Origin of the sequence: Rheinheimera oceanensis, assembly GCF_018831085.1 — a bacterium.
GTDB lineage: Bacteria > Pseudomonadota > Gammaproteobacteria > Enterobacterales > Alteromonadaceae > Alishewanella > Alishewanella oceanensis.
The window spans coordinates 1-115,343 of record NZ_JAGPNM010000004.1 but is presented as its reverse complement, the minus strand read 5'-3'; the positions used below and the strand labels follow the sequence as shown (position 1 = coordinate 115,343).

Annotated in this window: 108 protein-coding genes, 1 pseudogene and 1 riboswitch (1 of these 110 running past the window's edge); of the genes and pseudogenes, 28 read left to right on the top strand and 81 right to left on the bottom strand. The window is 47.8% G+C overall.

The features are described from left to right. The 12 genes from J3B89_RS10730 to seqA all read right to left on the bottom strand — a co-directional run. Positions 1 to 311, bottom strand: the 5' portion of a protein-coding gene (locus J3B89_RS10730; protein ID WP_215397568.1) for an alpha-ketoacid dehydrogenase subunit beta. Its footprint begins 667 nt before the window's first position; only the first 311 of its 978 coding nucleotides appear in the window; its start codon is at positions 309 to 311; the stop codon falls past the left edge of the window. After that, complete coding sequence (locus J3B89_RS10725; protein WP_215397567.1) at positions 311 to 1,495, bottom strand: thiamine pyrophosphate-dependent dehydrogenase E1 component subunit alpha; 1,185 nt, start codon at positions 1,493 to 1,495, stop codon at positions 311 to 313. The genes J3B89_RS10730 and J3B89_RS10725 overlap by 1 nt, the downstream gene beginning before the upstream one ends. A 281-nt stretch (positions 1,496 to 1,776) precedes the next feature. Beyond that, positions 1,777 to 2,847, bottom strand: a complete 1,071-nt coding sequence (gene astE / locus J3B89_RS10720; RefSeq protein WP_215397566.1) for a succinylglutamate desuccinylase — start codon at positions 2,845 to 2,847, stop codon at positions 1,777 to 1,779. A gap of 83 nt (positions 2,848 to 2,930) precedes the next feature. Further along, a complete protein-coding gene (locus J3B89_RS10715; protein WP_215397565.1) occupies positions 2,931 to 4,592 on the bottom strand; it encodes a GGDEF domain-containing protein in 1,662 nt (553 codons plus the stop codon). Positions 4,593 to 4,677: 85 nt separating this feature from the next. Beyond that, complete coding sequence (locus J3B89_RS10710; RefSeq protein ID WP_215397564.1) at positions 4,678 to 4,953, bottom strand: hypothetical protein; 276 nt, start codon at positions 4,951 to 4,953, stop codon at positions 4,678 to 4,680. A 132-nt stretch (positions 4,954 to 5,085) separates the two neighbouring features. Continuing rightward, positions 5,086 to 6,819, bottom strand: a complete 1,734-nt coding sequence (locus tag J3B89_RS21490; protein ID WP_215397563.1) for a GGDEF domain-containing protein — start codon at positions 6,817 to 6,819, stop codon at positions 5,086 to 5,088. 23 nt (positions 6,820 to 6,842) lie between these two features. Further along, positions 6,843 to 7,103, bottom strand: a complete 261-nt coding sequence (locus J3B89_RS10700; protein ID WP_215397562.1) for a hypothetical protein — start codon at positions 7,101 to 7,103, stop codon at positions 6,843 to 6,845. A gap of 72 nt (positions 7,104 to 7,175) precedes the next feature. Continuing rightward, a complete protein-coding gene (locus J3B89_RS10695; protein WP_285895607.1) occupies positions 7,176 to 7,784 on the bottom strand; it encodes a GNAT family N-acetyltransferase in 609 nt (202 codons plus the stop codon). Beyond that, positions 7,738 to 8,526 (bottom strand): SAM-dependent methyltransferase, encoded by a 789-nt coding sequence (locus J3B89_RS10690; protein WP_215397560.1) that lies wholly within the window; start codon positions 8,524 to 8,526, stop codon positions 7,738 to 7,740. The genes J3B89_RS10695 and J3B89_RS10690 overlap by 47 nt, the downstream gene beginning before the upstream one ends. A 110-nt stretch (positions 8,527 to 8,636) precedes the next feature. Continuing rightward, on the bottom strand, positions 8,637 to 11,123 hold the full coding sequence (locus J3B89_RS10685; protein WP_215397559.1) for a glycogen/starch/alpha-glucan phosphorylase: 2,487 nt from the start codon (positions 11,121 to 11,123) through the stop codon (positions 8,637 to 8,639). Positions 11,124 to 11,276: 153 nt separating this feature from the next. Beyond that, positions 11,277 to 12,926, bottom strand: a complete 1,650-nt coding sequence (gene pgm, locus J3B89_RS10680; RefSeq protein WP_215397558.1) for a phosphoglucomutase (alpha-D-glucose-1,6-bisphosphate-dependent) — start codon at positions 12,924 to 12,926, stop codon at positions 11,277 to 11,279. An 11-nt stretch (positions 12,927 to 12,937) separates the two neighbouring features. Further along, the gene (seqA, locus tag J3B89_RS10675) at positions 12,938 to 13,444 is read right to left on the bottom strand and encodes a replication initiation negative regulator SeqA (protein ID WP_215397557.1); all 507 of its coding nucleotides are present in this window, start codon (positions 13,442 to 13,444) and stop codon (positions 12,938 to 12,940) included. Positions 13,445 to 13,552: 108 nt separating this feature from the next. On the opposite strand from seqA, the gene J3B89_RS10670 reads away from it, so the two are divergent. The 4 genes from J3B89_RS10670 (at position 13,553) to fldA (ending at position 15,421) form a co-directional block, all read left to right on the top strand. Beyond that, entirely contained in the window at positions 13,553 to 14,326 is a 774-nt protein-coding gene (locus J3B89_RS10670) for an alpha/beta fold hydrolase (protein WP_215397556.1), read from the top strand. A 66-nt stretch (positions 14,327 to 14,392) separates the two neighbouring features. After that, the gene (locus tag J3B89_RS10665; protein WP_215397555.1) at positions 14,393 to 14,590 is read left to right on the top strand and encodes a DUF2788 domain-containing protein; all 198 of its coding nucleotides are present in this window, start codon (positions 14,393 to 14,395) and stop codon (positions 14,588 to 14,590) included. A gap of 14 nt (positions 14,591 to 14,604) precedes the next feature. Further along, positions 14,605 to 14,877, top strand: coding sequence for a LexA regulated protein (ybfE, locus tag J3B89_RS10660; RefSeq protein ID WP_068231876.1), 273 nt, complete (start codon positions 14,605 to 14,607; stop codon positions 14,875 to 14,877). 13 nt (positions 14,878 to 14,890) lie between these two features. After that, positions 14,891 to 15,421, top strand: a complete 531-nt coding sequence (fldA, locus tag J3B89_RS10655; protein WP_215397554.1) for a flavodoxin FldA — start codon at positions 14,891 to 14,893, stop codon at positions 15,419 to 15,421. Between the two features lie 48 nt (positions 15,422 to 15,469). Here fldA and J3B89_RS10650 read toward each other — a convergent pair whose 3' ends face one another. Continuing rightward, positions 15,470 to 15,940, bottom strand: a complete 471-nt coding sequence (locus tag J3B89_RS10650; RefSeq protein ID WP_215397553.1) for a DUF4442 domain-containing protein — start codon at positions 15,938 to 15,940, stop codon at positions 15,470 to 15,472. Positions 15,941 to 16,093: 153 nt separating this feature from the next. Here J3B89_RS10650 and fur point away from each other — a divergent pair, with 153 nt between their 5' ends. Beyond that, entirely contained in the window at positions 16,094 to 16,534 is a 441-nt protein-coding gene (gene fur / locus J3B89_RS10645) for a ferric iron uptake transcriptional regulator (protein WP_215397552.1), read from the top strand. Between the two features lie 92 nt (positions 16,535 to 16,626). Here fur and J3B89_RS10640 read toward each other — a convergent pair whose 3' ends face one another. The 4 genes from J3B89_RS10640 to J3B89_RS10625 form a co-directional block, all read right to left on the bottom strand. Continuing rightward, complete coding sequence (locus J3B89_RS10640) at positions 16,627 to 17,184, bottom strand: NAD(P)H nitroreductase (protein WP_215397551.1); 558 nt, start codon at positions 17,182 to 17,184, stop codon at positions 16,627 to 16,629. Positions 17,185 to 17,298: 114 nt separating this feature from the next. Beyond that, positions 17,299 to 18,711, bottom strand: a complete 1,413-nt coding sequence (locus J3B89_RS10635) for a glycogen synthase (RefSeq protein WP_215397550.1) — start codon at positions 18,709 to 18,711, stop codon at positions 17,299 to 17,301. Between the two features lie 18 nt (positions 18,712 to 18,729). Then, the gene (glgC, locus tag J3B89_RS10630) at positions 18,730 to 19,962 is read right to left on the bottom strand and encodes a glucose-1-phosphate adenylyltransferase (protein WP_215397549.1); all 1,233 of its coding nucleotides are present in this window, start codon (positions 19,960 to 19,962) and stop codon (positions 18,730 to 18,732) included. Between the two features lie 243 nt (positions 19,963 to 20,205). Continuing rightward, the gene (locus J3B89_RS10625; protein WP_215397548.1) at positions 20,206 to 22,224 is read right to left on the bottom strand and encodes an oxidoreductase; all 2,019 of its coding nucleotides are present in this window, start codon (positions 22,222 to 22,224) and stop codon (positions 20,206 to 20,208) included. Positions 22,225 to 22,408: 184 nt separating this feature from the next. Here J3B89_RS10625 and sppA point away from each other — a divergent pair, with 184 nt between their 5' ends. Both sppA and ansA read left to right on the top strand, forming a co-directional pair. Next, the gene (gene sppA, locus J3B89_RS10620) at positions 22,409 to 24,289 is read left to right on the top strand and encodes a signal peptide peptidase SppA (RefSeq protein ID WP_215397547.1); all 1,881 of its coding nucleotides are present in this window, start codon (positions 22,409 to 22,411) and stop codon (positions 24,287 to 24,289) included. Positions 24,290 to 24,349: 60 nt separating this feature from the next. After that, the gene (gene ansA, locus J3B89_RS10615; protein ID WP_215397546.1) at positions 24,350 to 25,366 is read left to right on the top strand and encodes an asparaginase; all 1,017 of its coding nucleotides are present in this window, start codon (positions 24,350 to 24,352) and stop codon (positions 25,364 to 25,366) included. Between the two features lie 57 nt (positions 25,367 to 25,423). Here the strand turns inward: ansA and J3B89_RS10610 are convergent, their stop codons facing one another. The 21 genes from J3B89_RS10610 to malQ form a co-directional block, all read right to left on the bottom strand. After that, positions 25,424 to 28,126 carry a DUF349 domain-containing protein gene (locus tag J3B89_RS10610; RefSeq protein WP_215397545.1) on the bottom strand — a complete coding sequence of 901 codons (2,703 nt, stop codon included), beginning with the start codon at positions 28,124 to 28,126 and terminating at the stop codon, positions 25,424 to 25,426. Next, positions 28,116 to 28,397: a YeaC family protein gene (locus J3B89_RS10605; RefSeq protein WP_215397544.1), complete on the bottom strand. Its 282-nt coding sequence runs from the start codon at positions 28,395 to 28,397 to the stop codon at positions 28,116 to 28,118. The genes J3B89_RS10610 and J3B89_RS10605 overlap by 11 nt, the downstream gene beginning before the upstream one ends. Position 28,398: 1 nt before the next feature. Then, on the bottom strand, positions 28,399 to 28,728 hold the full coding sequence (locus J3B89_RS10600; protein ID WP_215397543.1) for a zinc ribbon domain-containing protein: 330 nt from the start codon (positions 28,726 to 28,728) through the stop codon (positions 28,399 to 28,401). A gap of 37 nt (positions 28,729 to 28,765) precedes the next feature. Next, the gene (gene pbp4b / locus J3B89_RS10595) at positions 28,766 to 30,394 is read right to left on the bottom strand and encodes a penicillin binding protein PBP4B (RefSeq protein ID WP_251372347.1); all 1,629 of its coding nucleotides are present in this window, start codon (positions 30,392 to 30,394) and stop codon (positions 28,766 to 28,768) included. A 68-nt stretch (positions 30,395 to 30,462) separates the two neighbouring features. Next, a complete protein-coding gene (locus tag J3B89_RS10590) occupies positions 30,463 to 31,590 on the bottom strand; it encodes a M14 family metallopeptidase (protein ID WP_215397541.1) in 1,128 nt (375 codons plus the stop codon). Between the two features lie 145 nt (positions 31,591 to 31,735). After that, on the bottom strand, positions 31,736 to 33,187 hold the full coding sequence (locus J3B89_RS10585; protein WP_215397540.1) for a glyceraldehyde-3-phosphate dehydrogenase: 1,452 nt from the start codon (positions 33,185 to 33,187) through the stop codon (positions 31,736 to 31,738). A gap of 128 nt (positions 33,188 to 33,315) precedes the next feature. Continuing rightward, entirely contained in the window at positions 33,316 to 33,714 is a 399-nt protein-coding gene (msrB, locus tag J3B89_RS10580) for a peptide-methionine (R)-S-oxide reductase MsrB (protein ID WP_215397539.1), read from the bottom strand. Then, on the bottom strand, positions 33,711 to 34,409 hold the full coding sequence (locus tag J3B89_RS10575) for a helix-turn-helix transcriptional regulator (protein WP_215397538.1): 699 nt from the start codon (positions 34,407 to 34,409) through the stop codon (positions 33,711 to 33,713). The genes msrB and J3B89_RS10575 overlap by 4 nt, the downstream gene beginning before the upstream one ends. A gap of 137 nt (positions 34,410 to 34,546) precedes the next feature. Further along, positions 34,547 to 35,701, bottom strand: a complete 1,155-nt coding sequence (locus J3B89_RS10570) for a serine hydrolase domain-containing protein (RefSeq protein ID WP_215397537.1) — start codon at positions 35,699 to 35,701, stop codon at positions 34,547 to 34,549. Between the two features lie 72 nt (positions 35,702 to 35,773). Continuing rightward, the gene (locus J3B89_RS10565; RefSeq protein WP_215397536.1) at positions 35,774 to 36,181 is read right to left on the bottom strand and encodes a GFA family protein; all 408 of its coding nucleotides are present in this window, start codon (positions 36,179 to 36,181) and stop codon (positions 35,774 to 35,776) included. Positions 36,182 to 36,217: 36 nt separating this feature from the next. Continuing rightward, on the bottom strand, positions 36,218 to 36,547 hold the full coding sequence (locus J3B89_RS10560) for a hypothetical protein (RefSeq protein WP_215397535.1): 330 nt from the start codon (positions 36,545 to 36,547) through the stop codon (positions 36,218 to 36,220). 36 nt (positions 36,548 to 36,583) lie between these two features. Further along, positions 36,584 to 37,024: a hypothetical protein gene (locus J3B89_RS10555; RefSeq protein ID WP_215397534.1), complete on the bottom strand. Its 441-nt coding sequence runs from the start codon at positions 37,022 to 37,024 to the stop codon at positions 36,584 to 36,586. Between the two features lie 41 nt (positions 37,025 to 37,065). After that, a complete protein-coding gene (locus J3B89_RS10550) occupies positions 37,066 to 37,602 on the bottom strand; it encodes a hypothetical protein (RefSeq protein ID WP_215397533.1) in 537 nt (178 codons plus the stop codon). A gap of 115 nt (positions 37,603 to 37,717) precedes the next feature. Then, positions 37,718 to 38,116 carry a fosfomycin resistance glutathione transferase gene (gene fos / locus J3B89_RS10545; protein ID WP_215397532.1) on the bottom strand — a complete coding sequence of 133 codons (399 nt, stop codon included), beginning with the start codon at positions 38,114 to 38,116 and terminating at the stop codon, positions 37,718 to 37,720. A 9-nt stretch (positions 38,117 to 38,125) separates the two neighbouring features. After that, positions 38,126 to 38,551 (bottom strand): GNAT family N-acetyltransferase, encoded by a 426-nt coding sequence (locus J3B89_RS10540; RefSeq protein WP_215397531.1) that lies wholly within the window; start codon positions 38,549 to 38,551, stop codon positions 38,126 to 38,128. Between the two features lie 30 nt (positions 38,552 to 38,581). Further along, positions 38,582 to 39,250, bottom strand: coding sequence for a DUF1707 SHOCT-like domain-containing protein (locus J3B89_RS10535; RefSeq protein WP_215397530.1), 669 nt, complete (start codon positions 39,248 to 39,250; stop codon positions 38,582 to 38,584). Positions 39,251 to 39,420: 170 nt separating this feature from the next. Further along, positions 39,421 to 40,611, bottom strand: coding sequence for a formate-dependent phosphoribosylglycinamide formyltransferase (gene purT / locus J3B89_RS10530; protein ID WP_215397529.1), 1,191 nt, complete (start codon positions 40,609 to 40,611; stop codon positions 39,421 to 39,423). After that, positions 40,608 to 42,137, bottom strand: a complete 1,530-nt coding sequence (gnd, locus tag J3B89_RS10525) for an NADP-dependent phosphogluconate dehydrogenase (RefSeq protein ID WP_215397528.1) — start codon at positions 42,135 to 42,137, stop codon at positions 40,608 to 40,610. Before gnd ends, purT begins: the two co-directional genes overlap by 4 nt. 97 nt (positions 42,138 to 42,234) lie before the next feature. Next, positions 42,235 to 44,295 (bottom strand): glycogen debranching protein GlgX, encoded by a 2,061-nt coding sequence (gene glgX, locus J3B89_RS10520; RefSeq protein ID WP_215397527.1) that lies wholly within the window; start codon positions 44,293 to 44,295, stop codon positions 42,235 to 42,237. A 35-nt stretch (positions 44,296 to 44,330) separates the two neighbouring features. Further along, entirely contained in the window at positions 44,331 to 46,523 is a 2,193-nt protein-coding gene (gene glgB, locus J3B89_RS10515; protein WP_215397526.1) for a 1,4-alpha-glucan branching protein GlgB, read from the bottom strand. Between the two features lie 76 nt (positions 46,524 to 46,599). After that, positions 46,600 to 48,786, bottom strand: a complete 2,187-nt coding sequence (malQ, locus tag J3B89_RS10510; RefSeq protein WP_215397525.1) for a 4-alpha-glucanotransferase — start codon at positions 48,784 to 48,786, stop codon at positions 46,600 to 46,602. A 197-nt stretch (positions 48,787 to 48,983) separates the two neighbouring features. Here malQ and gap point away from each other — a divergent pair, with 197 nt between their 5' ends. Then, a complete protein-coding gene (gap, locus tag J3B89_RS10505; RefSeq protein WP_215397524.1) occupies positions 48,984 to 49,994 on the top strand; it encodes a type I glyceraldehyde-3-phosphate dehydrogenase in 1,011 nt (336 codons plus the stop codon). An 87-nt stretch (positions 49,995 to 50,081) separates the two neighbouring features. After that, complete coding sequence (locus J3B89_RS10500) at positions 50,082 to 50,930, top strand: D-hexose-6-phosphate mutarotase (protein ID WP_215397523.1); 849 nt, start codon at positions 50,082 to 50,084, stop codon at positions 50,928 to 50,930. Positions 50,931 to 50,944: 14 nt separating this feature from the next. Here the strand turns inward: J3B89_RS10500 and J3B89_RS10495 are convergent, their stop codons facing one another. Continuing rightward, positions 50,945 to 51,334 carry a hypothetical protein gene (locus J3B89_RS10495; protein ID WP_215397522.1) on the bottom strand — a complete coding sequence of 130 codons (390 nt, stop codon included), beginning with the start codon at positions 51,332 to 51,334 and terminating at the stop codon, positions 50,945 to 50,947. Between the two features lie 279 nt (positions 51,335 to 51,613). On the opposite strand from J3B89_RS10495, the gene ccoN reads away from it, so the two are divergent. The 11 genes from ccoN to ttcA all read left to right on the top strand — a co-directional run bounded on the left by ccoN (position 51,614) and on the right by ttcA (position 61,409). Then, complete coding sequence (gene ccoN / locus J3B89_RS10490) at positions 51,614 to 53,041, top strand: cytochrome-c oxidase, cbb3-type subunit I (RefSeq protein WP_215397521.1); 1,428 nt, start codon at positions 51,614 to 51,616, stop codon at positions 53,039 to 53,041. Between the two features lie 10 nt (positions 53,042 to 53,051). Continuing rightward, positions 53,052 to 53,663 (top strand): cytochrome-c oxidase, cbb3-type subunit II, encoded by a 612-nt coding sequence (ccoO, locus tag J3B89_RS10485; protein WP_215397520.1) that lies wholly within the window; start codon positions 53,052 to 53,054, stop codon positions 53,661 to 53,663. Positions 53,664 to 53,668: 5 nt separating this feature from the next. Beyond that, the gene (locus J3B89_RS10480) at positions 53,669 to 53,848 is read left to right on the top strand and encodes a cbb3-type cytochrome oxidase subunit 3 (protein WP_215397519.1); all 180 of its coding nucleotides are present in this window, start codon (positions 53,669 to 53,671) and stop codon (positions 53,846 to 53,848) included. Next, positions 53,841 to 54,824: a cytochrome-c oxidase, cbb3-type subunit III gene (gene ccoP / locus J3B89_RS10475; RefSeq protein WP_215397518.1), complete on the top strand. Its 984-nt coding sequence runs from the start codon at positions 53,841 to 53,843 to the stop codon at positions 54,822 to 54,824. Before J3B89_RS10480 ends, ccoP begins: the two co-directional genes overlap by 8 nt. 69 nt (positions 54,825 to 54,893) lie before the next feature. Further along, on the top strand, positions 54,894 to 55,379 hold the full coding sequence (locus tag J3B89_RS10470) for a FixH family protein (protein ID WP_215397517.1): 486 nt from the start codon (positions 54,894 to 54,896) through the stop codon (positions 55,377 to 55,379). Between the two features lie 12 nt (positions 55,380 to 55,391). After that, positions 55,392 to 57,770, top strand: a complete 2,379-nt coding sequence (locus J3B89_RS10465) for a heavy metal translocating P-type ATPase (RefSeq protein WP_215397516.1) — start codon at positions 55,392 to 55,394, stop codon at positions 57,768 to 57,770. Continuing rightward, positions 57,770 to 57,949, top strand: coding sequence for a cbb3-type cytochrome oxidase assembly protein CcoS (ccoS, locus tag J3B89_RS10460; protein ID WP_215397515.1), 180 nt, complete (start codon positions 57,770 to 57,772; stop codon positions 57,947 to 57,949). The genes J3B89_RS10465 and ccoS overlap by 1 nt, the downstream gene beginning before the upstream one ends. After that, entirely contained in the window at positions 57,946 to 58,620 is a 675-nt protein-coding gene (locus J3B89_RS10455; protein ID WP_215397514.1) for a sulfite exporter TauE/SafE family protein, read from the top strand. Before ccoS ends, J3B89_RS10455 begins: the two co-directional genes overlap by 4 nt. A 37-nt stretch (positions 58,621 to 58,657) precedes the next feature. Beyond that, positions 58,658 to 59,371: a fumarate/nitrate reduction transcriptional regulator Fnr gene (fnr, locus tag J3B89_RS10450; RefSeq protein WP_215397513.1), complete on the top strand. Its 714-nt coding sequence runs from the start codon at positions 58,658 to 58,660 to the stop codon at positions 59,369 to 59,371. A 98-nt stretch (positions 59,372 to 59,469) separates the two neighbouring features. After that, positions 59,470 to 60,402 carry a universal stress protein UspE gene (uspE, locus tag J3B89_RS10445; RefSeq protein ID WP_215397512.1) on the top strand — a complete coding sequence of 311 codons (933 nt, stop codon included), beginning with the start codon at positions 59,470 to 59,472 and terminating at the stop codon, positions 60,400 to 60,402. 80 nt (positions 60,403 to 60,482) lie between these two features. Further along, positions 60,483 to 61,409, top strand: coding sequence for a tRNA 2-thiocytidine(32) synthetase TtcA (gene ttcA, locus J3B89_RS10440; protein ID WP_215397511.1), 927 nt, complete (start codon positions 60,483 to 60,485; stop codon positions 61,407 to 61,409). A 15-nt stretch (positions 61,410 to 61,424) separates the two neighbouring features. Here ttcA and J3B89_RS10435 read toward each other — a convergent pair whose 3' ends face one another. Next, a complete protein-coding gene (locus J3B89_RS10435; protein WP_215397510.1) occupies positions 61,425 to 62,072 on the bottom strand; it encodes a DUF2987 domain-containing protein in 648 nt (215 codons plus the stop codon). A 1-nt stretch (position 62,073) separates the two neighbouring features. Then, positions 62,074 to 62,937: a glucosaminidase domain-containing protein gene (locus tag J3B89_RS10430; protein ID WP_215397509.1), complete on the bottom strand. Its 864-nt coding sequence runs from the start codon at positions 62,935 to 62,937 to the stop codon at positions 62,074 to 62,076. Between the two features lie 244 nt (positions 62,938 to 63,181). Between J3B89_RS10430 and J3B89_RS10425 the strand changes: the two genes are divergently transcribed. Then, on the top strand, positions 63,182 to 64,396 hold the full coding sequence (locus J3B89_RS10425) for a pyridoxal phosphate-dependent aminotransferase (RefSeq protein ID WP_215397508.1): 1,215 nt from the start codon (positions 63,182 to 63,184) through the stop codon (positions 64,394 to 64,396). A gap of 51 nt (positions 64,397 to 64,447) precedes the next feature. Here J3B89_RS10425 and J3B89_RS10420 read toward each other — a convergent pair whose 3' ends face one another. Together J3B89_RS10420 and J3B89_RS10415 are read right to left on the bottom strand one after the other, a co-directional pair. Continuing rightward, positions 64,448 to 65,011, bottom strand: coding sequence for a lipid-binding SYLF domain-containing protein (locus tag J3B89_RS10420; RefSeq protein ID WP_215397507.1), 564 nt, complete (start codon positions 65,009 to 65,011; stop codon positions 64,448 to 64,450). Between the two features lie 83 nt (positions 65,012 to 65,094). Further along, complete coding sequence (locus J3B89_RS10415) at positions 65,095 to 66,114, bottom strand: cation diffusion facilitator family transporter (protein ID WP_251372346.1); 1,020 nt, start codon at positions 66,112 to 66,114, stop codon at positions 65,095 to 65,097. Between the two features lie 93 nt (positions 66,115 to 66,207). Here J3B89_RS10415 and J3B89_RS10410 point away from each other — a divergent pair, with 93 nt between their 5' ends. Continuing rightward, entirely contained in the window at positions 66,208 to 67,605 is a 1,398-nt protein-coding gene (locus tag J3B89_RS10410) for an alanine/glycine:cation symporter family protein (RefSeq protein WP_215397506.1), read from the top strand. Here the strand turns inward: J3B89_RS10410 and J3B89_RS10405 are convergent. Further along, positions 67,602 to 67,901 (bottom strand): YebG family protein, encoded by a 300-nt coding sequence (locus J3B89_RS10405; protein WP_215397505.1) that lies wholly within the window; start codon positions 67,899 to 67,901, stop codon positions 67,602 to 67,604. The two genes, J3B89_RS10410 and J3B89_RS10405, sit on opposite strands and share 4 nt — an antisense overlap. A gap of 193 nt (positions 67,902 to 68,094) precedes the next feature. Between J3B89_RS10405 and J3B89_RS10400 the strand changes: the two genes are divergently transcribed. The 5 genes and pseudogenes from J3B89_RS10400 (at position 68,095) to J3B89_RS10380 (ending at position 72,759) form a co-directional block, all read left to right on the top strand. Beyond that, positions 68,095 to 69,381, top strand: coding sequence for an anti-phage deoxyguanosine triphosphatase (locus J3B89_RS10400; RefSeq protein ID WP_215397504.1), 1,287 nt, complete (start codon positions 68,095 to 68,097; stop codon positions 69,379 to 69,381). A gap of 26 nt (positions 69,382 to 69,407) precedes the next feature. Next, a complete protein-coding gene (locus tag J3B89_RS10395) occupies positions 69,408 to 70,451 on the top strand; it encodes a patatin-like phospholipase family protein (protein WP_215397503.1) in 1,044 nt (347 codons plus the stop codon). 121 nt (positions 70,452 to 70,572) lie between these two features. Beyond that, on the top strand, positions 70,573 to 71,184 hold the full coding sequence (locus tag J3B89_RS10390) for a hypothetical protein (protein WP_215397502.1): 612 nt from the start codon (positions 70,573 to 70,575) through the stop codon (positions 71,182 to 71,184). A gap of 1 nt (position 71,185) precedes the next feature. Beyond that, positions 71,186 to 72,283, top strand: a complete 1,098-nt coding sequence (locus J3B89_RS10385) for a rhomboid family intramembrane serine protease (protein WP_215397501.1) — start codon at positions 71,186 to 71,188, stop codon at positions 72,281 to 72,283. A gap of 83 nt (positions 72,284 to 72,366) precedes the next feature. After that, positions 72,367 to 72,759, top strand: a pseudogene (locus J3B89_RS10380) (MAPEG family protein). A 29-nt stretch (positions 72,760 to 72,788) separates the two neighbouring features. Here J3B89_RS10380 and J3B89_RS10375 read toward each other — a convergent pair. The 24 genes from J3B89_RS10375 to tagH all read right to left on the bottom strand — a co-directional run bounded on the left by J3B89_RS10375 (position 72,789) and on the right by tagH (position 103,906). Next, on the bottom strand, positions 72,789 to 73,058 hold the full coding sequence (locus J3B89_RS10375; RefSeq protein WP_215397500.1) for a hypothetical protein: 270 nt from the start codon (positions 73,056 to 73,058) through the stop codon (positions 72,789 to 72,791). 138 nt (positions 73,059 to 73,196) lie between these two features. After that, positions 73,197 to 73,595 (bottom strand): SEL1-like repeat protein, encoded by a 399-nt coding sequence (locus J3B89_RS10370; RefSeq protein WP_215397499.1) that lies wholly within the window; start codon positions 73,593 to 73,595, stop codon positions 73,197 to 73,199. 10 nt (positions 73,596 to 73,605) lie between these two features. Further along, entirely contained in the window at positions 73,606 to 77,604 is a 3,999-nt protein-coding gene (locus tag J3B89_RS10365; RefSeq protein WP_215397498.1) for a DUF8616 domain-containing protein, read from the bottom strand. Between the two features lie 5 nt (positions 77,605 to 77,609). After that, the gene (locus J3B89_RS10360) at positions 77,610 to 78,569 is read right to left on the bottom strand and encodes a hypothetical protein (protein WP_215397497.1); all 960 of its coding nucleotides are present in this window, start codon (positions 78,567 to 78,569) and stop codon (positions 77,610 to 77,612) included. A 2-nt stretch (positions 78,570 to 78,571) separates the two neighbouring features. Beyond that, positions 78,572 to 79,633 (bottom strand): hypothetical protein, encoded by a 1,062-nt coding sequence (locus J3B89_RS10355; protein WP_215397496.1) that lies wholly within the window; start codon positions 79,631 to 79,633, stop codon positions 78,572 to 78,574. Between the two features lie 5 nt (positions 79,634 to 79,638). Beyond that, positions 79,639 to 79,932, bottom strand: coding sequence for a PAAR domain-containing protein (locus J3B89_RS10350; protein ID WP_215397495.1), 294 nt, complete (start codon positions 79,930 to 79,932; stop codon positions 79,639 to 79,641). A 41-nt stretch (positions 79,933 to 79,973) separates the two neighbouring features. Beyond that, the gene (gene tssI / locus J3B89_RS10345) at positions 79,974 to 81,788 is read right to left on the bottom strand and encodes a type VI secretion system tip protein TssI/VgrG (protein WP_215397494.1); all 1,815 of its coding nucleotides are present in this window, start codon (positions 81,786 to 81,788) and stop codon (positions 79,974 to 79,976) included. Positions 81,789 to 81,878: 90 nt separating this feature from the next. Then, positions 81,879 to 82,358 (bottom strand): Hcp family type VI secretion system effector, encoded by a 480-nt coding sequence (locus J3B89_RS10340; protein ID WP_215397493.1) that lies wholly within the window; start codon positions 82,356 to 82,358, stop codon positions 81,879 to 81,881. Between the two features lie 295 nt (positions 82,359 to 82,653). Continuing rightward, entirely contained in the window at positions 82,654 to 85,251 is a 2,598-nt protein-coding gene (tssH, locus tag J3B89_RS10335; protein ID WP_215397492.1) for a type VI secretion system ATPase TssH, read from the bottom strand. 20 nt (positions 85,252 to 85,271) lie between these two features. Then, the gene (gene tssG, locus J3B89_RS10330; protein ID WP_215397491.1) at positions 85,272 to 86,276 is read right to left on the bottom strand and encodes a type VI secretion system baseplate subunit TssG; all 1,005 of its coding nucleotides are present in this window, start codon (positions 86,274 to 86,276) and stop codon (positions 85,272 to 85,274) included. Beyond that, on the bottom strand, positions 86,273 to 88,105 hold the full coding sequence (gene tssF, locus J3B89_RS10325; protein WP_215397490.1) for a type VI secretion system baseplate subunit TssF: 1,833 nt from the start codon (positions 88,103 to 88,105) through the stop codon (positions 86,273 to 86,275). Before tssF ends, tssG begins: the two co-directional genes overlap by 4 nt. Then, a complete protein-coding gene (gene tssE / locus J3B89_RS10320) occupies positions 88,102 to 88,593 on the bottom strand; it encodes a type VI secretion system baseplate subunit TssE (RefSeq protein ID WP_215397489.1) in 492 nt (163 codons plus the stop codon). The genes tssF and tssE overlap by 4 nt, the downstream gene beginning before the upstream one ends. Positions 88,594 to 88,613: 20 nt before the next feature. Then, positions 88,614 to 89,414: a type VI secretion system accessory protein TagJ gene (locus tag J3B89_RS10315; RefSeq protein WP_215397488.1), complete on the bottom strand. Its 801-nt coding sequence runs from the start codon at positions 89,412 to 89,414 to the stop codon at positions 88,614 to 88,616. 8 nt (positions 89,415 to 89,422) lie between these two features. Continuing rightward, positions 89,423 to 90,973 carry a type VI secretion system contractile sheath large subunit gene (tssC, locus tag J3B89_RS10310; RefSeq protein ID WP_215397487.1) on the bottom strand — a complete coding sequence of 517 codons (1,551 nt, stop codon included), beginning with the start codon at positions 90,971 to 90,973 and terminating at the stop codon, positions 89,423 to 89,425. Positions 90,974 to 91,068: 95 nt separating this feature from the next. Then, on the bottom strand, positions 91,069 to 92,562 hold the full coding sequence (gene tssC / locus J3B89_RS10305) for a type VI secretion system contractile sheath large subunit (protein ID WP_215397486.1): 1,494 nt from the start codon (positions 92,560 to 92,562) through the stop codon (positions 91,069 to 91,071). Position 92,563: 1 nt separating this feature from the next. Beyond that, complete coding sequence (gene tssB / locus J3B89_RS10300; protein ID WP_068231692.1) at positions 92,564 to 93,064, bottom strand: type VI secretion system contractile sheath small subunit; 501 nt, start codon at positions 93,062 to 93,064, stop codon at positions 92,564 to 92,566. 58 nt (positions 93,065 to 93,122) lie between these two features. Then, positions 93,123 to 94,220, bottom strand: a complete 1,098-nt coding sequence (gene tssA, locus J3B89_RS10295; RefSeq protein WP_215397485.1) for a type VI secretion system protein TssA — start codon at positions 94,218 to 94,220, stop codon at positions 93,123 to 93,125. Between the two features lie 81 nt (positions 94,221 to 94,301). Further along, a complete protein-coding gene (locus J3B89_RS10290) occupies positions 94,302 to 95,072 on the bottom strand; it encodes a PP2C family protein-serine/threonine phosphatase (protein WP_215397484.1) in 771 nt (256 codons plus the stop codon). A 2-nt stretch (positions 95,073 to 95,074) separates the two neighbouring features. Next, positions 95,075 to 95,797, bottom strand: coding sequence for a type VI secretion system-associated protein TagF (gene tagF, locus J3B89_RS10285; protein WP_215397483.1), 723 nt, complete (start codon positions 95,795 to 95,797; stop codon positions 95,075 to 95,077). Then, positions 95,779 to 99,327 carry a type VI secretion system membrane subunit TssM gene (gene tssM / locus J3B89_RS10280; protein WP_215397482.1) on the bottom strand — a complete coding sequence of 1,183 codons (3,549 nt, stop codon included), beginning with the start codon at positions 99,325 to 99,327 and terminating at the stop codon, positions 95,779 to 95,781. Before tssM ends, tagF begins: the two co-directional genes overlap by 19 nt. Before the next feature lie 22 nt (positions 99,328 to 99,349). Beyond that, a complete protein-coding gene (gene tssL, locus J3B89_RS10275; RefSeq protein ID WP_215397481.1) occupies positions 99,350 to 100,660 on the bottom strand; it encodes a type VI secretion system protein TssL, long form in 1,311 nt (436 codons plus the stop codon). A 40-nt stretch (positions 100,661 to 100,700) separates the two neighbouring features. Next, positions 100,701 to 102,029, bottom strand: a complete 1,329-nt coding sequence (gene tssK / locus J3B89_RS10270; protein WP_215397480.1) for a type VI secretion system baseplate subunit TssK — start codon at positions 102,027 to 102,029, stop codon at positions 100,701 to 100,703. Between the two features lie 23 nt (positions 102,030 to 102,052). Next, the gene (gene tssJ / locus J3B89_RS10265; RefSeq protein ID WP_215397479.1) at positions 102,053 to 102,535 is read right to left on the bottom strand and encodes a type VI secretion system lipoprotein TssJ; all 483 of its coding nucleotides are present in this window, start codon (positions 102,533 to 102,535) and stop codon (positions 102,053 to 102,055) included. A gap of 42 nt (positions 102,536 to 102,577) precedes the next feature. Next, entirely contained in the window at positions 102,578 to 103,906 is a 1,329-nt protein-coding gene (tagH, locus tag J3B89_RS10260) for a type VI secretion system-associated FHA domain protein TagH (RefSeq protein WP_215397478.1), read from the bottom strand. A gap of 225 nt (positions 103,907 to 104,131) precedes the next feature. Between tagH and J3B89_RS10255 the strand changes: the two genes are divergently transcribed. Then, positions 104,132 to 106,138, top strand: a complete 2,007-nt coding sequence (locus J3B89_RS10255) for a serine/threonine-protein kinase (RefSeq protein ID WP_215397477.1) — start codon at positions 104,132 to 104,134, stop codon at positions 106,136 to 106,138. A 10-nt stretch (positions 106,139 to 106,148) separates the two neighbouring features. Here the strand turns inward: J3B89_RS10255 and J3B89_RS10250 are convergent, their stop codons facing one another. The 13 genes from J3B89_RS10250 to J3B89_RS10190 all read right to left on the bottom strand — a co-directional run bounded on the left by J3B89_RS10250 (position 106,149) and on the right by J3B89_RS10190 (position 115,256). Then, positions 106,149 to 106,985 carry a cobalamin-binding protein gene (locus J3B89_RS10250; protein ID WP_349814212.1) on the bottom strand — a complete coding sequence of 279 codons (837 nt, stop codon included), beginning with the start codon at positions 106,983 to 106,985 and terminating at the stop codon, positions 106,149 to 106,151. After that, a complete protein-coding gene (gene cobO / locus J3B89_RS10245) occupies positions 106,982 to 107,587 on the bottom strand; it encodes a cob(I)yrinic acid a,c-diamide adenosyltransferase (protein ID WP_215397476.1) in 606 nt (201 codons plus the stop codon). Before cobO ends, J3B89_RS10250 begins: the two co-directional genes overlap by 4 nt. A gap of 9 nt (positions 107,588 to 107,596) precedes the next feature. After that, entirely contained in the window at positions 107,597 to 108,589 is a 993-nt protein-coding gene (locus J3B89_RS10240) for a FecCD family ABC transporter permease (protein WP_215397475.1), read from the bottom strand. Then, positions 108,583 to 109,362: an ABC transporter ATP-binding protein gene (locus J3B89_RS10235; protein ID WP_215397474.1), complete on the bottom strand. Its 780-nt coding sequence runs from the start codon at positions 109,360 to 109,362 to the stop codon at positions 108,583 to 108,585. The genes J3B89_RS10240 and J3B89_RS10235 overlap by 7 nt, the downstream gene beginning before the upstream one ends. A gap of 79 nt (positions 109,363 to 109,441) precedes the next feature. Then, positions 109,442 to 109,621: riboswitch (cobalamin riboswitch) on the bottom strand. Between the two features lie 60 nt (positions 109,622 to 109,681). After that, a complete protein-coding gene (locus J3B89_RS10230) occupies positions 109,682 to 110,074 on the bottom strand; it encodes a hypothetical protein (protein WP_215397473.1) in 393 nt (130 codons plus the stop codon). Between the two features lie 146 nt (positions 110,075 to 110,220). Next, on the bottom strand, positions 110,221 to 111,291 hold the full coding sequence (locus tag J3B89_RS10225; protein WP_215397472.1) for a Kelch repeat-containing protein: 1,071 nt from the start codon (positions 111,289 to 111,291) through the stop codon (positions 110,221 to 110,223). A 324-nt stretch (positions 111,292 to 111,615) separates the two neighbouring features. Next, complete coding sequence (locus J3B89_RS10220) at positions 111,616 to 111,999, bottom strand: VOC family protein (protein WP_215397471.1); 384 nt, start codon at positions 111,997 to 111,999, stop codon at positions 111,616 to 111,618. A gap of 98 nt (positions 112,000 to 112,097) precedes the next feature. Then, a complete protein-coding gene (locus tag J3B89_RS10215) occupies positions 112,098 to 112,541 on the bottom strand; it encodes a VOC family protein (RefSeq protein ID WP_215397470.1) in 444 nt (147 codons plus the stop codon). A 98-nt stretch (positions 112,542 to 112,639) separates the two neighbouring features. Further along, positions 112,640 to 113,005 (bottom strand): nuclear transport factor 2 family protein, encoded by a 366-nt coding sequence (locus tag J3B89_RS10210; protein ID WP_215397469.1) that lies wholly within the window; start codon positions 113,003 to 113,005, stop codon positions 112,640 to 112,642. A gap of 89 nt (positions 113,006 to 113,094) precedes the next feature. Next, positions 113,095 to 113,571 (bottom strand): AAC(3)-I family aminoglycoside N-acetyltransferase, encoded by a 477-nt coding sequence (locus J3B89_RS10205; protein ID WP_215397468.1) that lies wholly within the window; start codon positions 113,569 to 113,571, stop codon positions 113,095 to 113,097. 452 nt (positions 113,572 to 114,023) lie between these two features. After that, entirely contained in the window at positions 114,024 to 114,353 is a 330-nt protein-coding gene (locus J3B89_RS10200) for a hypothetical protein (RefSeq protein ID WP_215397467.1), read from the bottom strand. 87 nt (positions 114,354 to 114,440) lie between these two features. Continuing rightward, the gene (locus J3B89_RS10195) at positions 114,441 to 114,800 is read right to left on the bottom strand and encodes a hypothetical protein (protein WP_215397466.1); all 360 of its coding nucleotides are present in this window, start codon (positions 114,798 to 114,800) and stop codon (positions 114,441 to 114,443) included. Positions 114,801 to 114,875: 75 nt separating this feature from the next. Beyond that, positions 114,876 to 115,256 (bottom strand): hypothetical protein, encoded by a 381-nt coding sequence (locus J3B89_RS10190; RefSeq protein ID WP_215397465.1) that lies wholly within the window; start codon positions 115,254 to 115,256, stop codon positions 114,876 to 114,878. Positions 115,257 to 115,343: the final 87 nt, after the last annotated feature.

Here is a 115,343-nt window from a genome sequence, read left to right as displayed (position 1 = left end):
CGGTAGCGGAACTTGGCTGTTTCGTTAACGATCTGATCAAAAGCCGGGAAGATATAGTCGGCAAACTGAATTTCGGCTACCGGTTTCATGCCCTGCGCCGCCATACCATTGGCAAAACCGGCAATACCCTGTTCAGTTAACGGCGTATTAAAGCAGCGTGCTTTACCGTATTTTTCCTGCAGTTTGCTGGTAGCGCGAAACACACCGCCAAAGTGGCCAACGTCTTCACCAAAACACACTACGCTGTCATCTTTAGCCATGGCTAAATCAAGCGCATTATTAATGGCCTGCAACATGTTCATCTTTGCCATTAGTCTAATCTCCCCGCCGTTACCGGATACGCATCCGGGTATTTACGGATATGCGCTTTTAATTCATCTAATTGTTGTTGTAATGCCGGTATCGGCTCGGCGTACACATCAGAAATAAGGTGCTCAATGCCGGGCTTCGCCACTTTTTCTGCCACTTTTAAGGCATCGAGAATTTCGGTACGCAGCGCTTCAATGGTGGCTTTATCGTCAGCATCATTCAACCAGCCTTTTTCGACCAACCATAAACGGAACCGGGCGATGGGGTCATTCTGACGCCACTTTTCTTCTTCTTCTTTTGAACGGTAGCCACTTGGATCGTCAGACGAGGAATGCGCCCCCAGGCGATAAGCGATAGATTCAATTAATACCGGTTCGTTATGTTTCAGTGCATGGTCACGTGCCATTTTAGTGGCCTGATACACGGCTAAAATATCAGCACCATCTACCCGCAGCGCTTTCATGCCGTAACCGACCGCGCGACAGGCGATACCATCGCCGACAAACTGCTCACTGGCCGGCGTTGAAATGGCATAACCATTGTTACGGCAGAAAAAAATGACCGGGGCTTTGTGTACCGCAGCCATATTTAAACCGGCATGAAAATCGCCCTCTGAGGCTGCGCCTTCACCAAAGTAACAAATAGTGGTGTTAGCTAAACCACGCAGCTTTTGTGCATAGGCATAACCACTGGCTTGCGGGATTTGCGTGCCAAGCGGTGACGATATGGTCATGTAATAAATATCTTTACTGCCGTAATGCACCGGCATCTGGCGGCCTTTACCTAAATCCTTTTCATTGGAAAACAGCTGGTTCATAAACTGCTCCAGCGTAAAACCACGATAACGCAGAGCTCCCTGTTCGCGGTACTGCGCCATGATCATATCTTGCTCTGCTAATGCCGCAGCGCTGCCCACCGTAGTAGCCTCTTCGCCTAAACATTGCATATAAAAGCTGATGCGGCCCTGACGTTGTGCGGCCAACATGCGCTCATCCAGCACACGGATAAACACCATGGTATCGTACATTTTAATTGCGGTAGCTTTATCCAGCTCCGGCGCTACTGCCCCTTCGTACAGGCTACCGTCGTCACGTAAAATGCGTAATGTAGGAATTTTTAACGCATCACCGGCGGTAAACTCCGCAGTGTGCACCGTGGTAATGGTGGCGTTATTTGGGTTAGTCATAGGGTGTCTCTTGTTTGTTATACGTGTCAGACAGCTTGCAGCACTGCCGGCCTGGCCTTGGTTTCAGGCTGGTAGTGCTTAACTTTTACTGTCCAGTATAGCGGCTTTAACCGCTCTCCCCGTTTTGTGCCTGGCATAAGCATGCACCGGTGTGTTCTGATTATTATCGGCGGCAACTTTACCTTTACGTAAACTGCATTGCAACCGAGGCATCCGTTCCGGCAAGTGCCGGGCAGTAATGACTGTCAGCTTAAATTTACTCTTTACAAGATTTGTTTAGCTCACTCCAGATTGTGTGTCACTGTAGCAGGCACCACCATTAGCATCGCGCGCTGGCCAATTGCCACCTTAGGATTAGGGAATATAAGTGCCTCACCTTCCTTCTCTACCTTGTATTCAACACCAGTATCGCTGGCCAGTACCGTTCCTACCGGATAACTGGTAAAGTTTTCTACGTCATCGGCAAAATGCAATTTAAATGCCGCAGTATGTTTATTGATGGTGCGGTACACCTGATACAACTGAAACTGTTGTTCGTCAAAACATACAGTGCTTACATTGTCTTCACTGATAAGCTGACGTAGCGTTAGGCTTACTTTAGCAAAACGGTGTATATCGTTCTGGCCAAAAGGCCTGACCTTACCTAACTCTATTGTAAAAGCATTGGCATCATGCGTATTAGAAGCGTAATAACTGAAAGTAGAAGCCGGAGTTTGCATTAGCAGCACAGTGGTTACATCACAAGCCTGTAAAAATTCAAATTCCGCTTTTTGCCAGGGTTTTCCGTGCAGGAACGGATACACCGCGAATTTTTCATAGCGTGAGCCACGGATAGCAGTATGTAAATCGTACAAAAATCGGTTACGCGGCACCAATCCGGTTACGCGTACCTCATTATAAAAACGACTAACATAATCTTCCAAAGCCTTAGCACGCTTACGTTCAGCATTAACTAAGCCACTGCCATTACTATGGTGCCCGGAAAATAGCCGGTTCAGGTTTTCTGTAATTTCGCGTGTACCGGCGTTGATTGCAGGTGGGTTACCAAATAATACAAGCAAGCGATGTTTGAGCAATAATTTACCCTGCAGCAGGTCTTTTACCAGCTCAGCGCAAATTTCTATCGGTGCAGTTTCATTGCCGTGCACACCACAAGACAAAACGATATTTTTGGTATCGCTTTGGCAAAGCTCAGGCTCAAAGCATATTACGCCGGTATCCCAGATACTAACCTTAGTACCGCTATGTAATGTGAAGTGCGATGGCTGGATGCCATCAGGATTTGAAAGAGTCAGTTGCAAAAAATCGCCATGTTGCAGCAGTTGGGCGTGTTGGGTTGATAAGTGCGCCATGCGCCAGCTCCGGATTGTTGTAATGTGCTGATTCTACCGCAGTTACTGCACTCAGCCAAACCGGATGCTTGTTACACTATAAATCAGCCCAGCTCTTCTGCGTACATTGATACCTGATCCCGCCCGGACTGCTTAGCTTTGTACATTGCCAGATCAGCATCGGCTAACAATTGTTTAAGCTGATAGCCGGACGTATCCGAAGAGCTGACACCAAAACTGGCACTCAGCGGGAACGTATAGCCGCTATCTTTTGTGTCTATAGTGGCGATAGCATCGCGGCATATTTCTGCCATTAATGCAGCTTTATCAGCATGGCAACCTGGCAACACTACAGCAAACTCTTCCCCACCAATACGGCCAAACACATCATTATTGCGCATGAAGTTGCGACAGGTTTTTACCACTTGCTGCAATGCCCAATCGCCTGCCGCATGCCCATACTGATCATTTATATTTTTAAAATAATCCAGGTCGAACAAAATTAGTGCCGCAGGTTTTGCATCAAGCTCACAGTAATCCAATGCCACCTTAGCCTGATTGTTAAAGTGATATCGGTTACTTATCCCGGTTAACTGATCATACTCTGCAATTTTTTTAAAGCGTTTACGCCCCGACATACCGCGGTAAGCCATAAAGCTTGCCAGAGCGACTATTACCAGTAACAGCAACATAATAAGCCGGTTTTGTTTAACTTCTTGCTGGTACAGATTTTTTTGTAAAAATAGTAGTTCATTGTCTTTATCAAGTAAGGCTAAACGCTGATCTTTCACTTCTATTTCTGCTTTAGCAACATGATAAGCTTGCTGTCGTACAAAGCGATCATCACTGTTTGCTTTTAGCGCAGCGGTATACTTTATATGGTATTCCAATGCCTCATTGAAATTCTGTCGTGAATGGTTGACCTGATATAGCACATAGTAAGCATTTAACACCGGTACACTGAACTCTAAGCCGCCAGAATACTGTAAAGTGCGCCTGGCCAGCTCTTCCGCTGTATCATACCGGGCAAGTGCCAGATTATTTTGTGCAGCAGAACCTAAAACGCCAGCAAGCAAAAACGGGTAATTTGTTTGAGTAACAGAATCTATAAATGATTGATAATACTCGTCTGCCTGCTGATATTGTTCATTCAACAATAAATAGTTGTAGTATTTCAGGCGAATAAGGTTAGCAAAAATCAGCTCACGCTGATTAACACAGTGGCTTACTGACAGTTTAACAGTAGAGCTAAACAGCTCCCATTGCCCTAGCCCATATAAAGATTCAATTAAATGATGTCGGGCATGGCACAAAGCTTTTTCAGATGTAGCATTATCGATCAGAACTTGAGCATAAAACCGGGCAGTATCGAATTCAGACAATTGATTATAGGTATAAGCCAATACACTCAGGCCATGCTCCTTTGCCCGGGTTGACGTTATTGACTGAACCTCGCGGCTTACTTGCTCAAGATAGGAAAACGCGTTGCGGTAGTTTCGGGTTACCGCAAATACGTTAACCAACAGTGCTTTAACACGGAAAACTATTTCCGGCGCAGTATCACGCGCAAGCATTGACTCTAACAGCACAGCTGCGCCATCAAAATCACCACGTAGTGACCTTTCGTAACTTTGCAACAACTCTACATAATCTTGTTGATATTGTGTGAGCTCTGCAGTGTTTTGAGCTATCTCAGCAAGCTTTTCACCAAATTCAACCACATTGACTACTTTAAGATCATCCAGCGCGTCCAGGCGCGCAGTCATTTCAGTTGCTGGCACAATGGCAACGAAACCAGCACAGATCATCAGTGCTGGTTTTATCAGTTTAACTAGCAGTGACTGAGCCAATTTAAAAGCCAGCGGCAACCGCTGATTTTTGCTCAGTTTCGTCGTCATCTTCAGGCTCGTCTTGCGGCGGCTCTTCTGGGGGACAAATTGCACATACCACTTTATTCCGCACCTGCAATAAGGCTTCTAACTGAACATGATCCCTGGTTAAAATAGCGTGTTGCACCTGAATATCTGTATCCAATGGGTTAAAAACTTTGTTTAGTGTTGCAGCATCCAGACGTTGTAAAGCCGCATCCTGACCTAAAGTTTCAAGTAAGCTAATCACTTTATTCATTGATAGTCCCTGTATAGTTGTTATGTAAAAGTGAAAGGAGTCAAACTAAATAAGAATCAAACTCCATCCTGCACCTGGTCGTAACGAATTACAACTGCTAGATAACGTTATAATACAGAACGACAATAATTTTTAGTCTGCTTTATCCATAAGGTGGGTATAAGTAGCAATCTGATCCCGTCCTGATTGCTTGGCTTTGTACATTGCCAGATCTGCATCAGCCAATAACTGCTTCAGCTGATAACCAGATGTATCAGAAGAGCTGACACCAAAACTGGCGCTCAGCGGAAACGTGTAGCCACTTTCGGTTGTATCTATAGTAGCAATAGCATCACGGCATATTTCTGCCAGTAACGCCGCTTTATCGGCATGACAGCCCGGTAACACCACAGCAAACTCTTCACCGCCAATACGGCCAAAGACATCGTTGTTACGCATAAAGTTACGACAGGTTTTTACTACCTGTTGGAGTGCCCAATCCCCACTGGCATGGCCATAGTTGTCATTGATAGTTTTGAAATAATCCAGGTCAAACAGAATTAATGCCGCAGGTTTAGCATTAAGCTCACAATAATCTAAAGCCACTTTAGCTAAGTTGTTGAAATGGTAACGGTTGCTGATACCGGTTAATTGATCAAACTCAGCAATTTTTTTAAAGCGCTTACGGCCGGACATCCCCCGATATGCCATAAAGCTGGCAATAACAAAGACAGCAAATAACAGCAGCATAATTAAGCGATTCTGCTTTACTTCCTGTTGATAAATGTCTTTTTGCAAGGAAAGCAGCTCGTTATCTTTATCCAATAGTGATATGCGCTGATTTTTTACCTCTATTTCCCCCAGAGCTAAATTGTAAGCTAACAACCTGGCCGATCTATCATCTTGATAAGCACTTTGTGCTTTGCTATATAGCTCATAATAGTTAAGTGCCTGTTCAAATTGCCCTTTCTTTCTATAGTTCTCTAGTAATACTTTATAACTAGACAGGCCTGGTTTGCTTATAAGCTCACCTTTTGATTCGTCTAGTATTTTTTTTGCTAATACCTCCGCAGAAGAAAAATCATAAATACCCCAATAAGCATGTAAAGCCTGATGATATATCCTCGTCCTCACTATAGGATAATCCAGCATTCCTTTTTGTAGCATCATGTTTTCATAGTCGGATACCGCTAACTGAAAAAGGCCTTCTTTAACAAGGCGTTCCAAACGGAGAGACCTGATCAGCCAACCAAACAATGGCTCATCAGCTTCTTCACAAAAAGCCAAGGCGCTGTTTATGTCAAGTTCTATTTCGTCTTTATTGAGACCTATTAATGCCTCTATCTTATTAAAAGATGAATGGCACTTTTCAGCTGAAGATTCAGCCCCCTCGTAGATTATATTACTGTAATAGTAAGCGAGCTCATAGTTATCCACTCGGTTATACATAAAAGATATGACATTCAATCCATGATTTCTTGTTCTCCTATCTGGAACATTATCTAATTGATTTATCATCTCCTCTAGATATGTAAATGCTCTGGAATAATCTCGTGAGTGAATTAATGTATTTGCGACTAAGGCTTTCGCCCTGAAAGACAGCGATAAATCATGTGGATAATATGTAACTGGTAAGGAAAACTTTAGCGATTCCGCATAGTCTGTTAACATAACAGCTTCATATGCTCTTAACAGGCTATAATAATTATGTGTTTGGTTTGTATAATCAATATTTTCAGGTTCAAGAGATTTTATTCTATTCCTAAACTCCGTAAAATTCTTCAACCTTAACTCGTCAAGCTGGGCAAACTCATCAATCGTAATCGCGTGAATATTTAAAGAGCACAGCATTAAAATAAATGCATACGCGATTTTATTTTTAAACACAGTGCTCTTTAACATTTTAGTTTTCAGTTTGCAGCTAAATTTAAGATTTGACTTTCAGGCTCATCGGATTCGTCAGGCTCATCGGATTTCTTAGGTTCCTCTTCTGCAGGGAAAACGGCACATACTATCTTGTTCTCAACACCTAGCAATTTTTCCAGTCTTTTTACATCCCCGTCAGCTAACGTGTTCAATAGCTCAATATCAGACAATAGCATGTCTTTTTTGTTACTTCTAAAAGTACAGTCAGCCCCTAAACGCTCGATTAAACTAATAATATTGCTCATTTTTCTTCCTTGTTTTTTTAAAATAGAAGTACCGCACAGCCAAAATAAGCTGAAACCGATAAAGACGCAACTTTACTTCACGTCCAAAGTGCTGGGGGCTAATTTCAACTGATATTGCTCTGTTAATGAAGCTGTACATGACTGCGATACGACTTTAGTAAAACCTAACTTTTGAGCAGAGAAAACTGCAGCCAGATTAGCAGCCTGGATCTGTTTAGTGATTGTTGTAATGCCCCACTCAGCTGCCAGCCAGCGGATAAGCATGCTACTAAGCTCTGTGCCCAGGCCTTTGCTATGCCACTGTGGTAGTAACATCCGGCCAATTTCTGCAGATTTTTTTGCTAAATTCAGCTGATTCACAGAGGCAATACCAATACTTTGGTAATGGCTTTTCAAAACCACCCTAAAATAACAACGTTGGATCTGCTGTAGTTGGTTGCACTTTAGTGCAGCGTCAAAGCTACGGTGAGCTTTGTCTTCACTTAACGGGCTGCTGACATAACTCATACTTGCCTTATCTGTCATCAGTGAACAGTACAATGCCCTGTCGTCTTCAGACAACAACGCTATTTGCAATCGCGCAGAGCTACAGCAAACAGTCTGTAGTTTGGCAAATGCATCACCTTGTTGCACCTTATTGTGGCCCTGCAGATAACTTTTCCAGACGCTCCAGCAGAACATCGTTGAGTTGCATCGACACTGCCGGAGGAATTACCAGGGTAGTTTTCAAATCCATTGTTGCTTCAGGTAAAGCTGATAACGGCATATGCTCGATACGTGTTTGTTGAATAGGTAAAGTGACAGCTTCATACAAAATGACCTGATGCTCTGCCGGATAATATTGCCTCAGCAACTCGACCAGCATTTGCCTGTACGCTGCGCTGGTTGAAAACTTTGCCAGTGACCTATCACCCGCCACTCCAACCTGCCACAAAATCAGGTAAGCAGCGGTATCAATATTGCGTTTATAAAACATAAACTGGCTGGCTTCATAGTGCTGACAGCCATAAGTGCCGGGGTCGATACCTAAATCGGCATACAAACAATCTTCTGCAGAAATACCCGGTTCCATATGGGCGGTAAAACCCAATTCACGGGCTTGTTTAATGGCATTATGTGGCACCCAGGCAAATACGCCCGGATGGCCGTAAAACGCCCCTACCACCTTTTTACCCGCTTTAACTTCAACCAGCATAGCGGCTACCATCTCGCGATAAGTGAGCATACGCGATTTGCCTTCCAGATAGTAAGGCTGCAGCGAACGCACATCTGCATTCATCTGCTCTATCCATTTTTCGGTAATACCATCCGCCACCAGCACAAACACCACGTCGGCCTGTTCAATATAACTGCGGGAAAGCGGGCTGATATGCGAGCCCAATGTCATGCCGGTGCCGACACAGACTAAACTACCTGACTGCAAAATAACGTCCTTGATATTTTTTCCTTACTATAAGGCGTTGCAGCCTTAGCTGGCAAGCCTATATTAGAGCGATAAAAAAGCCTGTCAGTGACAGGCTTTTTAACAGCAGCTTAATCGCGTCTGATGTGGCACTTCTCTAAATGCCATACCCGGCTGACATAGTCCTCAATAGAACGGTCAGAGGTAAACTTACCTACAGAGGCAGTATTGAGTATGGCCTTTTTAGCCCACAGTGATTTATCGCGATACCACTGATCTATTTTCTGCTGGGCTTTAACGTAGCTTTCAAAATCTGCCAGCACCAGATAAGGATCGCCACCTTCCAGCAAGCTACGCTTAATTGCCGCTAACTCGCCTGGCTTACCGGGTGTGAAATAGTCGGTTTCCAGCCAGTCCAGAATGGCTTTAATTTCCGGATTAGCATAGTAATAATCCATACTGTTGTAGCCCTTGGTATGTAAGGCTTTTACTTCATCTACCGTTAAACCAAAAATGGCGATATTGTCGTCACCAACTTCCTCTGCAATTTCGATATTGGCCCCATCCAAAGTTCCCACTGTAATAGCGCCGTTCAGTGCCAGCTTCATATTGCCAGTCCCCGAGGCTTCCTTACCTGCAGTAGAAATTTGCTCAGATACATCAGCGGCCGGTATCATTTTCTCTGCCAGTGTTACCCGGTAATTGGGCATAAATACCACTTTTAACCGGTTTTTTACCCGCTTATCATGGTTAATTTTCTCAGCAACTTTATTAATGGCGTAAATAATTTCTTTGGCCAGCTTATAGCCCGGTGCGGCTTTGGCACCAAACATAAATACGCGTGGCACCATATCGTAATCCGGCTCCTGCAGAATACGGCGGTACAACGCCAGTATATGCAACAGGTTCAGGTGCTGGCGCTTATATTCATGCAGCCGCTTAATCTGAATATCAAAAATGGCATGCGGATCAATATCAATATGAGTCAGCTTTTTCACCACATTTGCCAGATCAGCTTTATTCTGCTGCTTAATCGCCATAAAGGCGTCCTGAATTTTGGCATCATCAGCAAAGGCTGCAAATTTAGACAATTGCTTTAAATCAGTTGGCCATTCAGTGCCAATATTGTCATCCAGCAATTTCGCCAGTTTCGGGTTACAGGCTTTTAACCAGCGTCTTGGTGTAACACCATTGGTGACATTCGTAAATTTATCTGGCCACAGGGCTACCATTTCCGGAAATAAATCTGACTTAACCAGTTTTGAGTGAATTTCTGCCACACCATTAACCCGAAACGAGCCCACTACTGATAAATGCCCCATCCGCACCATTGGGTCATGGCTATCTTCGATAATAGACAATTTCCGCTTTTTATCGTTGTCGCCTGGCCATAAGACATCAACCTGTTCTACCAGGAAGCGGCGGTTAATTTCGTAGATAATTTCCAGGTGGCGTGGTAATACTTTCTCAAATAAGCGCACAGGCCATTTTTCCAGTGCTTCAGGTAACAAGGTATGGTTTGTGTAAGCGAAAACCTGCTGGCAGATATTCCAGGCTAGATCCCATTGCATCTCAGCACGGTCAACCAAAATACGCATCAATTCCGGAATAGCCACTGCAGGGTGTGTGTCATTCAGTTGAATAACCACCTGCTTGGCAAATTCACTCCAGTCATCGCCATGCGTGCGTTTATAACGGCGAATGATGTCTTTTAACGAACAGGACACAAAAAAGTACTGTTGGATCAGCCGCAGCTCTTTGCCAGCATCGGTTTCATCATTCGGGTACAGCACTTTAGAGATAGTTTCTGCTTCGATATTCTCGCGCGAAGCATCGATATAACCGCCTGAGTTAAATACGTCCCAGTTAAAAAAGTCACTGGCCCGGCTTTCCCATAACCGCAGCACATTTACTGAACTGCCGTTGTAGCCTACTACCGGAATATCCCAAGGCACACCTTTGATAATACGGCCAGGGTGCCAGACTTTTTTCATTTTTCCCTGTAGGTCATATACTGTTTCAACATAACCATACACTGAAATTTCCTGTACTGACTCAGGCCGGCATATTTCCCACGGATTACCGTACTCACGCCAGCTGTCCGGCCGCTCTATCTGACGACCATCCTGAAAACTTTGCTGAAACAAGCCATGCTCATAATGAATGCCATAGCCAATAGCCGGATAATTCAGTGTGGCCAGAGAATCAATAAAACACGCCGCTAAACGCCCCAGGCCACCATTGCCCAGTGCCATATCTTCTTCCTGATCTTCCAGATCTGCAATATTCAGCCCCAGCTCTGACAATGCCTGTTTGGCTTGTTCATACAACCCCAGGTTATGCAGGTTGTTGCTGAACAAACGGCCCATCAGATATTCCAGGCTAAAATAATGCAAAGCGCGGGTATTGTTTTCATAGTGCGTGCGCTGAGTATTGCGCAGGCCATCGTATACCTGCTCATTTACTGCTGCACAGGTAGCACGCCACCAAGCCTGCGGGCTGGCTTTATTTACGTCGGTACCCAAAGTGGAATGCAGATGACGGATGATCTGATCTTTCAGCTGTTCGGTGCTAATTTGTGTTACACCAGTACTGGCAGTTGAGGTATGTTTTTTCATTACAAATCCTGATAGTTTTCTGCCTGTGATAGCTACATAATATCGCCAAGCGTAGAATTATTACAAAAAAATACCCTATCACAGTGCTCAAGGCAAAATCGAAGGCTATAAATGTAATTTAATTACAATGTAGATCATAGCCTTTTCAGCGCCTTATATCTGACTGAATACGTATTCAACAAACGCCTTAGCATCGTGTTCCAGTTGTAACAGGTGGCCCTGATCGACAAAACTCTCCAGATAAATTTTATAAGAGTTTTCTGTTCCCGATGGTCGGGCAGCAAACCAACCATTACGGGTGACCACTTTTACCCCACCAATATCCGCATTATTGCCCGGCGCTTTGGTTAGCACCGCTAAAATGTCATCGCCAGCCAGGGTGGTTTGTTTAACGCTTTTTACGTCGAGTTTTTTCAGCGCTGTTTTTTGCTCACTGCTGGCCGGAGCATCTAAACGGCGATACAACGGCGAACCAAGCTCGCGTGTAAGTGCTTGATACTGCTGATAAGGATCTACACCGGTTTTTGCCAGCATTTCTGCTGCTAATAACCCTAAAATAATACCGTCTTTATCGGTTGACCAGGCGCTGCCATCAAAGCGTAAAAAACTAGCCCCGGCACTTTCTTCGCCGCCAAAAGCAACGCTACCGTTATGCAGCCCGTCAACAAACCACTTAAAACCTACCGGCACTTCCAATAAGTTACGCCCGCGGGCGGCAACAACTCTGTCAATTAACGCACTGGATACCAGTGTTTTACCAATTGCCAGCTCTGAAGCCCAGTCTGGCCGGTTAGCAAGTAAATAATTAATAACCACGGCCAGATAATGATTAGGGTTCATCAGGCCGCCACTGCGGGTAACTATACCGTGACGATCGAAATCCGGGTCATTACCTATAGCAATATCAAACTGATCTTTTAGCTGTATCAGATTTGCCATAGCATAAGCAGAGGAGCAGTCCATACGAATTTGGCCATCTTTATCCAATGGCATAAAAGCAAACGCAGGGTCAACTTTGTCATTTACCACTGTAATGTTCAGACCGTAGCGCTCAGCAATACGTGGCCAATAAGCAATACCAGAACCGCCAAGTGGGTCAACGCCAATTTTAATGCCTGCTTTGGCTATCGCGGCCATATCAATAACGTTTTCTAAATCATCAACATAATGCTGAATATAATCAATATGCTGGCAGTAGCCAGATTGCAGCGCCAGGGCATAAGGCATCATTTTTACGCCTTCCAGATCTTTGGCCAGCAATTCATTGGCACGTTGCTCTATCCAGTTAGTGACATCAGTATCTGCCGGGCCACCGTGAGGCGGGTTGTACTTAATGCCGCCATCCTGTGGCGGATTATGTGATGGTGTAATCACGATACCGTCTGCCAACTGGCTGGTTGCACCTTTATTTTGGGTCAGAATAGCGTGTGAAATGACCGGTGTTGGCGTATAGCCAAGATCTTTCTGGATGCATACCTGGATTTTATTGGCAATCAGCACCTCAAGCGCCGTGGCAAAGGCAGCTTCAGATAGAGCATGGGTGTCTTTACCGAGAAATAATGGCCCGGTAATCGCGTTTTTTTTACGGTAATCAGCCACTGCCTGGCAAATTGCCAACACGTGCGGTTCATTAAACGAGCAATTTAGTGCACTGCCACGATGGCCTGAAGTGCCAAAACTAACTTTATGCTCAGGTTGCGTATGTACGTCGGGCTCCAGCACATAGTATGCCGTCATCAGACGGCTTATGTTCGGCACTAACGATACAGGCACCTGCTGCCCGGCCAGTGGGTGTAAAGACATAACTTTTCCTTTTATAACAAATCGCGAATACGTTCTGCATCCTGTTCACTATAGCCGAGTTTAATGGCTGTCTCAGTCAGCATCATTTTTTTGCGGGTGGTATTAGAGTTAGTGATCACCCAAAATTCAGTATTAGGAATTTGTTTTGGGTTGGTGCTGCTGCCTGCCTCTGACAGCTCTTCGGCACTGCGGCCAAAATACAGCCGGTTGCGGCCTTTAATCTCCAGCACTTTGGTGAACTGCTTTTTGTGCGCCCTGGCCAGCGCAGACAAAATAAACAAAAAGCGGCCAACTACGCTCGATTCAGCCGGTAAATCCTGCTTATTTATCAAGTCAAAAATACTACTGCTGATTGGAGTAGCCGGTGTTGATACTGTGGGCTCAATGGTCTGTACAAGGTTTGCAGCAGTGTCACCAAGTAATAAGCGACGTAAGATCTCAGATGCACTCTCACCAATTTTTTGGGTCTGACCGGCAATGTATTGGTATAGCTCGTCATCTATTTCGATGGTTTTCATATATTTATTCCGCGCGCTAAAAGTGTCCTCATTATATAAAGCCTTATCGACTGACGCCAGCGGCATGATTTGCTAGACTAGCATACCCGTTAACCAAATGAGCTTTCTATGCTTTTACATACCCATATCAGCGGCCAGCAAAATAGCAGCATAACGCCGGTAGTACTTATTCATGGCTTGTTTGGCAGTTATGAGAATCTGGGCGTTATTGAGCGCAGTTTAAGTGACCAGTATCAGGTGATTAATGTTGATGTGCGCAACCATGGCCGCTCTGGTCACAGCGCAGAGATGAATTATCAGCTAATGGCTGAGGATCTTGCACAAACACTGGATTCCCTTAACGTTAAAAAATCAACAATGCTCGGGCATTCCATGGGAGGCAAGCTTGCTATGGCTTACGCCGTCACCTACCCTGAGCGCGTATCCAAACTTATTTTGGCCGATATCGCGCCAGTAGGTTATCCGCCCCGGCATAACAGCATCTTTACCGGCTTAAACTCGGTCGATTTAGCACAAATTGAAAACCGGGCCGATGCCGATAGGCAACTGGCCCAATACGTGAAAGAAAGTGGCGTACGTCAATTTTTGCTGAAAAGCCTGATAAAAGAAGATGATAAATTTCAGTGGCGCTTTAACCTCAGTGCACTCTATGACAATTATGCCGAGTTAGTCGGCAATCCTATTAACAACGGCAGTTACAGTGGGCCAGTACTCTTTATTAAAGGTGATGATTCTGACTATATTCTGCCAGAACATAAGGCCGCCATTACCAAAATATTTCCGGCAGCGCAGGCGAAAATAATCCAGGGCACCGGACATTGGCTGCATGCTGAAAAACCTGCTGCCTTTACCAAACTGGTAAAGGACTTTTTATTGAGCTAACGCACTAAATTTTTTGTGAAGTTATGCTATAGTGCGCGCACTTTTTTGCAGGTCAGGTAACGCGCTATGGCTATAGAGCAGTTTGAAGCAATAGGTTTGTGGCTTGGGCTTGGTATTTTGTACCTGTTTATTGTACTGGCAATACGTGATGTGCTAAAGAAGAGCAACGCACCAAAGCTCGGGCAGTTTTTTGTCTGGCTGGTGCTGTTTCTGTCACCGGCAGTATTTATCATCAAGAGCATAGTGCCATATTTTATTGAGTAGTAAGGTTAGGATTAATGGCGAAGATAGCCACTGATCGCACCACGATTGATTTATTTGCCCAGGAAAAGCGCCCTGGCCGGCCGAAAACTAATCCGCTGCCACGGGAAGAACAGCTGAAACTAAACAAACGTAATCAAATCAAACGTGATCGCAGTAAAGGTTTAAAACGCATTGAATTTAAAGTGTCTGATCAGCTATACGCAGCGCTGAGTCAGCAAGCGGATCAAGCTGAGATGACACGCAGTGCTTATATTGAACATATTTTGACACAAGCGTTAACCAGGTAAGAAGGTTAGATTAATGGCAACTGTAGGCATTTTTTTCGGTAGCGATACCGGTAACACTGAACATATCGCCAAGATGATCCAGAAAGAGCTGGGCAAAAACTTGTTTGATGTACGTGATATCGCCAAAAGCAGCAAAGAAGACATTGCAGCCTTTGATTTGTTGTTGTTGGGTATTCCAACCTGGTATTACGGTGAGGCTCAGTGCGACTGGGATGATTTTTTCCCTGAACTGGAAAACATCGATTTCAACAACAAGCTGGTAGCTATTTTTGGCTGCGGAGATCAGGAAGACTATGCAGAATACTTCCTTGATGCCATGGGTACCCTGCGCGATATTATTGAGCCTAAAGGTGCAATTATCGTTGGACACTGGCCAACTACCGGTTATAACTTTGTTGCTTCAAAAGCGCTGGTTGATAGTAACCACTTTGTTGGCCTGGGGATAGATGAAGATCGCCAGCCAGAGCTGACAGAAGCACGTGTTAAGCAATGGTGTAAGCAAATTTATAGCGAAATGAGCTTAAAAGAGTTTGAAGGTTTATAAGCACCACAGCAAAAAACCGGCGTTACTGCCGGTTTTTTATGGCCGAATTTACGCAGCACGGTATTTGGCCTTCTTACGCACATATACCGTACGATTTACCTCAGCCACAATGTTATTCTGGCTGTCTTTAATGTGTACGATAAACTGAGGGAAATGCTTGTCACCCTCTTCAGTTGCTACCTTGATTGCATTCACAGTGTCGTCCGATAACCAGAATTCTGCAGTCAGCCTACCCTTGCCCGGGGTAATAAAGTTGATATCAGCTTGTTTATCCCACACCAGGTACTCTTTACCCAGAGCCCCCATCAGCATCAGCGGATAAATAGGATCTGTCATGGCAAACATCGTACCGCCAAATTGGGTATTGTTGATATTTCGTGTCCACGGCCGCCATTTCAACTCAACACGGCAGTAGCGATAATCACTGCTTAGCGTTACAACCTTAATACCCGGAAATAAAAAAGGTGGCCAAAAATTCAGTAAGCGGCGCATAACGGCCGGATTAAATGCCCATTTCATAATACACTCTGGTATGACCTGTTTACCCCATTGTACTTCGCTATTTGCCAAGCACAAGCTTTGCTTTAACAACAACAGCGGAATATTGCCATTTCATTCTCGGGCTAATGTCTTTATAATCCTTTGCATATATAAGCCAGAGTTAGAGTTCTTATGTCAGATCACAATAGCGAATTACGTAAAGCCGGCCTGAAAGTTACCCTGCCACGGGTAAAAATTCTCGAGATCCTACAAGATCCAAAGCACCAGCATATCAGTGCGGAAGACGTATATAAATTGCTGCTGGAACTGGGTGAAGATATTGGTCTGGCTACGGTTTACCGGGTACTTAACCAGTTTGACGATGCCGGCATTTTAACCCGCCATCATTTTGAAGGCGGCAAGTCGGTATTTGAGTTAACCGGCGGCAGCCATCACGATCACTTAGTTTGCTTAAAATGCGGTAAAGTCATTGAGTTTGAAGACGACGTAATTGAAGCCAAACAGCTTGAGATCGCAGAAAAGAACGGTATTAAGCTGACGCATCACAGCTTATATCTGTATGGTGAGTGTAAAGACACTGCGCAGTGTAAGAAAAACAGTGAAATGAACTAATCAAGTAGTACATTAAACGAATGGCAGTCAACACTGACTGCCATGTCTTTCAGATGCCTGCTACAAAAGCCGTTTTATTGGCACCACAATCCTTAAAGATAAGAAAAATAATCTGCCGGATCCGGCGTATGCCGCTTTGCAGGCTCCCCACTGGGGGTGCCAAGGTATAAAAAGCCAACTATCTCGTCATCCTCTCCCAACTCCAGCGCTTGTTTCACAAAATCAAGCTGAGCATAGGCTCCGGTGCGCCATATTCCACCGAACCCCTGAGCAAATGCAGCTTGCTGCATTGCCATTACTGCACAGGCCGCTGATTGCTGTTGTTCAGTTAACGGTACTTTGGCGTGAGCTACCGCCCTGGCAATACACACCACTACCATAGGTGCACGTAAAGGTAATTGCCGGGCACGTTCTAACAATTCATTTGCAATGGCAGGATCATCCTCCACAGCTGCCTCTGCAAAAATATCACCTAAGCGCGACAACGCCTGGCGCCCCTCAGCAATAACAAAACGCCATGGACGTAAATTACCGTGATCCGGTACCTGTAATGCTGCACGTTTAATGTTTTCTAATACTTCGCCTGCGGGTGCAGGTTCGGTTAAACGCGCTGAAGAAAAACGGCTGGTGAGTAATGTTAATGCATCCATAAAAAACCCCGATGGTATTAGCTGTGAGCAGCCTAGCAAATTAACAGTAACCTTTACATCAGATTATGGCAAGGTCCCCCCCATGTGACCGGCTTTCAACCAGTTTGCTGATTTTTAATGCGCTTTTGCCCATAAGGCTTGTTGGTACAATGCCTGATAGTGCTGTGCAGCTACCTGCCAGCTAAAGTTTTGTGCCATACCATTTTGCTGCACCCTTTTATAACTGGTTGTTTTAACAAACAGCTGTTCGGCTTGTTTTAACGCCGCTTCCATTGACGCAATATCAGGTTCGGCAAAACCTATACCGGTTGCACCGCGGGTAGGCCAGGGCTTTACCGTGTCTTTTAAGCCACCGGTTAAACGCACCAACGGCACAGTGCCATAGCGCAAGCTGTAAAGCTGGTTTAACCCACAGGGCTCGAACAGCGATGGCATCAGGAAAAAATCTCCGGCTGCCTCAAGCCGATGCGCCATAGCATCATTAAAGCCCTGCACAAAACGAAACTGCTCAGGGTGCTGCTGTTGCAACTGTGCCAATGCCCGGCAATAACGGCCCTCGCCGGTGCCCATTACAACCACCTGTGCCTGTGTTGTGTTAAGCCAGTGTGTAAGTGCGGGAATTAAATAATCGTAACCTTTTTGTCCGGTTAAACGGCTTACTGCAACAAATAACGGGGCTTTGCTGGTTGGCAGTTCCAGTTGAGCGCGAAGGACAGCTTTACACTGTGCTTTGCCACTGAGGTTGTCGGCGTCATAATTAGCGGGTAAATACACATCTGTAGCCGGATGCCAGATATTATAATCACAGCCATTTAAAATGCCGATAAAATCCGCCGCCCGCTGCTGATACAGCACCGACAACCCGGCAGCTTCCGGTTCATGCATCAACTCATCACGATAACCACGGCTTACGGTATTTAGTTTGTCGGCATACTGCAGTGCTGTGGCCAGAAAATTAAGCTCATCATGGCGTTGCGGTTCAATGTCCAGTTCCTGACGCCAGTGTGCTGCGCACTTTTCCTGATAAGCACCGTTATGAATACTAAAGATAAACGGCACCTTTGCCAATTCGGTTGCTGCATAATGTTGTTTCAGATAGTAAGCAGCCGCAGCACTTTGCCAGTCGTGACCGTGAATAAGGTCAAACTGTTGCCCGCTTTGCAGCACCCATTCCAACGCGGCCTTACACAAAAAAGCAAACCGCAACGGATTATCCGTGTATCCGTGCTCACCGTCATCATAAGGCCGCTCCCGCCGGAAAAAATCATGATGCTCTACCAGAGCAATATTGACGTTATCCAGTGTAAGCTGATGTACAGCACAACCAAAATCCCGCCCAGCCAGTTGAAAGTAAACCGGTTGCAGCTCTGCAGCAGGTTGCTGATACAAAACACCATAACGCGGTAATATCACGGTTACCTGATGGCCCTGCGTAATCAGGCTTTGTGCCAGACCACGACAGGCATCAGCCAGGCCACCCGTTTTTATCAGACCTTCATACTCACTACATATAAACAGTATCCGCACTACTTATCCTTACTCAGCTTAATCAAAACCAATCATCGCGCCTTTAGGGATCACAATAACGCCACTTGCAGAGACATGAAAGCGTTGTTTATCCAGCACCGGATCTTCGCCAATAATGGTACCGGGTGCAATTTTCACGTCTTTATCAATAATGGCGCGGCGGATGCGGCAACCTCGGCCAATATCGTTATTGCCCATCAGCACACATTTCTCAATATAACTATGACTATGTACATGCACGTTGTAACCCAAAATAGACTGATACACGATAGAGCCACTGACAATACAGCCTGACGCCACCATGGAGCTTATTGCCTGACCGGTACGGTTTGCCTCATCATGCACAAACTTTGCCGGTGGCACCGGAGGTGTGTAACCACGTAGTGGCCAGTATTTGTTGTATAAATCAAATGGCGGCTCTACTGAGATCAGATCCATATTGGCTTCGTAGTATGAATCTATAGTTCCCACATCACGCCAGTAACCGCTACTGCTCTGGCTTTCACCACGGATAATATTAGAAGAAAAATCATATACATAAACATCACCTGATGGATAAAGACCAGGGATAATGTTATGGCCAAAATCATGCTTGGAATCTGCCTGCCTGGCGTCTTCCACCAGGACATCAACCAGCGTTTTGGCTTCAAAAATGTAATTGCCCATAGACGCCAGTACAAATCCCGGATTACCCGGAATAGTTTTGGGGTTTGTTTTCGGCTTCTCTTCAAAGCCGATCATCCGGCCACTGGCGTCTACTTCTATCACACCAAACTCATGCGCCTGCTCTACCGGCACCGGAATAGCCGCCACGGTAAGCTTAGCATTGTGATGGCGATGGTAATCCAGCATCTGGCGGATATCCATTTTATAAATGTGGTCGCCGCCAAACACACAGACATGTTCAGGATCCAGCCCGTGAATTAAATGCAGGTTTTGATAAATAGCGTCTGCCGTGCCCAGATACCAGTGCTTACCTGTCTGCATTTGCGCGGGTATAGGGTCAATAAAACGGTTGGTCAAGCCGGTTACGCGCCAGGCCCGGCTTAAATGTTTCATCAGAGAATGAGACTTAAACTGTGTAATAACAAATATTTGCAATAAATCTGAATTAACAAAGTTATTCATCACAAAATCAATAATGCGGTAATTACCGCCAAACGGCACTGCTGGTTTTGCTCTGATGCCGGTCAAAGGTGCCAAACGTGTACCTTCACCGCCAGCCAGAATCATGGTTAATACCCCGGACATAGAAACTCCCTGTTGTGCTTGCTGTGTGTGCTATTTTTATGCAATTTGCAAAGCTGATACCAGAATAGCAGCCTGCATGATAAAAAGGCTAGCAGTCAATATGCATAACACTTTGCGCCAGCACAAGATAAAACCAGTAAATGTATTAAACAGGCCAAAGGCACCAAAATGGTGCCTTTGTTAACAGGAAATGCTAATAAAGTGCAATACAGGCACCAGATAAGTGCCTGCGTTTAAAGGGGGTCAGATAGCAGCAGCCAGTTCCGCGCCCTGGCGGATAGCACGTTTGGCATCCAGCTCTGCAGCAACATCAGCACCGCCAATCAGGTGAGACACTATACCGTGCTGTGCTAAACCAGCCTGCAGTGCACGTTGCGGCTCCTGCCCGGCACAAATCACCACGTTATCTACATTCAGACAACGCTCTTCACCGGCAATTTCAACCCAGAGGCCATTGTCATCTACTTTGATGTAGTTAACACCGGCTATCATTTCAACGCCTTTTTTCTTCAGTGAAGAACGGTGGATCCAACCTGTGGTTTTACCAAGGCCTGCCCCTACTTTGCTGGTTTTACGCTGCAGTAAATACACTTTACGCTCTGCCGGTTGTGGCAATTCGTCTGGCAATAACGCACCGCGGGCCTGATAGCTTTTATCAATACCCCAGTCTTTTAACCAGGCATCAGGCTGTAGCGTTAATGAATGGGGCTCTGTCAGATACTCTGCAACATCGAACCCTATACCACCAGCGCCAATAATAGCGACATTTTTACCAACCGCTTTATGGTCACGCAGTACGTCTAAGTAACTCAGCACTTTGCTATGATCGCTGCCAACAAGGCCAATATCACGCGGCACTATACCGGTTGCCAGCACTACTTCATCAAAGCCTGCGGCGCTAAGGCTGTCTGCAGTTTGCTCACTATTTAAAAACAGTTTTACTGCGTGTAATTCCAGCATACGACCAAAATAGCGCAGGGTTTCATGAAACTCTTCTTTGCCGGGGATTTGTTTGGCATAGTTAAACTGGCCGCCAATTTGATGTGATTTATCAAACAGATGTACATCATGGCCGCGCTGCGCTGCATAAACACTAAAAGCCAAACCGGCTGGGCCCGCGCCTATTACGGCAATTTTTTTACGCTTTGCTGCCGGGGTAAAATTTAACTCTGTTTCATAGCAAGCGCGCGGGTTTACCAGACAGCTGGCACGTTTATTCTGAAACACATGGTCAAGGCAGGCCTGATTGCAGGCGATACAGGTATTAATCAGTTCAGCTTTATTCGCCGCCGCTTTGTTAACAAAGTCAGCATCAGCCAGAAATGGCCGGGCCATGCAAACCATATCGGCCTGACCATTAGCAAGAATATCTTCCGCTACTTGTGGATCATTAATACGATTGGTAGCGATCACCGGAATATTCACCTGCGCTTTAACGCGTTCAGTGATCCAGCTAAAAGCAGCCCGCGGCACCATAGTGCCGATAGTTGGCACCCGCGCTTCATGCCAACCAATACCGGTATTAAGCAGTGTTGCACCAGCAGCGCTAATCTCTTGCGCCAGAGCTACCACTTCGTCATAGCTGTTGCCGTCTTCCACCAGGTCCAGCATCGACAAGCGGTAGATAATGATAAAATCATCACCACAGGCCCGGCGCACTGCTTTTACCGTTTCAATGGCAAAACGGCAGCGATTTGCAAAACTGCCACCCCATTCATCAGTGCGCTGGTTAGTACGCGAACAGATGAACTGATTTATTAAATAGCCTTCTGAACCCATTACCTCAACACCGTCATAGCCGGCATTTTTTGCCAGTTTGGCGGAATGAGCAAAATCCTTAATCGTGCCCCGAACCTGGCGCTCTGACATTTTCGCCGGTTTAAACGGCGTAATAGGCGATTTAATATTGCTAGGTGCCACACTAAACGGATGATAACCATAGCGACCGGCATGCAATAACTGTAAGCAGATCTTCGCACCATGCTGATGCACTGCTGCTGTTACCTGTTTATGCTTACCAGTTTGCCACCAGAAACTTAGCTGGCTGCCAAAAGGCACCAGATTGCCACGGAAATTAGGGCTAATACCGCCGGTGATAATTAACCCCACGCCCCCTTTGGCGCGCTCAGCATAAAAAGCAGCCAGCTTGGCAAAACCGTGCTTTTCTTCTTCCAGCCCGGTATGCATCGAGCCCATAATGACGCGGTTTCTAAGCGTGGTGAAACCTAAATCCAGTGGTTGTAATAATTTTTGGTATGCCACATCACCCTCTCTGGTCGTACCTGTTGTCCATGGCAGACTTTAGCTGCTTTGTTTACTGATAGCAAGCCAAGCCGGTCATGCCAGCAAGTGTTACACATTTACTTACAAATTCCACTTAGCCTTTACAGCTAAATTGGTTAGCATACCAACATGCATACACTCTGATATAAAACAGGATACTTCCATGACAGATAAAAAACCCGGCCTTATTCGCCGGTTGTTCGGCGCCATTGCCCGGGTTTACCGTGGCTTTCGCTCGGTAATTCTTAACTTGTTGTTTATATGTATTGTGGCGCTGATTGCGGTGTCGATTTTTGGCGGCGACGATAAAATTAAAGTGCCGCCAACTGCCGCTTTGGTGCTGAATCTTACCGGTGATCTGGTAGAGGAAAAACGCTGGACAGATCCTATTGCCACCGCAATAAACGAAAGCCTTGGTGGCCAGGAAGACGCCCCCGAAGTGCTGGTAAGCGACGTTGTTAGCGTAATTAAAAACGCCACCAGCGACAACCGCATTCAGGCTCTGGTGCTGGACTTATCTATGCTGGGCAGTGGTTCACTGGATAAAATGCAGCTGATTGGCGCAGCCATTGAAGAATTTAAAGCCAGCGGTAAAAAAGTACTGGCTTTTGGTGGTTACTACGGCCAAAACCAATATTATCTGGCCAGCTATGCTGACGAAATCAGCTTAAGCCCGATGGGCGCAGTTATTCTGGAAGGTTATGGCAGCTATCCGATGTATTATAAAAATGCGTTGGAAAAACTAAAAATTAATACTCATGTGTTCCGTGTCGGTACCTATAAATCAGCAGTGGAACCTTTTCTGCGTAACGATATGTCAGACGAAGCCAAAGAAGCCAATGTTGCCTGGCTGAACGAGCTATGGTCTGACTACAAACAGCAGGTTGCTGCACGGCGTGGTTTTGCTGCTGACAACTTTGATGAAACCTATGCTGCCCTGCTGGAAAAACTGCAGGCCGCCGAAGGTGATTTAAGCCAGTACGCAGTAAATGCCGGCCTGGTAGATAACATTAAAACCCGTGAAGCATTCCGCCGCGACCTCATCGCTATTGTCGGCGAAAATGACGACCATACCTACAACCATGTTACCTTTGGTGATTATGCCAAATTAGTGATCCCGGCAAAGCAATTTGATAACCCGCTAACCGACAAAGTTGCCATTGTGGTTGCCCGTGGTGTTATTGTCGATGGCAGTGCCAAAGCTGGGATGATCGGTGGAGATTCCACTGCAGCCCTGTTACGCCAGGCGCGGCACGACGATAAAGTGAAAGCAGTGGTACTGCGTATAGACAGCCCTGGCGGCAGCGCTTATGCGTCGGAAATTATCGGCCAGGAAATTCGTTTACTGCGCGAAGCAGGTAAACCGGTTATAGCCTCTATGGGTTCGGTTGCAGCTTCAGGTGGTTACTGGATTGCCGCCCCGGCAAATGAAATCTGGGCAGCACCTACCACCATCACCGGCTCCATTGGTATTTTCGGTTTGTTACACACTGCTGAAGAGGCTATGCCTAAGCTGGGGCTAAATGTTGACGGTGTTGGCACAACAGAGCTTGCCGGGCTGTCTGCCGGTCTGCCGCTGTTCAAAGGCTTGGATCCAAAAGCCAAAGACTTATTCCAGTTACTGATTGAGCGTGGCTATACCGAGTTTTTAACCATGGTAGGTGAAAATCGTAATATGACCACGACAGAAGTGGATAGTGTAGCTCAGGGCCGGGTATGGACAGGTAGCAAAGCACTGGAGCTTGGGCTGGTAGATAAACTGGGCAATATTAACGATGCCATTAAAGCCGCCGCGGAAAAAGCCGGCCTTAGCCAATATGATGTAAAAGTGGTTAAACAGGAGCTGACACCAAGCGAGCAGATGATAAAAGATCTGCTGGGTGAAGCAAAAGCCCACGGCTGGTTGCCACAAGGTAGTGTAAGTGCTGAACAAAAGCTGTTTGATAAACTGACAAAACAGCTGAAACAGGATTTTGTTCTGCTAAACCAGTTTAATGATCCAAATGGTGTTTATTCGTACTGTGTCAGTTGCAGCATTAACTGACAGCACTAACTAAGTCTATTACAATGCCCGGTTATTACCGGGCATTTTTATTTGAAGCTTATGAACAGAAAACGTATTTATGTGGCCTACACCGGCGGCACTATTGGTATGCAACATTCTGCACAGGGTTATGTGCCGGTGCCGGGTTTTTTAACCGACACGGTAAAGCGCATGCCGGAATTTTACCGCGCAGAAATGCCGGAATTTGATATTCACGAGTATCACCCGGTAATAGATTCCTCTGATATGACACCCGATCACTGGCGGCATATTGCCGAAGATATACAGCAGCAATATAACAACTATGACGGCTTTGTAGTGCTACATGGCACTGATACCATGGCTTACACAGCTTCAGCCTTGTCGTTTATGCTGGAGAACCTGCAAAAACCGGTGATTATTACCGGATCACAAATTCCGTTGGCACAAATGCGCTCAGACGGCCAGGTTAACCTGCTCAATGCTCTATACCTGGCAGCCAACTACCCCATTGCTGAGGTAGCGCTGTTTTTTAATAATCAGCTGTTTCGCGGTAACCGGGCTACCAAAGCCGATGCCAATGGCTTTAATGCTTTTGCCTCACCCAATTTTCCGCCACTGCTTGAAGCGGGTATTCATATTAATCTGGTTGCCGGCCGCCTGAGCCAAACCCAGGTAGCGGCACCGCTGACGCTGGCCTCTGTTGTGCCACAACCTATCAGTGTGGTAACACTGTATCCCGGTATTAACACCGACATGATCCGTAATATGACAGCCGCACCGGTGCGGGCATTGATTATTAAATCTTTTGGTGTGGGTAATGCACCGCAGCGGCCAGAGTTACTGCAGATCCTACGGGATGCCAGTGAACGTGGATTAATTATTGTTAATTGCACCCAGTGCTTTAAAGGCACAGTAAATATGCAAGGTTATGCCACAGGCAATGCGTTACAACAAAGTGGTGTAATAAGCGGTTACGATATGACACTGGAAGCCGCACTGACCAAACTGCACTATTTGCTCAGTAAGCCACTTAGTGCAGAGCAAATTCGCCAGCAAATGCAGCAGGATTTACGCGGCGAATTAACCGCAGGCTAAGGCTTTTTTTAAGACAAGAGCCGGCTTAAGTTTAAACCGGCTCTGACAGATAACAGGTTAGAACAGCGCTTTAACCCTTGCCAGTAACGGCAATTCAGCTTCACTTAGCGCACCAAACTGTAACCAGCGCTTAAGCAGGCTGTGTTTGTCCAACGTACTGCCCTGATTATGTTTATCAGATAACAGCAGCAGTTGCACTTGCTGGCGTGCACCTTGTTCACTTTGCGGCGATGGTGCATCGGCTATTAACTCCAGTGCCAGTGTCAGTTGCGCACGGCTTAGCTGTTGCTCCTGCTGCTTGTTAAAGCAATCACGATACCCGGCAGGTAACTGCTCTGCACTTACATCTGATTTAGCCAGCAGTTCAAACATCTGGCTGAATTCGCGTTGCTGTTGCTGCTGTTGCCACTGTTGTTGTTTTTGTTTCAGTTTATCCTGTAACTGGCGTACCGCATGCTGCGCACCGCTGCTTTGTGGCTGTAATGCCTGTAGTTGCTGCTGCAACTCATTTAGTACCGCAAGCTCTGTCGCAACATCTAACTGCGCGGCCAGTTCTGCCAGTTGGACTTCAAACTGTTTCAACTCTGCCTGCTCAGCTTGCTTTTGCTGTTCAAACTGCTCAGAGCGTGCATTAAAGAAACCATCACACAGGGCACGAAACTGCAGCCACAACGCCTGATCCTGCTTACGCGCAGCATTACCTGTATTCTTCCACTGCTGCTGACATTCCTTCAGCACTTTTGCCGTCAGGTTGGCATCAGCCAAACCCAATGCAGCCTGCGCTTTGTCGATAAGCTGTTGCTTGGCATCCGCAGCTTGCTGCTGTAAAGCTTTTAACTGTTCGCGTAGTGGCATAAGCGCCTGATTGAAGTGCTCATTTAACGCGGCAAACTGCTGTTTATCAACTGCACCGGCCTGCTGCCAGGCTTGCTTTAGCTGCTGCAGGCGGCTATCCAGCACTTTGGCATCGCCGGTTGTGAACTCAAGCGCCTGAGCAATGATCTGCTCGCGCTGTATTGTATGCTCTGCGCGCAGTGCATCCTGTGCGGCAAAATACACACGACAAGGTGCAAACGCCTGCTCGCAAGCCAGATCAAAAGCGGCATTGAGCTGCTCTTCCTGCGCGGGATCAGCTTTGCCCAGGCTGTTCCATTGTGCTCTGGCTTGCTTTACCTCATCGGCACGCTGACGCATCAGGTTATCCGGCACTACGCTATCAAGTTGCTGTATTTGTTGCAGTAACTGTTGTTTGCGTGGCGTGGCAATATATTCCTGCCAGTCGGCCAGCTCAGCCAGTTTATCGCGGGCAAACTCGTAATCTTTTGCCAGCTGTAACTGTTGCTCTGTGCTTAGCTGCTGATAATCCTGCTCTATACCTTTGAACAGACCAAATAGCACTTTGTACTTACCGGCGCTGTACAGACGACGATACTGTGCCAGTTTGCTACGACATTGCCTTTGGGCTTTATCACTTTGTGCGGTAAAACTTTTCCCCAGCTCTTGCCACTGCTGTTGCAGGGCATTTTTCGCCTCCAACAAGCTTGCCGGTACGGCAATAAGCATAGCTTTACTGATCTCGCGGAAGTCTTGCTGCCACTGCTTTAGCTGGGCAGATACCTGCTGGTAAGCGGTGGCATTATCTGGCAGCGGCTGGCTTGCCCAATCTGCCACAATACGGGTTAGCCGGGTTAGCTGCTCAGCCAGTTCCGGTAAGCGACTTAGCTGTTGTTGTAACTGTGCCAGGCGTTTAGTTAACCCGGCTTTATCTGTAATATCGGCGTTTACCAGGGTGTCATTCAGGGCCGTTATTTGCTGTTCCAGTTGCTGTGCCGCACTGATATCAGTAGTTAACAACGCCTGCTGCAACGCTTGCTCCAACTGATTAAGCTGTTGCTGTAATGTTTTTGTTCTTTCTGCTCTGGCATCAAGCAGTGCCTGTTCGGCTTGCAGTTTACTCAGCTCTTCTAAACGTGGAGCTAACCATTGCTGAAGCTGGCTGCTAATTTTTTGATATTTCGCACGGAATTCTGCGGCCTCATCGCCCAGACAATCCAGTTCGCCTTCCAGTTGCTGCCACTGCGCCTGATAATCGGCTAACAATGCCGGCAAGGCCTCTACACTGCTGCGATCGCGCGCGGCATTTAATTTCGCCAGCATCAGCGTAAGCTGTTTACGCAACAGCAAAGGCTTTTGCTTTTGTTCATTAAGCCAAGCCAGCTTTTGCTGAACCTGAACCAGCAGCTCACCCGTCAGCTGTTTACTGAGTTTTTCCAGCGTTTTTTCATCGTTAATTTGCGCCAGCAGTTGCTGCTTTTGCGCCGGTTGCAATACCGGATCCTGAAGAGCTTTTAGGTTAAGCTCGGTTTTATTCAAACGCTGTAACAGACCAAATTTAATACCGGCGTCGGTTTCAGTTTGCGCCAGTTGCTCCAGAATACTGCTGCGATTGCACTGGGCAATAAACTGCTGTTTTAACTTCGGCTCAACCTGGTTTTGTAGTAACTGGTTGATCAGCGTTTGCTCGGCCAGTTGCTGTAAACGCTCGGCGCTGTCATGTTTACTGGCTTGCCACCACAGCGAAAAATCGTTCAGTTTGGTTAATGCCGCTTTGCGCACTGCTTCAGCACCATCGTTAAACGCCAGTTCGTGTAACACGCTTTTATGCGCCTGATCCTCGTGGTTAAGTTCGTTAATTGCCTGTTGGCGCACAGCGGCATCCGGGTGTTGCCATTTGGGTTTAAAAAAACGTTTAAAGATCATCGTGCGAGAACCTTGCAATAGACGGCTGAGTTTCGAATTGTTTTTTAAGTTCGGCTTTAGATTTATGCACCATCTGGCCATCTGCACCTATGGTAAAAAGCTCATCTGACTTTAATACCTGTGCCTGATACGCCATGACCAGCTGTAAGCTGTGCGCCCGTTGTGCTTCACTCATTGGATTACCATCTGCCCAGCGGCCGGTAGCAACAGCTTCTGAGAGCTTTTCATATGTGTCTGGCGTCATAGCCTGCACTAAAGCATTGAAATTCATCTTATTTACGCTTTTTCTTCATAAACATAATACGGGCGCGGCTGATAATATACCAGCAAAAGCCCAGGCCTATAGCAGCACCGGCAATATATTGTTGCGGGCTACCGGCCTGTGGGTCCCACCAGTACATCAGGCCAAACCCGGCCAAAAATAATAACAGTGCAAACATTGAATGGTTAACCAGGCTTTGTGCCTGATCCAGCGCTTTGTTGCGTTCAAGAGATTCGCGTTTTTCCGGGGTTAATCCGGCGATATCACCTTTACATTTATTACATTGCGCACTTTTGTCAGAAATCTTGTGCCCACAAAACGGGCAGGAAATAATAGCCATAACACTCCAACCTTCAATTCGGACGGCCTGATACCGCCTACTGCATTGCCTGGTATATTTTACTCATGATGCTGCCATACATGCCAGTTTCAAACCGATCACCGGTAAAATAATAACTATTTTCACCTTCGGCCCGCACCGGGCTATGTTTTTTATTCGTCAACAGTACCACCACCAGCCCATAGTAAGGGTCAACCAACGTGGCGGTTCCGGTCCAACCGGTGTGGCCAAAGGCATAAGCACTGGCATAAGGACCAAAATGCCAGTTTAAATCGCCTCCCACGGCTGTGCGCCACCCCAAACCAACGGTATGATCTGTTACTGAGGGCCGGACAAATTGCTGGATAACCGCCGGGCTGAATACCGGTGTTAAACCATAGCCGCCATGCAGCGCCAGCATTGCCAGCGTTGCGGTTTCGCGCGCAGTGGAAAACAAACCGGCATGCCCCGCTACACCATCAAAAGCATAACGGGCTTTTTCGTCATGGACATTACCACGCACCACACCGCGTTTATCTGCCGGAAACATTACCCGGCCGCCACGGCTGTTTCCATCAAGTTCGGTTGCCGCTATCCGGCTTTGCGCTATGCCTTTACGCAACGGGTTAAATACGGTGCTGTTTAGCCCCATTGGCCGGTACAGTTGCTGCTCAAGATATTCATCCTGTGTCTGGCCGGTAATACGCTCAATCAGCAGGCCAAGCAGCATATAATCAATATCACTGTATACCGCTTTACCGCCACGCTCGCGTTCAAATGGCACTTCGCTGGCAATCAGCTGCATACTGCGAGCCCTGTCCAGCGAGTAAAATGCCGGCCCATGGCGGTTGTCCGGCCGGTGAAAGTGCACCTCTGGTGCATAACCTGCACTGTGATACAGCAAATCACTTACCAGACGCTGCTCACGGCCGTTACCCTGATACTCTGTAAGGTAATGTTGCAGCGGTAAATTAATATCCAGTTTGCCTGCACTGACCAGCTGCATAATAGCGTAATTGGTGGCGTACATTTTGGTATTAGATGCCAGATCAAATACCGTATCTGTTTGCATCGGCTCAGGCTGGCTAAGCTCAGTACCATCACTGGCATAGCGGCTGGCATAACCATAGGCCGTTTCTTTAATAATTTTGCCATCTTTGGCGATCAGTAACACTGCTCCGGGAAAACCCTGTTCCACTTCGCGCTGAATAAGCTGGTCCAGCTCATCCAGCCCGGCGGCTGAAAACCCGGCATAATGCCCAGCTTTCGCCTTAGCATCCTGCAATACAGGGTAAGGCATTACCAAACGTACTTTAGCACCAAGTGGTTCTATATCAATAAGTTCCAGCTGGTTCAAACCATTACGCGTAACTGAGCTGATATCCAAAACCAGATGTTGCCCCAGGCTGGCATCGGGGCGTAAATGCAATACTTTGCCGTTAACACTGAGCGTTAACGCTGTGGTGGTACCCAGCTCCAGCAGTAATTCACCCTGGCCCTGATAGCTGACAAAACTACGCCGGTTATTTACCCAAGCCCGCTGGCTTGTCGTTTCAGGCCACTGTACATCCAACTGGCCCAGTGTATTGCTCTGGTTAAGAGCATTGCCCTGACTAAGTGCTGCAAGCTGTGCTGCACTTTGGCTATGTAATGCCGCTGCCGGCACTACCGGCTGATGCACAGCCATACAGCTGCTCAGCGTCAGCAAAACTGACGTTAGCAGCACAGGTTTAACAGATAAGTACATAGGCAAATTTAACGCAGCTTATCGGCAACAGCCAATATGGCCGGCAGCATATCCTGGCCCAGCTTCATCGAGCGTATGTCAGACCAGCCATAGGCTTCATCCGGCAGGTTGGCGTTATCTTTAAACGGCATTTCTACGGTGTACGCCAGACAGTTAAACTGCTCACCTACCCAGGCGGTAGCAACGGTCATATTGGCTTTACCCGGCTCGTCCAGATCATAGCCAAACTCAGTTTGAAACTCAGGGGTTACCGCCAGCAGGGTTTGTTTAAACAGCTGCTCCAGATTTTTTATCCGCTCGTTGTACGATGGTACGCCTTCACTACCGGCAACAAAGTTATACGGCAGGTTTTCATCGCCGTGCATATCGAGGAATAAATCAACACCGGTTTCCAGCATTTTTTGCCGCACCAGATAAACCTCAGGGCTTTTTTCCATTGAAGGGTTTAGCCACTCACGGTTTAAGTTCATACCGGCCGCATTGGTACGTAAATGGCCACGTACCGAGCCATCCGGGTTCATATTCGGCACTATATAAAACACCGCTTTGCTCAGCAATGCTCTTGCTACGCCGTCATCTTCATCCAGCAAGCGATCAAGCAGGCCTTCAATCAGCCACTCAGCCATGGTTTCCCCCGGATGCTGGCGCGCGGTGATCCAGATTTTCTTTTTGCCCTCTTCCGGCTCCCCCACGATCAGCAAACTCATATCACGGCCGTCAAGCGTTTCACCCAGTTCAACCAACTGGCAGTTGTAATCAGACTGTGCCTGATGCAGTAAATCCATATGGCGCTCGTAGCTGTATGGCGCGAAATAGGCAAAATACACTGATTGTGCTTCCGGGAAGTGTTTAATAGTTAGCACTTTACCGTCATATTCGGTGTCTACCCGAAACCAGGTTTGTCTGTCATACGAGGCTACCGCCTGATAATCCTTCCAGCCATCGGGGTAGGCAGAATCACCGGCATTAGTAATGGTAAGCGTATGCAACTGCGCATGTTCAGTGCTTAAACGAAAATGAAACCACTGGTAAAAATCTGACTGATTGTCTTTGCGAATAGCCAGTTGAATATTATCGGGAGAATCGGCCTGTAATACTTCAATGTTACCGCTGTCAAAGTTGCTGGTAATTTTCATAAATCGGATCCGTAGGCGTAAAAGATAAAAAGACTAACACAGGTGCTGCCTGACGCAACTGCCCTGAGCCACAGTGTAAAAGATTCTAACAGGTTAAGCGCAAAGAAAAAGCCGCTAAAAAGCGGCTTTTCGATAAAGGCACAGATTAACGCGCTACCGGCAAGGTTGGATACTTAATGCCTGCCATCTCGTTCATTACCCGGATAACCTGCGTGCTGTAACCAAACTCGTTGTCATACCAGACGTACAACACACAGCGGTCACCATCAACTATAGTAGCCTGGGAGTCTACTACACCGGCGTAACGTGAGCCGACCAAATCTGACGATACAATTTCGGTAGAGGCCGTAAAGTCAATCTGATCCTGTAGCTCAGAAAACAGTGATGTGCGCTGCAGAAAACTGTTCATCTCGTCACGGCTGGTTTCACGCGTTAAATTCAGCGATAAAATAGCCATAGACACATTCGGTGTAGGTACACGAATAGCATTACCGGTTAACTTACCTTTTAACTGCGGTAATGCCTTGGCCACAGCACTGGCAGCGCCGGTAGAGGTTAATACCATATTCAGCGGTGCTGCACGGCCACGGCGCTCAGCACTGTGGAAGTTATCAATCAGGTTTTGGTCATTAGTGTATGAGTGCACAGTTTCTACATGGCCGTTACGGATGCCAAATTCATCTTCCAGTGCTTTTAATACCGGCGTTATGGCGTTAGTGGTGCAACTGGCAGCAGAGACAATTTTATGTTCCGGCAAAATCATATGCTGGTTTACGCCATAAACGATATTCGGCACTTCACCTTTAGCCGGTGCTGTCAGCAGCACTTTGGCCGCGCCTTTACTGCTAAAGTGAATGCTCAGCTCTTTATCATCTTTCCAGATACCGGTGTTATCTACCACCAGTGCATCGCTGATACCATATTGGGTATAATCAACCAGATCGGGTGAATTAGCATAAATCACTTTAATAAAGGTGCCGTTGGCTTTAATGCCCTGGTTTTCTTCATCTACCGTGATGCTGCCGTTAAAAGGGCCGTGGATAGAATCGCGGCGTAGCAAGCTGGCTCGTTTTTCCAAATCGCCTTTTTTACCGCCGCGTACCACTATGGCACGCAAGCGCAATTTAGAGCTCGGGCCAGAGCGCTCAAGCATTAAACGGGCTAACAAGCGGCCGATACGGCCAAAACCGTACAGTACCACATCAACCGGCTTTACCTGATCTTCATGATCCAGCAACTCAGCCAGTTCACGGTCTAAATACTGCTGCAGTTCAGTGCCGTTGGCAGCATTTTTATAAATGTAGCCGTATGCCAGCTTACCAATATCCACGCGGCCAGGTGCCAGGTTCATTTTGCTGATTGCTTCGAGCAGCGGAAAACTTTCGCGTAAACGCAATTTTTGCCCTTCAAACCGCTCAACGCTTTTATGCGCTTTAATAATGTCGATAGTGGTGGCATTCACCAGCGGGCGGCCGTATACCACCACTTCAATACCTTTATTGCGGTATAAGCGGCCAATAATCGGCTGCATGTTTTCGGCATATTCCTGGCGTTCCTGCCAGCTCTTCTGATACTGCTCTGCGTGCGATAGGGTCATGTGTAGAGGCCTTTTACTTCAGTAAGATGAATTAATCGGTGATGCCAAAGCACGGTCTGCGCCGCTGTTGCTCCAACGGCGCGTATTGTAATAGAAGTTGAAAGCTTACGACAACAGTTACAAAAATTTTATTCTGTTTTGCCGCTGAAGGTCAAAGACACTGAGTTAACGCAGTAACGGTTGCCGGTAGGCGCCGGGCCGTCATTAAATACATGGCCTAAATGAGCATCGCAGTTAGCACACATAATTTCGGTGCGTATCATGCCATGGCTGGTATCGGTTTCATACTTTACCCTGCCCTCCAACGCCTGATAGAAGCTGGGCCAACCACAACCGGCATCAAATTTTGTTGCTGATGAAAACAGCTCTGCCCCGCAACATACACAATGATAAGTACCGGCCTGCTCATTGTGTAGTAACTCGCCGCTAAACGGGTATTCAGTGCCTTTAAGCCGGGTAACCCGGTATTGCTCATCGGTTAAGCGCTCACGCCATTGTTGTTCTGTTAATTGCCCGGTTAGTTTCATTGTTGCTCCTTATGCTGCTGTTGTTTCATTTCCAGCCGCCATTCTCGGGTTAACTGCATACGCCGGCGCGGATAAGGATCGCCGGGTACAATCAGGCTGCCAATTCTGTCCAGCCGGAAGTGGCGAAACTCATTGCGCAGCTCACACCAGGCCACCAGCATACGGCTACTATCAAAAAATGCCAGCATAATAGGCCACACAGTACGCTCGCTGGCAGTACCATCTTCACGAATATAGCTTATCTGTACACGCCGTTCGCGGCGAATCGCCTCGCGTACCTGGCGCAAAAATGCCGCACCTTTATCAGTAAGGGCAGGAAAAGCCAGCAAACCAATGTCATTAATACGGTCACGCAAATCTGTTGGTGCTGCGGCAGCAACTTTTGCCAGCACGTTACGTGCTGCACTTACCAGCTCATCATCACCCTGCACTTCTACCCAGCGCAAGCCCAGAGCCAGAGCTTCAAGCTCGGCCTCATCAAACATCAACGGTGGCAGAAAAAAACCACTGCGCAGTAAATAACCAATACCGGCTTCGCCATCTATTCCGGCACCTAAGGTAATCAGTGTTTGAATATCACGATAAACAGTACGTACTGACACCTGTAATTGCGCTGCCAGTACCGCTGCTGTTACCGGGTGACGGTAATAGCGTAATTTATCCATTAAACGAAACAAGCGTTCGGTTTTATCCATAGCAGAGTTTTTATCAGAGTTTCTAAGGACTTTCTCAAGTATAACCTGCTCTGCTGACAGAAGGTGTCAGCAGAGCACTATAGCCATATAACAACAGCATTATTGGGCATGGCAGGAAGGGATAAGTATTCGTTTAGTTATTGTGTCGGTAAAGCCGCCAATACCTTTGCTACCAGTTGGTTTAGTTCATCCCCGTTATCTATCCAGCGTGCCACCAGCAAAATATCGTTTTGCTGGTCAATATAAATAATATTACGCCCGGCACCCTGAAAAGTTACTGCCGTTTCCGGCGCTGCCGGTAAAGCTTTACGGCCCGGATTTAAAAACCAGTTGGCATAGCCATAATCGGCCTTTGCAACACCGCCGGTGCGTGCCCGGGCAATAAATTCGCGGCTTACCAGTTGCTGCCCCTGCCACTGCCCGTCCCGTAAAAACAGATAACCAAAGCGGGCCAGATCCCAGGCATTAATAAACATACCGCCGCCCCAATGCCCGCCACCTGACACGCTTTGGATCTTCTGGCCATCGAGCTCTATCCAGCTATTGTCGTAACCGTACCAGCGCCAGTTAGCACTGGCGCCGATTGGCTGCATAATTCGCTCATTAAGTACCACAGGTAAAGGTTTACGCCACACATAGGTGGTTACCAGTGCCAGCAAATTAACACGCACATCATTGTATTTGTATCGGCTACCCGGTGTATGTAATGGCCGGTTTGGCCAGTTTTTGGCTTCCCCTTCGGGGCGATCGGCCCAGTCGGGTTTCCCCCATAATGTCCCCTGCCAATCACTGGTTTGGCGTAACAAATGATCCCAGCTGATTTTGCGGTTATGCTCAGTGGCGAATAAACTGCTGTCTGCCACAGCATAAGGCCAGACTGCATCATCTACGTTTTGGATTAAGCCATCCTGCAGCGCCAGCCCGGTAACAGTAGTAAGAAAGGTTTTGCTGATGCTGTGCGTCATGTCTACTTTTTGGGTATCACCCCACTGGGCAATCACTTTGCCCCGGTACACTATCAGCCCGTTAGCCCCGGCACGCACTGACATCGGGCCAATAATCTGATCATAGGGCTCACGCGCGCCAAAGGTTGTGGCCTGCACTATAGCCTGATCCTTGGCTGCCGGGTTTTCACTGGCAATAGCGTAATCTACTGCCTGTTGCAGTTTTTCAGCGTTAACGCCCAGGCTTTGAGGCGTTGCCTGCTGCCATTGGCCCGCGGGTGGAAAATAATGTTCAGCCGCTACAACATTGACACTAAATAATAAGGTAAAAATTACGGGGTAATACATATATCTTCCTGTAACGGTTAATCAGAGCTGGCATTTTTGAGCCGTAGCAACAGAGTATTAAAGGCAGGCTGGTTATTGTCTTCCCGGTTCAAAGCTATCGTAGCGTGGCAGGTTAGCGTCTAAATCTTCCCAATTGGCTTTAGAGCTGTAAAAATTATGCGATAGCGGCCGCTCGCTGATATCGCTGTTTAAAATACCCAACCGGATGCGGACACGGGCCGGGTCCTGTTCGTTACTGCTGTAAACCGGTGAGCCGCAGTTACTGCAAAAATGCCGTAAGCGTCCCGGTTTAAACGCAAACTGGCTAAGCAGGCTGACACCTTTTACTACAGTAAAATCAGTACTTTGCACAAAACCATTAGTGGCAAAAGCCGTACCGCTTGATTTACGGCACAATGAGCAGTGGCAGTGAATAATACTGCTGATAGGCCCATTAATTTCTATTGCTACTTCTCCACACAAACAGGCGCCCTGATACATAATAATTCCCTGATCCAATACTAAATTGGTTTAACTTTACAGTAAGGTAAAATTGAGTGCGCCGTTTACGCTGTCTTTCAGTGCATTCATAGCTGCATTTATTGCTTGCTCTACCGCCACCAGGCTAAGGCCTTTAACAGCAAGTAGCACTGTGCGCGAGGCATTACGCTGGATCTCATGGTGCAACCTGGCCTGTTCCGGCGTAATATCACCAGCCAGCCTTAAACGCTCTATCATAGCAAAGTTTTCGGCCAGCTTTTGCGCTTCTGTTTCGGCATAGCCTTTTATCACAGGCCATTTATCAGATAACTCGCCTTTAAAAGCCTGCAGCATTGTTGCTGTAAGTTCTGCCACATCTAAGCTCATGCTATGCCCTTTATGTTAAACCCTTTACGGTAAACTTTAGCTGCCACGGCGTTTCGCCAGTTCAAGCTTTAAAATAGCTGTAATACTGCTGTTAAAACTGGTGCGCAGATTTTCTACCTGTACAGGTGTAAAACAACCCAGTTGGTGCAGTTGCTCCAGCATATTCAGGCTGTTTTTTAACAGCTCCACCTGCTCTACCGTAATGTCATTATCAGGAATGGCCCTTGCCCGCACGGCAATAGAGCTTACAGCAACTTTAGACTGCTGATAAAAGCTAATATGGTTACTATAAGCGCATTCAGGTAAGCCAGCCTGGCTTTCTACGGTAACAAAAAACATTTCAACATTTTGCTGTAGCACGGTAACCGCGTTATCGGTTTTTTCGTCATAGCTGCTAATAAGTTTTACCGAGCAAGCAGATATTGTCAGCAACAATGCCAACATCAGCCACAGCTTATTGTGTTTGCGTAACGTCACCTTAGTCTCCGTTATTGGCGAAGCGCTTGAATATCATAGCGTTATTTAATAGTGCTAGCCGTTTTTCCATCTGCAGTGCCATTTAGTGTTTTATTGATAATTTGTGGCACAAAGCGCTCAGAGAAACCTGCAACAAAACACCAGAATAACAACTTCGCAAAGTCTTCTGTAGTTTTGGGATAGGTTTTGCTAAAAATATCCCACATAAACTGATCGTCCGGCCCGTTGCTACCAGCTTGCGGTACAAAAAACTCGGGAAATAAATGGCCTGAAATAATACCGGATAAAAATACGCAATACAGCACCAGCGCAAATACCCCACCGAAAATCGGCACCAATAAAATCTGGAACCAGGACTTTGTTAACATACCAAGTTCGGTATTGCTCACTTTAGGTAGCCGCTGCTGGATACTGACAAAGCCTCCCACTATACCGCAAAGAAAACAGGCACTGGTGAGCAAAAACCTTTGCTGTAGCACATAACTAACAGCAAATATCGACGCAAAAAGTAGTACACAAATCAGCGTCATTATAATTAAACGCCGGGTAACCGTATGGTACTGCTCTATTCTGCTCATTAATGACAAGCCTGCAAAGCACAAACAATGTCATAGGTATAATCGCTGTTTCTTTATAGCGCCACCGTATTGATAGGACTCAGGCTAAATCCAAATGATTAACCTGAAATTCAACTTACAACCATACCAAGCCTGCGTACGGCTTATGTTTTAATGCCTCTAACCGCGTTTGCAGATCACCGCAATGAGTTTCCAGCTTATGGCCGTCCGGGTCGAGAAAGTAAACAGATAGCCCTTCACTACTGTTTTGCTTCCACTCTGATACACCTGCTTGACGCAGTTTGGCTACAAATTCAACGAAGTTCTGCTCTGCAATATCTAAAGCAATATGAGAATAATCCAGGCTTGGTGCAGGCTTATCGCAGGATAAACAAAACCAGACACCACCAAGGCTAAGGTAGGCTCCGCCATCCCAGCGCACATGTGCTTTCATACCAAGCAACCCGGTATAAAACGCCAGCGAGCGCTCTAAGTCACTTACAGCGATGGTGATATGGTTTAAACCCTGCAGCATAGTAACTTCTTAAGTGGCATAAATATCCGGCCGGTAGATTTCCATAAAAGTCTCAGGTTTATTGAGTGCGGTAAAACCGTATCTGGCGTATAAACCATGCGCATTCGATGTAGCCAGCGTAAAGCGGCGTACATTCGCTACGCTGGGGTGCTGCAGCACTGCTGCCATTAACTTTGCGGCGATGCCGTGGCCGCGATACTCCGGCCAGACAATAACATCGACCAAATTCGCAAAGGTCGCCTGATCGGTAATAATGCGGCAAAAACCTACTTGCTGGTTTGTGGTATAAGCCGCCAGACACACCGAATGTGCAATGCTGCGGCACACAGTATCGAGCGGAATGCCCTTGGCCCAGGAGCTTTCTGTACTAAGAAAATGGTGAATTTTGCCAATATCAAGCCGCGATTTATCATCGCTGAGGGTTATTTCCTGCATCTGCTCTGCCTATCCTTACAATCATCCAGCTTACTTTTTATCAAAACCAAACATTTGACGAAATTGATTGGCAAAGCTGCTGAATTTTTCTTTCATCGTCTGCTTTAGCTTCACATCCAATGACCCCAGAATGGAGTAACCTTCTATCACAATCTGCGGTGCCTGACGCTCCCCCATCGATTGCGCCTGGTTATTGGTGCTGCCGATAATATTAAACATATTCGATACCACATTAACCTGCTCGGGTACCAAAATATCCAGGCTGCCAATCCAGTTATTTACCCGGATAACAATATGCTGGTGCTGAAAAACCGCTTCGGTAAAATCCAGCTCAACAGAGCCCAGCACATTAATAATATTGATTTCAGCAGGTACCAACCACTGGCCGCGCTGTTGATTGGATGACAGCACACATAGCATATTCTCGTTGCGGGTATCATTGCCGGACTGATAACGGGGAGAAAAACTACGCTGGCGCTGTTGCTGATACTGATGGTCGGGTAGCAGGGTTAAATCGGCTACCACGTCTATCAGTTCCTGGTGGCTTTTGGCATCAGTTGCGACATCCAGCCGCCGCTCAAAGGCTTCTGCCGATATAATGCCGTGGCTGTAATTCATAATCAGCTGATCTATTGCTTCCTGCCGTACCTGATCAAACGGCCGATCTTCTATTTTTACTCCACTGGCATCAATGGCCATAACTAAGCTCCTGCTAAGATTGTTTTATCGCTAAAACGTTAGCACAGACTAAGCAGACAGGCATCGGTATTTGGTATCAAAATGTTAATGGCGTTTTTCGGCTTATAGTTCATTTAACAGACTGGCATTAAAAAACCACCCGCAGGTGGTTTTTTAAACGTTTTATAGCCTTACTTAAGCGTAACGCTAAGCTTGCTAATAACGTTAAGCGCTTTTTGCGTGGCAGCTTCTACGTTATCACTCAGCGCCAGCGCTACGCCCATACGCCGCTCGCCCTGTATCTCCGGCTTGGCGAAAATGCGCAGTTCGGTATCGGGCTCGGCTAATGCTTCTGCCAGGCCATGGTACTGAATATCAGCACTGTTGCCAGGCACCAGCAGCACGGCAGATGCAGCAGCGCCGTATTGCTTAATATGCGGAATGGGCAGGCCCAAAATAGCACGGGCGTGCAATGCAAATTCGCTTAGCTGCTGTGAAATCAGCGTTACCATGCCAGTATCGTGTGGCCTTGGTGATACTTCAGAAAACCACACCTTGTCACCTTTAATAAACAGCTCTACGCCAAATAAACCACGCCCGCCTAAAGCTTCTACTACTGCTTTGGCATAGCTTTTGGCTGTTTCAAAAGCTTTGTCACTCATGGCTTGTGGCTGCCAGCTTTCGCGGTAATCGCCTTTTTCCTGGCGATGACCAATAGGTTCGCAATATTGAATACCGGACACCGAATTTACCGTGAGCAGCGTAATTTCGTAATCAAAGTCGATAAAACCTTCAACAATTACCCTGCCCTTACCGGCACGACCACCTTCCTGGGCATAAAGCCAGGCGGCGTTCAGATCTGCGTCTGAGCGCAGTACACTCTGGCCCTTGCCACTGGATGACATGATCGGTTTAACCACACAAGGGTAACCAATGGCCTTAACCGCTGCAGTAAAGCTGTCTTTATCGCTGGCAAACTGAAACGGCGAAGTGGCCAGTTTTAGCTCTTCTGCGGCTAAACGGCGAATGCCTTCGCGGTTCATGGTCAGGTTAACGGCTTTAGCACTGGGTACAACATTAAAACCACAGTCTTCCAGCTCAATTAATACTGAGGTAGCTATCGCTTCGAGCTCCGGCACGATTAAAGCTGGCTTTTCACTGATTACCAGCTGACGCAGTGCAGCGTTATCCAGCATCGACATCACTACCGCTTTGTCGGCTACCTGCATTGCCGGTGCGTTGGGGTAACGGTCTACTGCTATAACTTCACAACCGTAGCGTTTAAGTTCAATACACAGTTCTTTGCCCAGTTCGCCGGCGCCTAATAACAGTACTTTAGTGCTGTTGGCCGTGCCCGGGGTACCTATTGCTTTAATTGTCATTTTATTTTCACCATTGGCCGTTTCGGGTTGCTCCAATCAACATGAAACATTTTACCTTTGGCTTTGTCGGTACGCTCAAAGGTATGAGCACCAAAATAATCACGTTGTCCCTGTAACAGATTTGCCGGTAATACCGCAGTGCGGTAAGAATCGTAGTAACTTAGTGCAGAGCTAAGTGCCGCTACAGGAATACCGGCCAGCGTGGCATTGGCTACGGCTTTGCGCCAGTTTTGCTGATAAACCGAAATTTGTTTGGCGAAAAACGGGTCCAGCAGCAGGTTTTCCAACTCGTCGTTACGCTCATACGCTTCGGTAATAGATTGCAAAAATACCGCGCGGATAATACAGCCGGCACGCCAGATTTTAGCTATTTCGGCAAAATTAAGCTGCCAACCATGTTCATCAGCTGCGGTTTTCATTAGGTGGAAGCCCTGCGCATAAACACAGATTTTGGCGCAATACAATGCATCGTGCAGCGCCTGAATAATCTCATCTTTTTGCTCTGGCGAAATCAAATTTTGCGCCGGGCCAGCCAATACCGTAGCAGCTTTAACCCGTTCGCTTTTTAACGCAGATAAAGAGCGGGCATACACTGCCTCGGCAATAGTAGGTGACGGGCTGCCAAGCTGCAGGCTGCTAACGGCAGTCCACAAACCGGTGCCTTTTTGCCCGGCTTTATCCATAATCACATCAACCAGCGGCAGGCCGGTTTCAGAATCTTTGGTGGCCAGCACATCAGCACTTATGCCAATTAAATAGCTGTGCAGCTTGCCTTCGTTCCAGCCTTTAAATACTTCTGCAATTTCTGCCGCCGGCATGCCCAGAATGTCGCGCATAACCTGATAAGCTTCGCAAATCAGCTGCATATCGGCGTATTCAATGCCGTTATGTACCATTTTGACATAGTGGCCAGAGCCGCTGGGGCCAATGTAGGTGGCGCAAGGCTCGCCTTCGGTAACCGGGTTACCCGGTTCAAAGCGTTCTATCGGTTTGCCGGTGGCAGGGTCAACTTTAGCGGCAATGGCTTCCCATAGCGGTTTAATACGGGTCCAGGCGTATGGATCGCCACTTGGCATTAACGACGGGCCAAAACGGGCACCTACTTCACCGCCGGATACGGCAGTAGAGAAGAAAATAAACTTACCTTCAAAATCTTTCTCCCGCGCCACGGTATCTGTCCACAAGCTGTTGCCGGTATCAACAATAATGTCATCAGCCTGAATACCGGCGTCGATTAATTTATGGCAGACATCATCAACCGGTTTACCGGCAGGTACAGATAACACTACTAAATGCGGTGCCGATAAGCGTGACAGTAATTCAGTATAAGAGCTGCAGGCTATAACGCGGGCCGGTTTGTCGCCACGTTCAGCTTTGTCTTGCGCCAGTACAGCTTCCAGTTTCTGGTGGTCTAAATCAAAGGCCGCTACGCGGTAGCCGTTATCTGCCAGGTTCAGGATCAGGTTTTTACCCATTACACCGGCGCCGACAAAACCGATATCACAAAGTGCAGCTGTGTCTGTCATCTGACATTCCTTCATTATTTTTCATTTTTGCGCGCTGCCGGCACGCCGGCAGTTGCTTGTAAACGGCGCGCATTATACTGAAAACATGCTGATAAACCTACTGCCATACTGAGATACTGTGGGCATTCTGCCGGTACTCTGTAAGCTTGGTGCTGCGGCTTTGCAGCAAACCTTTATCTACGCTGGTGTCGAACAGTAACTGCCAGCTGTGTTCCGGCAGGGTTAATAGTTGCACTTTGGCTTCAGCATTAAAAACAAACAATAAGCTGGCCTGGTTGGCTTTATTGGTAATTTTAAACACACAGCTGTGCCGTTCAGGATCATGCCAGTCGTGTTGCTGTTTCTCGGTACCATCCGGTAAATACCAGTGGATCTGATGTTTATCACCGTGCAACTGATAGCTGTCGTCCAGTAGCGACAATTGCTGTAAACAGCGGAACTTTCGCCTAAATGCCATCATTTGCTGCACAAAATGCAGGAAATCCTCTTCATCGCTGTCAAGGTGCCAGTCGAGCCAACTGATATCGTTATCCTGACAATAAGCATTATTGTTACCACGCTGAGTCTGGCTAAGCTCGTCACCACCGAGCCAGTGGATCATGCCCTGGCTCAGCAATAAGGTAGCCACCAGATTACGCTTGTGTAAGTAGCGGCTGGCACGCACTGACACATCCTTACTCGGGCCTTCCACACCATGATTACAACTTAAATTGTGATTATGGCCATCACGGTTTTCTTCACCATTCAGCCAGTTATGCTTTTCTTTATAACTGACCACATCATGCAGGGTAAAACCATCGTGGTAGCTTAAATAGTTAACACTGCAGCAAGCCGGTTTATGGTGTTTTTGGAAGATATCGCGTGAGCCGAGCAAACGCGTGGTAAATTCAGGCAGTACGCCTTTATCACCGCGCCAGAAAGCACGGAAAGTATCCCGGCATTTATCATTTAATTCAGACCAGTGCGCCGGAAACTGCCCTAACTGATAACCACCAGGGCCAACATCCCAGGGCTCGGCTATCAGTTTGACCTGCGACAGTACCGGATCTTGCGCGATAATCTGAAAAAATGCAGCGTATGGATTAAAACGTTTATGCTCACGCGCCAGTGTCGTGGCTAAATCAAAGCGGAAACCATCCACCTGCATCTCAACAACCCAGTAACGCAGTGCGTCCATCACCAGTTTTTGTGTTACCGGGTGGGCCACATTCAACGTATTGCCACAACCAGTGTAATTACAATGCTGGCTAAAGTCGGTAATATCGGCATGGCTTTCAAACAGATAATAATGTTTATTAGCCAGGCCACGCAGGCTTAATACCGGCCCGTCTTCGCCTGCTTCTGCCGTGTGGTTAAACACCACATCTAAAATAACCTCGATACCGGCCTGATGATAACTGCGCACCAGAGTTTTAAACTCAGTTACAGCGTCCTGATACTGATAACGGGGCTCTGGGGCAAAAAAACTTACCGGGTTATACCCCCAGTAATTACTAAGCTGCAGCTTGTTTAACCGCGGTTCACTTAAAAATGCAGCTACCGGCAACAACTGTAAGGTAGTAATACCCAGATTTTGTAAGTGCTTGATAACTGAAGGATGGCATAAGCCCAGGTAGGTTCCGCGTAACTCTTGCGGCACATCAGGGTGCAACATAGTCATGCCCTTCACATGGGCTTCATAAATTACCGTTTTTTCCCGTGGAATTTTCGGTTTTACGCTGTTCTGCCAGTCAAACTGTTGCTGTACCAGCACGCCTTTGGCCAGCATATAATGGCTTTTGGCCTGGTATAGCCGCTCGTTAAAACTCAAGGTGCGGTTTAGCTGCTTTACGTAAGGGTCAAGCAACAGGCGGTCTTTATCAAACACTAACCCCAAATCGCTGTCATTCGGGCCATCAGCTTTTAACGCATACAAGGTGCCCTCTGCAATACCGGCTACCGCTATATGCCAGATGTCACCGGTACGGCCGCTAAACTTCAGCTCGCCCAGCAGCTCTTCAGTATCTGGCTGATACAAACATAATGTTAAGCTGGTCGCATCAGGGGCAAATACAGCGAAATTCCAACTGCCAGCGCCTTCTTTATCAGCAGCGTAAGTTGTGCCCAGTGGCGATGCGGTACCAAATGACAGCTTTAGTAAAGGAATATGGTTACTCATCGCGTTGCTCTATTCAGGTACTAATGTTGTTTATGCTAACCGGCGTGGCCCTTTTTACGCAAATATAGTGTGGCCAGTGGCGGCAATTGCAAACAAATATGCTGCGCTAAACCATGATACGGCATTGCTGTACTGTGTAATGCCGTCCCTACTGTATAGTTGCTGCCCCAGTAATAGCTACTGTCGGTATTCAGAATAACTTCATATTCGCCGCCTTGCTCAACACCCAGTAAAAAGTTATTACGCGGCAGTGGGGTAAAGTTACACACCACATACAGCGCATTGCCACTACCGTCACGGCGTAAAAAGCTCAGGGTGCTGTTGTCGGCGTCCTGATGATCCAGCCAGCGGAAACCTTCGTGCGCATAATCCAGTTCATACAGTGGTGCACAACGCCGGTATGTGTGGTTTAAGTCCCGCAGCAATTGCTGCATGCCGCGGTGTTTATCGTAATCCAGCAGGTGCCAGTCCAGGCTTTGTGTGTGACTCCACTCACGGCCCTGAGCAAACTCATTTCCCATAAAATTCAGTTTTTTGCCCGGATGTGCAAACATATAAGCGTAATAAGCGCGCAGATTTGCCGCCTGCTGCCATTCATCGCCAGGCATTTTATTAAGTAAACTGCCCTTGCCGTGTACTACTTCGTCATGCGACAGCGGCAAAATAAAGTTTTCGTTATAGGCATAAACCATAGAAAACGTAAGATCGTTATGGTGATAACGCCGGTATGCCGGATCTTTGCTGATATAACGCAGGCTGTCGTTCATCCAGCCCATATTCCATTTAAAGCCAAAGCCCAGGCCCCCCATATCTACGGGCCGCGATACCATGGCAAACGAGGTAGATTCTTCTGCAATAGTCATAGCGTGCGGAAACTTGCGGTACACTTCGCTGTTAAACCAGCGGAAAAAGCTGATGGCTTCGTAGTTGTGGTTACCGCCATCAATATTGGGGATCCACTCGCCTTCTTTACGCGAATAATCCCAGTACAGCATTGAGGCTACGGCATCAACACGCAGGCCGTCGATATGAAAATACTCCAGCCAGTACAGCGCGCTGGCTACCAGAAACTGGCGCACATAGTCTTTGCCGTAATCATAAATGCAGGAATTCCAGTCCGGGTGCCAGCCGCGGCGCGGATCGGCATATTCGTACAGATGGCTGCCATCAAACCGGGCTAAACCGTGGCCGTCTTCCGGAAAATGTGCCGGAACCCAATCCAGAATAACGCCAATACCAGCCTGATGGCAGGCATCAACAAAGTATTTAAAATCGTCCGGCGAGCCAAAGCGTGACGTAGGCGCAAATAACCCCAGCGGCTGATAGCCCCAGGAGCCATCAAACGGGTGCTCCATCACTGGCAGCAGTTCAATATGGGTATAACCCATATCCTGAATGTAAGGAATAAGCTGGGTAGCCAGCTCGCGGTAACTCAGCATCTGGTTATCTTTACCACGACGCCAGGAACCGGCCTGCAGCTCGTAAATACTCATCGGGCTATTAAGCGGATTGCTTAGTTTACGGCCACGCCAGTTATCGTCCTGCCACTGGTAACGGCTGTGGTCGTACACTAAAGAAGCGTGCGACGGATACTGCTCGGCATAAAATGCCATAGGATCAGCCTTATGCGGCAGCAAATGGCCGTTGCGATCTTTAATTTCAAATTTATAGCGCACACCTGCGGCCACTTCAGGCACTACCAATACCCAATGCCCGCAATGTGTGCGTTGCATCGGGTGGTTCCGGCCATCCCAGCTGTTCATATCACCAATCAGGCTAACACTGGAAGCGTCGGGCGCATATACCGCAAAACGGGTAGCATTAACACTTTTACCGGCTACATCCAGCGTAATTAACTGGGCACCAAGCTGGCGGTACAGGTTTTCGGGTTCATTGGCAACATAGTGCACAGCGTAAAAAGCTTCATCGGTAAACTGGTAAGGATCTAACAACGGGTACTGATATTCGCCGTGTTGTACTGTCAGGCGGTAAGCTTCCGTTTTGCGCTTTTTGCTCAGTACCAGCTCAAATACGCCCGGATAATCGCTGTTTGCTGTCAGCTCACCCAGTAACTTACCGCTTTTAACAGAGTATGCGCTCACCGCAGTCGCCTGTGGCAGATATACCCGCAGCAGCAACCCGGCGCTGCTGTTATCCTTCAGCGGTTGCCAGCCTAATAACGAGAAGGGTTCTGCACAGTTAACCTGTTGTAATAACGCTAAACTCATCGCCTGTCCTTTTTAGTTTTTCTGTCTCTACCTTAACAGCCACAGCCATAAAGGCTATGGCTTTTTACGCCATTGCTTAGTTTGCAGCTTTACGCTGCTTGCTGATATCAGTAAATAATTGTCTGATATCATGGTTTTGGCTCCACTGCTCTATTGGCTCAGACAGTTTACGCCGCCAGTTCGGGTATTCATTGCTGGTACCGGGAATATTTACCGGCTGTGTCATTTGCAAGGCGTCTTCCAGCTGTAAACATAAAAGCTGGCTGGACGTTGCAGCCAGATGGCGCTGCATGGCGTAGTTCAGCGTTTGATCCATACCCAGATTCTCGGCACTGCGGCTGTAATCGCCGGGTAAACTGTGGTGGCCGTGTAATGAATCAAGAATACGCTGTTTACTGGCATGGCGCTGTGCATACAGGCCCTGCAACTGCGCGTCATCCTTATACAGACCAAGATCTTTACCCAGGCGTAAATCTTCACAATGCCAAAAGCCAATTAAGGTGGGTAGATCATGGGTTGTCAGCGTGGCCATGGCCTGTACCGGATAATGCATTGGCGAGATATAGCCGCCATCAGCTGCGGTTTCAAAAAAGAATACCCGGTAAGAATACACATTGTACTGTGCCAGCAAGTCGCGGACCCCCTCAGGCACGGTACCTAAATCTTCTCCGATAATCACCGCCTGGTTGCGCTGGCTTTCCAGCGCCAGTATGCCGAGTAAGTCCATTATCGGGTAATACACATAAGCGCCACCACCGGCGTTTTCGGCGGTTTTGGGCACCCACCATAAGCGCAGCAATGCCATAACATGGTCGATACGCAGTGCACCGGCATGCTGCATATTGGCACGCAGCAAATCAATAAACGGCTGATAACCCTGTTTGTACAGCTGATACGGATACATCGGTGGCAAGCCCCAGTTTTGCCCGGCTGGCCCCAACGGATCAGGCGGCGCCCCGACACTGGCATCACGGCAGTATAAATCCGGGTTGCCCCATATCTCAGTTGACGCCTCACTGACACCTACCGCCAAATCACGGTACAGGCCCAGCAACATACCTGCGTCTTTTGCCACCTGTTGTGCCTGTGCCAGTTGCTGCTGGGCAATAAACTGCAGATAACAGTAAAAATCCAGCTCAGCCTGATGTTTAGCGGCAAACGCCTGCACAGCATCCGATTGCGGATCGCGATATTGTTCCGGCCAGTTTGGCCAGCCCCAGTGCATGCTGTCTTGCTGATACAAATACGCATGCAAGGCATCATACAGTGCCAGTTGCTGCAAGCTGGCACCACCATCGGCTTTAAACTGCCTAAAGGCTGAACTAAGCGCTTTATTGCTGCCACCTTTTTGCCCTACAAACCATTGATACAGGCTTTTCATTACCGGCAGTTTTAACTGCATTACGCCGCTGTAATCAACAAAATCCTTGCTGCGTTGCTGCGTAAGCTGCTGCACAAAAGCCGGTGCGCTAACCAGGCTTTGCGTGCGGGCACACAGGCTAAAACCCGGCATTGCCGTAACATCTATATAGCTGACATTCAGCCAGCGCCGTGACGACGGGCTATACGGGCTGGCGCTTTGAGGCATTGCCGGATACAACGCATGAATAGGATTAAGGCCAATAAAATCGGCACCAACACCAGCCAGGTATTTAACGGTATCGCTAAGATCGGTAAAGTCGCCAATACCCCAGTTGCGCTCTGAGCGCAGGCCATAAAGTTGTAACGCAATACCCCATTGCTTTTGGCTGCTAAAGCTTTGCGGCACAAAGCACTGCCCAGGCGTAATGATCAGCTTTTGTGTAAAAGCAGTGTCGTTCAGGCTAAGCTGATGGTAACCGGTTGGCAGCTGCTCTGGCAGCTGGTGCTGATACTGATGGTATTCCACCTCATCCAGTACCACTACCTGCACCAGTTCGCCTTCTACCGGTGTTAGTTTAAATACCTGCTCAGCGCCATTTTCTGCTGTCAGGGTAAAAACAAGCTCCATATTGGCTTGCTCAAGCGCGACCTGCAGCAACAGCTGCAATGGCTCATCAACGCGCTGCACTGATACCGCCTGCAATGGTTGCTGCCAAAAATCCAACTGCCGTTCAAGTAATTGCAAGCGTGCCGTTTCGTCATCTTCAATGTCAAAGCCTTGTGCAGCCAGCAGTTGCAGTTGGTGTTGTTCAGTTACCGTGCTGGGGTTTCCCCAGGCATCGTTAAAATCGGTTTCAATGCCACAAAATGCAATCAGTTCAGCCTGTAAGGTGGCGTCCATGAGAAATCCTTAGTCTAGTCAGTTGGCTACCGCTCATTCTAGGCGGCATTGCCATTAAAGTCATTGTTCATTTATGTCATTAAATTACATAAAAACCGGTTTTGCGTGGTTTAAAACTTGAAAAACTCACTAAATAATGTAATTTTACTACACAACTTGTTTGTCTCATTTCAGAACATCTATTTAACGGGGTTAATATGACTATTCGTGTCGCGATTAACGGCTTTGGCCGCATTGGCCGCAATGTGCTGCGAGCTTTGTATGAAAGCAGCAAAAATTACGATATTAAAGTGGTTGCCATTAATGATTTGGGCGATGCCGCTATTAATGCTCACCTGCTGAAGTATGACACTGCGCACGGCATTTTTGCTGCCAATGTCGAACACAACGACAAAGCTATTTATGTTAATCAGGACGAGATCCTGACATTAAGCGAGCGCAACCCGGCTAATTTACCATGGCAACAACTGAATATAGACGTAGTGCTGGAGTGTACCGGCCTGTTTACCGATCGTAAAAGCGCCGGTGCGCATTTAGAAGCCGGTGCGAAGAAAGTTATTATTTCAGCTCCGGCTAAAGACGTTGATGCTACCATTGTATACGGCGTAAACCATCAGATTTTAACGCCGCAAATGAACATTATTTCTAACGCATCCTGCACCACTAACTGTTTGGCACCTATTGCCAAGCCATTAAACGATGCACTGGGTATTGAATCCGGCCTGATGACCACTATTCATGCTTACACCAACGATCAGCGTTTGAGCGATGTGTATCACACTGATCTGCGCCGTGCCCGTGCCGCTGCTATGTCGATGATCCCAACAAAAACCGGTGCTGCCGCTGCTGTTGGCCTGGTTGTACCTGAGCTGGTAGGTAAGTTTGATGGTTTAGCTGTACGGGTACCCACCCTTAACGTGTCGCTGGTAGATTTAACTTTTATTGCCGGCCGCAATACTTCTATTGATGAAGTTAACGATATTATCCGTAAAGCCGCAGCATCCGGCACTATGGCTGAAGTCCTGGCAGTAAACGACTTACCGCTGGTGTCGGTTGATTTTAACCACAACCCGAAATCATCTATTTTTGATGCGACTGAAACCCGCGTTAATGCCCGCCTGGTAAAAGTAATGAGCTGGTACGACAATGAATGGGGTTTTAGCAACCGTATGCTGGATAACACCGTTGAGTTTATGAAGCACGTATAAAGCGTTGCATACGCAAACAGCCAGCTTTATGCTGGCTGTTTTGTTTATAGTACTGCACTACTTATTGGCAACAACCCCGAGGATACCATGCTAAATACCGCAATTAACCTGCAAACCGGTTTTGGCCATTTAACTGATCTGCCCTGTATTACCTTACAATTTGGCGAAGCTTCTGCCGTGGTGTCTTTATACGGTGCTCAGGTACTGTCTTATCAGCCGGTACCGGGTAAAGAAGTGCTGTGGCTATCACCACTGGCGCAATGGCATAACCAGGTACCTATTCGCGGCGGTGTGCCGGTATGCTGGCCCTGGTTCGGCCCGGTTGATGCCCGGCTGAATCCGCAGCAACAATCTTTACCCAATCACGGTGTAGTAAGAACGCAGCTTTGGCAGTTGGCCGGACAAAACATCAGCACAAACGGTGTGTCAGTAACACTGGCCATAAAGGTAGCTACTCTGCCCTACCACCCGGATGAAACTACGCTCCAGTTGCAACTAACATTAAGCGATAGCTTAACCATCAGCTTAGAGTGTAACTCTGGTATAGCGCAGCAGGCAGCATTACACAGTTATTTTAGTGTCGCTAATATCGGGCAAACGCAGGTGCAGCCTTTGCCACTGCAGTATCAGGACAAAGTTACGGCCAGCAATCAGAACAGCAATACGCCGGTGGCCACCGTCAATGCCGAAGTTGACCGCATTTACGCCAAACCAGCGGCTAAGCTGCAACTGGATACCGGTACACAACAACTTGAGCTTGGCCAAAGCGGCCAGGACGCTACGATTGTCTGGAACCCGTGGCAGGATAAAAGCCACAGCACCAAAGATTTAGCCGACGAGAGTTATCTGGAATTTATCTGTGTTGAAACCGCGCGCTTACAACTGCGCGAAGCCGCGCCACTTCAGCTCACGCAGCAAATTAAGCTAACGCAATAATTCAACGCTGTTAATTAGCGCCAACTGGTGTGAAATTGTTTTGTCAGGCTGCGCGTTTGGCCATCGGCAAACCGGACCTCCAGTTGCAATTGCCACAACATTTCAGGATCACTGCAGGCTCCGAGTAAAAACTCGGCCTGCCATATTCCCTCGTGCTGACTGAACCGCAGCGGCACTTTTCCCATATACATAGATACGCCGGTTAGCTCACCGCTGACACCAAGCACATCAGCCGCTGTCAGTTGCAATAGCAGCGGAGTTTCAACCGGCGCATGGCCCGGGCTTAGCTCAAGTTGTATTGTACTGTCGTCCAGCAGGCTAAGCGATGAGACGGGCGCTATATCAGGCGGTCTGCAACCCCAAAGGCAGCACAACAACAGCAAAAAAAGATAAAATACACGCATAGCTAATCAGATAAATGCTCAGGGTTGCCATATTGTACGCTGTTTTAATGAAATGCCTCAAACAGCAGCTACACTTGACTATTTAATGAGCAGCGACTTTGTTCTAAATCATAAAACGGGCTGCTTTACCTATCTTTTTTAGGGTAAAACCCTTAAGATGCAGCCCCAAATTGGTAGGGTTAAACATTGCAAATACCGGATGTTAACTCTGCCTATAACAAGAATGGCTGCGCAAACAGCCTGTATCAGTAACCAGCACTAACTGCAGCGGAACTCAACATGAGCCAGACCAAATCGTTAAATGTTGACTACAACTATCGCGTTGTCCGCCTCTTTGCCTTAACCACCGTTTTCTGGGGGATTATCGGCATGGCGGTGGGCGTATTAATCGCGGCCCAATTATATTGGCCGGCATTAAACTTTGATACTCCTTGGTTGACCTATAGTCGTCTTCGTCCTTTACACACCAATGCGGTAATTTTCGCCTTTGGTACCAGCGCCCTGTTCGCTACCAGTTATTACATAGTGCAGCGTACCTGCCAGGTGCGTTTGTTTGCCGAAAAACTGGCCATGTTTACCTTTTGGGGCTGGCAAGCCGTTATTATTTCGGCCGTAATTACCCTGCCAATGGGCTTAACCAGCAGCAAAGAATATGCAGAGCTGGAATGGCCAATTGATATTCTGATCACCTTAGTTTGGGTGTCTTACGCTATTGTGTTCTTCGGCACTTTAGTCAAGCGTAAAACCAGCCACATTTATGTCGCAAACTGGTTCTTAGGCGGTTTTATTCTTACAGTGGCTGCGCTGCATATTGTAAACAGCATGGCTATGCCAGTAAGCGCGTTTAAATCTTACTCAATATATGCCGGTGCAGTAGATGCCATGATCCAGTGGTGGTATGGTCACAATGCGGTTGGTTTCCTGCTAACTGCAGGCTTCCTGGGCATGATGTACTACTTTGTGCCTAAGCAGGCTGGTCGTCCGGTATATTCTTACCGTTTATCTATTGTGCACTTCTGGGCATTAATTGCGCTGTATATCTGGGCCGGCCCGCACCATTTGCACTACACTGCCCTGCCAGACTGGACTCAGTCTTTAGGTATGGTGATGTCAGTTGTGTTATTTGTGCCAAGCTGGGGCGGCATGATTAACGGTATTATGACGCTGTCAGGTGCCTGGCATAAGCTGAAAACCGACCCTATTTTGCGTTTCTTAATTGTTTCTCTGTCGTTCTACGGTATGTCTACCTTCGAAGGCCCGATGATGGCAATCAAATCAGTAAATGCGCTGTCGCATTACACTGACTGGACCATCGGCCACGTACACTCCGGTGCCTTAGGCTGGGTTGCGATGATTTCTATCGGTGCAATTTATCACCTGATCCCGGTGCTGTATAACCAGGGCCGGATGTATAGCATTTCTCTGATTAATACCCACTTCTGGCTGCATACTATCGGTGTGGTGCTATACATCGTGGCGATGTGGATATCCGGTATTACCCAGGGCATGATGTGGCGCGCAGTAAATACCGACGGCACTTTAACTTACAGCTTTGTTCAAAGTCTGGAAGCTTCTATGCCATTTTACCTGATGCGGTTTATAGGTGGGGTATTTGTGGTAGCCGGTATGTTACTGATGGCGTACAACGTTTACAAAACAGTGCGCGCTAAAGATGAATCACTACAACCTGTGCCAGCAGTAGCGTAAGAGGTAAATCATGTCGAACAAGAATCATCATGACAAAATTGAGAGAAGTGTTGGCCTGTTAGCAATCTTAACTATTGTTGCCATCAGTTTTGGCACTCTGGTATTGATTACACCGCTATTTTTTCTGGATGAAACCACGCAACCAGTGGACGGTATGACACCTTACACAGCTTTGCAATTAGAAGGCCGTGATATATACATCCGCGAAGGTTGTGTTGGTTGTCATAGCCAGATGATCCGTCCATTCAGGGCCGAAGTAGAGCGTTATGGTCACTACTCTGTTGCCGGTGAAAGTGTATGGGATCATCCGTTCCTGTGGGGTTCTAAACGTACAGGCCCTGATCTGGCCCGTGTGGGCGAGCGCTACAGCGACGACTGGCATCACGCCCACTTAATGGACCCGCGCTCAGTGGTGCCGCAATCTAATATGCCGGCTTTTCCATGGTTAGATAAAAATGTGCTGGACGGTAAATACACCGCAAAAAAAATGCAGGTATTACGTAGCTTTGGCTTGCCATACACTGACGAAGATATTGAGGGCGCTGCTGCGGCTGTAGAAGGTAAAACTGAAATGCAAGCACTGATAGCTTATCTGCAGTCGCTTGGCACGCATCTGAAGTAATGCCCATGGAATACGCAACGATACACAGTATTTTTACCGTCATTTTGTTCGTCGCCTTTATTGCCTTTGTGATCTGGGCATACAGCAAGAAACGCAAAGCTGATTTCGATCAGGCTGCCAATCTGGTATTTGAAGACGAACAAAAAGCACAACAAAAAAACAAACAGGAGTCAGATCATGAGTAGCTTTTGGAGTGCTTGGATCATAGTGTTAACCCTTCCGGTGTTGATCGGCTGTGCAATACTGCTGACCTGGAACCTGAAAAATTACGTCGGCGTACCCGAAGACGAAACAACCGGTCACGAAGTAGACGGTATTGAAGAGATAAACAACCCGTTACCACGTTGGTGGACTTATATGTTCATTTTAACGCTGGTATGGTCGGTTTTTTATCTGGCGGCCTACCCTGGTCTGGGTAACTGGAAAGGCTTTTTAGGCTGGACAAGTTCAAACCAGGGTATCAAATCACTGGAAGAGTCACAATTAGCCGTAGTAAAAGCTGTAGAAGAAGGACGTAATGTTGAGTTTGACCGCGAAATGGTGCGGGCAGACGAAGTGTATGGCCCGGTATTCCAGCAGTTTGCCAAACGCGACGTGTTAGATCTGGCTTATGATGATGATGCAATTAAAATCGGTCAGCGGTTGTTTTTACAAAACTGCGCGCTGTGTCACGGCTCCAATGCCCGTGGCCAGCATGGCTTTCCTAACCTGACTGACAACGACTGGTTATACGGCGGAACTCCGGAAAAAATCAAAGAAACCCTGCTGCACGGCCGCAAAGCGGTAATGCCAGGTTGGTTTGATGCACTCGGCGAGCAAGGTATTAAAGAAATGACAGCTTATGTGCTAAGCCTGTCAGGCCGTTCGGTAAACGAGCGTGATGCTGAAGCAGGTAAAGCGAAATTTGCCTTGTGTGCCGCCTGCCATGGCCCGGATGGTAAAGGTAGTCTGGCGCACAACCTGCCGTTTGGTGCCCCTAACCTGACAGATAATATCTGGTTATATGGCGGTTCAGCCCGTGCGGTAGAAGAAACGCTTATTAAAGGTCGTAATGGTGTTATGCCAGCCTTTAAGCAAACGTTAGGCGAAGATAAAGTGCATATTCTTACGGCCTATGTCTACCGTTTAGCCAATCCGGAAAAACCTGCAGAGCAGCAATAAGCTTGCTTCGTTGTTCTGTACTTATAAGCCCCGTTTCGGGGCTTATTGTTATTAGCGTTAAGGATCTTTATGCAGCAAGACACTAAACCCTGGTACAAACAGCTGTGGCCCTGGATTTTAATTGCCATCCCTGTTGCCACCGCATTAAAAGCCGTGCATTCCGTCTATATAATGCAGCAGCATACTCCTGATCTGGTGGTAGACGACTACTACAAAGAGGGTCGTGCAATTAATATGCGGCTGGCCAAATACCGTGAAGCAGCGCTGCGTAACCTTGATGCCAGAGTATTAATTGCCGGTGACAGTGCCATAATACGCTTTGCTGAAAATACCGTGCTGGAAGGTGCAATACATCTGGATTTTTATCATACCACTCTGGCCGAGCGTGATTTTGCGCTGGATGCTGAACGCAGTGGTGAGCTGCTTTATGTCGCAAAATTACCCATTACACCAACAGGCAAGTGGCAGTTAGTTGTATCTGACGCCTCCAGAGACTGGAAACTGCGTGCCACACTTGAACTGCCTGTTGAAACTGAAATTAAGCTTGGCTACTGACAGGGCGCATAAGTGAGTGCCATATATTGCTTTCATTGCCATGAACCTGTGCCGTCAGGCACCTCATTTCAGCTTGAATTTGATGCCAGACAGCGCCAGTTTTGTTGCGCTGGTTGTCTGGCAGTAGCCGATACGATTATCAGCAGTGATCTGGCAGACTACTACCGCTTTCGTACTGAACCTGCCAACCGTGCTAACGCTATACCCAAAGAACTTGAGGCTGAACTTAGCAGCTTTGACGCACCTCAGGTGCTGGAAGATATCAGCAACAAACAAGGCGAGTTGACAGAGCTGGAGCTGTCTATCAGTGGAATGAGTTGTGCCGCCTGCGCCTGGTTAATTGAAAAGCAACTACGCCAGTTACCAGCAGTGCACCAGGTTAATGTTAATTCTACCACCCAGCGCTGTCATCTGTTGTGGCGCGCAGACAGCATACCGCTTAGCAGCATTCTGAAAAGCCTTGCCAGTATTGGTTATCAGGCCAGCCCATTTATTGCCGATCAGGAAGAGCAGGTATTCAAACTTGAACTTAGCCGTTATCTGAAACGTTTGGCCGTTTCCGGCATTATGACCATGCAGGTAATGATGTTAGCCGTGGCCCTGTATTTTGGTGAGTACACCGGCATAGATGCATCACACCAGGGGTATTTACGCTGGATAAGCCTGTTACTAACGCTGCCGGTAGTGCTTTATGCTGCCCTGCCCTTTGTCAGCAGTGCCTGGCGCAGTGTAAAAGCCCGGCAAATGAATATGGACGTACCGGTTAGCCTGGCCATTTACTACACCTTCTTTGCTTCAGCCTATGCTACCGCGTTTAGCACTGGTGAAGTGTATTTTGAATCGGTCTGTATGTTTACCTTTTTACTGCAACTGGGTAAGTTTTTTGAGTACCGAGCCCGCTCACGCGCACGCGATGCTACCAGCAACTTGCTGAAAATCATGCCGGTAACCGCCACTCTGTTAAAAAACGGCGCACAGCAGGCCGTATCAGCCAGAAGATTGCAAAGCGGTGACTGCATTTTGGTAAAGCCGGGTGAAACCATAGCCGCAGACGGCCAGATTATCAGCGGCCACAGCTCTGCCGATGAGTCGATGCTAACCGGTGAATACGCACCGGTAAGTAAAAGTACCGGCGATCTGGTCATGGCTGGCAGTATCAACCATGATGGCCTGTTGCAGGTCAATGTCAGCCAGCCACTGGCATCGTCCAGGCTGGGGCAGATTATTGCACTGCAGCAGCGCACATTAAGCCAGAAACCTGCCGTGTTGCAGCGCACCGACCGCCTGGCAAAGTACTTTGTTGAGCGCTTGCTTATTATAGCCGCCGCTACTTTTGCGCTTTGGTACTTTTGGCTGGATGCCGATCGCGCGTTTTGGGTCACACTGTCAGTATTAGTAGCAACCTGCCCCTGCGCGCTAAGCCTGGCTACGCCCACAGCCATTACCTGTGCACTGGCCCGGCTTAACCGTAGCGGTATTCTGATCAAAAATGCTCAGGTGCTGGATGTGCTGCCAGAGCTGACACATATTGTTTTTGACAAAACCGGCACCCTGACCGAAGGGCGGTTTTCAATATCTGACGTTACACTGTTTTGCAGCGATTACAACAAAGAGCAGGCCCTGAACCTGATAGCCAATCTGGAAGCGTATTCCGAACACCCTATCGGCCGGGCCTTTAGCTCCAGCCTCACCGGCAAACTGGATCTTGAACAGGTACATATTGTTGTCGGCAGTGGTATTAGTGCCCGGCTTAATAGCATGCAAATCAAAGTGGGCAGCGCGGCTTTTTGTGCGGTAGAACCGCAAGCAAAAGCAATGGTGTACCTTACTGCCGATAACCAGCTTATTGCGGCAGTCAGCTTGCATGATGCCCTGCGCCCGGAAGTACCGGTACTTGTCCGCCAGTTGCAGCAGCAAGGATACAAACTGCTGATGCTTACCGGCGACAGTTCAGATCAGGCAGATAAACTGCAGCAACAGCTTGGGTTCAAGCAGATGATTAAAGGCTGCTCGCCTGAGCAAAAAGTAGCTGAAATAACAACACTGGTCAGCGCCGGACATAAAGTGCTGATGCTCGGTGATGGTATAAACGACAGCCCGAGTTTTCATGCTGCGCATGTTTCTGTAGCTATGCAATCGGGTACAGATTTATCTAAAAATCAGGCCGATGTGGTATTGTTGCAACATGATATCGGCTTAATTGCCACCTTACTGCAGGGCAGCAAGGCAGCACAGCGCGGTATCAGGCAAAATCTGGCCTGGTCGGTTGGTTATAACCTGATTATTATTCCACTGGCGGTTGCCGGTTTTGTTTCACCCTATATTGCTGTTATTGGTATGTCGTTCAGCTCGTTGCTGGTGGTATCAAATTCGTTAAGGCTGCTCAAATAATGAGTGTTATTTATGTACTGATCCCGATTGCTATTTTGTTTGTGCTAATTGGTCTGGCGGTGTTTTTCTGGGCAGTTCGTAACAAACAGTTCGAAGATCTGGATAAAGAAGGCTTCAGCATACTGTTTGATGAAAAAGCCGTAGCCAATAAAGATAAGCAAGACCCACCTGCCCCATGAGCAATGACTTGCTTGCAGCATTATTGATAGGCTTTCTCGGCAGCGGGCATTGCCTGGTAATGTGCGGCGGCATTGCCGGAGCATTACAATTGGCCATGCCGGTACAAAGTACGGCAGAAAAATTTTTACTGCAACTGGCATTAAGCGCAGGCCGTCTTACCACCTATGCCGTGTTCGGCGCTATAGTCGGCTATGGTGGTGTCAGTGCCATGCAACTTACCGGTGCTTCAATGCTATGGCTGCGTTTGGTGGCGGGTATTCTACTTATTATGATGGCGCTGTATATCAGCCGGTTATGGTTTGGTTTATTGCTGCTGGAAAAAGCCGGTCAAAAACTATGGCAATATGTACAGCCTGTGTCGCGGCGCTTTTTGCCATTGGACTCCATAGCCAAAGCATACGCCTATGGAATGTGCTGGGGAGCACTGCCCTGCGGCTTAGTATACAGTGCTTTAGGCTGGAGCCTGGCCAGTGGCAGTGTTTCTGCCGGCGCGGTATTAATGCTGGCATTTGGCCTGGGAACTTTACCGGCCATCTTATTAACCGGCAGCGCCGCACAGCTGATGAATAAGATTAAACGGCATACGGCTGTACGGTATAGCGCCGCTGCCATGCTGGCTATTTATGGTAGTTATACAATATGGCTTGCTATAAAACGTATGGTTTTTTAAGCTGTCACTATTATTTATAAAAGGCAAGGATACCGTTATGCAACGTTCCGCCATTAACTGTCAGGACTGTGGTTTCAGCCAGCTGTGCTTACCCTTTAGTTTAAATGAAAACGAGCTAACCCGGCTGGATGACATTATTCAGCGCAAAAAGCCAATGCATAAAGGTGACATGTTGTTTGAAGCCGGTCAGGCACAAAAATGCCTGTATGCGATTCGTACCGGTTCTTTTAAAACCTTTACCCTTACCGATCAGGGTGAACAGCAAATTACCGGCTTTCATCTACCGGGCGATATTGTCGGTTTTGACGCATTAAGCAAACAATTACACCCAAGTTATGCAGAAACTCTGGAAACCGCAATGGTATGCGAAATTCCGCTGCCAAATCTGGAAACATTGCTCGACCAGCTACCGCGGTTACGCCAGCAGATTATGCGGTTGATGAGCGAAGATATTCAGGCTGATCAGCAAATGATGTTACTGCTAAACCGCAAAACTGCTGAGCAAAAGCTGGCAACTTTTTTATCTCAGCTGGGGCAGCGTTACGCCAGCCGTGGCTTTTCAGCCAATGATTTTCGTTTAACGATGACCCGTAGCGACATTGGCAATTATCTGGGTTTGACAGTAGAAACGATCAGCCGCTTACTGAGTAAACTGGATAAGGAGCAACTCATTCAGGTAGACGGCAAACTGATAAGCATTAAAGACCAAGCTGCACTATCCAAACTGGCCGCTCTGACAGCCCATTGCTGATATGTCCTGCGTTTAACTTGCGCCAGCGCAAGTTAAACGCAGGCAAACAGTGCTAATTTGACTACACTTAAAGACAAAGTCGCAAAGTGGAGCAGTTTATGTCAGCTTACAACAATGTATTAGTTGTACTGGACCCCAGTGTAGAACAGCAAAAAGCTCTTAACCGGGCCATAGAGTTAGTTCGTTTACAAGGCGGCAAGCTCACCGCTTTTTTATCGGTATACGATTTTTCCTACGAAATGACGACTATGTTGTCTGGCGAAGAGCGTGAATCTATGCGTCAGGCGGTTATTAAAGATCGCGAGATGTGGATCAGCGAACTAACCGAGCGCTATCGCGCCACCGGATTAAATATCGTTATTAAAGTGGTTTGGCACAGCCGCCCGTTTGAGGCCATAGTGCACGCGGTACTGGAAGATAACTACGATCTGGTGATTAAAGGCACCCATGATCATGACGTACTCAAATCGATGATTTTCACACCTACCGACTGGCATGTTCTGCGTAAATGCCCCTGCCCGGTATTACTGGTTAAAGATCACGACTGGCCGAAAGCTGGCAATATTATTGCCGCTGTTAACGCTGGCAGTGAACAAGAGCACCATTTGTCGCTGAATCAGCGCGTTATCGCCAAAGCCCTGCAGATGGCTGCCATGCTAAGCGCTCAAACGCATCTGGTAAATGCCTTTCCGGGCACTCCGGTAAATATTGCGATAGAAATTCCCGAGTTTAATCCGCAGGAATATAACAGCACCATGAAACACCATCATGCAGATGCGGTAACGGCTCTGGCAAAACAGTTTGATATCGACAGCCAGCACTGCCATGTTATGGAAGGTATGCCTGAAGACGTGTTACCGCAAATAGCCACTAAACTGGATGCTGAAATGGTGGTTATTGGCACTATTGGCCGTACCGGCCTGTCGGCCGCCATTATTGGCAATACCGCCGAACACGTTATCGATCGGCTGGACTGCGATGTACTGGCAGTAAAACCGGCAAATTTTGTCTGCCCGTTGCAGAAAGACTGACTTTTATCCTACAGCACTGCTTTGGTATTGGCGCACCTTTGGCTATAATGTGCGCCATTTTTGTTTCTGGTAGTAGTGTTATGACTCACGCAGCGCAAGCTAAAGCTCAATACAATCTGAATAAACTGCATAAACGTCTGCGTCGGGGTGTTGGTCAGGCTATAGCCGACTTCAACATGATTGAAGAAGGCGATAAAATCATGGTGTGTTTATCCGGTGGTAAGGACTCCTACACCCTGCTGGATATTCTGCTAAACCTGCAACAGTCTGCACCAGTTAACTTTTCTGTGGTTGCCGTTAATCTGGATCAGAAACAACCGGGCTTTCCGGCAGATGTGTTACCGGCTTATCTGAGCGGCATAGGTGTTGACTATAAAATAGTCACTGAAGATACCTACTCTATTGTTAAAGACAAAATCCCGGAGGGCAAAACTACTTGTTCGCTGTGTTCCCGCCTGCGTCGTGGTATTTTGTACCGCACAGCCAAAGAGCTTGGCGCAACCAAAATAGCACTGGGCCATCATCGCGATGACATGCTTGAAACCTTATTTTTAAATATGTTTTATGGCGGCAAAATGAAGTCAATGCCAGCTAAACTGGTGAGTGATAACGGTGAGCATATCGTGATCCGTCCGCTGGCTTACTGCCGGGAAAAAGACATTGAAAAGTATTCAGTCGCGCGCCAGTTTCCGATTATTCCGTGCAACCTTTGTGGCTCTCAGGACGGCCTGCAACGTCAGGTGGTAAAAGAGATGCTACAAGACTGGGACAAACGCTTTCCGGGCCGGATTGAAACCATGTTTCAGGCCATGCAGAACATAGTACCCTCACATATGGCCGACAAAAATCTGTTCGATTTTGCCGGCCTGAGTAAGGATACCGAGTTAGCGGAGCGTGATACTGCTTTTGATAAACAAAGCGTACCGGCTATTCCGGTCGGGCTGGTTAATGATGAAGATGACGAGCAACACAGCGATAACAGTGTGCAGGTTATCGCATTAAGTTAAACTGCAGCTCTTAGCTTACTTAGTGTCGCTGTTAATCAGTGGCAACAGGTAACTGGGCCGCTGGTTAAACAGCCAGTGGCTGTCTTGAGGCAGGTTGCCGTTAAGGTTAATAAAACAACGTTTTGCCTGACACTGGGTGACCGCCAGTGTTGCGGCATCAAGCTGCGGCATTGTAACGTCATCAGCAAACTCAACTATCACGCCGGTAACATCAGGTAACCAGTATTTACTTAAGCCGGCCATATCATCCAGCAACAAATCAAACTGGCTGCGGTAATGCTGTAACTGCGCCAAACTTAAGCCATTTGCCAAGCGCATGCGTGAGCGCAGCCGGAACTGCACCTGGCAAGGCTCAGCGTTATCGGCCTGTAACACTTCAAGTATTGCATTGCTGTCTTTTAGTGCTTCATCGTACGGTAAGTTGATTTCACCATTACCGGCAAGATCCAGCGCTATATCATGCCGGTCGCTTTTCAGGCCCAGGCTATAGTATTTACAAGCCTGGCCACTGCGGGTACCCGTCAGGGCAAATGCCAGGGTGATATCACTGTATTCGGGCTGCTGCAGCTTTTTCATCCGGTTGTAAAAGCCGTTGTAGTTTAGCAACAAATCGGCAGATGCCGGTGCACTCAGCACCAACAACAATAGCATCAGGTTTCGCATATTATTCTTCCAATAGTGTGCGGTTAAACCGGATCATGCCGCTGATTTCTGCGATATATTCTTCTCCCCGCTCAGAATACGCGCCAAGGCCAGCCGCCAGAGTTTCGCCACGCACCGGCTTGCCTTCCTTACGCAAACGGGCACGAATAGAACGCAATGGCTCATAGGTATGAAAAGCATTTAAATTGTAAAAATAGCTGTTAATACTTGCTGCAGGGCTATCAAATTTGGCTACTTCGTGAGTTTGGCCTTCTAGCCGTGATTGCGGGATAAGGCCACAACCTTCCCGGAAACACCACTGGCCAAAAAAGTTATAACCTTCTACAGCAAAACGGCTGGTACCCCACGCAGACTCATTTGCCGCCTGCATTAATACCAGGCTCTCGGGGATCACATCTACCCGCCGTAGTAATTCCTCAAGCATATTTTCATCTGTTTCTGTAACTTCCATGCGGAATTCATCATAGAGGCTGTACAAAAAAGCATATTCTTCTACAGACATGCGCAGGTGTTTTTGCTTTTTATCCTGAATCTCCAGCAATTGCTGGCGCAGCGAACGCAAACGGGCATTTTCACGTTTAACATAGGGGCGTAAATAATTAAAAAAACTGCGTTTCTTCTCTGAGATATCAGTAATTTGGTTAAAGTCCGGTAAAGCTTTAAAGGCCGGTAATGGCTGAGTATATGCCAGGCGCTGCAGCACCTTTTCCTGATCAGCCCGGTTTAATGCCGTAATACGGCTGGGCTTTTGCCACTCTTCCAGTGAATCCAGCTGTTTTAACGGCTCAAGCTCAGTAAACGGGCTCATAACGGCGACAAAAACTAACAGCCAGAAAGCTGGAATAATGATTTTTTTCAATAACATCTATCACCTGTAGGTTACTCTTCCTGCATAGCACCCTTGCTATGTCAGTAACCGGTTTGCTACAACAAGACGGCGACATTTTACCTGCACAGCCAACTTTATACGATGAAAAACTTAATTGGCTTAGTTTTTTTCTGTAAAGCCCGCTGTAGCCATTGCAAAGTAACGATAGTTATGTAAAAACAGAGTGCCACAGCAATTTAGCTGTCTGGACGGATAAAACGGAGACATTAAGGTCGTTGTTATGAAACCCATTGAGCGCTCATCAAAGTTAGACGGAGTCTGTTACGACATCCGCGGCCCTATCGCACAGGAAGCCAAACGCATGGAAGAGGAAGGCCACCGCATCCTCAAACTTAACATAGGCAACCCCGCGCCTTTTGGTTTTGAAGCACCTGACGAAATTCTCAAGCATGTTATTCATAACCTGCCCACCGCACAGGGCTATTCAGACTCACAGGGTATCTACCCGGCCAGGGTGGCAGTAGCGCAGTATTATCAACAGCGCGGCATTCTCGGGGCTGACGCCGATGATGTTTATATTGGCAATGGTGTGTCTGAGCTTATTTTAATGTCGCTGCAGGCATTACTAAATAACGGTGATGAAGTGCTGGTGCCCTCGCCCGATTATCCGCTGTGGACAGCCGCAGTTAACCTGGCCGGAGGCAAAGCACTGCATTATCGCTGCGACGAGCAGCAGGACTGGTACCCTGATCTGATCGATATTAAAGAAAAGATCAGCAAAAAAACTAAAGCCATTGTGCTGATCAACCCGAACAACCCAACCGGTGCAGTGTACGATAAAGCCTTTTTATTAGAGCTGCTGAAAATAGCCCGCGAGCACCGGCTGGTGGTACTTAGCGACGAAATATACGATAAAGTGCTGTACGATGGCACTGAGCATGTCAGCACAGCATCACTGGCCGACGACTTAATTATGCTGACTTTTGGCGGCTTATCTAAAAATTACCGTATTGCCGGTTTTCGTGTGGGCTGGTTATTTATCTCCGGAGCCAAACATTTAGCCCGCTATTATATTGAGGGTTTAAACATTCTGGCTTCAATGCGGTTATGTGCCAATGTGCCCTGCCAGCATGCTGTGCAAACTGCCCTGGGTGGCTATCAGAGTATTAACGAGCTGGTGGTGCCAGGTGGCCGCTTATATGAACAGATGGATCTGGCGCATAGACTGGTAACACAAATCGACGGTATCAGCTGCGTACGGCCCAAAGGCGCGATGTATTTGTTTCCGAAAATTGATCGCAAAAAGTTCCGTATTAAAGACGATGAGCTATTTGTGCTGGATTTTTTACGCCAACACAAAGTGTTGCTGGTGCATGGCAGAGCCTTTAACTGGCCGGAGCCGGATCACTTCCGTATTGTGTTTTTACCGCATAAGGAACAACTGGAAGCCGCTATTGGCAAACTGGCACAGTTTTTACCGGGCTACAGCCAATAATATAAGCAAAGGCAGCGTAAGCTGCCTTTGCGTGCTAATTCTTGCTGCCGGTTAGTTTAGATCTTTATCAACCCAGAACTTAGTGCCTTTTAACGTTGCCTGCAAGGCCAAACCCGCTTCGGTAAACTGATAAATAGTCACATCAACAACACTGGCTTCAGCACCTACTGCTGCGCCTTTATCACCGGCTTTTGCCGCCGCATCAGCCTGAGCACCAAAAGCCCAGCCCTGATCGATAAAGCGTTGCATCGCTTCAGCGGTATGAAACACCATTACCAGACGAAAATCTTTTACCCCGGCACCTAAACCCAGCCCGACTTCACCCATTTTCATATAAGTGTCGGCGCCACTCCGGTTATCCCGCACTACACCATAGCCGCCACCAAAGCTGGCCAGAATGACATTAACATTGGCATTACTAAATGTGGCATAACCCGGTGCGCTTTGTAATTCAGCTCTGGCACTGGCTTTTTGCCGGTACAGCTCGGTAAGCACGTCACTGCGCATCTGGGTTATGGCCTTTTTCTGCTCAGTTGCGCTGGCATTTACACCACCGGCACAACCTTGCAGCATAAGTACTGAGCTTAATACTGCCGCTGTAAGATATTTCCACATAGCATACTCCTGTCAGAAGTTCAGACTGAGTGTAGTCTGCATTGCTGAAGTTTCACTTAACAACCCCACCGCTTAGCGGTTTGCTATGCATCGCGGCAGATTTCTCCACTGAGTTCAAACTCTACGGTAGTGTGGCTCAGGCTGTACGGTGCCAGCAATTGGGCAATACGCTGTTTATAGTGCAACTGTTCAGTCAGGGCGGCGTCGGCGCTAAGTTCTACATGCATTGTCAGTACGTGCTGCTCACCATCGAGTGACCATAAATGTAAATGATGTACCGCTTTTACAAACTCCAGCGCATTTAGCTCGGTAATAATTTGCTGCTGCAGCGCTGGATCAGGTGTTACCTGTAAAAACAATGCCAGTGTTTGGCGCAGGCTTTTTAAAACATTAAACAGAATAAACAGCGTAAAACCAATGCATAATACCGGATCAAGCCAGGCCCAACCGGTAAAGAACATCAGAATAGCGCCCAGCAACACGGCAACCCAGCCCAGCACATCTTCCAGCAGATGCCAGCTGAGTACTTTTTCATTTTGCGTTTTACCACGACGTAAACGTAATACGGCCGCGCCATTCACTGCAATACCAAAAACAGCCAGCACAAACATGCCGCCGGTATGCGGTAATTGCGGCTGCCATAACCGTGGAATGGCCTCTGATAATACCCAGCCCGAGCCAACTAATAATATAAGACCGCTGATCAGTGCGCTTAACAGCGACCAGCGCCGGTAACCATAACTGTATTTTTGCGTGGGCTGCCTGGCTGCAATTTTGCTGGCCACCCAGGCAAAAGCTATTGCCAGGCTGTCGCCCAGATCATGAATAGCATCAGCAATAATGGCAACACTGTTGGTTAATATGCCGCCGATAATCTCAATTATGGCAAAGCTAAAATTCAGCCAGAACGCCAGCGCTATGTTACTGCTTTCACTGTGATGCGTATGCTGATGTCCGTGCTGATGCCCCAAATGGTGCCCGTGATGATGGCTGTGATGCGTAGCGTGCCGGTTCAGCTGTTGTTGCTCTGACATAAGGCTTAACCAGATATACAGATGGTATGAATACTGAGCATAAGAGCAATTCAGTGCCAATACAATCATTGGCACAAGCTTTTAGATAAACGCTTGTTTATGCAATGATAACACAGTAATCTTGCAGCAATAATTAGCCGTCCATACCGCTGAAGTTAATAAATGAATAGCGATTTTTCCTTCCAGCAGGCATTTGAAAGCCTGACAACCCAGCTAACTGCCATCGTATTTTATGCTTTTAATATCAATGGTGTCAGTATTCCTATGGTGTTGATCTGGCTGATAAGCGGCGCTTTGGTATTTACCTGCTACCTTGGCTTTATTAACGTGCGCGGTTTTGGCCATGCGTTGAGTTTGCTAAAAAACAATAAACGTACTGGTGCCAATGGTGAAATTAGCCCGTTCCAGGCGCTTAGCACAGCACTTTCCGGCACTGTTGGTACCGGTAATATTGCCGGCGTGGCTGTCGCTATCAGCCTTGGTGGCCCGGGCGCAACGTTTTGGATGATAGTAGCAGGCTTGCTTGGTATGTCGACCAAGTTTGTTGAATGTACGCTGGCGGTAAAGTACCGGCAAATCAATGCTGACGGCAGCGTATCCGGCGGGCCGATGTATTACATTAAAGCCGCGCTGGATAAATTTAACCTGCCGCTGCTGGGTAGCATACTGGCAATAGCATTTTCAATATTTGTGATTTTTGGCTCTGCTGGTTTTGTACATGTTAATCAGGGGTTTGTGCAGGTAAAAAGCGTAACCGGTTTCGATAATGCCTGGCTGTTCGGCGCCATTTATGCCTTTTTAGTTGGTGCCGTAATTATTGGCGGGTTAAAAAGTATTGCCCGTGTTACCAGCAAACTGGTACCACTGATGTGCGGCATTTATCTGCTGGCGTCACTGTTGGTTATGCTTACCCATGCCAGCGCTATTCCATCAGCCTTATGGCTGATAGTACAAGGTGCTTTTACACCGGAAGCCGGTTATGGCGGCTTTATTGGTGTGCTGATCCAGGGGTTTCGCCGCGCGGCTTACTCGAATGAAGCCGGTATTGGCTCTTCCCCTATCGCCCATGCCGCCGCCCGGACTAAAGAGCCGGTAAGCCAGGGGTTTATTGGTTTACTGGAACCCTTTATTGATACAGTGGTTATTTGTACCATTACAGCACTGGTGATTATTCTTACCGGAGCTTATCAAACACCGGGGCTGGACGGTGTGCAAATTACCTCTGGTGCCTTTGCCTCAGTATTTAGCTGGTTTCCCTGGGTGTTAATGGTTGCATTGCTGTTGTTTGGTTTTTCTACCGTTATCAGCTGGTCTTACTATGGTATGACCGGCTGGCGTTATCTGGTAGGCCAGGACAAACACCTGACACAACTTTATAAAGTACTGTTTTGCCTGATTGTATCTATGGGTGCCGTACCGGATGTAATGGCGGTGTTTAACTTTATAGATTCAATGATTTTTTTAATGGCCGTACCCAATATACTGGCGCTGTACTTGCTGTTACCCGAAGTAAGAGCCGATCTTAAAGCCTACTGGGCAAAACAACAGCAGGCCCGTTAAGCGGCCTGCTCTACTGCCGCAATTTTAGCTTTAGTGGTTTTTTCATTTTTATCAGCTTTAGGTGCGGGCTTTTTTGCGCCCAGTGCAACCAGCAAGTCATCTTTCTGCTGTGCCATATACAGTGCCAGCGCTTCAACCTGCTGCTCATCAGTAACTAAGCTGCTACCAGCTAAAAAGCGGGCCAGTTCGTCAGCAGTATCCAGCATTTTGTCATAAGCGTCAGCTTCTGCTTTAGACGTAAAAGTCATTTTTTCTGCTCCGTTACGTTCTACTACATACTTAATAATTACAGCCATGGCATTTCCTCCAATTAAATAACTGTTATTTTATACAGTATAAATTTTTACTTGTCGAATGCTTTTTTTGCAGATAAATCCGCCAATGTTCCGCCAGCCAGGCTCGAAGTTTAATCACAGTTGGCGTACTATAGCGCATATAAGTACGCCATGGTGCTTTATGGTTTAGCTGTTTGAATTAACAAGGATTACTATGCCTCACCCTCTTTGGTCTGAGCGTCGCTCTGGCATTAGCAACAGCAGGCCAGGCGATCAACGTACCCCCTGGCAGCGTGACCGGGCCCGTATTCTGCACTCGGCAGCGTTTCGGCGTCTGCAATCAAAAACCCAGATTCTGGGTATTGGCCAGAACGACTTTTACCGCACCCGCCTGACGCATTCACTGGAAGCGGCGCAAATTGGTACCGGCCTGGTTAGCCAGCTGCGCAGCAAAGTGGATGCAGCGCAATTAGCTTTTTTACCTGACGACAGCCTGATGGAAGCCTTATGTCTGGCCCATGATATTGGCCACCCGCCTTTTGGCCATGGTGGCGAAACCGCCCTGAATTATAAAATGCTGCATGCCGGCGGTTTTGAAGGTAACGGCCAGACGTTACGGATAGTAGCCAAGCTGGAACCTTATACCTTGCATCACGGGATGGATTTATCCCGCCGTACCCTGCTGGGGTTATTGAAATACCCGGTATTACAACCCGATTTACGCCAGGAAATTATCACAACCACTAACCCGCTTAACTTAACGCCATGGAAACCGGCAAAAGCTATTTTTGCTGCCGATGCTGATATTCTGGCCTGGATCCTGGCACCATTAAGTGAAGCTGACCGTAGTTTGTTTCAAAGCACCGACATTCTGAATAAATCACCCTACCTGAAATCACGCTATAAATCGTTGGATGCGTCTATTATGGAGCTGGCAGACGATATCGCCTATGGCGTACATGATTTAGAAGATGCCATTGTGCTGGGTAATATTAGCCAGACACAATGGCAGCAACATACTCAGGCACACTGGGATGCGTTACCCGGTGACTTGCAGCAACTGATGCAACAGATCAGTACAGCGCTGTTTAGTCATCAGCATCACCTGCGCAAAGATGCGATAGGCTCATTGGTTAATTTGCTGATAAGCTCTGTAACGTTATATGAAGCCTTACCGCAAGCACAGGAGCCACTTATCCGCTACAACGCTGCGCTGGACACTGCCCCACAGGCGATTTTGCATTGTTTAAAACAGGTGGTATACCGTTGCGTAATCTCAAAACCAGAGATCCAGCAATCCCGTTTTCGCTGTCAGAATATGCTGATGGCCCTGTTTGATGCGTTCAGCTCTGATCCGTCACGGCTACTGCCGGCCAATACCCAGCAACGCTGGGCAGATGCCCCCGACGAGCTGAAAACCAGGGTGATATGCGATTATATCTCCGGCATGACTGATGACTACGCCGAGCATATGTACCGCCGGCTATATGCTACCGTTTAACTATTAAGTAACAGGTACCTACCGTTTTGAGTAAAACAGCATTACGTATACTGGCCGGGCCAACAGCATTTAACCACATTCAGCAACATGGCCTGCAGCAGGCTGATTTTAGCGTTATGGTAGGAGCCAGCGGCGGCCCCAAGTGGTTTAGTCTGTTCGGTTTGGATCAATACCTGTTTGGTGAGTTTTTCGCCGGACGCAGCACGCCACTGCATATTTTAGGCAGCTCAGCCGGGGCATGGCGCTTTGCCTGCTTTGCTCAGGCAGATCCGGTGGCAGCCTCACAGCGTTTTTGCCGCGCATATTGCCATATTACTTACCCCAAAACAGCCGATACAAAACTGATAACCGAAATTTCGGCACGTATTATTGATGATGTTTTTCCAACAGAGCAGCATGTACAGCAGGTTATAAATAACCCCCTGATTAAGCTTAACCTGGTTGTGGCTAAAGCCCGCCGGTTGTCTGCAGCACGTAGTAAACTGTTGCAAGCCGGTGGTTTAACATTAGCCGCTGGTGCCAATTTGCTTAACCGCAAGCATTTGCAGTATTTTTTCCAACGTGTGTTATTCCATGCGCCAGGCGAACCCTCGCCGTTTCATTATGCCGGTCTGTTACCCACCCAGCATACTGAGCTAAGTACCGCTAACTTACGCCAGGCAGTGCTGGCCAGCGGTTCTATTCCGCTGGTATTAAACCCGGTGGAAGATATTGCCGGCGCAGGCGTTGGCCGTTATTACGATGGCGGTGTTACCGACTATCATTTTGACCTGCCCTTTACTGATAGCGGCCTGGTGTTATACCCGCATTTTTACCCAAGCCTTACGCCGGGCTGGTTTGATAAAGCGCTTAAATGGCGTAAAGCTAATCCGGCCTATTTGCATAATGTAGTCTTGCTTTGCCCGTCTGATAGCTGGGTAAAATCATTACCTTTTGGCAAAATACCCGATCGCAAAGACTTTAAACTGGCCGACAACATCAGAATAGCGTACTGGCAGCAGGTTATTGAACGTTCACATGAGCTGGCTGACGCCTTAAAACAGCACAATTTTAGCCTTGAGCCACTTTAAGCCTTACATTTTGAACAAAAAATAAGCACTTAAACGTACCTGATAACCAACCAGCTGTAATAGCAACAGGCTTTCGGGTTACACTTATGTCACTTTTTATTCACTACAACAAGGACATGTTATGCCCGCCCGCGATCCACTTACCAATACCGTCAATATGAACGAAACTGCACAATATCAAAAACAAAAAAAAGCTATACCGCTGCAGCAAGGTGAAATATCCAACCTGAGTTTTTGGGTAAGCCAGATTTCGATGATTATTGCAACGGTAATGGGTGTTTATCTGGCCGCCCAGCAAGGTTTACAACAGGCAGTACTGTTTGAACAAATTCAAAGTGATAAGAATAACTACTATTTACGCCAGTCATTACAGCATGAACTCAGTGATAATCTGGTGCTGATCGAAAAATACACCGAGCAGATTAAAGATATTAGTGTGCACGCGGTAAAGCGTTATTCTCTGGTATTAGATACCTTTGTCTGGGAAAGCATGAAATTTTCTCCGGCCACGCTGGAAACTCCCTCAGCACTGTTAAGTGAAAGCCGCAAATTCTACCGCGAAGTTAATGATATCCATGGAAAAATTCAAACCAGCTTTTATAGCGCTCACTATGGCACCAAACTATTGCTGGAACAGGTAGAGCATATGAGAACCTCCGTGTTGCCTATGTTTGAAGCTGATACCAACCAGCTAAAACAGGCACTGGCGCAGCAGGATGTTGAGGTAGATTAATATGACCAAAGCGCAATTGTACTGCCCGTGCTGTCAGGAGCAAAGCCTGCAAACTATCGAACTGCATGGCCAGCAGGTTGACCGTTGCCAGCGTTGTAACGGCCTTTGGTTTGACGATAAAGAATTAAGCGACGCTATAGCACACAGTAGTGAACTGACCGATCCATACTGCATAAAACAAAGCTTTGGTGAAAAACTGGAGCAACATCAATACCATTGCCATCGCTGCAATCAGAGCATGCAACAATTTCACTTGCTTAAAGACTACCAGGTTACGGTAGATAAATGCGGCAGCTGTAAAGGTATTTGGGTTGACGGTGATGAAGCCGAGCAAGTACTGGCAGCACCTAAATTACAGGTGGCACTAGCCCAGCTAAATCAAAAGGTGTGTACTAAAAGCTGGTTGTTTCAGTTTTTCACCCAGATGCCAAAAGAGTACAATATAAAACCGCACCGCACACCCGTGATGACGTGGGCGCTGCTGGCACTGAACATTGTCATTTTTGTGCTCTATGGTTTTAACGATACCAGCACAGAATGGGTATTTGTTCATTTCGCGCTGGATTCGATCCCGATACTGGAAGGTCAGCAATGGTGGACACTACTCAGCTATCAGTTTTTACATGGCGGCTTAATACATCTGGCTGGTAATATGTATTTTCTGTGGATTATCGGCGATAACCTGGAAGATGTATTAGGGCCGTGGAAATTTCTTGGCGTTTATCTGCTTTGTGGTGTCGTTGCCGCATTAGTAGAAATGCTGATGTGCTATCTGGCAGATCGCGACTTATTAATGGTAGGTGCCAGTGGTGCCGTTGCCGGTCTTTTCGGCATGTACTTACTGTGGTTCCGCCACGCCAGCCTGACATTTATGTTTATTGTCTGGCAGAAGAAGCTTAATCCGGCCTGGTACTTTGCTATCTGGGCCGCGCTGAATATTTTGGGTTTGTTATCTGAAGATTTAAGCGTGGCATACTGGGCGCATTTAGGCGGCCTGGCGACAGGTATAGTTGTAGGGGTTATGCTAAAAGCAAAAGTACTGGCACAAAACCCAATATTGCAACTGCTGCAACGGCCTGAAGCCAGAATACTGCGCTAGCATTAAAATACGCAAGGCAGCCAAACTGGCTGCCTTTTGTTAATCTATTTTCTGTTTGCACGGCATCAACCAAGGGGTTAGTTATGCTCGATTCATTATTACTCAGCCTGTTTATTACCATGTTACTGCCCTATCTGGCTAAAGCTCCGCTGGCTTTTGCTATGCAAAAATCCGGTGGTTATGACAATCACAACCCAAGAGCACAGCAAGCTGCATTAAAAGGCTTTGGTCAGCGTGCCAACGCCGCGCATTACAATAGTTTTGAGGCGCTGCTCGTTTACGCCGCAGCCATCATTATAGTAGTTGCCACCGGCACTGCCGATAACACCACAGTAACGCTGGGCTGATTATTTGTTGCAAGCCGCCTAGCCTATTTAGTGTGCTACTGGCTGGACTACGCCACGCTCAGATCAACAGTATGGGCTTTGGGTATGATATTAGCGTTTAGCATCGCAGGACGGGCGGTGTTGGTATAAGTAAGCGCAGAACCCAGGTAACAATTCTGCTATCTGGAGTAATAAGCGTTAATCACCTTGTTAGTTATTTTATCAACTTCCACCGTATAACCTTTTTTATCAGCGCTTCCCCTTTGGCCGCGCGGATGGTCAAACGGTTGGTAATAAACAATCCAAGTGTGTTCGCTAGCCATTAATATTATGTCATAGCCGGTTAATTCAAAACCTTGCAGGTTAAAATGAGCGTTGGCTACTTCCAATACTTCGCCCATGGGGGCTTTGATAGACAATACTTCCGTTGGCGCTTTAATATCTGCCAAAGTTGACTTCCCATTTAACTGTTATGAAAACTCCCTAATGGGAATCCATTCACCATTTGGCCCAAGTAGTAATCAACTAATTTTGATGCCTTCCGCTAAAAGGCGCTGAGTGCTGCCCCAGAATATCTAAATTGCTAACTATTTCTGCTTATTACTTATTTCATCCAGTAACTCGGACGCTTCTGCAAGGCCATTATCAAATGCCCTTAAAGCCCATTCTTCAGCGAGCTCTGCTTGACCATTCTGGAGATAAAAAGAAGCCAAGTTATATTGACTTACCTTATCGCCAAGTTCTGCTGCATTAGTTAACCAAATAAAGGCTTTCTCACTATCCATGATCGAAAATTTATAGTACTTATAAAGTCTTACAGCTGCAAATAACTCTCCATTTTGCGCTGCAGAGATTAGTTTTGGGAGTTCGTCTGTATCAATAAAAAAAGTACTTCCTGTAGACGTAGCCACATTCATATCCTCTTGACTTCTCGCGTCAAATCCAGTCATTGTTGTTACTAGAATAATCAAAAAAAATAACTTCATTTGAATAGTTCTATTTAGTACCTTTCGGCGTAAAAGTATGAATTTTCCCTGGTTTAGACATATCCATGTCACCAGTATCAGTCATCCCCATAGGAACTAATTTTCCATCAGAGTAATACCAGAGAAATTCATCTGGCGCTCGCACTGGTGAACCTAGCTCTTCAGCTAACTGTTGAGCATAACTGTTCTCTCCTTTACCAGTGTTACAAGACAGTAAATCTACCATCATACCGTCCTGATATTTTGGATGAGCTTTTATCATAGATGCAAGTTTCTTAGCTGAAACTGTCAACCCTGTACTGTCCACAATCTGTGTTGGATCTCCGTGCCCCCCCACCCTTAACACCGATGCAGTATTATTAACCTTCTTTGCGTAGTTATGAATATTTTCATTCGATGAAAACAAGTTAATATCGACACCAGTATAAGTATCAGTTAACGGATCATAATTCTCCGGTATAGTCTGGAAAGGTCCTTGGGGAGCAGCCGCAACTGCTTCTTTACAACGCAACCCCAACGGGTCAATCCAGTTAATGTGATTCGGTGCATACTGGTAATGATTAATACCGCCGAGCAGGCCTATTGGGTCCTGGCTGATAAAACGGCCGGTCTCGGGATCGTAGTAGCGAAAGTGGTTGTAATGTAAGCCACTTTCGCTATCAAAATACTGGCCTTGAAAACGGAGCGGGTTGTCAATTTTATTAACCGTAACCGTCGCTTTACCAAACACACTGTAATGTGCCTGCCAGACGATATTGTTTTCGCTGTCGGTCAGGCTAAGCGGTGTGCCAAGCTGGTCCAACTGGTAAAAATACACCTGGCCCTGTTTTACTAAAGCCAGGGGCTTATTGCTATTTGGCTCAAAAATATACCAGCTAAATTCACCCTGGCAGTATTCACCAATTAGGGTATTGCCTTCCCAGAGATAATCGGTACGGCCAGCGGCGGTTATCTTGGCACTGCGCCGGCCAAAGGCATCATATTCGTAACGTGTTACCGAACTGGCACTATTTAACGCCGTTAACTGGTTAAAGCCGTTAAATTCGCGCTGCTGGCGATTACCCAACCCGGTAGCAGTTAGCTGATTACCACTGTCATCATACTGATATTGTTTATCGTGATAACGTAATAAACGGTCGTGTTCAACCTCAACGCCTTCGCCACTTGGGTTACCAAAACTGTCCCACTGGTGTTGCTCGTTTTGGTTTGCATCACTACTGTGCGTTTTGCTTACCAGTTGGTCGAGGTTGTTATACTGATATTCAGTATCGCCTCGCTGGTTATCGGTTACTTTTAATAACTGATGCAAAGCACTGTAGCTATATTGACGCTGCACTGCCTCGCTAACCTTTGTACTTTGCCACTGCTGGAAAGTTAACCGGTTAAACGCATCAAACTGCTGGCTAAGCTGCAAACCACTGCTGTATTCACGTACTGTTTCCCGCCCGGCAGGGTCGAAACTGCGCCATAGCAATGGTAGCTGGTTAAGCGCCAGTTGCGCTAACTGGCCATGCCCGTTATAGCGATAATCCAGTACCGTGCCATCAGGTAATAATGTGCTCTGGCGCAGGCCTGCATTGTTATACTGGTGCACGGTGCGCCAGTCGTCTTGCCAATGTTCAGTTAACTGGCCATTGGCATGATAGGCAAAGCGCAGTTTACGCTGCGCATTACTGGCGCGCAGTGGCCTGCCCAGTTTGTCATAATGAAAATGATTGCTGCTTAACTGCTGGCCATACAGCGCGGTTTGCTCAATAATACGGCCACGGCTGTCGCGTTTTACTCTTAGCTGGCGTTTATTGCCATCTTGCAGTGCGCTAACCTGGCCGCAAATATCATACTGATATTGTTGCACCCGGCCATCAAAACCCTGCAGTTTTACCGGCCGCTCCTGGCCGTCGTAATCCAGTTGATAACGTGCGCCGTCGCTGCGCATTATTGCCGTTAGGTTGCGCTCTTTATCATATTCGTAAAATAAAGCACTGCCGTCAGGCAATACTTGCTTCGCAGGCTGGCTTAAACCTTCGTACAGCCACTGCGTTTGCTGATTAGCTGCATTGTGCTGACTTATCAACCGCCCTGCAGCGTCATAGCTGAACTGCTCGGTAACGGCCAGCTCGGGCTGTTGCTCCGGGTACTGGCGCTTACTGATTATTTTACCTGCGTCATTACGCTGATACTCGGTAACTAAAGCCGCAGCATCTATCATGCCATTTAACCGGCCAAGCTTGTCGTAACTGAAGCGGCTTAGTGCATCACCTTGTTTACGCGCCAGCAACTGGCCTTCATCATTCCATAAAAATTGCTCAAGCCGACCGTCAGCGTGTTGTAATTGCACCAACTGGCCATCCTGATTGTACTGATATCGGCTGATGCTGCCATCCGGGCGGGTTTCGGCCCTGAGCAAACCGCCTGCGGTGTAATCACGTAACCAGCTACGCCCCTCAGCATCGGTATACCCGCAGCGCTGGCCCAGTTCATTATATTGAAAGTGGCTGATAGCACCGTCAGGCTGTTCAACGGTGATCAGTTGCCCCTGCTCATTAAAGTAGTAGCGGGTAACACCGCCATCAGGCGCGGTTTCTGCATTTTTTTTACCTAAGCTGTTCCAGCTGTACAACCAGGTGGCGCCATCCGGTGCCACTTTTTTAATCAGCTGGTTACGCTCGTTATGAAAATACTGCCAGCGCTGGCCACGGCTGTCTGTACTGGTAGTCAGCCGCTGGCTGTCATCGTACTCAAAGCGGTAATCGTAGTAACCGTCATCACCCCAGTTGCGACTACAACGTGCTGACGGGCCTTCGCCCTGCCAACTGAAATAATGCTTAAAACCACTGGCTCGCTGGCGCACAGCCAGCAAATGGTTTTTGTAGGCGTAATGTTCGGTTTGGCCGGCCTGTTCCGTTGCGCTGATTAAATCATGCTGCTCGTCATAGTGATAACGGGCCAGCACAACACCAAGCGGTTTAAGCCCTTCGTTTGTTTGCTCTACTGCCTCAATATGGCTTAACTGGCCGGCAGCATTGTAGTAAAGTTCAATACCGCGTTTGCGGGTGTAATCAATCCGGCTTAAGCGGTTAAAACGGTCATAATACAGCTGTAAATAATTGCCCAGGCTGTCAAATACCTGATGCAGCGCCCAGCGTGCAGTTTTGTTGTTATCCAAGCGTACAGGTAAAAATACCCAATGTGTATTATCCGGCCGCAGCAACACCTGGCTGCCATTTTCTTCGTGGCGCAGCGACAGCCCCTCACTTAGCTGATAACTGGTTTGCCCTGCAGCAACCGGGGTAAAAGGCAAGCGGCGGCCTTCATCATCATGCAATACCAGTTGCAACTCTCCCTGCTCATTTTCGGTGCTGACTATTTGCAAATGAAAGTTACTGCGCCAGCCAAAGCCCAAACCGATATTCTCATGGCTCTGGCTGGAGCGGTAAGTACGTTTAAATGCCAGTGGTAATGGGCCCGGCAGCTCAAAATCCTGCAGTTCAAGAATTTCCTCTCCGGTACACATTGATACCGGATCGCCACAAAGCGCTACATTGGCCGTGTCCGGTGTGTTTGTGCCACTGGCATTACTGCCACTTTGACTATTTACTGCACTTTTCGTATCTGAACTGGCCACTTTATTGCTGGCACCGCCAGGGTTAGCAGCCTTGGCTTCTTTACGTGGTGCCGGTGCAGCAGAGGCTCCGGCAATATCAGGTTTTGTCTCTGGCAGAGCGAAAACGAATAACTTCCCGTCTTGTATTGCTTCGGCCAACGTCCGGTACAAATTATCTTTGTTACTAAGTACCCGTAAATTAGCAGCCGCGCCGGTAATCCACTGATACACCTGCGTAATACCGCCACCCGAGGTGGCAGAATCAGGAAATTCCTTTTGCAGAAAGGCGGCAGCATCTACGACGCCGGCAAAACTCTGCAATGCGCCCTTTGCTGACGTTTTAGCCGTGCTAAACAGCCACATTGTACCGTAGCGGCTTTTAAGTTCGGTTGATTGTATAGCCATGTTAGTTACACATCCTTGTTATCCAATCCCGCTTCTGCAGAGGCAAATACCGCAACAGCCCTAAATAATCGTGCCGACAACTCACATTGTGCTGTCTGACCGGTAATACGGCCTTGCTCATAAGCTTGCATCACATGCCACAACCGGTATAAACCACCGCAAGCGCCCAGTTCTCCGGTAGCATAAGAGGGAAATATCAGCCTGGTTTCGCTATCAACCACACCATGCAAGTGCTGATATTGTTCCAGCCATTGCTCTGTTACCTGCGAGTCGCCGCTGTCAGGAAAATACAACTGCTTAAGCGGCGTTTTCAACTTTGCTGCCAATTGTAAAAACAACGCTGCCACTGCGCTTTGCACTGTTGTCGCAGGCTGGGCGTCGGTGGCACTAAATTGCAGCGTTACTCCGCTGTGGCAACCGGCTAAACACAATGCAATAGCGCCTTCTGATGGCACACCATTTCGCTCACCTTTGGCGTATGCATCAAGTACCGACGTCTGGGCCATTGAATCTGCGGCCACCAGCCATACCGGCCCGTTGCCTTGTGTTGAAATATGCTGCTGTGCGGCATTTAGTGCCATTAATACCCCGGCACTACCATGCGGAAATACCCGGCAAGAATCTGATTGTAACAACCCCGGAAAGCGGCGCATGAGTTGTTGTAGCAAAGTATTAAGTGTGCTGCTATCCGGCTCGGTGTATTCCGGCAAAATCAAATACACGGTTTGATTATTTAATGCGCCATCAAGTTGCTGTTGCAACTTTGCCAGCACATCCAGTAAACGGTCACTCAATTGCTGTTCTGGCACAGGCGCAAATAAAAAGGCTGCCGGTAACATCTCACCACGCCAATCCAGATAACGCGGCTCAGGCGGTAACACTTGCAATACCGCCGCAGCTTGCGTATCGCTGCCGTACCCCAAAGTCATGGCTTGTTGCTGAATACAAAAGGCTGCACCCGACATGATCAGTTAGCCCCCAGCAGCATATCGGTAGCAAGCAGTTCTGTTGCGGGCGCAGCCAGGCTACGATAGCAGGCTGCAAGCTGCCGTTGCTGCGTATTACCAAAGCGCCAAACCGCACTAAGCTGTAAATCGCTAATGCTGGCACCGGCAAGCTGACGGGCACAGTGCGGTTTAAGCTGAAACTGAGCCAGCGCAACCCGGTCAGACAGCAAGCTGTCACTTTCTATTACCCCCAGCAGCATAGCCAGAGCATCTGCTGCAATGTCATTTACCCCATCCTGCTGTGACAGCTCAGCTAATAGCGGTACAAACTTCAACTGGCCGCTGTACCCCATAGCTGCAACGGCATACGCCAGTGTTGTGGTATTACCGGCCAGTTGGTTAATAATTTTTGCCTGCACTGCATCAGAAGCGCCAGCAATTAACAGCATTAATGCCGGTGTAGTCAGTTCTTGCTGCGCACTTAGCCGGCTTACCAAAGCATCCTCTTGCGTACGTTGGCCTAATACGTACTCGGCCAGCATGCAATGTACAACTAAAGGGTGATCTGCAGCCAGAGTACTACGCCGTGCTATTAGCTCACTTAACAAGTTCGTTTGTGCACTAGTTGCCAGATACCACAGTGCCTCAGAGCTCAACACGGTATCTGCTGTCAGCGGGTTTAACTTTAACCCAACATAAGAGGCTAACCGCCAGTCAATATCGCTGCCTGCTAAAACTTGCTGTTTTACCAATGTTATATCGCCGACAGCAATATCCTGGTCAAAGCCCCTGCGCCATTTTATCTGGCTCAGCAGAAGCCGGGCTTGCTCTGGCTGTATAAAACTGCGGGTATCATTAACATTAAGTGCAGTAGCCGGTGCCTGAGCTTGCAGCCACTGCAGCCATTGCGGTAGTGCTTTACCGGCAACAGCAGGGATTGCAGATAGCAGTTTCAGACAATCAAGCAACTGATAGTCATGTGCGCGCAACTGCTCTACACCGGTGTAGCGGCTTTGCACCAGTTGTAAACGCTGGTTAATCAGTAAATGTGCCTGCTCTAGTAGGCTTTCAGCCTGTATCATAGCCGCTAACCACCAATAAATACGCTAGGCACACCTACGACAATTTTGCCGCCGTGTTCGGTATCGTCGCCCAGTCTGGCAGCATTTTTACCATTGATAAAAACCGTCGCAGATCCGCCACTAATAGTATCCGGCGGACCAATACAGACCAGTTTATCGCCTTTACGTGCCGCCGGAATACCACAAACAGACACATCAGGTGAGCCTTGTATTACCGGCCCGCCAATGTGCGGTTTAGGCCCCGGATCTACCTTAGGGCAAACATGCATGCAACCTATTACCGCTGCGGGTTTGGCCATTTTGTCTTATCCTGTCTGGCGAAGCAGAGCAATAACGCCGCTTAGTTAATACTGACTTTACTGCCTTTAATGGTGATATTAACGCCTTTGATATCAATAGAGCCGTCGCTTTTCATTGAAATAGACGCCGCGCCGGTTTTAATGGTGATAGCATCACCGGCATCAATCAGCAGTTTTTTACCCACTTTAAGGCTATCGCTACCATCAACAGTATTTTTACGGTCTTTATTTACTGTTTCAGTATCATTGCCTTTTACCGTGGTCAGACGATCATTGCCGACCATATCGGTTTGGTTATTCTCTACCTGTAGCTCAAAATCTTTTTCTGCATGCAGGTATAACAGCTCTTCGCCTTTTTTATCTTCAAAACGCAGTTCGTTAAAGTTTGCCGCACCGCCCCCTTTACTGGAACGGGTTTTAATACCGCTTTGGGTTTTATCGTCCGGTAATGCATAAGGCGGCATATGATCTGAGTTGTATACAGCACCAATAACGATAGGCTGATCCGGATCGCCGTTTAAAAATTCAACTAACACTTCCTGATCACGGCGCGGGAAGAAAAAAGCCCCCCAGTTTTTACCAGCCCAGTTCTGGCTAACACGAATGGGGCATGAGCTTTCATTATCTTTAATATCGCTGCGGTCCCAGTGAAATTTCACCGTAATGCGGCCAAGTTCGTCGACTGAAATCTCCTCTGCGCCCTTACAGGTAACGGTAGCACTTTGTACACCGGTGATCACCGGCTTGTTTGCAGTCAGCCTTGGCCGGTAAGCAACCTCTTTTGGTACGCAATAAAAGCTATTACTTATTTGCTGTTTGGCAGACTTACTGGCCCCGGTCTGGCTGGCAATTTCAGCAGTCAGAATCACTTCGGTCAGCACATACTGTTTACCGGCTTCGGCTTTGTCTTCATGCTCAGATAAGGTAAAGGTTTTGCCAATACTGAATGTGCGGCAGTTGCTGCTACCTTTACGCCGCTCGATATCACGCTGTAATGCTTCAAGACGAATATCAGCGATGCTCTTCACCCGCAGATGAAAGTCTGATTCAGCCTCATAACTAAACACTTCATAATTGGCATGGCCTGATACCAGTTGCCCTTTATTAGCTTCACCGGTGGGAAGTGCGGTTGGCTTTTTCAGATCATAACCACGCTGTACATACTTGCCAGGTGCCATTATCAACGCTTTTTGCCATTGATGGATATGTGGCTCAGATAAGCTGCCACTGTGAAACTTAACCTGAGCCTCAGCACAGGGTTCATAAGCCGTAGCTTTATCCGCTAAAATCAGCTTGTGGCTGCTTTGAGTGTGATCAAAATAATAAAAGATACCTTCTTGCTGCAATAAACGCTGAATAAAGTCCCAGTCACTTTCTTCATACTGCACTTTAAAGTCGTAATCGGGGTAACTGCCCTGAATTTTTGCAGCAACATCCACTTTTACGCTGTGCTCACCCGCGATTTGCTCGACAATTTTCAGCACGTTCTTAGCTCTGAAAATACGGCTATTGACGCGATGTTGCATATACCAGGCACTGGCAACCAAATGCAGGCTGTAATCGCGGTATTCCGCCTCAGCGGCATCTTTGTTAACCCGGCTGCCAAGAGCTGCCACATCGGCTACCACGGCATGAATATAACGCTGTTTGTTGCCGCCTAACTCCAGTGTAATAGTTACTTCTTTACCGATCAGCTCATCTGGCTTAATTTCGCGGCCATTGCCATACACTTCAGCATTAACATTGAACAATTGCGACAATGCTTCATTGTATACAAACCGGGTTAAAATCAGTGCATCTTTGCCAAGCGGCGTATCAATTTTGATGCTGTTCTCGTCCTGGGTTGCCTGTTGCATCCATTCGCCTCAACTGGTTACTAATAAAAGATGATTGGTAAAAAAGCAGGTAGAAAAGCTGGTGTGTTAAACCACACCAGCCAGGTCAGCTTACAGCTTAGAACCTTTAACGCCGCTGTAGCCGTATACCAACGGTGCAGTAACGTTGTTTTTGTCGTCTGTCGGAGTAACAGTCATCATCAGTTCGGTGTAGCTGATAACGATAGTTTCAGTTGGACGATCACCAGATACTGACATCTGATAGCTGCTGATCATGGCGTCAGTCAGTTCAATCTTCATGATTTCTTCCACTTTATCGCCTTGCTTGGTGATGTGGAATACAGCTTTCTGACCTTTACCGATAGTGGCTTCTTTGAACAGATCCGGAGACGCTTTATCCTGCAGTTTAGTAATAACGATATCATTTAAACGGGTAGCGCTGGCTTCACGATCCATTGCAGTACCAGTGAATGAGCTCAGTTCACGCTGAGTGCCCCAGTCCATAGATAACACAGTGATCATATCCTTAAACTCTTCAGCGGTTGTTTCGCCTTTGATCGCGCCGTATTTCAGGTAGGTATTTGCTTGCATGCTATGCTCCTTTTGCATATTTAAACAGGTGTCCAACATTGGACATCAAGGTTAGCCTGGGTGACGAATCGACCCGGACAAAACGTTAAAAACTACCACAAATTTTATATAATAATCACTCAATATGTATTTAGTGTTATTACAAAAACATTAAACATCGCCAGTAAGTTTTTAAACTTCACAAATTATATCGCCAAATGAAATATTGACAACAGCAAATTAACCATTTTTAACGCTAATTTTTAACTTTTCTTTGCTACCAATAACTTAGATACCCACAACAGGTAGCAAAATATTAATTTACGGCGTAACTGAACACGCCATCGGCTACATTCAACTCAATTACTGCAACCGGCTGTTGCTGTGCCACACGCTGTAAAATGCGCACTGAAAGCTCAGGCAGCAACTGATTCTGCAGAATATTATGGATAGTACGGGCCCCTGATCCTGCGTCCTGACACTGGCTGACAATAAGCTCAGTAACTTGCGGGCTATAACTGAACTGAGCGCGGTAATGTTGTTGCAGACGCTTTTCAATCCGTTTTAGCTGTAAGCCGGTAATCAAAGCTAACTTGTCATTATCAAGCGGCAGATAGGGGATCAGATTTAACCGGCCAAGAAAGGCGGGTTTAAATACTTTTAACAAATCATCTTTAAGTGCTTTAGCTAACCCTTCTGTCGAGGGCGCGGTATCGGGATCTTCAAACAAGCGCATAGTTGTATCAGTACCGACATTCGACGTCATAATGATGATGGTATTTTTAAAGTCGATATCCCGGCCTTCGCCATCTTTAATCGTGCCTTTATCAAACACCTGATAAAAGATGTCCTGCACCCCGGGATGGGCCTTTTCCATTTCATCCAGCAGGATCACACTGTACGGTTTGCGCCGCACCGCTTCAGTTAACACACCACCTTCGCCGTAACCGACATAGCCAGGTGGAGAGCCAAGCAATAACGACACCTTATGCTCTTCTTTAAACTCTGACATGTTAATTACAGTAAGCTGCTCTTCACTGCCGTAAACCTGCTCAGCCAGCGCCAGCGCGGTTTCTGTTTTACCTACCCCACTTGGGCCGGTAAGCAGAAAAATACCGTTGGGTTTATTTTCATCGGCCAGCTGTGCACGGGATGTCTGCACGGTGCGGGCGATAAGTTCAAGCGCATGATCTTGCCCTACTACCCTTTGCTGTAAAAAGGTATTGAGCGCTAATACGGTATTAATTTCATCAGCCTGCATTTTACCCAGTGGAATGCCCGTCCAGTCTGATACCACTTCAGCAATTAATTCTTCTGTTACCTGCCAGTGCACCATGGCGTCGGTAATAGCCGCAAAATCGGCTTTTATTTGCAGTAAACGCTGTAATAACGGCGAGTGCTCAGCTTGCGGCTCAGCAGTTAGTTGCTGTGCTAAGTCTCTTGCTTCAGCTACCAGCGTTTTTTGTTGCTGCCAGTCTTGCTGTAGCTGCTCCAGTTGCTGTTGTGCCTGCTGCGATTTTTCTTCAAGCGTCTGCAGTGCTTCGGCATGATCCACGCCCAGACATTGCTCGCGTTTTAATACCGTGATTTCCTGTTGCAGTTGTGCTGCTTTACGCTGCTGATCTTCTACCGGGCCGGGTATTGCATCCTGGCTCATAGCAACGCGGGCGCAGGCGGTGTCAAGCAAACCTACGGCTTTGTCCGGTAACTGACGACCATTGATATAACGATGCGATAAGTTAACGGCAGCCTGCAAAGCCTGCTCTGTTATTGATACACCATGGTGCTGCTCCATTACCGGCAACAAACCGCGCATCATAATGGCAGCCAGTGCCGGGGTTGGTTCTTCTACTTTAACCACCTGAAAACGTCTTGCCAGGGCGGCATCTTTTTCAAAGTACTTTTTATATTCAGCCCAGGTCGTGGCAGCAATAGTACGCAGCTCACCACGGGCCAGTGCCGGTTTTAACAGATTGGCAGCATCGTTCTGCCCTGCCTGCCCACCGCTGCCTATCATGGTATGAGCTTCATCAATAAACAGAATAACCGGCGAGGCAGAGCTGTTTACTTCTTTAATCACGTTTTTCAGCCGGTTTTCAAATTCACCTTTCATACCGGCACCAGCCTGCAGTAATGCCAGATCCAGCACCCGTAAGCTGATATTTTTAAGTTTATCCGGCACTTCACCGGCAGCAATCTTAAGCGCTAAGCCCTCAACCACAGCGGTTTTACCTACACCGGCTTCACCGGTCAGGATCGGGTTATTTTGCCGGCGCCGGGTTAAAATATCGATCATCTGGCGAATTTCATAATCACGCCCGACAATAGGGTCAATTTTACCGGCCCGGGCCTGGGCAGTAAGATCGGTAGTGAACTGATCCAATGATGGTGTTTTACCGCCTGTCACTTTGGCTGATGCCGCAGCTGCATTTTGCTGCTCGCCGCTTTGCTTGGCCAGCTCCGGCCATACCCGCAGCAGCTCAGCGGCATCCAGTTTATCCAGCGCCGGAACACGACGGCTTAACAGCGCCGCCATGCTGTCATCTTTAAGCAGGGTATAAATGATATAAGCAGAGCGGATCTGCTGATCGGCAAATTCAATAGTGGTGCTAAGCCAACTGGTACGTAACAGGTTAATCAGCTGTACTGAAATACTGGGTAAACCGTTATTACCGGTTTTCATCTGCTCCAGCGCCTGTTGCAATTGCAGTTTTACTGTATCGGTATTAATAGCAAAACTGCGCAATAACAATTGCAGATCACCATCGCCTTGCTCCAGCATGGCATCCAGCCAGTGCTCTATCTCAACACTGTAATGCGAGCGGGACTGACAACGTGCTGTTGCCGCCTCCAGTGATTGGCGGCTGGCAGAGTTAAGTTTTTCAACCAGACTTTTTAACGTGGTAGTAGACATAATTGCTTCCTGTGCATTAACTAGGCCCGGGCCAGCTGATAGCTAAGCCGGGTCATCTGATGTTGTATTGAAGTTCTGACAGCCAGACTGCCACTTTGGCCCAGGCAAAGCTGACGCTTGCCTAACTGCGCGGTAGGAAAATCCTGATGCTTACCTAGCAGCGTAACCCGTACTTTAAGCGCCGCTGGCAGAAAATCGGCCAGTACGCTGCTGATCAGCAGATGCTGATAACTGCCGGGTAACAGTTGATCACCACGCCCTGGCGGTACAGTGATAACAAGTTCAATAGCAGAACTGACATCCCACACCCGGCTGCCAAGCATTGCTGACTGACCAAGGCCGGCGTGCTGGCCCTGTGGCAGAAATTTCATCGCCAGCCGGCTTTGCTCATCTTTACCCAAGGTAAGCCAGCGGCCCTTTAAGGGTTCCAGCTCTACTTTAGTTTTTAATAGCTCGGTCAGAATTTGTGTTAGCTGCTGCGCACTGCGATTGTGCTGGCTAAAAGCCCCCGCATAATACAAACCAAGTGTTTTACGCGCGCCAGACAGGGTTTTTAGTACCAGACTGAAACTGTCTTGCTCTGGCGGCGCAATTTCATACTGACAGGCAAAACGGTATTTTTCCCAGGCCCGGTAGTACAACGAAATAAGCCGGTGATTAAACAGATCAAAAAAGTCGCGCATAGTTTTATCGCGCTGCTTCAAACGCTGCAGTACCATTTCCGTATAGTGTTGTGGTAATACTCCGCTGGGGCCGGTTAACCCAAGAAAACTAACTTGCATAGCAACAGCCTGAACACCGCTGTGCAGTTTTTCCGCGGTGCGCGGTTCAACCTTTATAATCGGCTGGCCGGGAAACCCTAAATGCTGCACACTTTTAAAACGCACTAACTCCTGTTTGGGAAAACCATCGCGGCCAATCCCCTGCCAGCGCTTTTGCTCACTGCCAAACTGGCGCTCCAGTGAGTATACCGCCTGATAGAAATCAAACTCTGACGGATTAGTGGTTAGCTGCTCCAGCTTCACAGCAGCACCTTAGAGCCAGAACGCGCTGGCCAGCGATGATATAGCTGTTCATGTTCTTTCAGCTTTACGCTTAATCTGGTGTAGCTATTGACAGTGGCGTACTGCGCGAAAAACACATCCAGAATATTGGCAAAAAAGTAAATACCACTGCCGGCATAAGATGACTGGGTAAACTCCAGCAAAATGTCACTGCCGCTACATACCGCAACCCGGCCATTATGGCTTACTCTGGCAGTACCGGTGCTGATCCGCAGGCCACAAATACCATCGATAAGCGCTTTAGATTCCGGCGTACAACGAAAATCATATAACTGCAGCGTTTCTTTCAACCGGATTAACGCATCATCGCCAGTAAAATGGTTCAGGGTTAAATGGTTCACCAACTGCCAGCGGCTGGCTTCCTGAAGTGCCGGGCGCACACTGGGGGTCGGTGCATGTAAGCAACGCACTTCTTTGATGACATCAGCATGTTTGCGGATTAAAAAACGTGGTTCGCCGCCACCAAAAGGTAAATAGGCCGGTAAATTACGGTTGCTGCACAACGCCTGCACCTGCACCACCCAGTCTTTTGGTGTGTCGGTAGCATTTACACCGTTAAATTTACGGTCTACCACCGACAAATACATTTCTGTACCGGTTTCAGAATAACCTCCGGCCCAGTCGGCAAATTCCCGTCTGCTGTGCCAGAACATATCCTGTTGTTGCAGATAATCCGGGTGGCCCTGGCTGTAATAAGGGTTAAGTGTGACTTCGTTGCCAAAAGGGTCAAACGCTTGTACCTGCTCAATGCGGATCACTTCGCACACATCGGCATCAAGATAACGGGGCACCAGACGGTACTCATACTGCGAAGCATCCAGGTTTACCGGCTCCAGCTTCTGGCTGAATAAGTTTATTACCGGTGTACAGCTAAGCAGCATACTGTCGGCAGTAATGTGCCGTTCCAGCTCTTCTGCGCCTTCGGAGAGATAAAAATACAACTCAAACTTATCGTCAATACCTGGCCAGGCCGGATCAAGCTGTTGCAGCTCAACAAATAAAAACTTCTCCGGGCATAAAAACTGTTCTATCAGTAAACGATAACCGGCAAAGCTACGCTGGCTGTAAGGCACTACCTGATGTTCATCAGCAAAACCCACTGCCTGTAACTGAGCAGCAGATAAAAATTTTATGGCCTCTGGTTTACCGGCTGGTGCAATGCCGACAGAGAGCAGTTTGCTTAACAACAGCTCGTATAAGCGATAAACATGATGGCGCTGACCATTTAAATAAAAGCGTAATACCGGCACTTCCAGCTCGTGCATAGCGGTATTTTCAAATTCACACGCCAGTTGCAGCTTTAATAAGGCTTTAGCGCTTTGCTGTACCGGCGGCTTTGGTGCATGAAATGGCGTATTTTTAAATTCGGCAGCAACCACATTTAATGGCCAGACATCAGTATCGTAGCAAGCCTGAAATGTACAGGGTTTTAAACCATCGGTACGGGTTTCAAATTCAGTACCCCGCTTTACAGTAATACCAGAGTTCGACAGGTTCTGGCTGGTCAGTTTTAATACTGAGGTTGACGGTATGGGCGCCTGATAATCCGGATATAACTGGCCGAGCAACGCATCCGTCAACTCCGGAAAGCTGTCATCCAGCTTCTGGCGAATTTGTGCCGTTAACAGCGCAAAACCTTCAATCAGGCGGGATACGTGTGGGTCTTCAACATTCTCTTCGCTGATACGTAAACGGCCGGCAATTTTTGGGTACTGCTCAGCAAACTCAGCGCCCATACGACGGATATAAGTCAGTTCACGATTGTAATACTTTAATAATTCATCATTCATGCCTGATAATCCCTGATTGTCAGCCCCAGATGTACCGGTTCTACTTCTGAATCAAACATAATGTGTTCCGGCTCAGGATCTGCATATAACAACGCCTGAATACGCAGTTTAAGTACGCGCTCCATGCCATGCTCCTGCTCTGGCACTGAGACTTCAACGTCAACAAAGCGCGGTTCAAACCGGCGAATGGTTTGCTCTACCGCACGGCATAACTGCAAACGGCCTTCATCTGAATCAACAACCATCACAGAAAAATCCGGCAGGCCATAATTCAGCAGGCTTTGCGGCAGCTCGGTGTAACTGTCAGGCCAGGTATGCCACTGCACTCTGCTGTTGAGCAAATTCTCCAAATCGCGCCGTACACTCTGGCGCAAGGCTTTTAAATCAAACCCGCGCCGGCTGCGGCCACTGTCTTTCTGCCCCGGCGTGTCGTCAATCAAACGATCAAGTAGTGATTGCTGCAGCGGTTGTTTGTGATGCACTTTCACCAGGTTAGCTCCGAACCCGCTCAGGCCGTAACTGCAGAGGACGACAGTGACAACTGACGGATCTCAGTTAAAGTCAGCGCTTCATCACCAACCAGCAACATCTTCTGGCCTGTGCCGGTAACCAGTTGCTCATGATGCTGCTGCCAGTTCGTATCCTTACCCAGCCGCTCTGATACCTTTAAGCTGTCAACATAAGTTACCGGCACAAAAACCTCGCCTTGCGGGCCGTTTTTAATCGCAATTTCTGCACGACGCCAAACAGTATCCAGCAAGGACTCCGGCTTTTTCAGCTGCAAGCTGTCAATTTCACTGAATTTAGCCAGATAGTATTGGCCGTCTGTTCCAAACAGCTCCAGATAACCTGCCAGGCTGTCGTCCAGATCACGCACATCTGTCGCTGTTTCACCATTGATATCCAGTGCAACTGCACCACGTAGACTTTCCAGTGTGTTTGCAGCCTTAACTGCTGCATCGGTATCCTGCTCTTTTAACGCCAGACGCAGCGATAGTAATGCTTCAAACATCGCATCCGGCTCGCCAAACAGCGTTGCTGTCATACCGCCGTTATAAAAGTCATGCCTTGCCGAAGCCGCACGGATCAACTGACGTAAATTAACGGCCCCCACCAGAAAATCAGGGTGCTGGCGCACCATCATATCCAGTTGCTGATCGGCTTTTTCCAGCGCGCCCTGAATACATAACAGCTCAATATAAACTGCCCGCACATCGGCATTGGCCGGATCATCCCGTAACAGTTGCATTGCCCGCTCGGTGGCTGCAATTAATTCACCCTGTTTTATTAATGTCTGTAATTGTTTCACTGTTAACCTCACGCCGTAACGGCTTGTTTAGGTGATAGCTCAGCAACCAGCTTTACCGTTGTAATCATTTGATCTAACTGAAAATGTGGTTGCAGCTGAATAATTGAATAGTAACGCCCTGGCTCACCGCGTTTTTCTTTAACCTGAATACGTGCTTCACGCAAAGGATGGCGCGCCCGGACATCGTTAGACGCATCTGCTGATGCCGTGGTGTAGTTGTGCAGCCAGCGCTGCAGCTCTTGTTCGCATTGCTCGGCAGAGTGATAACCACCAACCTTATCGCGGCCAATCACCTTTATATAATGTGCAAAACGGGCCACACACAAAATATACTGCAGCATGGCCGACAACCGGGCGTTAACAGTAGACAGTTTGTCGTCGTAACTCTTAGCCAGCTGCACTGAGGCATTGTTATAAAATGCAAAATAGTCGCTGTAAGGCACCACAGATAACGGCACAAAACCGTTATCTGATAACTCAGCTTCAAACCTGTGCCCTACCAGCAAGTTAACCGACGGTTTATTGCTCTGCTGATATTTCTCAGTTTCATAGCGGCTAACCGGCAAATTGCTAACCAGACCAAAATTATGCTGGCCGGCCTTCATACCACGAATTTGTGCAAACCAGCCTGACTCGCTGTAGGCTCTTACCAGCACCGAGGCAAAAGCAAAAGCGGCATTACCCCATAAATAGTCGCGCTCCGGGTGTGCCAGGGCTTCACGAAACACAAAGCTTTCTGTACGGGAGCCATCATCTTTGTATGGGCTACGCATCAGTACCTGTGGCAATACCACGCCTAAAAAGCGTGCATCTTCCATAGCACGCAGCGCCCGCCACTTTACATATTCCGGTTGCTTAAACTGGCTGCCGATATCCGATACCAAACCAAGCTCAGAGAAATGATCAACACCAAACAGCGATGGATGGGCGGCACAAATAAAAGGCGCAAAGGCCGCAGCTGCAGTGCGGGCAACTTCCTTTAATGTATCCAGATCGTTAGTTAACTGGCCGGGGCGTATTTTATGGCTGATCTGATAGTCACCAATCAGCACACCAAAAGGTTCGCCACCGGGCATATCAAATTCGTTATCGTAAATAAGTTTGAAAAAGTCACTCTGATCAAAATCGATGGCGCGATTGATATCTTTGCTCAATTCAGGCCATGACAACGACAACAGCTTTACTTTAACTTTTTGCTCCCGATCATGGCGCTCGGTCTGTTCAGTCAGATACAGTAAACCACGCCAGCTGGCTTCCAGTTGCTGTAACTGGTTGTGATGAATAATGTCATTTAATTGCAGGTTAATTAAGCGGTCGATATCGGCAATAGCACGGCATAACATAGCGCTAACCAGATTAGCGCTATGTACCTGAGTGCAGGCGACATGCTCAAGCCAGTACAAAATAGCCGCTAACGGCTCGGGTTCACGCAGAAACCGCGCCAGCACACCACTGCGTTCCAGCCGGGTATAGACAGGCTGATTAAATTCTGCCTGCTGCGAACCGGCAAAGGATGCTGTAAATACATCCTCAGACACAAACTTTACCGCGTCGGCCATGACATCCTCATTTGCTTACCTGCTTTGGATAACACCAACAGAGCACAGGCTAAGCCGCTATGCTTAGCCAGTGACAACTGGTGTTGTTAACAGCGTTAACCACCCATCTCAGGGATTTTCGCTACCAGACGCAACGAGGTAGACAGCTCTTCCAGTTGCAACCATGGCCGTAACCAGGCAACTGCGTTGTAAGAGCCAGGACGGCCGGGAATTTCACGCACCTGCACCTTAGCATCTGCCAGCGGGTAACGGGCACGAACTTCCTGGCCACTGCCTTCAGAGGCATTGACATAGCTTAAAATCCAGCGGTTTAACCAAACTTCAACATCTTCTGCTTCCATAAAGCTGCCGATTTTGTCGCGGGCTAATACTTTCAGATAGTGAGCAAAACGTGACGTTGCCATCAGGTATGGCAGACGGGCAGAGATGGCCGCATTAGCGGTAGCTTCCGGCGTATCGTACTTTTTCGGTTTTTGTGCCGTTTGTGCACCAAAGAACACGGCATAATCGGTATTTTTGTAATGACACAGCGGCAGAAAACCCATTTTGCCAAGCTCGGCTTCACGCCGGTCAGTAATACCAATTTCTGTCGGGCATTTCAGATCAGGGTCACCGTCATCACTCATAAAGATATGGCTGGGTAAACCTTCAACTTTACCGCCACCTTCAGCACCGCGGATTGCCGTACAAAAACCGTACTGGGCAAAAGCATTAGTTAGTTTGGCACCCATAACATAGGCTGCATTCATCCAGCAATATTCTGAGTGATTGGTTGTTTTCGCCACGCCCTTTTGTGCGTCCAGTTCAAACTCTTCAAAGCCAAATTCTTCAATTGGTGCCGTCGCGCTACCATAGGGTAAACGGGCCAATACACGGGGCATGGTCAATGTAACAAAGCGTGAGTCATCGCTATCGCGGAAAGAACGCCATTTGGTGTATTCCAGAGATTCAAAAATTTTCTCCAGATCACGGGGTTTTGACAGTTCAGTCCACTCGTCAAAGCCAAACAGGGCCGGTGATGCTGCAGATAAAAACGGACAGAAGCCCGCAGCAGCAACATTGGACATATAGGTCAGTGTTTCAATGTCTTCCGGATGATTAGTAAATTCGTAATCACCGATAATGGCGCCATAAGGCTCACCACCCGGAGTACCAAATTCTGACTCATAAACCTTTTTAAAGGTTTGGCTCTGGTCAAATTCAACGGCTTTGCTTAAATCCTTATACAGCTCTTTTTTACTCATGCTGATCATACGGATTTTAAGTGAAGCACTGGTTTCAGAATTCATTACCAGATGGTTCAGGCCGCGCCAGCTACCTTCCAGTTTCTGAAAAGACGGAGTATGCATAATGGCGGCAAGCTGACTTGAGATAAGTTCATCTAAACGGTTAATTGCCTCGTTAAAGGTTACCGTTAAGTTTTTATTCCAACTGACAGTACCGCTAAGGGCTTCTTCGGTCAGCGTGCGTAACAATTCTTCAGCACGGGATGCGTCAGTTTGTTTGGTAGCACCAATTGCCTGTTCTAACAAAGAACTGGCAGCACCCTGAGCATTATCATGCTGTTCCAGTAAAGCTTCCGTACTCATGTTATTTATCCTCTATGCTGAGATCCTGCGCCAGCTTTTGCAGATCTTCGTTATTGTTAAGCACACGTTCCAGAATATTTTCTAACTCTTCTGAGCGATCAATTTTTGTCATCAGATCACGCAGTTTGTTACGCGTTGCCATCAGTTTATCCAGTGGTTCAACCTGCTTGACGATAGCTGCCGGTTCAAAGTCCTGCATCGATTTAAATTCCAGCTCAACACTAAACTGACTGTCATCACCGGCCAGTTTGTTATCTACTTTGAAATTCAGTTTCGGATTCATCCGTTTTAACACTTCGTCAAAGTTATCCCGGTCAATCTGTACAAAGCGGCGATCTTTTAAAGGTTTTAACGCTTCAGTGTTATGGCCGGCAAAATCGCCCATTACACCAACAACAAAAGGCAGTTCTTTTTTAACCGCAGCTCCTTCTGTTTCAACGTCATAAGTAATATGCACACGGGGCTTACGCACCCGGGATAATTTGCTGTGAATACTTTCCATTGACTTTCTCCTGTTACTCAGCTGTTGTTAATTTCAGTTCATGCCCATACAAAGAGCATTACTTTTGTTGCGGTATTCCCGCCAGCCGGAAGTAATGGTTACGGCTGTTGTTATCATCAATAAGCTCCTGCAACAGCTCCGGTAAACTCAGAGTGCTCCAGTGCACAACCTGCTCCAATGCATATGAAATGGGCGAGTGTGGCTCGGTTTTACGAAAAAATTCGGCTGACTGTTTCAGACTTAACAATACCTGTTCGCGCGTTTGCACCTGCTGCTGTACCGGATCTGCCTGGCTGACCACCTGCCCGTCTGCATCAGTTGTTATTGTTTGCTCAGCGCTTGTGGCGAACTGTGCCAGCTTGTCAGCCGCCAGATAATTAACGGCATCAAGGCATTTGTGCAGGGCCTTGCTAATGGCACTGGTTGGTTGCGGCTCGCCATTCATGGCGGCATCCATTGCCTGCGACAGCAGTGCAAACTCGGTTATTGCGGTTTCAATTTGCAGTTTTAGTTGCTGGTAAAACGCAGCCGGTGTCTCTGCTACAGCATCTTTAATTTGTTCCAGCGTGGCGATGCCGGCATCGGCTTTTTGCTTCTGGCGCTTTTCGTCTTTACGGGAAATATCAGAAGCGCGCTCATACTGCCAGCAGGCAAACTGGCCATGCGCCGTCATATCAGTTAGCGGAATACTCAGAATAGGCGTGATAAGGGCGCCGTCGCCCTCGTAACCATTTAGGCCAATAAGAGGTGCAATCCGAACCTCCATGCCATCTTCATCAGGTTGCGGGTACAGGCTTGGCCAGAAATGTTCTATTAACAAGCGGGTCGTTTTAAAACCGGCGCTCAGGCCAGCAAAACCATGAGTACGGCACAACGCTTCAATTAACCAGGCAGCATATTCAAGATCTTTAACCTGGCTACATAAAATAACCGGGATTTTTTCCGCCAGCGGCCGCCAGTCTGACGCTAAGGCCTGAAAATCTTCATCCTCTGCCAGCAAAGCACGTTCATTAGCCCGGGCTTGGCCACGGGTGTCTTTTAGCTGGTAGTACTGAGAAGTCGGTGAAATATCAGTACGCGGATCTATGCCAGCAGGCGCAGCAATATCTACGCCCTCAATTAACATTTCAAAGTCAATTAATTTACTGTAATCCATCACAACAACCCAAATGAGACGTTATCCAGACAAATATGTTACTTTATTGTTTTAATGATGACAACAGTTAACTAATATTTTCTAATTATTTATAAATATCGGAATTGTCACGTCCTTATCGTTAACATTTTGCAGATCGTTATTTACCTTGACTAAAATACAGGTAACATTGTCCCGTGCCCCGGCAACCAGGGTGGAATGCAGCAAAGCACGGTTGGCTTCTGCAATGTTATTGTGCGCCAGATACTGGCATATTTCGGCATCTGTCAGCTCTTTGTTCAGGCCATCACTACATAGTAAAAACAGATCTCCGGGTTGCCAGACGCCGCTGACAATATCAATGCTGACGTGCGGGTCTACCCCAACCGCACGGGTGATCACATTTGCCAGTTCATGCTGCTCTGCCTCACTGCTGCTAAGTAAACCTTGCTCTACCATGTCATTTACCTGACTATGGTCGCGGGTTACCTGCCGCAGCTGCTGATGGCGTAGTAAATAGCCGCGGCTATCACCTGCCCAGAGAAAGTGGTAATGCACTTTGTCCAGTAACAGCACCACAACGGTAGAGCCTGCTGTATGGCCATCTAAGTGCTGCCGGCTGTACCGGCAAAGCTCTGCATTTGCCTGATGCAAGGCCTGAGTTATCAGGTTTACGCTGGCTGTTTCGCCCCGCTGCATAGCTAACCGTATGGTGTCTACCACTAACTGGCTGGCGATATCGCCGGCTGCATGCCCGCCCATACCGTCAGCAACTACCCATACACCGCAATCGGCCAGATCCAGACAGGCATCTTCATTAAGTTTTCTGACTAATCCTTTATGTGTCTGGGCATGAGAAACAACCTGTTTCATAATTAAGATCCGTTTGAATTGATATCAGCCAGTTGCCACTGCCAGCGTTGCCAGTCGCCATTTAACATGGCCGCAAACTGCCCGACCTGAGGTAAACCACTGGTCACCAATGTACAGGGCTCTACCTGCTCTGAGCCTGCCGTCCACCACAAGCAATAACGACCAAACTGTTGCCGGTAGCTATGATGTAATAAGCTGGCGGCATCGGGTTCTTCTTCTGAGCGCAGCACCCAGGCTGGCCGGCCCTGGCTGGCAGACATCACAGGGCAGCTTATCTGTGGCGCTTGCGGCCAGTTAAACTCTGCAGTCTTTAATGCTGCAAACCAGGATTCCAATGCAAAATCATCGTCCAGTGTATGCAGTACCTGCTGCTCCAACACTTCAGCCCAGCCGGGCTGCATTCTGGCCTGCACAGGTGTGCACGCCAGAGCCCGGCTAATGGTAAACGGGTAATGCCGTCCCACCTGATCAACACTTGGCATCAGGCAGCCCATTTTCCCCTCGGTACCACATACCCCGGGCGATATAGCAAAATGCCAGATTGGGCTGGTCAGATAAGTTCCCAGCCAGTCCGCTCCTAATTGCTCCCGGCTGACAGCTAAAACAGCCTGCAGCCACTCATTCCAGGCATCGACAAAGTCTGCTGTCAGCCCCTGGGTAATAAAATCGCCGCGGCTGGGAATTTTGCCGCATATGCCTATTTCGGTTATAAACTTGCCGGACAACTGAAGGTCTCCAATGCACTGCTCCAAAATGGATTGTTAACGGTATCAGGTACCAGCTCTACCCGCGCTTTATTACCCTGCACAGCCAGATGCAGGACTTTATCCGTCCGGGTTTGCGGCCGGGCCTGGGTTAACTCATCCAGAAAACGGAACCAGGACCATTCACCTTCCTGACTAATATTGGAAGGTAAACCCGAGTTTGCCGGTGTAAACACAAGGCGGGTTTGTAATTTATTGCGATCACCCGGCCAGAAAAACTGTCGCGACCGGGTTGGGCCATGCCGGTATGACAGCTCCTGTCCGTCAAGCTCAAGCAATAAATGGGTGATATGCCGATCCAGATACACCGGCCTTAAACTAAAGCCCACTTTCAGCTTCTGGCTGCCACCGTCAAAAAACGCGGCCCGGATCTGCTGGGCTGACTGAAAGGTTTTCAGAACACTCTGATCTAAGCCGATATCACGTTTAAAGGTCCAGGTTGTGCTACTGGTATTAACAAAAGGTTGTAAATAATCTTTGAAGAATGCATCCAGCGTGCCGCCGTAGCCAAAGAAGCGCTCGAAGTCTCTGAGCTTAATATCTTCTTTTGAACGCCGGTTCAGCGGATAACGATCAGCAATAGCCCTTCTGTATTCTGCCAGTACAGTACCCTGCCAGGCTTCATTAATATGCTGCCGGCTGCCTTTGGCAAACAGCTTGGTTGTGTCAGCAGATAAACTGCCAAGCCAGTCAGAAAAAGGTGATGGGATATCGCTTTTCAACCGGCGCAGTGCCACGCTAAGCTCATTACCGCCCTCGCCGCTCAACTGGTTAGCATAGGCCTGGCGGGCCATGCCGCCCGGTACATATAACCGCTCCAGATAATCGTGGTACATGCGGCTGGTTTGAGCAATTTGCTCCAGCTGTGCGTCCTGAATGCTCAGTACTTCACTAAAGGCTCTCTCAACCTCAATGCCGGGTAACTGTTGTTGTAACGCCGACATGTTGTCGGGCAGCAGCCGGTTTAAACGGGCTTTCTGGCTGGAGAATTGTGTGTCGGCAACCTTACCCGCTACTTCTTTTGCCATATTCGCTTCAGCTGATTCAGGTAAACTGGTTAGCCGTACATTTTGCTGCACTGCGCGGATAATATTCTGTATTGGCTGCTCTGGCCCTGCCAGCACACGGGTAACAAACACCCCTTGTTCAACGTCACTGACAGCACTGATGCTGATATCGTCCAGCAACTCCTGCCATACATACACATAATCACGCAGGTACTTTTCAGTGACCTGATCAGACAGCGTGGTATCAGCCGCACCTTCATCACCCTCTGCGGCTTCACCATACACCCAGCTGTCCTGCATCAGGCTTCTGATAATACGACGCTTTTCAATGTTAAACAGGCCATGAAACCCCTTATAGGTATAAAGCCCTGAAATACCCTGCTGCAATGGCTGGCCACTTTTACGCTTAACCACTTTTACGCCGTCAGTACCCAATACATCAACCAGGCGAAAATCCGGAATATGGCTTTTCATCAGCTCGGTACGTACCCGCTGATAAGCTCTCTCAGCCAGTGGCACTGTCAGTAATAATTCGCGGGCGGCAACAACGACATCCTGCTGATAGGTAGCCCCTTTAATGCCACTTTCTAATAAGGCCTGCAGGTGGTTTTGCAACGACAACCGCAGCGGCTGGCTAACATCACCGGGATACTGGCGCTCGGTATAAAGGGCAAACCAGGAGCTGAGCTGCTCTGCGTTAAAGTGCTCCGGCCGGAACACCATCAGATAGGTTTTTAAGGTTTCATACAGGTAGTCACGGTGCTCCGCATTGCGCTGCATTTCTTCAGTTAATACCTGGGTAAAATAAGGCACAAAACTATGATACAGGCCATGTTGATAGGCAGTTCTACCTGCCTGCCCAAGCTTGTCGCCCTGATATAAACCAAGGTTTTTCGGGCCATCAACCGGGATCACACCTGAGTAACCGGCCGGTAAATCACGCAACAGGTTAAGTTGTTCGTTAAGCGCTACCACGTCCTGCTGCGATCTGGCTGAATCCGCCAGTTGCTGGTAGTCATTAACCGAAGCGGTAACCTGATCAACCAGACGGCTGTTCCAGTTGTAACTGCCTGTCCAGGCAACCAGTAACCAGCAAGCTGTTATCGCTGTGCCGGCCAGAACGCCACGGCGGATCCAGCGGTGCTTATTTTTATGGTGCAGATTAACCGACGCCAGCTCCCGTTCAGGAATAACAATTTCTTCAAAAAAGCGCTTGATAAAATAACCTTTACCCTCGCCGGTCTGGCGGCGCAGCGGCGGTTCAGCTAAGCCAAAATTGCTACCAAGCTGCGACATTATGCGATCAATTGGCACGCCTTCCTGCGTAGCACTGGCAATATAAACACCGCGCAACATAGTGGCTTTTTCAAAAGGGTTAGGCGCAAAAATCTCTTTCAGAAAATCGTCCGCAGCACTTTGCAGTAATCTTAGCTGGCGCGGAAACTCGTAAATAGCCGCACGGTTGTCCTGATCATGCTCGTACTGTAACCGGCTGAACAAACGTTGGGTCAAGCGGTTAATAATGGCGTGAAATTCTTTGTTAAACTGCGCCACGACACCTTTTTCACTGTCTGCCTGCGCCACATCAAAGGTCATACCCCATACCTGCTCACGTTCTTCCGGGGTAAGATGGTCAAAAAACTCAGTAAAACCGGCAATCAAATCTGCCTTGGTAAACATCACATAAACCGGAAAAGTCATACCGAGCTGGTTTTGCAGCTCCTGCACCCGTTGTTTAATAGCACGGGCATGCAAATTACGTTCGGTGCGGGTTTGGTTAAGTAAATCTGCCAGGCTGACAAACACAATTACGCCGTTTATAGGGCGACGCGGCCGGTGTTTGCGTAACAAACCAAGAAAGCCCTGCCAGGCAGTAGAATCCTGTGCGGCGTGGCTGTCCTGCGTGGTGTAACGCCCTGCAGTGTCTATCAGTACAGCCTTGTTAGTAAACCACCAGTCACACTGGCGGGTACCACCAATGCCTTCAATGGCATCCATGCCCATATGTTCTTTTAACGGAAATTCAAGCCCGGAATTGTGTAGCGCGGTGGTTTTGCCTGATCCCGGCGGACCAATCAGCATATACCAGGGTAACTGGTATATATCACGCGCTTTACTAAAACGGGCATGCTTTAAAATATCCAGCGCTTTTTGCATCCGCTCACGCAGCACCTCAATATCGCGCCGGGCCAGCTCGTCATGCTGTTGATGCTCTTCGCCATTTAGCAGTGTATCTACCGCCTGCTTGTGTGAACGGCTTTCACGTAATCCTTTAATGTAGTGGCTGCCGCCCCATATCAGAGCAATAACTAATAACGTCAGCAAACGTGCAGTTGCACTTGCCAGCGGTTCATATCCGGCTATGGCCAGCAAAGGGCCACCAAACCATATAAGCAGAGCTAAGGCCGTAAGACCCAGTACGGTAATAAAGACGCTGGATTTAAACAACCGTATAACCGGTTGCAGCGCTGATTTAACTTTCATAACACTTCCCTTGCTTAAGGCGTTACTGTAACAGGTCTATTTCTACCCGCCGGTTTAATGCGCGATTAGCTGCACTATCGTTTGGCGCTATAGGGTTGGCATCACCATGCCCTTCAGGCCAGAGCCGGCCACGTAAATCGGCACCGGAGGCCAGCGCATCAGACATAGCATTCGCCCGGGCCAGCGATAAATGCCAGTTAGACGGATATTTACTGGTAAAAATGGGTAAATTATCGGTATAGCCGCTAACGAGGATACGGCCTTCGGTACTTTCCAGTGCGCGGGCAATTTTCACCGCTATTGGTGCAAAACCTTCATTTATGCCGGTACTGCCAGGGCTGAACAGCTGATCAAGCCCGACACGGATCCTTACCCTGTCCGGCAACTCGATTACCTCAAGCAGCTCACGGCGGATCTCCGTTTGTAATAACTGCTGCAGTTTTATCGCGTCCTGGCGGGCTTTTGCCGTTACCACCTGCGGTGCATCCTGCTGCCAGCTAACCAGATTGTTTAACTGCCGGTGTACCTGATCAGAGTAGCTGTTTATCTGATAATTAAGGTACATATAGCTGCCAAGCAACGCAGCTCCCACTACCGAGCAGAATACCCATAACGGAAACTCTGCTTCCAGTTTACTGGCCGCAACAACCTGGCTGCGCCAGCCGGGTGACAACTCCCGCTCCGGCTCACCACGTTGTGAGCGGATAGCTTTGTATGCACGCTCACGATAGCCTTCAAGTTTTTCATAGCCGCGCTCTTCAACCCGCATTTTGCCGACAAAACCAAATGACAGACAAAGGTATTGCAGTTCCAGCAACAACAGGTTTTCACGTGGTGCGGCGATGGCACTGTCCAGCAAAGTAAAAAAGTACTCGCCACCGAAGGTTTCATTATGAAATGTCGACAACAGGCTCTCCGTGGCCCAGTCGCTGTTACCGCCCCAACTGGTGTTCAATACCGCTTCATCAATAAAAGAACACATGCAGTAGCGCGCATTTTCAATCAGCCCGCTACTAACAGCCTTATGCCTGAGTTGTTGTTCGTACTGATTAATTAACTGAATACACTGCGTTTTCAGGCTGGCGACATCAGCATGGCTGACAGTATTACGTATCGGCGGGATCAGCGAAAACAGCGCACCGGCTTCATCAATCAGAATATTGTCACTGATAGACAGCACCTGCATACGCTGCATATTGTCCGGCGCTTTAACATGGGCTGCCATGCGGGTTTTATCCGGATCTCCGGTATGTTCCTGCACCGGCGCAGGAGCATTGCTTTTAGCAGGAGCCCGGCCACCCGGACGGGGTTTCATCACGGTTTTATCAGACATTTTTTGTCATCCATGTTAGTCATAACCGCCTTTGCAGGCGTCAGGCTTTAATCGCCCAAAGTTCAATTTTCAAGCCGGGGTAATTACCGGACAAATGCAAAGCCAAACCACCGCTGTTTGCCAGCCGCTCCCAATAGATACTGCCCTTGTCTAACTGAAAATAATGGTAACCAGCGTGATATGGCACCTGGCGCGGTGCCACAGGTAAACCGGTTACCGCAATACCGGGCAACTGGTTATTCACCAATTCACGAATATGCTCTACCGGGCCAATTTTTAACCTCGACGGCAGATGTTTACGAATGTCTTCTGCCGGTAAATCTGCACTGACAGCCAACACAAACTGGGCGTATTCCAATAAGGTTTTATCTGTCAGAGGTGATACCAGAATGCCAAACTTGGCTTGCTCCAGCGGCAGTGCCTGTGCGGTTTGTTCCAGTACCACACTTAGCGTCTGGTTCATAATTACGCTTAAGTTGCCGAATACAGCCGTCAGATCATCGTGCTGATACTGAGGAAACTGCGGCGGTCTTTTCTGCCGGGCCGTAAAAGTAGCCAGTTCGCCCAGCATACTTATCATTAACCGGTACAGGCTTAGCGGGTGCTCAAGTACTCCGCTTTTCAAATGCCGTAATAGCGGCTCATAGCGGTTAAGCACCTGCAGCATTAAAAAATCGGCAATCGAATTGGCAGTACCCTGGCCTTTACCCAGCCGATCGGCTAAGGCATCAGCCCGCTGGCACAGCATGCCCAAAGCTTCAGTTAAAAAGGCCGACAGCTCAGGATCTTGCTGAATATCCAGCAGCGGCGGAATGTACTTTTTCAGCAATTTTACTTCGCCCTGCTCCGATACCTCGCGAATACGGGCCAGCGGTATGCAGATAAAGCCACCGCGATCTTCTGATTCCAGCTTCAGTAACAGCCTCAGCTTGGCCAGTTGTAACACCTCGGTGGCATCTTCAGCCAGGCTGTTATCTGCCACACTGTGTTCAGCATAACTGTAGCGGCTAATGTGAGAACTGCCGTCAGAGCTGATATTCTGCCCGTTAGCTTTATCCATCGCTAAACACAGGTATACCTGTTGATCGCGGCAGTTTTTCGGGATCTGAATAGCTGCCGGCAGTGCTTCAACTGCCGGTAATTGCAGTACAGTACCATCAGGCAGCACAGCTTCGAGCTCTGCCAGCCCAAACTGAGCAAACTTCAGGCTTTGCTGATCAATGTCACAGCGACGCACGCCCCAGCCATAAGGTAGCTGCATCGCCAGTTGTTGCTGGCGGGCATAGTCGAAGTAGCGCTCTTGTTGCTGAAAATGTTGGGGCCGTAAAAACAACCCCTCAGACCAGGAAATCCGGCTGTAGTCACTCATATTGAATTCCTTAAAACCGAAATTTACCGTTTACGTTCAAGATCATGCTCACGGATATACACAGCCAGTTTATCGACATAAACATAGAAGCTGTCATAACCGGTTGGCTTTACATCAACCACCGCACGCCATCTTGCCCCTTCAATATCGCGATATGCCGCTACCACCGCTACGGCTTTAGTAGCCGGTAGCAGCGCCATGCGATATTCCGTGCGCTGGCCCGGCTCAAACACCAGTTCATCTTTTTTCAGTAAATCGGTGCGTAAAACAGTTTCCGGGCTGTCATACAGTGCGAAAAAGTCCTGGTTTTCAAACACTGTTTTTGACGCCAGTTCATACACTTTAATAATGACCGGCGACGGGCGGCCATCAGCATCAGGGTTGATGTCGGCAGCAACACGAAAATGCAATTTTGTTGAAGGTGGAAAAGTGGCATAAACAGCCTGGCATCCGGCCAGCACCGTCAGGCTTAACCAAACCAGTACCAATATCTTGATTGTTTTCATTACTACAGCTCCTGCTTAATAATATGCTTGTGTAACTTTCTGTTATTTATGGCGTAAACAGGCTTCATAAGCACTGATAAAGTCGTCATTTACACCCTGTTGGTTTTTCTTGCCAAGCTCAGCTGTCAACTCTGTATGCAGTGCTTTATACCGGGCCCAGAATCTGGCCTGGCGCTGTGCCGGATTTAATTTGTCAACAAAGCTGCCACCAAAATCTGCTGCTTCGATTTTTTCTGGTGCCAGTTGCGTTAACATGCCGGCCATAGCACCTCTGGCGCCGGCAATAATAGCGGCCTCATGCTGGCTTATGTCAGCAAAAGCCTCTGCAATAGCTTGTCTGGCGGGCATAAAACTGGACCCCGGGCGGTTAAATAAATTGTGAAATGCATCATCAATGCTGGCAGAAAACTTAAGCGGATTGTTCTCGCGCTGTTGAAAGGTAGTTTGGTTAACACGAAAACTGTTTTTAACTTCAGAACGTGCACGCATTACATCCATCACGCCCAAAAGAGATTGTTGTAAGGCCTGCCCCAATTGCTCCCACCACTGGCTGGAGTCAACCGATTGTATGTTAGCCTGCGATACGCCAAGACCGTTAAGAAAAGCCTGCAGACAAGCCGCACTGTCAGCGGCCATAGCAGGTGTGGCACTTTTACGTTTATCTTTAACTACACTGCCGTGCACAATATCTGTGTTAGCAACCGTAGTGGCGGTTTGCTGTATTGGTTGTTCCGGTATTTTCTGCTGCCAGGGAGCTTCCCAGTCATCAGGAATTAATGCTGCCGGGGCCAGAAAATGCTCATCCATTGTCATTTCATGGCCATGCTCTCTGGCAGCAGTGGCTGTATGCGCACCGGCTAAGCCGAAAGCCGGGCCGGTCAGCTCTGCAACCGAAAAACCGCCGCTGGCGTTTTCGCTTGTATCGTAAGCGCCGGATTGATTAGCCGCTGTAGCATTTAGTACAGCCGGCGCAGAAGAAGTAGCCGCTGTTTTTTGTGTTGCTCCTGCCGCTGCCAGAGTGCTGTCGGGCAGAGCATCAATAAGCGCAACCTGAATTTCATAGTCACCCATGCACAGTACATCACCATGCTTTAACTGATAGCTGTTGCCCTGCCCCAGCGCTTCAACCGATCTGTTAACAAATAAACCATTGGTTGACTGATCAGTTATGCTGAATAACCCCTTATTACAGCTTATGCTGGCATGCACACCTGACACTACCCGCTCAGGATCAGGCAGATACCAATCTGCACGCTCTGAGCGCCCCAGAGTGCCGCCCGTGGTATCAAAGCGTTTTACCGCAACCTGTTTAGGTGATAAGCGGTGATAACTCAACACTGACAATTCAAGCAACCTGTCCTTTTGTCCCATACCACCTCCTGCAGCACTGCTATAAACACAATTTATTCACCATAAATCGGAAAAATAGATTAAGTTAAATTTATTGTTGCGTCAACAGCAACCAAATTAACAATTAGTAAAAATATGCTGATGACCTGGCCGGTTTTTTGTGAAATAATTGCGTAATTCAGTACGAAAACCAGTAACAAATAGTGCGATGCTTTTCGCAGTAGCCAGCTGAACAAGGAGTAAACGATGACGGATCAGAACCCTACAGGTGTCGACAACTTTGCTACCGAACAGGCGTCAGATGCAGATAAAACACGCTATGCGGTAAAAAAAAGTGTACTGTCAGACGCTACGCCGGTGGCTGCCTTGCAAAGCGGTATGCTGATAAAAGAGCGCTATCTGCTGGAGAGTAAAATTGGCTCTGGCGGCATGAGTGACATTTACCGCGCTACTGATCTGTTTTTGCAGCAAGCCGGAGTAAGTAACAGTACCGTTGCTATAAAGGTGCTGCAGCAGCAGTTTGTTGATCAGCCCGATGCTCTGCAATTACTGCTGCAGGAAGCGCATAAAACCCAGCAGCTGTCTCATCCAAACATAGTGCGGGTATTTGATGTTGACTCAGATCAGCAACATTACTTTATTGTTATGGAGCACCTTGATGGCGAAAGCCTGGATCAGGTTATTAAACGTTATAAGCCAAAAGGGTTGCCACTTAAATCTGCCATGAACCTGTTGTGCCAGATTGCTGACGCACTGGATTTTGCTCATAAAACAGGCATTGTGCATGCCGATTTAAAACCTGCCAATATTATGGTTAACCGCTCCGGCGAAGTTAAAGTACTGGATTTTGGCGTGGCACAAAAGTTACAGCTAAATCACGATATCTATGCCGCAGAGCAACAAAGCCAGACAGCTCCCCTAAGCGGTTATACCCCCGCTTATGCCAGCCCACAGCTGCTGGCGGGTAATACCCCCTGCGTGGCAGACGATGTATTTTCATTTGCCTGTTTAAGTTATGAATTACTGACCAGCAAACACCCTTTTGAACGCTTACCGGCAGACAAAGCACAGCAACAGAATAAGCAGGCCACAAAACCAGCCCATTTAAACCTGCTGCAATGGCACACGTTAAAGCGGGCGCTGCAGTTTGACAGTGCCAAACGTAATGTCAGTATCAGCGGTATTATTAAACAGTTTAAACAACCTGTATTACAGCCTGTAGTAACTGCCGCTGCAGTGCTGCTGCTTGGCTGGGGCGGCTGGCAATACCATCAGCAACAACAGGCAACCATAGCTGAACTTAGTAATCAAAGCAGCGCTTTACAACAAAAACAGCAGCAGTACCAACAACTGAACCAATTATCCGCTGCAGAGCTGCTGGCAGCGCTGCATACCAATAACAACAGAACCTTAGAAATTGAAGGTATTTTAAGATTACAGCAAAATGAAGTGTTGCAGCATTTTGAACAACAAATTGACAATATTATCAGTGATCGCAGCTTTAATTATCCGAATTATCCGGAGATAGAACGTATTCTGGCACAGGCACGCGAACTGTATCCGGACTCACACTACCTGGCAGGCCTTAGCAACAATATGCAGCGCAGTAAGCAAACCGCTATTGATGTATTGCGTTCTCAGTTAAACCAGCTATTACTAAACCGGCAATATCAGCAACAAAGCGATGCGCAGGATCCGTACAAAATTATTGCTGAGCTAAAACGCATCGACAGCCGTTATCAGGCCACACCCGACAACGCTGAAGCCGGTGTCTATGTAGCGGCATTTGAACAAGCCGTTACCACTAATGATGCCATGGCCCTGCAACACCTGATTAGTATCGGTGAGTTATTATTTTCACGCCACAGTGATACCGCAGGTTTAGTTGAGCAAGGACAACAACTGGCTGTAGCTGTAGATGCAATGGCAGCATACCGGCTGGCGCAAAGCAGTGGCGAAGCAGCTGTTTTTCCTTATCAGGCGGCAGAAATTTTTTATCAGCACAGCTTTTCATTACTGGAAAACGAACTGGCTGCCAGCGAAGCAGCAGAGCAGATAGATGCCGTTTATACCAAACTGCAGCAATATGACGCCGAAGTTCCGGCAGACTTTTCATTACACAAAGCAATGCGCCGTAAACTGGCGGATAAATATCTGGCGTTGTCCGGTGAGCTGTTAAAAACCAACCAGGTGCGCAATGCTGAGCGGCTAATGCGCCGCGCAAATGAATTAATGAGCAGCCTTAACAGCTAGGTGTTGCCCCCTAGCGATAAGCATCTACGCCCTGACACAGCTGTGTAATACCCAGCAAAGTACGGGGCGTAGTGCGGTAAATATAATCGGCATTCACGCTTAAATACTGATTTTTCTTCACTGCCGGCAGAGCACTGAACGGCCGCCAGTACGAGAAATCAGCAAGCACTTTTTCTGCCACCGGCTGAATAATCACCTCAGGCTGAGCCTGGATCACCTGTTCAATACCCACCTGCGGATAATCGCCTTTGCTATTGGCAAACGGATTATGAACAGCACATAACTGCAATATTTGCTGCGGCCAGGCCCGGTTAGCTATAGTGCTAAGCGGTGCAGTGCCCATAGCAAAAAAAGCGGTTACCGGTTTTTTATGCTGATATTGCCGGCGCAGCTGCTCCAGCTGTTGCTCAAACTGCAGCGCTTGTTGTTCGCCTTGCTGTGGATAACCGCTGAGCTGGCCGATTAAACGCAGCTCAGCGCCAATATCATCCAGTGTTAACGGATCAGAAAATGCCACTGTAACACCCAGCTGCTGCAAGCGGGTGATATCAGCCGCCGGGTTTCCGCTGCGCCAGGCAATAACTAAATCAGGTTGCAGTGCCAGTACCGCTTCAAAATTAATACTGGCATAACTGGAAATACGCGGCAGTGCCTGTGCAGCTAAAGGGTAATCACTGTAATCACTCACGGCCACCACCTGCTCACCGGCCCCCACGGCAAACAGCAACTCGGTAATATGCGGTGCCAGTGCAATAATGCGCTGTGGTTTAGCCTGTGCCGGTACTATCAGCAGCACTACCAGCAGCCCAACGAACAATAAAACTAATGGCCGGTACCCTGTGTTCACCAGTCAATCCCCCGCTGCGCTTTAATGCCATTGTCAAACGCATGTTTTACGTTCTGTACTTCGCTAACGGTATCTGCAAGTTCAACTAAACGCCGGTGGCAGGCCCGGCCGGTAATCACCACATGCTGCGCGGCCGGGCGTTGCAGCAAAGCCTGTTCGATACGCTGCAGCGGCAGATAACGATAAGTTAACATATAGGTTAGCTCGTCCAGCAGCACCACGTCTATGGCAGGGTCTGCCAGAAACTGTTCGGCCTGCTGCCACACTTGCTCTGCAGCGGCAATATCGGCTGCTTTATCTTGTGTGTCCCAGGTAAAGCCGGTAGCCATTACCGCAAACTGCACACCATGTTGCTGTAATAAGTTACGTTCACCGCAGTCCCAGCTCCCCTTTATAAATTGTACTACTGCAGCAGTGTAACCATGCCCGACAGCACGGGCCACAGTGCCAAAGCCAGAGGTAGATTTACCTTTGCCGTTACCGGTGATCACCAGCAGTAAGCCTTTTTCTTCAGTTGCCGCAGCCACTGCGCTGTCAACCTGAGATTTGAGCCGTTGCTGGCGTTCGCGGTGACGCTGTTGTTTTAATTCATCTGTTGCCATTACACATCGCTATAGCCGTTGCCGGCGCATAATAAGTAAGAAAAATACGCTGCCCACTAAAGAGGTGATAACCCCAAGCGGAATTTCCTGTTGCGGCAGCACGGTACGGGCCAGGTTGTCTACCCAGATCATAAATAAGGCCCCTACTACCGCACAGCCCAGTAACAGCCTGGCCGAGGTTACGCCAAAAAAATGCCGGACTATATGCGGGATCATTAAACCAACAAAAGCAATACCACCACACTGCGCCACAATACAGGCTGTCAGTAATGCAGTAGCCAGCAGTAAGATCAGCCGCAACCGCGCGGTATTCACCCCCAGTGTCCGGGCACTTTCATCACTAAGCAGCAGCGCATCCAGTTGGCGGCGCAGTGCCAGTGCCAGCAGCAGCACCGCCACCACCACCGGCGCCAGCAACATTACACTATGCCAGTCGGTGCGGCTTAAACTGCCCATTAGCCAGAATATTACCCGGTTAGCGGCAAAAGGCTCGGCAAAGTACAAAATAAAACTGCTGATTGCACTTAACATAAAAGACACCGCCACCCCTGCCAGCAGAGTCATCTCAACTTTACGCCAACGTTGCCCGGCACACACGGTAAATACCAGGGCAACAGCAAATAAAGCACCGGCAAAGGCGCCAAGTGCCAGGCTGATCAGCTGTGGCGGCAGCACTACGCTAACCAGCGTAGCGCCCAAACCGGCGCCGGCCATTAAACCAAATAAGTAAGGATCTGCCAGCGGGTTACGGCTGGCATTTTGTAACACGGCACCGGACACAGCAAGCCCGGCGCCTACCAGCACAGCACAGACTAAACGCGGCAAGCGGATTTGCCAGATAATGGTGTCGGCCAGTGGCGAAACACCCGGCTGGCCAGACAATACACTGACAATATCTGCCAGTGTTAAGCTGGCACTGCCCAGTGTCAAACTCAGCAGCATGCTCAGCAGCAGCAATAGCAAGGCAACAGACATTGCCAGCGAATAATGCCGCTTTAACATAAGCGCTCCGCAGAAGCAGGCATAAAGGTAACTTGCAGTTTATCTAAGCGCGGGTGCAGCGCTATTTCGCACGGCAAGCCAAATACCTGCGTCATAAGCTCTGGCTGCAATACCTCGGCAGCTGAACCAAAGGCCACCTGCCTGCCCTGATGTAATAACAGCAGCTTGTCGCAATACATCGCCGCCAGGTTTAAATCGTGCAGACACGCCAGCAGCGGAATGCCGAGCGCTTTAACCAGTTGCAGGATCTGGTGTTGGTACTGTACATCAAGGTGATTTGTCGGCTCGTCCAGCAGTAATAATGCAGGTTGCTGCACCAGCGCCCTGGCAATGTACAGCCGCTGTAATTCACCGCCGGATAACGTATCAACCACATCTGAGCACTTGCCGGCAAGCCCTGTTTTTTGCAGCGCAAGCTTAACCTGCGCCCTGTCATAGCTGCTGTTTAGTTCAAACCAGCTTTTATGCGGTAATAAACCCATGCTGGCAACCTGCTCTACTGTCAGCGCAAATAACGGAGCAGTAGTCTGGCTTACTACGGCCAGAGTTCTGGCAAGCTCTGCCGTGCCAAAGCTGGAGATATCCCGCTGCTTTAGCAAAATTTGTCCGCTTTGGGCACTAAGAGCCCCCTGGATCAGGCGCAGCAACGAGCTTTTACCGGCGCCGTTAGGGCCGATAATGCCAACAAACTCACCTTTTTGCAGTGAGAAACTGATGTTATGCAGAACCTGTTTTGCACCGAAACGCAAACACACGGCTGAAAGTTCAAGCAACACTGACTCCTGACAATAGCAGCAGCCAACTTGCTCAATACAGTAAGTTGCCACTGCTGTGAATTCCCGCACGCAGGTAAAAAGACATTAAGCTATGGCAGGTCTCCTGACTTAAAGCGGTAACCCACAATCGCCTTCCCGGAACATTACCAGTGGCATTTGATTGCAGCGCTTATTACAGTTGCGGGTACAGTGCGGGCTTTACACCCGCTTCCCTTTTCAGCGGGAATTATCCCGCACCAAAGCAGGCGCAGTGTAGCAGATTTAAAGAGGGGCAATCAAAATGAAACCGCCAGCATCAGGCTGGCGGTGGTAAATATTATTCCAGTGCGCTGAGCAGAGTCTTGTCCAAACCATCTTCTGTCAGAATTTTAACAATAGCCTGGCAGTGATCTACAGTAAAATCACCTTCTGCGATCTGGCCGTTTAGCATAGCCCGGCGTTTCATAACAATATCAGCAATCATTTTCTGGTTAGCTCCTTCGGCGCCACCCATTTTGCCGTAAAGTTTATCCAGATATGGATACAATATCTTTTCGGCATCATAAGCACTCTGGCGCACCGACGGATGAAAATCCTGACAAGCATTCAAATTCAGCAGATAAAAGTTTAAATAACCGGCCACGGTTATCAGTTTATAATCTTGTGCATTCGCGGCAGCAGTTGTTGACATTGCTACCGCAACAATAGCGGCGCTTACCCATTTTTTCATTATGACTTCCTGTTATTCCACTTTCATTGCTATTCAATCTAAACAGAAAGTCGCTTTTTTGCAATGTTAACAAGCTAAAAAGCAGCGCCTGCAATACCGGGCCTGGTAATGCTACGCGTCATACAACATAAACAGCTTTCACCGCACTAAGGCGTTGTATCCGCAGCCAGAGGCAATAGCAGCAAATCATTTAATTCCGGCCCGCCACCGCGGTTGCCACTACCGGCAGCAATATACAGCACACCATTGTGTATGGTTGCCTGAGTGCCATGCCGGCCAGATGGCAAAGCAGGCCATGTCTGCCATTGCTTTGTGGCAGGGTTATAGGCTTCCACTTCATTGTGCGCACTTATCTGGCGCAGGCTTTCACCGCCGATAACAACCAGTTGGCCATTCACCGCCACGGCGGCAGTGCCCGCCCTTGGTGTAGGTAACGGCGCATCCAGCGTATGCCAGCGCCGGGTTTTAATATCATAAACATCCACCGCAGACACAGTCAGTGACATCGTCTCGCCGGTATCATGTGACGACATGCGCCCGGCCGCAGCATAAATCTGATCATCAATAACAACGGCATGAAAATGATCGCGGGCATGTGGCGCATCAGCCAGCTCTGTCCATTGTCCGGTTGCCGGGTTAAATACATCCAGCCAGGCGACAAAACCGCTCATATGGCCACGGTTATTACCACCAATAAGATAAATAAGCCCGTTATGCACTACCACACCACTGCCGCCGCGTTGCCGGTGCGCCGGGATCTCCGGCCCGGTTTGCCAGGTATCAGTAGCGGGGTTATAAATCAGTATATTGGCAACGGATTTTTCTTCCGGAAAACCTCCGGTTAAGGCGCCTAACACATATAACTTGTCATCATAGGCAACTGCCTGCATATGGTGCAGCTCAAACGGCGGTGTGGCTCCCTGCTGCCATTGCCCGGTAGCCGGATTAAAAATATCTAAAGGCCGCTCGCCACGCCCGCCCAGTAAATACAAACGCCCTGCCACGGCAACAAAACCATTTTCATGCCGGGCAGCAGGTGTTGCCTGCACATTTTGTGTTTGCCACTGCGCCTGTTGTACCGTTACAGACGGCCGGTTGTTTAGCGGTTTCTGGCTGGTATCTGCAGTAGCGGCAAAGGGTAACAATGTCCAAACAGCCAGCCATAGATAACGAAAAGATGTGCGGGCAGTATTAACAACTAAGTGGCTATTAAGCATAGTGCCTCCGTTCCTGAAATCTATATCATAGTCCAGATTAGCTGCGCTGCAGACCGGCATTATTTACTTACTTCATTACTTTTTTGCGTTTTACCGCCTGTGTAACGATGCCGCCTTTGCTTGTTATGTGTTTGCTAACTTTCATCAAGACTATCTTGTGCTGATTCTCTAAGCCATTCATCCGCATCACCTTCTTGCAGCAACCATCTGGCTAAAGGTTTTGTTAACGGATTACCTCGTCGTTTAAGCTGGCCAAGCGCAAAGCTTTAGGTCGGCTGGGGCGCAGCATAAGCAGGCCCGGCAACGTTAGCGGCGGCGATAGCCTTATGCAACAGACTCTCCCACGAAGTTAAGCTCAACCCCGTTACCCGCGGGATCTGAAAGAAAAAGTTGCACTTGATTCATTTCAGAGACAATCGATTGTTTGTACTCAACACCTTGTGAATCAAGCCATTTTTTGGCTGACGAAAGCCCTGTTACTCGGAATGCGAAGTGATCTAAGTAGGTGTGTGAGCCAGATCTATTATCTTCAGACACCGTTAAGTGAATGATTGCTTTTTCTGAAGCATAAAGCCAATACCCGGCACGTCTGAAGTTGGGCCTATTACCAACCTTCAGGCCTAAAATCTTTTCATAAAATTCACGGACCTCTTCAATGAGATTCTCTGGTCCCGAAATATTCAGATGATCGATACTTTCTACTTTCATAGCTTTATGGCTTGACGCTGACAGCAGCAGCCACAGGCCGGTAAGTGCTGCGTATTGTTATCTGCCTTAACCATTCTCGTAAATTCATCCGCTATTACTCATTTGTTGAACTGACGTATTTGAATATGGTTACCATCACGATCAGCGATGTTTGAAACTTTAAATACAGGATTACTCCACTCCCCCCCGAATGCCTGGCCACCTAATTTAACAGCATTTTCTCTCGACATAGCCATATCATCTACCGTGAGGAAAAGTTTAATGGGGCTAAACGCTTTAGCAGGCATATCGAATGGTGGAACATGAATGACTAAGTTGAAACCATTCGTTTCCAGGCTGATAAAATCATTGGTTTTTCGAACAACGCGCATATCAAAAAGTTTTTCATAAAACTCCGATAAGTTGCCCAAATCGCCAGAGTAGATAAGAACGCCGTTTTGCGCAGGCCCTGACATGTGCTTTTCCTTGCCGTGTACTGTAGATTGAAATAATGCAGATAAAATAAAGAATGCAAAAGCAAAATATTTAATTTTGTTACGCATAAACGCCTCCCAGCACATAACACCCCACACAAGGGCGACCAAATAAGCGCAGCGTTTTGGCTGTTCCAGCGACCAACGGGAGCGATTGCTGCGGATAGTTATGTTGCTGACTGCGGAATTGGTAATTTATGCGCTTTTAAAAAACTAAGTTTATCCCAATAACCACGTTGAAACACAATTAAGTCTTCTCGAATTTGAAAAAAGCCACATCCTCTGAAACCAATAGGATCTTTCCACTCTAATATTGCCCATTCTCCATCTTCGAACACATTTTCAACGATGCAGGCCATTTCAGCATTAGCAAACTCACTGGCAAACATATCATGTATGGCCTGTTTACCTTTTACAGGTTCATTTGCCACTTGATGATTTACAGCATCACTGGCGTAGAAATTTGCAATTTTTTCAGCATCACCTTCATTAAATGCTTCTACCCAAGCAAAAATCAGTTCTTTCGGACTCATAGAATCTCCTAAGTTTCTAAGCCTCATGACGCCGCATTCTGCGGCAACTTCGGAGCGCAGCGGAGGATTTGTCCGGCAATAGTGCATTGTTAAGCATTCTTGCTGTCGACCTCAACTGCAATATCGAAGTGGAACACATCCTCGATGGTGCCCAGCTTTGAATACAACTCAATGGCTGGCTGATCCTCTACGCCTTTGTCGGCTTGAACATAAATCACATACGCGCCGCGTGCAGCGCCAACAGCCTTTAGCTCATGGATAAGGGCCGAGGCAACGCCCTTTCTGCGAAAATCAGAAATGACCGCGAGGTCATAAATATATATCTCGCTTCTTTCCTGTTCAAACTTCTTCAGTTCATACGCAGCGATAGCACCTACGACTTTTTCTCCATCAACAGCAGCAAGCGCAATAAAGTTAGATGTGCCAAGTAATGCTTGAAGGTAGCTTGACGACGGCTTGTTTCTGGAGTAACTCACTTCGTCATCAAATACCTGCCCGAACATCTCACTTATAGATTGCAACAAAGCAACATCATTTTCATTTAGATGGATAATTTTGACTGGCACTTGCCCTCTCCTGATGCATGTAACGCCCGCCACAAACGCGAGCAACTTGTTGCAAGTCGAGCGACCAAAAGGCGCGTTTTTTATGGCTATTGTTATATGACAATTCACTCAACCCCATCATCGAAGCCGTCTGCTCTTGCCTTTACTATCTCCGCTATTGCCGAAAATATTGTGAAATCACCGCTTAAAACCTGCTCGCCATGCTCTTTTAACAACATTGCCAGCAGCGGCAATTGCGCTATTTGGTTAAGAGTAGTAATGCTCTCTGTTGCCGGATATTCACCGGTTTTAGCTTTTACTAAATCGTAGAGATCAAAATTCTGAAAACCAACATAATTACCTACAGCAATTCGGACTCTCCCGCCCCAATTTGTCCCTTCAACGATAACTTGAACAGTATCGCTTTTGTAGCGAACCCTAAATTGATCGCTTTCATGCTCGCTAGTGAATAGTTAGACCTCACCTTGCAATACTGCTGCTGCGATTTTATAAGCTGCATACTCAGCTTGGAACCTGCGAGGATAATCGTCAGGTACTATTTCAATTGCCTCAACCTCTAAAGAGCCGGAAAATTCTGCATTTGCTTTGGCTACTCCTGAAAGAACCTCTGCAATGTGATTTTCCAGATCAAATTTCACTGAGGCTTCGTGCTTTTCTTGCGTAAGCATGTAAATGATTTTTGGGCCATTTTCTGGCTGTCTTCCAAAGCGTATAGAGACAAGGACGCAGGCTGGCCCTGTAACGTGCGGGGCTCTGTAGAAGATGGAGCGCAATATTTCCATGGCGGGTTCTAACGCTCAAATTTAGCGCGAAAAGCCGCGCAGCGGGTTGGCGTCCCAGCGACCGTAGGGAGCGAGTGATGCGTATTATTATGTGTGAATTTCGAATCGAAGCTCCCCGCCAGATATTTTTATATTGCCAAAATCACCGGTAAGCTCAAATCCACTAACGACCACCTGTAATGTATCAATGTTGCCATAATCAATTGAACCGTCTGGATCAGTTGATGACATTACAGCTGATTTAGGTTTTAAACCGGTTACGGAAACTGTATTAACGAATTGAAGTGTGGCTTTTCGGTAACACGTATATTCATTTAGCTTTGGCTCAACATAATATTTTGACTCTGGCCAAATGCTAGCTACCAGTTCAAAGCAAAGGCGGTTTTTTTCATAACTCCAATCTAAAACGAAAGAATCATTGAGATCGATACCCTTAAATACTTCCATTTGACGCCAATCCATAGTCATTCACACATAACGCTCAAAGCAAGCGCGCGGTACGCGTCGCTTTGCCTTAGCTTGTTAGCAGCCAAACTTATCCTGTGCGATGAGGATATCATTTGTGATTTCAACTATGACCCGCTCATAATGCTTTGGAAATTGATTCGCTTTGTTTAGCGTATTTCTGATAAGCAAAATAGCGTGATCATGAATGTTTATACCGCCTCTGACTTCGGTCTCCAATATCTCGGTTACAAGATCGAAACCAATATACGATTCAGCGGCGGCCTTGAACTGTTCGAAATTCATTACTTGCTGCTCAATTACAATGTTATTACGTTTTAGCTCTTCAGCTTTTACAAAAGATGGAGCTACGTCAGTTATGAAATTGTACGGGCTTAATTTCCCAACCGGAATTCCTAAAGAACTCAATTTCAGTGCGATTTTTTCAATTAACTTCATAGTTTGATTTGTAAGCGTCCATTTTAGGACGTATTGACGCCTTATAGATTTCGGCCAAGCATCCTGGCTAGATGTCTTTCATGATCT

What these genes read in the sequence shown, in the direction of transcription:
- J3B89_RS10725 (WP_215397567.1), bottom strand. Translation starts at nt 1,495, where the DNA reads ATGACTAACCCAAATAACGCCACCATTACCACGGTGCACACTGCGGAG.
- astE (WP_215397566.1), bottom strand. Translation starts at nt 2,847, where the DNA reads ATGGCGCACTTATCAACCCAACACGCCCAACTGCTGCAACATGGCGAT.
- J3B89_RS10715 (WP_215397565.1), bottom strand. Translation starts at nt 4,592, where the DNA reads ATGACTGCGCGCCTGGACGCGCTGGATGATCTTAAAGTAGTCAATGTG.
- J3B89_RS10710 (WP_215397564.1), bottom strand. Translation starts at nt 4,953, where the DNA reads ATGAATAAAGTGATTAGCTTACTTGAAACTTTAGGTCAGGATGCGGCT.
- J3B89_RS10700 (WP_215397562.1), bottom strand. Translation starts at nt 7,103, where the DNA reads ATGAGCAATATTATTAGTTTAATCGAGCGTTTAGGGGCTGACTGTACT.
- J3B89_RS10695 (WP_285895607.1), bottom strand. Translation starts at nt 7,784, where the DNA reads ATGTTCTGCTGGAGCGTCTGGAAAAGTTATCTGCAGGGCCACAATAAG.
- J3B89_RS10685 (WP_215397559.1), bottom strand. Translation starts at nt 11,123, where the DNA reads ATGAAAAAACATACCTCAACTGCCAGTACTGGTGTAACACAAATTAGC.
- pgm (WP_215397558.1), bottom strand. Translation starts at nt 12,926, where the DNA reads ATGTCTTTACACCCACTGGCCGGGCAGCAGGTGCCTGTATCGTTAGTG.
- seqA (WP_215397557.1), bottom strand. Translation starts at nt 13,444, where the DNA reads ATGAAAACCATCGAAATAGATGACGAGCTATACCAATACATTGCCGGT.
- J3B89_RS10670 (WP_215397556.1), top strand. Translation starts at nt 13,553, where the DNA reads ATGCTTTTACATACCCATATCAGCGGCCAGCAAAATAGCAGCATAACG.
- J3B89_RS10665 (WP_215397555.1), top strand. Translation starts at nt 14,393, where the DNA reads ATGGCTATAGAGCAGTTTGAAGCAATAGGTTTGTGGCTTGGGCTTGGT.
- ybfE (WP_068231876.1), top strand. Translation starts at nt 14,605, where the DNA reads ATGGCGAAGATAGCCACTGATCGCACCACGATTGATTTATTTGCCCAG.
- fldA (WP_215397554.1), top strand. Translation starts at nt 14,891, where the DNA reads ATGGCAACTGTAGGCATTTTTTTCGGTAGCGATACCGGTAACACTGAA.
- J3B89_RS10650 (WP_215397553.1), bottom strand. Translation starts at nt 15,940, where the DNA reads ATGAAATGGGCATTTAATCCGGCCGTTATGCGCCGCTTACTGAATTTT.
- fur (WP_215397552.1), top strand. Translation starts at nt 16,094, where the DNA reads ATGTCAGATCACAATAGCGAATTACGTAAAGCCGGCCTGAAAGTTACC.
- J3B89_RS10640 (WP_215397551.1), bottom strand. Translation starts at nt 17,184, where the DNA reads ATGGATGCATTAACATTACTCACCAGCCGTTTTTCTTCAGCGCGTTTA.
- glgC (WP_215397549.1), bottom strand. Translation starts at nt 19,962, where the DNA reads ATGTCCGGGGTATTAACCATGATTCTGGCTGGCGGTGAAGGTACACGT.
- sppA (WP_215397547.1), top strand. Translation starts at nt 22,409, where the DNA reads ATGACAGATAAAAAACCCGGCCTTATTCGCCGGTTGTTCGGCGCCATT.
- ansA (WP_215397546.1), top strand. Translation starts at nt 24,350, where the DNA reads ATGAACAGAAAACGTATTTATGTGGCCTACACCGGCGGCACTATTGGT.
- J3B89_RS10610 (WP_215397545.1), bottom strand. Translation starts at nt 28,126, where the DNA reads ATGATCTTTAAACGTTTTTTTAAACCCAAATGGCAACACCCGGATGCC.
- J3B89_RS10605 (WP_215397544.1), bottom strand. Translation starts at nt 28,397, where the DNA reads ATGAATTTCAATGCTTTAGTGCAGGCTATGACGCCAGACACATATGAA.
- J3B89_RS10600 (WP_215397543.1), bottom strand. Translation starts at nt 28,728, where the DNA reads ATGGCTATTATTTCCTGCCCGTTTTGTGGGCACAAGATTTCTGACAAA.
- pbp4b (WP_251372347.1), bottom strand. Translation starts at nt 30,394, where the DNA reads ATGGCTGTGCATCAGCCGGTAGTGCCGGCAGCGGCATTACATAGCCAA.
- J3B89_RS10590 (WP_215397541.1), bottom strand. Translation starts at nt 31,590, where the DNA reads ATGAAAATTACCAGCAACTTTGACAGCGGTAACATTGAAGTATTACAG.
- J3B89_RS10585 (WP_215397540.1), bottom strand. Translation starts at nt 33,187, where the DNA reads ATGACCCTATCGCACGCAGAGCAGTATCAGAAGAGCTGGCAGGAACGC.
- msrB (WP_215397539.1), bottom strand. Translation starts at nt 33,714, where the DNA reads ATGAAACTAACCGGGCAATTAACAGAACAACAATGGCGTGAGCGCTTA.
- J3B89_RS10575 (WP_215397538.1), bottom strand. Translation starts at nt 34,409, where the DNA reads ATGGATAAAACCGAACGCTTGTTTCGTTTAATGGATAAATTACGCTAT.
- J3B89_RS10570 (WP_215397537.1), bottom strand. Translation starts at nt 35,701, where the DNA reads ATGTATTACCCCGTAATTTTTACCTTATTATTTAGTGTCAATGTTGTA.
- J3B89_RS10565 (WP_215397536.1), bottom strand. Translation starts at nt 36,181, where the DNA reads ATGTATCAGGGCGCCTGTTTGTGTGGAGAAGTAGCAATAGAAATTAAT.
- J3B89_RS10560 (WP_215397535.1), bottom strand. Translation starts at nt 36,547, where the DNA reads ATGAGCTTAGATGTGGCAGAACTTACAGCAACAATGCTGCAGGCTTTT.
- J3B89_RS10550 (WP_215397533.1), bottom strand. Translation starts at nt 37,602, where the DNA reads ATGAGCAGAATAGAGCAGTACCATACGGTTACCCGGCGTTTAATTATA.
- fos (WP_215397532.1), bottom strand. Translation starts at nt 38,116, where the DNA reads ATGCTGCAGGGTTTAAACCATATCACCATCGCTGTAAGTGACTTAGAG.
- J3B89_RS10540 (WP_215397531.1), bottom strand. Translation starts at nt 38,551, where the DNA reads ATGCAGGAAATAACCCTCAGCGATGATAAATCGCGGCTTGATATTGGC.
- J3B89_RS10535 (WP_215397530.1), bottom strand. Translation starts at nt 39,250, where the DNA reads ATGGCCATTGATGCCAGTGGAGTAAAAATAGAAGATCGGCCGTTTGAT.
- purT (WP_215397529.1), bottom strand. Translation starts at nt 40,611, where the DNA reads ATGACAATTAAAGCAATAGGTACCCCGGGCACGGCCAACAGCACTAAA.
- gnd (WP_215397528.1), bottom strand. Translation starts at nt 42,137, where the DNA reads ATGACAGACACAGCTGCACTTTGTGATATCGGTTTTGTCGGCGCCGGT.
- glgX (WP_215397527.1), bottom strand. Translation starts at nt 44,295, where the DNA reads ATGAGTAACCATATTCCTTTACTAAAGCTGTCATTTGGTACCGCATCG.
- glgB (WP_215397526.1), bottom strand. Translation starts at nt 46,523, where the DNA reads ATGAGTTTAGCGTTATTACAACAGGTTAACTGTGCAGAACCCTTCTCG.
- malQ (WP_215397525.1), bottom strand. Translation starts at nt 48,786, where the DNA reads ATGGACGCCACCTTACAGGCTGAACTGATTGCATTTTGTGGCATTGAA.
- gap (WP_215397524.1), top strand. Translation starts at nt 48,984, where the DNA reads ATGACTATTCGTGTCGCGATTAACGGCTTTGGCCGCATTGGCCGCAAT.
- J3B89_RS10500 (WP_215397523.1), top strand. Translation starts at nt 50,082, where the DNA reads ATGCTAAATACCGCAATTAACCTGCAAACCGGTTTTGGCCATTTAACT.
- J3B89_RS10495 (WP_215397522.1), bottom strand. Translation starts at nt 51,334, where the DNA reads ATGCGTGTATTTTATCTTTTTTTGCTGTTGTTGTGCTGCCTTTGGGGT.
- ccoN (WP_215397521.1), top strand. Translation starts at nt 51,614, where the DNA reads ATGAGCCAGACCAAATCGTTAAATGTTGACTACAACTATCGCGTTGTC.
- ccoO (WP_215397520.1), top strand. Translation starts at nt 53,052, where the DNA reads ATGTCGAACAAGAATCATCATGACAAAATTGAGAGAAGTGTTGGCCTG.
- J3B89_RS10480 (WP_215397519.1), top strand. Translation starts at nt 53,669, where the DNA reads ATGGAATACGCAACGATACACAGTATTTTTACCGTCATTTTGTTCGTC.
- ccoP (WP_215397518.1), top strand. Translation starts at nt 53,841, where the DNA reads ATGAGTAGCTTTTGGAGTGCTTGGATCATAGTGTTAACCCTTCCGGTG.
- J3B89_RS10470 (WP_215397517.1), top strand. Translation starts at nt 54,894, where the DNA reads ATGCAGCAAGACACTAAACCCTGGTACAAACAGCTGTGGCCCTGGATT.
- ccoS (WP_215397515.1), top strand. Translation starts at nt 57,770, where the DNA reads ATGAGTGTTATTTATGTACTGATCCCGATTGCTATTTTGTTTGTGCTA.
- J3B89_RS10455 (WP_215397514.1), top strand. Translation starts at nt 57,946, where the DNA reads ATGAGCAATGACTTGCTTGCAGCATTATTGATAGGCTTTCTCGGCAGC.
- fnr (WP_215397513.1), top strand. Translation starts at nt 58,658, where the DNA reads ATGCAACGTTCCGCCATTAACTGTCAGGACTGTGGTTTCAGCCAGCTG.
- uspE (WP_215397512.1), top strand. Translation starts at nt 59,470, where the DNA reads ATGTCAGCTTACAACAATGTATTAGTTGTACTGGACCCCAGTGTAGAA.
- ttcA (WP_215397511.1), top strand. Translation starts at nt 60,483, where the DNA reads ATGACTCACGCAGCGCAAGCTAAAGCTCAATACAATCTGAATAAACTG.
- J3B89_RS10435 (WP_215397510.1), bottom strand. Translation starts at nt 62,072, where the DNA reads ATGCGAAACCTGATGCTATTGTTGTTGGTGCTGAGTGCACCGGCATCT.
- J3B89_RS10430 (WP_215397509.1), bottom strand. Translation starts at nt 62,937, where the DNA reads ATGTTATTGAAAAAAATCATTATTCCAGCTTTCTGGCTGTTAGTTTTT.
- J3B89_RS10425 (WP_215397508.1), top strand. Translation starts at nt 63,182, where the DNA reads ATGAAACCCATTGAGCGCTCATCAAAGTTAGACGGAGTCTGTTACGAC.
- J3B89_RS10420 (WP_215397507.1), bottom strand. Translation starts at nt 65,011, where the DNA reads ATGTGGAAATATCTTACAGCGGCAGTATTAAGCTCAGTACTTATGCTG.
- J3B89_RS10415 (WP_251372346.1), bottom strand. Translation starts at nt 66,114, where the DNA reads ATGATTGTATTGGCACTGAATTGCTCTTATGCTCAGTATTCATACCAT.
- J3B89_RS10410 (WP_215397506.1), top strand. Translation starts at nt 66,208, where the DNA reads ATGAATAGCGATTTTTCCTTCCAGCAGGCATTTGAAAGCCTGACAACC.
- J3B89_RS10405 (WP_215397505.1), bottom strand. Translation starts at nt 67,901, where the DNA reads ATGGCTGTAATTATTAAGTATGTAGTAGAACGTAACGGAGCAGAAAAA.
- J3B89_RS10400 (WP_215397504.1), top strand. Translation starts at nt 68,095, where the DNA reads ATGCCTCACCCTCTTTGGTCTGAGCGTCGCTCTGGCATTAGCAACAGC.
- J3B89_RS10390 (WP_215397502.1), top strand. Translation starts at nt 70,573, where the DNA reads ATGCCCGCCCGCGATCCACTTACCAATACCGTCAATATGAACGAAACT.
- J3B89_RS10385 (WP_215397501.1), top strand. Translation starts at nt 71,186, where the DNA reads ATGACCAAAGCGCAATTGTACTGCCCGTGCTGTCAGGAGCAAAGCCTG.
- J3B89_RS10370 (WP_215397499.1), bottom strand. Translation starts at nt 73,595, where the DNA reads ATGAAGTTATTTTTTTTGATTATTCTAGTAACAACAATGACTGGATTT.
- J3B89_RS10365 (WP_215397498.1), bottom strand. Translation starts at nt 77,604, where the DNA reads ATGGCTATACAATCAACCGAACTTAAAAGCCGCTACGGTACAATGTGG.
- J3B89_RS10360 (WP_215397497.1), bottom strand. Translation starts at nt 78,569, where the DNA reads ATGTCGGGTGCAGCCTTTTGTATTCAGCAACAAGCCATGACTTTGGGG.
- J3B89_RS10355 (WP_215397496.1), bottom strand. Translation starts at nt 79,633, where the DNA reads ATGATACAGGCTGAAAGCCTACTAGAGCAGGCACATTTACTGATTAAC.
- J3B89_RS10350 (WP_215397495.1), bottom strand. Translation starts at nt 79,932, where the DNA reads ATGGCCAAACCCGCAGCGGTAATAGGTTGCATGCATGTTTGCCCTAAG.
- tssI (WP_215397494.1), bottom strand. Translation starts at nt 81,788, where the DNA reads ATGCAACAGGCAACCCAGGACGAGAACAGCATCAAAATTGATACGCCG.
- J3B89_RS10340 (WP_215397493.1), bottom strand. Translation starts at nt 82,358, where the DNA reads ATGCAAGCAAATACCTACCTGAAATACGGCGCGATCAAAGGCGAAACA.
- tssH (WP_215397492.1), bottom strand. Translation starts at nt 85,251, where the DNA reads ATGTCTACTACCACGTTAAAAAGTCTGGTTGAAAAACTTAACTCTGCC.
- tssF (WP_215397490.1), bottom strand. Translation starts at nt 88,105, where the DNA reads ATGAATGATGAATTATTAAAGTATTACAATCGTGAACTGACTTATATC.
- tssC (WP_215397487.1), bottom strand. Translation starts at nt 90,973, where the DNA reads ATGGCCGACGCGGTAAAGTTTGTGTCTGAGGATGTATTTACAGCATCC.
- tssC (WP_215397486.1), bottom strand. Translation starts at nt 92,562, where the DNA reads ATGAGTACGGAAGCTTTACTGGAACAGCATGATAATGCTCAGGGTGCT.
- tssB (WP_068231692.1), bottom strand. Translation starts at nt 93,064, where the DNA reads ATGGAAAGTATTCACAGCAAATTATCCCGGGTGCGTAAGCCCCGTGTG.
- tssA (WP_215397485.1), bottom strand. Translation starts at nt 94,220, where the DNA reads ATGGATTACAGTAAATTAATTGACTTTGAAATGTTAATTGAGGGCGTA.
- J3B89_RS10290 (WP_215397484.1), bottom strand. Translation starts at nt 95,072, where the DNA reads ATGAAACAGGTTGTTTCTCATGCCCAGACACATAAAGGATTAGTCAGA.
- tssM (WP_215397482.1), bottom strand. Translation starts at nt 99,327, where the DNA reads ATGAAAGTTAAATCAGCGCTGCAACCGGTTATACGGTTGTTTAAATCC.
- tssL (WP_215397481.1), bottom strand. Translation starts at nt 100,660, where the DNA reads ATGTCTGATAAAACCGTGATGAAACCCCGTCCGGGTGGCCGGGCTCCT.
- tssK (WP_215397480.1), bottom strand. Translation starts at nt 102,029, where the DNA reads ATGAGTGACTACAGCCGGATTTCCTGGTCTGAGGGGTTGTTTTTACGG.
- tssJ (WP_215397479.1), bottom strand. Translation starts at nt 102,535, where the DNA reads ATGAAAACAATCAAGATATTGGTACTGGTTTGGTTAAGCCTGACGGTG.
- tagH (WP_215397478.1), bottom strand. Translation starts at nt 103,906, where the DNA reads ATGGGACAAAAGGACAGGTTGCTTGAATTGTCAGTGTTGAGTTATCAC.
- J3B89_RS10255 (WP_215397477.1), top strand. Translation starts at nt 104,132, where the DNA reads ATGACGGATCAGAACCCTACAGGTGTCGACAACTTTGCTACCGAACAG.
- cobO (WP_215397476.1), bottom strand. Translation starts at nt 107,587, where the DNA reads ATGGCAACAGATGAATTAAAACAACAGCGTCACCGCGAACGCCAGCAA.
- J3B89_RS10240 (WP_215397475.1), bottom strand. Translation starts at nt 108,589, where the DNA reads ATGTTAAAGCGGCATTATTCGCTGGCAATGTCTGTTGCCTTGCTATTG.
- J3B89_RS10230 (WP_215397473.1), bottom strand. Translation starts at nt 110,074, where the DNA reads ATGAAAAAATGGGTAAGCGCCGCTATTGTTGCGGTAGCAATGTCAACA.
- J3B89_RS10225 (WP_215397472.1), bottom strand. Translation starts at nt 111,291, where the DNA reads ATGCTTAATAGCCACTTAGTTGTTAATACTGCCCGCACATCTTTTCGT.
- J3B89_RS10220 (WP_215397471.1), bottom strand. Translation starts at nt 111,999, where the DNA reads ATGAAAGTAGAAAGTATCGATCATCTGAATATTTCGGGACCAGAGAAT.
- J3B89_RS10215 (WP_215397470.1), bottom strand. Translation starts at nt 112,541, where the DNA reads ATGCGTAACAAAATTAAATATTTTGCTTTTGCATTCTTTATTTTATCT.
- J3B89_RS10210 (WP_215397469.1), bottom strand. Translation starts at nt 113,005, where the DNA reads ATGAGTCCGAAAGAACTGATTTTTGCTTGGGTAGAAGCATTTAATGAA.
- J3B89_RS10200 (WP_215397467.1), bottom strand. Translation starts at nt 114,353, where the DNA reads ATGGAAATATTGCGCTCCATCTTCTACAGAGCCCCGCACGTTACAGGG.
- J3B89_RS10195 (WP_215397466.1), bottom strand. Translation starts at nt 114,800, where the DNA reads ATGGAAGTATTTAAGGGTATCGATCTCAATGATTCTTTCGTTTTAGAT.
- J3B89_RS10190 (WP_215397465.1), bottom strand. Translation starts at nt 115,256, where the DNA reads ATGAAGTTAATTGAAAAAATCGCACTGAAATTGAGTTCTTTAGGAATT.